Source organism: Macrococcus sp. CoH-51_TC_04 (assembly GCF_058188655.1).
Genome location: NZ_JBVGOY010000001.1, coordinates 461,011 through 560,817 on the forward strand (window position 1 = coordinate 461,011; position 99,807 = coordinate 560,817).

At 37.7% G+C, this 99,807-nt stretch carries 104 protein-coding genes, 1 tRNA gene, 1 other RNA gene, 1 pseudogene and 1 other annotated feature (1 of these 108 only partly in view); of the genes and pseudogenes, 9 read left to right on the forward strand and 98 right to left on the reverse strand.

Annotated features, from left to right (window positions below; all coding sequences use genetic code 11):
- From ACZ2V4_RS02405 to ACZ2V4_RS02415, 3 genes are all read right to left on the reverse strand, one after another.
- Positions 1-57 carry the 5' end (the start) of a PstS family phosphate ABC transporter substrate-binding protein gene (locus ACZ2V4_RS02405; protein WP_419894984.1) on the reverse strand. Its footprint begins 906 nt before the window's first position, so the window shows 57 of its 963 coding nt (coding positions 1-57); the start codon lies at positions 55-57; the stop codon falls past the left edge of the window.
- Between the two features lie 140 nt (positions 58-197).
- Complete coding sequence (locus ACZ2V4_RS02410; protein ID WP_490514488.1) at positions 198-2,207, reverse strand: peptidoglycan D,D-transpeptidase FtsI family protein; 2,010 nt, start codon at positions 2,205-2,207, stop codon at positions 198-200.
- 153 nt (positions 2,208-2,360) lie between these two features.
- Positions 2,361-2,960, reverse strand: coding sequence for a superoxide dismutase (locus ACZ2V4_RS02415; protein WP_219492147.1), 600 nt, complete (start codon positions 2,958-2,960; stop codon positions 2,361-2,363).
- Positions 2,961-3,092: 132 nt separating this feature from the next.
- Here ACZ2V4_RS02415 and ACZ2V4_RS02420 point away from each other — a divergent pair, with 132 nt between their 5' ends.
- The 3 genes from ACZ2V4_RS02420 to ACZ2V4_RS02430 all read left to right on the forward strand — a co-directional run bounded on the left by ACZ2V4_RS02420 (position 3,093) and on the right by ACZ2V4_RS02430 (position 5,581).
- A complete protein-coding gene (locus ACZ2V4_RS02420) occupies positions 3,093-3,824 on the forward strand; it encodes a DUF1189 family protein (protein ID WP_219492149.1) in 732 nt (243 codons plus the stop codon).
- Positions 3,825-3,909: 85 nt separating this feature from the next.
- Positions 3,910-5,016: a flavodoxin-dependent (E)-4-hydroxy-3-methylbut-2-enyl-diphosphate synthase gene (gene ispG / locus ACZ2V4_RS02425; RefSeq protein ID WP_174804805.1), complete on the forward strand. Its 1,107-nt coding sequence runs from the start codon at positions 3,910-3,912 to the stop codon at positions 5,014-5,016.
- Positions 5,003-5,581, forward strand: coding sequence for a 5' nucleotidase, NT5C type (locus ACZ2V4_RS02430; protein WP_219492152.1), 579 nt, complete (start codon positions 5,003-5,005; stop codon positions 5,579-5,581). Before ispG ends, ACZ2V4_RS02430 begins: the two co-directional genes overlap by 14 nt.
- Positions 5,582-5,605: 24 nt before the next feature.
- On the opposite strand, the gene ACZ2V4_RS02435 is transcribed toward ACZ2V4_RS02430, so the two are convergent.
- The 5 genes from ACZ2V4_RS02435 to ACZ2V4_RS02455 form a co-directional block, all read right to left on the reverse strand.
- Positions 5,606-6,013, reverse strand: a complete 408-nt coding sequence (locus tag ACZ2V4_RS02435; RefSeq protein WP_219492154.1) for a Fur family transcriptional regulator — start codon at positions 6,011-6,013, stop codon at positions 5,606-5,608.
- Entirely contained in the window at positions 6,003-6,848 is an 846-nt protein-coding gene (locus ACZ2V4_RS02440; RefSeq protein ID WP_165980776.1) for a metal ABC transporter permease, read from the reverse strand. Before ACZ2V4_RS02440 ends, ACZ2V4_RS02435 begins: the two co-directional genes overlap by 11 nt.
- A 2-nt stretch (positions 6,849-6,850) precedes the next feature.
- Positions 6,851-7,621 (reverse strand): metal ABC transporter ATP-binding protein, encoded by a 771-nt coding sequence (locus ACZ2V4_RS02445; protein ID WP_101140304.1) that lies wholly within the window; start codon positions 7,619-7,621, stop codon positions 6,851-6,853.
- Positions 7,622-7,689: 68 nt separating this feature from the next.
- Positions 7,690-8,586, reverse strand: a complete 897-nt coding sequence (locus tag ACZ2V4_RS02450) for a deoxyribonuclease IV (protein ID WP_101140303.1) — start codon at positions 8,584-8,586, stop codon at positions 7,690-7,692.
- 10 nt (positions 8,587-8,596) lie between these two features.
- Complete coding sequence (locus tag ACZ2V4_RS02455; protein ID WP_101140302.1) at positions 8,597-9,925, reverse strand: DEAD/DEAH box helicase; 1,329 nt, start codon at positions 9,923-9,925, stop codon at positions 8,597-8,599.
- Between the two features lie 130 nt (positions 9,926-10,055).
- Here ACZ2V4_RS02455 and ACZ2V4_RS02460 point away from each other — a divergent pair, with 130 nt between their 5' ends.
- Positions 10,056-11,024 (forward strand): 4-hydroxy-3-methylbut-2-enyl diphosphate reductase, encoded by a 969-nt coding sequence (locus ACZ2V4_RS02460; protein ID WP_283721889.1) that lies wholly within the window; start codon positions 10,056-10,058, stop codon positions 11,022-11,024.
- 37 nt (positions 11,025-11,061) lie between these two features.
- Here the strand turns inward: ACZ2V4_RS02460 and ACZ2V4_RS02465 are convergent, their stop codons facing one another.
- The 7 genes from ACZ2V4_RS02465 to ccpN all read right to left on the reverse strand — a co-directional run bounded on the left by ACZ2V4_RS02465 (position 11,062) and on the right by ccpN (position 17,684).
- The gene (locus ACZ2V4_RS02465) at positions 11,062-12,144 is read right to left on the reverse strand and encodes a Nif3-like dinuclear metal center hexameric protein (RefSeq protein ID WP_490514471.1); all 1,083 of its coding nucleotides are present in this window, start codon (positions 12,142-12,144) and stop codon (positions 11,062-11,064) included.
- Positions 12,131-12,817, reverse strand: coding sequence for a tRNA (adenine(22)-N(1))-methyltransferase (locus ACZ2V4_RS02470; protein WP_219492162.1), 687 nt, complete (start codon positions 12,815-12,817; stop codon positions 12,131-12,133). Before ACZ2V4_RS02470 ends, ACZ2V4_RS02465 begins: the two co-directional genes overlap by 14 nt.
- 76 nt (positions 12,818-12,893) lie before the next feature.
- On the reverse strand, positions 12,894-13,247 hold the full coding sequence (locus ACZ2V4_RS02475) for a c-type cytochrome (RefSeq protein ID WP_219492164.1): 354 nt from the start codon (positions 13,245-13,247) through the stop codon (positions 12,894-12,896).
- A gap of 89 nt (positions 13,248-13,336) precedes the next feature.
- On the reverse strand, positions 13,337-14,437 hold the full coding sequence (gene rpoD / locus ACZ2V4_RS02480) for an RNA polymerase sigma factor RpoD (RefSeq protein WP_219492167.1): 1,101 nt from the start codon (positions 14,435-14,437) through the stop codon (positions 13,337-13,339).
- 22 nt (positions 14,438-14,459) lie between these two features.
- On the reverse strand, positions 14,460-16,211 hold the full coding sequence (gene dnaG, locus ACZ2V4_RS02485) for a DNA primase (RefSeq protein WP_490514472.1): 1,752 nt from the start codon (positions 16,209-16,211) through the stop codon (positions 14,460-14,462).
- A gap of 13 nt (positions 16,212-16,224) precedes the next feature.
- Positions 16,225-17,040: a pyruvate, water dikinase regulatory protein gene (locus ACZ2V4_RS02490; protein ID WP_219492172.1), complete on the reverse strand. Its 816-nt coding sequence runs from the start codon at positions 17,038-17,040 to the stop codon at positions 16,225-16,227.
- 11 nt (positions 17,041-17,051) lie between these two features.
- On the reverse strand, positions 17,052-17,684 hold the full coding sequence (gene ccpN, locus ACZ2V4_RS02495; protein ID WP_219494835.1) for a transcriptional regulator CcpN: 633 nt from the start codon (positions 17,682-17,684) through the stop codon (positions 17,052-17,054).
- A 283-nt stretch (positions 17,685-17,967) separates the two neighbouring features.
- Between ccpN and ACZ2V4_RS02500 the strand changes: the two genes are divergently transcribed.
- Positions 17,968-19,356 (forward strand): glycine--tRNA ligase, encoded by a 1,389-nt coding sequence (locus ACZ2V4_RS02500; protein WP_219492174.1) that lies wholly within the window; start codon positions 17,968-17,970, stop codon positions 19,354-19,356.
- Positions 19,357-19,394: 38 nt separating this feature from the next.
- Here the strand turns inward: ACZ2V4_RS02500 and recO are convergent, their stop codons facing one another.
- The 20 genes from recO to lepA form a co-directional block, all read right to left on the reverse strand.
- The gene (recO, locus tag ACZ2V4_RS02505; RefSeq protein ID WP_413474498.1) at positions 19,395-20,150 is read right to left on the reverse strand and encodes a DNA repair protein RecO; all 756 of its coding nucleotides are present in this window, start codon (positions 20,148-20,150) and stop codon (positions 19,395-19,397) included.
- Entirely contained in the window at positions 20,150-21,052 is a 903-nt protein-coding gene (gene era / locus ACZ2V4_RS02510) for a GTPase Era (protein WP_120785658.1), read from the reverse strand. The genes recO and era overlap by 1 nt, the downstream gene beginning before the upstream one ends.
- Positions 21,052-21,456 (reverse strand): cytidine deaminase, encoded by a 405-nt coding sequence (gene cdd / locus ACZ2V4_RS02515; RefSeq protein ID WP_490514473.1) that lies wholly within the window; start codon positions 21,454-21,456, stop codon positions 21,052-21,054. Before cdd ends, era begins: the two co-directional genes overlap by 1 nt.
- Positions 21,457-21,467: 11 nt before the next feature.
- Entirely contained in the window at positions 21,468-21,812 is a 345-nt protein-coding gene (locus tag ACZ2V4_RS02520; RefSeq protein ID WP_241427514.1) for a diacylglycerol kinase family protein, read from the reverse strand.
- Positions 21,812-22,276 (reverse strand): rRNA maturation RNase YbeY, encoded by a 465-nt coding sequence (gene ybeY / locus ACZ2V4_RS02525; protein ID WP_219492183.1) that lies wholly within the window; start codon positions 22,274-22,276, stop codon positions 21,812-21,814. The genes ACZ2V4_RS02520 and ybeY overlap by 1 nt, the downstream gene beginning before the upstream one ends.
- Positions 22,277-23,221 (reverse strand): PhoH family protein, encoded by a 945-nt coding sequence (locus tag ACZ2V4_RS02530; RefSeq protein ID WP_219492186.1) that lies wholly within the window; start codon positions 23,219-23,221, stop codon positions 22,277-22,279.
- A gap of 59 nt (positions 23,222-23,280) precedes the next feature.
- On the reverse strand, positions 23,281-23,700 hold the full coding sequence (locus tag ACZ2V4_RS02535; protein ID WP_490514474.1) for a PH domain-containing protein: 420 nt from the start codon (positions 23,698-23,700) through the stop codon (positions 23,281-23,283).
- A 132-nt stretch (positions 23,701-23,832) separates the two neighbouring features.
- Complete coding sequence (locus ACZ2V4_RS02540; protein WP_420493781.1) at positions 23,833-24,375, reverse strand: hypothetical protein; 543 nt, start codon at positions 24,373-24,375, stop codon at positions 23,833-23,835.
- 11 nt (positions 24,376-24,386) lie between these two features.
- Positions 24,387-25,376 carry a flotillin-like protein FloA gene (gene floA / locus ACZ2V4_RS02545; RefSeq protein ID WP_219492193.1) on the reverse strand — a complete coding sequence of 330 codons (990 nt, stop codon included), beginning with the start codon at positions 25,374-25,376 and terminating at the stop codon, positions 24,387-24,389.
- Positions 25,377-25,393: 17 nt separating this feature from the next.
- Positions 25,394-26,023 (reverse strand): NfeD family protein, encoded by a 630-nt coding sequence (locus tag ACZ2V4_RS02550; RefSeq protein ID WP_219492196.1) that lies wholly within the window; start codon positions 26,021-26,023, stop codon positions 25,394-25,396.
- Positions 26,024-26,178: 155 nt separating this feature from the next.
- Positions 26,179-26,355, reverse strand: coding sequence for a 30S ribosomal protein S21 (gene rpsU / locus ACZ2V4_RS02555; RefSeq protein WP_219492197.1), 177 nt, complete (start codon positions 26,353-26,355; stop codon positions 26,179-26,181).
- A gap of 119 nt (positions 26,356-26,474) precedes the next feature.
- Complete coding sequence (gene mtaB / locus ACZ2V4_RS02560) at positions 26,475-27,818, reverse strand: tRNA (N(6)-L-threonylcarbamoyladenosine(37)-C(2))-methylthiotransferase MtaB (RefSeq protein WP_283721896.1); 1,344 nt, start codon at positions 27,816-27,818, stop codon at positions 26,475-26,477.
- Between the two features lie 119 nt (positions 27,819-27,937).
- Positions 27,938-28,675 carry a 16S rRNA (uracil(1498)-N(3))-methyltransferase gene (locus ACZ2V4_RS02565; protein WP_420493782.1) on the reverse strand — a complete coding sequence of 246 codons (738 nt, stop codon included), beginning with the start codon at positions 28,673-28,675 and terminating at the stop codon, positions 27,938-27,940.
- Between the two features lies 1 nt (position 28,676).
- Positions 28,677-29,612: a 50S ribosomal protein L11 methyltransferase gene (gene prmA, locus ACZ2V4_RS02570; RefSeq protein ID WP_283721898.1), complete on the reverse strand. Its 936-nt coding sequence runs from the start codon at positions 29,610-29,612 to the stop codon at positions 28,677-28,679.
- A gap of 2 nt (positions 29,613-29,614) precedes the next feature.
- The gene (dnaJ, locus tag ACZ2V4_RS02575; RefSeq protein ID WP_219492206.1) at positions 29,615-30,733 is read right to left on the reverse strand and encodes a molecular chaperone DnaJ; all 1,119 of its coding nucleotides are present in this window, start codon (positions 30,731-30,733) and stop codon (positions 29,615-29,617) included.
- A gap of 104 nt (positions 30,734-30,837) precedes the next feature.
- Positions 30,838-32,664, reverse strand: a complete 1,827-nt coding sequence (dnaK, locus tag ACZ2V4_RS02580; RefSeq protein WP_219492209.1) for a molecular chaperone DnaK — start codon at positions 32,662-32,664, stop codon at positions 30,838-30,840.
- Between the two features lie 52 nt (positions 32,665-32,716).
- On the reverse strand, positions 32,717-33,310 hold the full coding sequence (grpE, locus tag ACZ2V4_RS02585) for a nucleotide exchange factor GrpE (protein WP_219492212.1): 594 nt from the start codon (positions 33,308-33,310) through the stop codon (positions 32,717-32,719).
- Between the two features lie 2 nt (positions 33,311-33,312).
- Positions 33,313-34,266 (reverse strand): heat-inducible transcriptional repressor HrcA, encoded by a 954-nt coding sequence (gene hrcA / locus ACZ2V4_RS02590; protein WP_420496049.1) that lies wholly within the window; start codon positions 34,264-34,266, stop codon positions 33,313-33,315.
- Between the two features lie 111 nt (positions 34,267-34,377).
- A complete protein-coding gene (gene hemW, locus ACZ2V4_RS02595; RefSeq protein ID WP_490514475.1) occupies positions 34,378-35,493 on the reverse strand; it encodes a radical SAM family heme chaperone HemW in 1,116 nt (371 codons plus the stop codon).
- A 39-nt stretch (positions 35,494-35,532) separates the two neighbouring features.
- Positions 35,533-37,356, reverse strand: a complete 1,824-nt coding sequence (gene lepA, locus ACZ2V4_RS02600; RefSeq protein ID WP_219492222.1) for a translation elongation factor 4 — start codon at positions 37,354-37,356, stop codon at positions 35,533-35,535.
- A 181-nt stretch (positions 37,357-37,537) separates the two neighbouring features.
- Between lepA and rpsT the strand changes: the two genes are divergently transcribed.
- Positions 37,538-37,786 (forward strand): 30S ribosomal protein S20, encoded by a 249-nt coding sequence (gene rpsT / locus ACZ2V4_RS02605; protein WP_283721903.1) that lies wholly within the window; start codon positions 37,538-37,540, stop codon positions 37,784-37,786.
- A 66-nt stretch (positions 37,787-37,852) separates the two neighbouring features.
- On the opposite strand, the gene holA is transcribed toward rpsT, so the two are convergent.
- Positions 37,853-38,824: a DNA polymerase III subunit delta gene (gene holA / locus ACZ2V4_RS02610; RefSeq protein ID WP_490514476.1), complete on the reverse strand. Its 972-nt coding sequence runs from the start codon at positions 38,822-38,824 to the stop codon at positions 37,853-37,855.
- A 92-nt stretch (positions 38,825-38,916) separates the two neighbouring features.
- Between holA and ACZ2V4_RS02615 the strand changes: the two genes are divergently transcribed.
- Entirely contained in the window at positions 38,917-39,051 is a 135-nt protein-coding gene (locus tag ACZ2V4_RS02615; RefSeq protein WP_083754277.1) for a YqzM family protein, read from the forward strand.
- An 82-nt stretch (positions 39,052-39,133) separates the two neighbouring features.
- On the opposite strand, the gene ACZ2V4_RS02620 is transcribed toward ACZ2V4_RS02615, so the two are convergent.
- The 27 genes from ACZ2V4_RS02620 to ACZ2V4_RS02750 form a co-directional block, all read right to left on the reverse strand.
- Complete coding sequence (locus ACZ2V4_RS02620; RefSeq protein ID WP_490514477.1) at positions 39,134-41,365, reverse strand: DNA internalization-related competence protein ComEC/Rec2; 2,232 nt, start codon at positions 41,363-41,365, stop codon at positions 39,134-39,136.
- A gap of 12 nt (positions 41,366-41,377) precedes the next feature.
- Positions 41,378-41,839, reverse strand: a complete 462-nt coding sequence (locus tag ACZ2V4_RS02625; protein ID WP_219520878.1) for a ComE operon protein 2 — start codon at positions 41,837-41,839, stop codon at positions 41,378-41,380.
- Positions 41,840-41,896: 57 nt separating this feature from the next.
- Positions 41,897-42,562 carry a helix-hairpin-helix domain-containing protein gene (locus tag ACZ2V4_RS02630; protein WP_419894995.1) on the reverse strand — a complete coding sequence of 222 codons (666 nt, stop codon included), beginning with the start codon at positions 42,560-42,562 and terminating at the stop codon, positions 41,897-41,899.
- 78 nt (positions 42,563-42,640) lie between these two features.
- Complete coding sequence (locus ACZ2V4_RS02635; RefSeq protein ID WP_490514478.1) at positions 42,641-43,357, reverse strand: class I SAM-dependent DNA methyltransferase; 717 nt, start codon at positions 43,355-43,357, stop codon at positions 42,641-42,643.
- Positions 43,357-43,710: a ribosome silencing factor gene (rsfS, locus tag ACZ2V4_RS02640; protein ID WP_219492237.1), complete on the reverse strand. Its 354-nt coding sequence runs from the start codon at positions 43,708-43,710 to the stop codon at positions 43,357-43,359. The genes ACZ2V4_RS02635 and rsfS overlap by 1 nt, the downstream gene beginning before the upstream one ends.
- A gap of 12 nt (positions 43,711-43,722) precedes the next feature.
- Positions 43,723-44,289 (reverse strand): bis(5'-nucleosyl)-tetraphosphatase (symmetrical) YqeK, encoded by a 567-nt coding sequence (gene yqeK, locus ACZ2V4_RS02645; protein WP_283721908.1) that lies wholly within the window; start codon positions 44,287-44,289, stop codon positions 43,723-43,725.
- Entirely contained in the window at positions 44,267-44,845 is a 579-nt protein-coding gene (gene nadD, locus ACZ2V4_RS02650) for a nicotinate (nicotinamide) nucleotide adenylyltransferase (protein WP_219492242.1), read from the reverse strand. Before nadD ends, yqeK begins: the two co-directional genes overlap by 23 nt.
- Positions 44,845-45,138, reverse strand: a complete 294-nt coding sequence (gene yhbY / locus ACZ2V4_RS02655; RefSeq protein ID WP_219492245.1) for a ribosome assembly RNA-binding protein YhbY — start codon at positions 45,136-45,138, stop codon at positions 44,845-44,847. Before yhbY ends, nadD begins: the two co-directional genes overlap by 1 nt.
- 11 nt (positions 45,139-45,149) lie before the next feature.
- Complete coding sequence (gene aroE, locus ACZ2V4_RS02660) at positions 45,150-45,935, reverse strand: shikimate dehydrogenase (RefSeq protein WP_219492248.1); 786 nt, start codon at positions 45,933-45,935, stop codon at positions 45,150-45,152.
- A 10-nt stretch (positions 45,936-45,945) separates the two neighbouring features.
- Entirely contained in the window at positions 45,946-47,043 is a 1,098-nt protein-coding gene (yqeH, locus tag ACZ2V4_RS02665; RefSeq protein ID WP_219492250.1) for a ribosome biogenesis GTPase YqeH, read from the reverse strand.
- 112 nt (positions 47,044-47,155) lie between these two features.
- Positions 47,156-47,226 (reverse strand) — tRNA-Gly (locus ACZ2V4_RS02670).
- A gap of 78 nt (positions 47,227-47,304) precedes the next feature.
- Positions 47,305-47,829 (reverse strand): YqeG family HAD IIIA-type phosphatase, encoded by a 525-nt coding sequence (locus tag ACZ2V4_RS02675; protein WP_219492253.1) that lies wholly within the window; start codon positions 47,827-47,829, stop codon positions 47,305-47,307.
- A 217-nt stretch (positions 47,830-48,046) separates the two neighbouring features.
- Positions 48,047-48,733, reverse strand: coding sequence for a 5'-methylthioadenosine/S-adenosylhomocysteine nucleosidase (gene mtnN / locus ACZ2V4_RS02680; RefSeq protein WP_219492254.1), 687 nt, complete (start codon positions 48,731-48,733; stop codon positions 48,047-48,049).
- A 57-nt stretch (positions 48,734-48,790) separates the two neighbouring features.
- Positions 48,791-49,267, reverse strand: coding sequence for a transcription elongation factor GreA (greA, locus tag ACZ2V4_RS02685; protein WP_012657154.1), 477 nt, complete (start codon positions 49,265-49,267; stop codon positions 48,791-48,793).
- Between the two features lie 22 nt (positions 49,268-49,289).
- Positions 49,290-49,910 (reverse strand): uridine kinase, encoded by a 621-nt coding sequence (gene udk, locus ACZ2V4_RS02690; RefSeq protein WP_219492257.1) that lies wholly within the window; start codon positions 49,908-49,910, stop codon positions 49,290-49,292.
- Positions 49,910-51,172 carry a peptidase U32 family protein gene (locus ACZ2V4_RS02695; protein WP_219492260.1) on the reverse strand — a complete coding sequence of 421 codons (1,263 nt, stop codon included), beginning with the start codon at positions 51,170-51,172 and terminating at the stop codon, positions 49,910-49,912. Before ACZ2V4_RS02695 ends, udk begins: the two co-directional genes overlap by 1 nt.
- Before the next feature lie 23 nt (positions 51,173-51,195).
- Complete coding sequence (locus tag ACZ2V4_RS02700; protein WP_490514479.1) at positions 51,196-52,119, reverse strand: peptidase U32 family protein; 924 nt, start codon at positions 52,117-52,119, stop codon at positions 51,196-51,198.
- A gap of 11 nt (positions 52,120-52,130) precedes the next feature.
- Entirely contained in the window at positions 52,131-52,754 is a 624-nt protein-coding gene (locus ACZ2V4_RS02705) for an O-methyltransferase (protein ID WP_283721911.1), read from the reverse strand.
- A gap of 175 nt (positions 52,755-52,929) precedes the next feature.
- A complete protein-coding gene (gene mltG / locus ACZ2V4_RS02710) occupies positions 52,930-54,066 on the reverse strand; it encodes an endolytic transglycosylase MltG (protein WP_241427439.1) in 1,137 nt (378 codons plus the stop codon).
- Positions 54,067-54,081: 15 nt separating this feature from the next.
- The gene (locus ACZ2V4_RS02715; protein WP_099482913.1) at positions 54,082-54,393 is read right to left on the reverse strand and encodes a DUF1292 domain-containing protein; all 312 of its coding nucleotides are present in this window, start codon (positions 54,391-54,393) and stop codon (positions 54,082-54,084) included.
- A 15-nt stretch (positions 54,394-54,408) separates the two neighbouring features.
- The gene (gene ruvX, locus ACZ2V4_RS02720; RefSeq protein WP_219492272.1) at positions 54,409-54,828 is read right to left on the reverse strand and encodes a Holliday junction resolvase RuvX; all 420 of its coding nucleotides are present in this window, start codon (positions 54,826-54,828) and stop codon (positions 54,409-54,411) included.
- Complete coding sequence (locus ACZ2V4_RS02725; RefSeq protein WP_241427516.1) at positions 54,821-55,066, reverse strand: IreB family regulatory phosphoprotein; 246 nt, start codon at positions 55,064-55,066, stop codon at positions 54,821-54,823. The genes ruvX and ACZ2V4_RS02725 overlap by 8 nt, the downstream gene beginning before the upstream one ends.
- A gap of 79 nt (positions 55,067-55,145) precedes the next feature.
- Positions 55,146-57,770, reverse strand: a complete 2,625-nt coding sequence (gene alaS / locus ACZ2V4_RS02730) for an alanine--tRNA ligase (protein ID WP_283721912.1) — start codon at positions 57,768-57,770, stop codon at positions 55,146-55,148.
- A gap of 247 nt (positions 57,771-58,017) precedes the next feature.
- Positions 58,018-60,411: an SF1B family DNA helicase RecD2 gene (recD2, locus tag ACZ2V4_RS02735; protein WP_490514480.1), complete on the reverse strand. Its 2,394-nt coding sequence runs from the start codon at positions 60,409-60,411 to the stop codon at positions 58,018-58,020.
- A gap of 2 nt (positions 60,412-60,413) precedes the next feature.
- Positions 60,414-61,073, reverse strand: a complete 660-nt coding sequence (locus tag ACZ2V4_RS02740) for a tetratricopeptide repeat protein (RefSeq protein ID WP_219492277.1) — start codon at positions 61,071-61,073, stop codon at positions 60,414-60,416.
- Between the two features lie 60 nt (positions 61,074-61,133).
- A complete protein-coding gene (gene mnmA, locus ACZ2V4_RS02745; RefSeq protein ID WP_219492280.1) occupies positions 61,134-62,249 on the reverse strand; it encodes a tRNA 2-thiouridine(34) synthase MnmA in 1,116 nt (371 codons plus the stop codon).
- A gap of 11 nt (positions 62,250-62,260) precedes the next feature.
- Positions 62,261-63,388 carry a cysteine desulfurase family protein gene (locus ACZ2V4_RS02750; protein WP_219492282.1) on the reverse strand — a complete coding sequence of 376 codons (1,128 nt, stop codon included), beginning with the start codon at positions 63,386-63,388 and terminating at the stop codon, positions 62,261-62,263.
- 171 nt (positions 63,389-63,559) lie between these two features.
- On the opposite strand from ACZ2V4_RS02750, the gene ACZ2V4_RS02755 reads away from it, so the two are divergent.
- Positions 63,560-64,555: an LLM class flavin-dependent oxidoreductase gene (locus tag ACZ2V4_RS02755; protein WP_219492284.1), complete on the forward strand. Its 996-nt coding sequence runs from the start codon at positions 63,560-63,562 to the stop codon at positions 64,553-64,555.
- Positions 64,556-64,894: 339 nt separating this feature from the next.
- Here the strand turns inward: ACZ2V4_RS02755 and cymR are convergent, their stop codons facing one another.
- Positions 64,895-65,317 (reverse strand): cysteine metabolism transcriptional regulator CymR, encoded by a 423-nt coding sequence (gene cymR, locus ACZ2V4_RS02760; protein WP_012657169.1) that lies wholly within the window; start codon positions 65,315-65,317, stop codon positions 64,895-64,897.
- Between the two features lie 107 nt (positions 65,318-65,424).
- Between cymR and ACZ2V4_RS02765 the strand changes: the two genes are divergently transcribed.
- Positions 65,425-66,663 (forward strand): replication-associated recombination protein A, encoded by a 1,239-nt coding sequence (locus ACZ2V4_RS02765; protein ID WP_219494837.1) that lies wholly within the window; start codon positions 65,425-65,427, stop codon positions 66,661-66,663.
- 19 nt (positions 66,664-66,682) lie between these two features.
- Here the strand turns inward: ACZ2V4_RS02765 and ACZ2V4_RS02770 are convergent, their stop codons facing one another.
- The 34 genes and pseudogenes from ACZ2V4_RS02770 to ACZ2V4_RS02935 form a co-directional block, all read right to left on the reverse strand.
- On the reverse strand, positions 66,683-67,681 hold the full coding sequence (locus ACZ2V4_RS02770; protein ID WP_490514481.1) for an ABC transporter permease: 999 nt from the start codon (positions 67,679-67,681) through the stop codon (positions 66,683-66,685).
- Positions 67,674-68,603, reverse strand: coding sequence for an ABC transporter ATP-binding protein (locus ACZ2V4_RS02775; protein ID WP_219492288.1), 930 nt, complete (start codon positions 68,601-68,603; stop codon positions 67,674-67,676). Before ACZ2V4_RS02775 ends, ACZ2V4_RS02770 begins: the two co-directional genes overlap by 8 nt.
- Positions 68,604-68,696: 93 nt before the next feature.
- A complete protein-coding gene (locus tag ACZ2V4_RS02780) occupies positions 68,697-69,473 on the reverse strand; it encodes a tRNA threonylcarbamoyladenosine dehydratase (RefSeq protein WP_283721914.1) in 777 nt (258 codons plus the stop codon).
- A gap of 99 nt (positions 69,474-69,572) precedes the next feature.
- Positions 69,573-69,761, reverse strand: a non-coding RNA gene (gene ssrS, locus ACZ2V4_RS02785) — 6S RNA.
- A 53-nt stretch (positions 69,762-69,814) separates the two neighbouring features.
- Positions 69,815-71,593 carry an aspartate--tRNA ligase gene (aspS, locus tag ACZ2V4_RS02790; RefSeq protein WP_283721915.1) on the reverse strand — a complete coding sequence of 593 codons (1,779 nt, stop codon included), beginning with the start codon at positions 71,591-71,593 and terminating at the stop codon, positions 69,815-69,817.
- Positions 71,594-71,596: 3 nt separating this feature from the next.
- On the reverse strand, positions 71,597-72,856 hold the full coding sequence (gene hisS, locus ACZ2V4_RS02795) for a histidine--tRNA ligase (RefSeq protein WP_283721916.1): 1,260 nt from the start codon (positions 72,854-72,856) through the stop codon (positions 71,597-71,599).
- Positions 72,857-73,155: 299 nt separating this feature from the next.
- Positions 73,156-74,001, reverse strand: a complete 846-nt coding sequence (locus ACZ2V4_RS02800; RefSeq protein ID WP_219492297.1) for an N-acetylmuramoyl-L-alanine amidase family protein — start codon at positions 73,999-74,001, stop codon at positions 73,156-73,158.
- Entirely contained in the window at positions 73,998-74,450 is a 453-nt protein-coding gene (gene dtd / locus ACZ2V4_RS02805; RefSeq protein WP_419895000.1) for a D-aminoacyl-tRNA deacylase, read from the reverse strand. The genes ACZ2V4_RS02800 and dtd overlap by 4 nt, the downstream gene beginning before the upstream one ends.
- Before the next feature lie 8 nt (positions 74,451-74,458).
- On the reverse strand, positions 74,459-76,651 hold the full coding sequence (locus ACZ2V4_RS02810) for a RelA/SpoT family protein (RefSeq protein WP_219492301.1): 2,193 nt from the start codon (positions 76,649-76,651) through the stop codon (positions 74,459-74,461).
- A 104-nt stretch (positions 76,652-76,755) separates the two neighbouring features.
- Positions 76,756-77,277, reverse strand: a complete 522-nt coding sequence (locus ACZ2V4_RS02815) for an adenine phosphoribosyltransferase (RefSeq protein WP_219492305.1) — start codon at positions 77,275-77,277, stop codon at positions 76,756-76,758.
- 10 nt (positions 77,278-77,287) lie between these two features.
- Positions 77,288-79,555 carry a single-stranded-DNA-specific exonuclease RecJ gene (gene recJ, locus ACZ2V4_RS02820; protein WP_490514489.1) on the reverse strand — a complete coding sequence of 756 codons (2,268 nt, stop codon included), beginning with the start codon at positions 79,553-79,555 and terminating at the stop codon, positions 77,288-77,290.
- A gap of 21 nt (positions 79,556-79,576) precedes the next feature.
- Complete coding sequence (locus ACZ2V4_RS02825) at positions 79,577-80,692, reverse strand: amidohydrolase (protein WP_420496063.1); 1,116 nt, start codon at positions 80,690-80,692, stop codon at positions 79,577-79,579.
- Positions 80,685-81,800, reverse strand: a complete 1,116-nt coding sequence (locus tag ACZ2V4_RS02830; protein WP_420493796.1) for a mandelate racemase/muconate lactonizing enzyme family protein — start codon at positions 81,798-81,800, stop codon at positions 80,685-80,687. The genes ACZ2V4_RS02825 and ACZ2V4_RS02830 overlap by 8 nt, the downstream gene beginning before the upstream one ends.
- Positions 81,801-81,950: 150 nt before the next feature.
- Positions 81,951-84,242, reverse strand: coding sequence for a protein translocase subunit SecDF (gene secDF / locus ACZ2V4_RS02835; protein ID WP_219492317.1), 2,292 nt, complete (start codon positions 84,240-84,242; stop codon positions 81,951-81,953).
- A 63-nt stretch (positions 84,243-84,305) separates the two neighbouring features.
- Entirely contained in the window at positions 84,306-84,584 is a 279-nt protein-coding gene (gene yajC, locus ACZ2V4_RS02840; protein ID WP_219492320.1) for a preprotein translocase subunit YajC, read from the reverse strand.
- A gap of 11 nt (positions 84,585-84,595) precedes the next feature.
- Positions 84,596-85,735: a tRNA guanosine(34) transglycosylase Tgt gene (tgt, locus tag ACZ2V4_RS02845; protein WP_490514482.1), complete on the reverse strand. Its 1,140-nt coding sequence runs from the start codon at positions 85,733-85,735 to the stop codon at positions 84,596-84,598.
- A gap of 11 nt (positions 85,736-85,746) precedes the next feature.
- Entirely contained in the window at positions 85,747-86,769 is a 1,023-nt protein-coding gene (gene queA / locus ACZ2V4_RS02850; RefSeq protein WP_283721917.1) for a tRNA preQ1(34) S-adenosylmethionine ribosyltransferase-isomerase QueA, read from the reverse strand.
- A 2-nt stretch (positions 86,770-86,771) separates the two neighbouring features.
- The gene (ruvB, locus tag ACZ2V4_RS02855; protein ID WP_219492326.1) at positions 86,772-87,785 is read right to left on the reverse strand and encodes a Holliday junction branch migration DNA helicase RuvB; all 1,014 of its coding nucleotides are present in this window, start codon (positions 87,783-87,785) and stop codon (positions 86,772-86,774) included.
- 15 nt (positions 87,786-87,800) lie between these two features.
- On the reverse strand, positions 87,801-88,382 hold the full coding sequence (gene ruvA / locus ACZ2V4_RS02860) for a Holliday junction branch migration protein RuvA (RefSeq protein WP_490514483.1): 582 nt from the start codon (positions 88,380-88,382) through the stop codon (positions 87,801-87,803).
- Between the two features lie 8 nt (positions 88,383-88,390).
- Complete coding sequence (locus tag ACZ2V4_RS02865; protein ID WP_219492331.1) at positions 88,391-88,837, reverse strand: ACT domain-containing protein; 447 nt, start codon at positions 88,835-88,837, stop codon at positions 88,391-88,393.
- Positions 88,838-88,849: 12 nt separating this feature from the next.
- The gene (gene obgE / locus ACZ2V4_RS02870; RefSeq protein ID WP_219492333.1) at positions 88,850-90,139 is read right to left on the reverse strand and encodes a GTPase ObgE; all 1,290 of its coding nucleotides are present in this window, start codon (positions 90,137-90,139) and stop codon (positions 88,850-88,852) included.
- Positions 90,140-90,628, reverse strand: a complete 489-nt coding sequence (locus ACZ2V4_RS02875) for a Spo0B domain-containing protein (protein ID WP_219492335.1) — start codon at positions 90,626-90,628, stop codon at positions 90,140-90,142. It abuts the gene before it with no gap.
- A gap of 176 nt (positions 90,629-90,804) precedes the next feature.
- A complete protein-coding gene (rpmA, locus tag ACZ2V4_RS02880; protein ID WP_041636048.1) occupies positions 90,805-91,089 on the reverse strand; it encodes a 50S ribosomal protein L27 in 285 nt (94 codons plus the stop codon).
- Positions 91,090-91,099: 10 nt separating this feature from the next.
- A complete protein-coding gene (locus ACZ2V4_RS02885; RefSeq protein ID WP_012657189.1) occupies positions 91,100-91,420 on the reverse strand; it encodes a ribosomal-processing cysteine protease Prp in 321 nt (106 codons plus the stop codon).
- Positions 91,420-91,728: a 50S ribosomal protein L21 gene (rplU, locus tag ACZ2V4_RS02890; RefSeq protein ID WP_012657190.1), complete on the reverse strand. Its 309-nt coding sequence runs from the start codon at positions 91,726-91,728 to the stop codon at positions 91,420-91,422. The genes ACZ2V4_RS02885 and rplU overlap by 1 nt, the downstream gene beginning before the upstream one ends.
- Positions 91,729-91,741: 13 nt before the next feature.
- Positions 91,742-91,813, reverse strand: a sequence feature (ribosomal protein L21 leader region).
- Positions 91,814-91,864: 51 nt separating this feature from the next.
- Entirely contained in the window at positions 91,865-92,368 is a 504-nt protein-coding gene (mreD, locus tag ACZ2V4_RS02895) for a rod shape-determining protein MreD (RefSeq protein WP_419895006.1), read from the reverse strand.
- Positions 92,368-93,231 (reverse strand): rod shape-determining protein MreC, encoded by an 864-nt coding sequence (gene mreC, locus ACZ2V4_RS02900; RefSeq protein WP_419895007.1) that lies wholly within the window; start codon positions 93,229-93,231, stop codon positions 92,368-92,370. Before mreC ends, mreD begins: the two co-directional genes overlap by 1 nt.
- 29 nt (positions 93,232-93,260) lie before the next feature.
- Positions 93,261-94,400, reverse strand: coding sequence for a beta-N-acetylhexosaminidase (nagZ, locus tag ACZ2V4_RS02905; RefSeq protein WP_490514484.1), 1,140 nt, complete (start codon positions 94,398-94,400; stop codon positions 93,261-93,263).
- A gap of 151 nt (positions 94,401-94,551) precedes the next feature.
- Positions 94,552-94,962, reverse strand: a complete 411-nt coding sequence (locus ACZ2V4_RS02910) for a DUF4930 family protein (RefSeq protein ID WP_219492346.1) — start codon at positions 94,960-94,962, stop codon at positions 94,552-94,554.
- Positions 94,963-94,971: 9 nt separating this feature from the next.
- Positions 94,972-95,532, reverse strand: a complete 561-nt coding sequence (locus tag ACZ2V4_RS02915) for a GNAT family N-acetyltransferase (protein ID WP_490514485.1) — start codon at positions 95,530-95,532, stop codon at positions 94,972-94,974.
- On the reverse strand, positions 95,498-97,231 hold the full coding sequence (locus ACZ2V4_RS02920; RefSeq protein WP_490514486.1) for an ABC transporter ATP-binding protein: 1,734 nt from the start codon (positions 97,229-97,231) through the stop codon (positions 95,498-95,500). Before ACZ2V4_RS02920 ends, ACZ2V4_RS02915 begins: the two co-directional genes overlap by 35 nt.
- Positions 97,228-98,967: an ABC transporter ATP-binding protein gene (locus tag ACZ2V4_RS02925; RefSeq protein WP_419895009.1), complete on the reverse strand. Its 1,740-nt coding sequence runs from the start codon at positions 98,965-98,967 to the stop codon at positions 97,228-97,230. Before ACZ2V4_RS02925 ends, ACZ2V4_RS02920 begins: the two co-directional genes overlap by 4 nt.
- Before the next feature lie 266 nt (positions 98,968-99,233).
- Complete coding sequence (locus tag ACZ2V4_RS02930) at positions 99,234-99,596, reverse strand: hypothetical protein (RefSeq protein ID WP_120785706.1); 363 nt, start codon at positions 99,594-99,596, stop codon at positions 99,234-99,236.
- A pseudogene (locus ACZ2V4_RS02935) lies at positions 99,596-99,724 on the reverse strand (JAB domain-containing protein); the annotation flags it as partial. The pseudogene ACZ2V4_RS02935 and the gene ACZ2V4_RS02930, both read right to left, overlap by 1 nt.
- Positions 99,725-99,807: the final 83 nt, after the last annotated feature.

Consider the following 99,807-nt stretch of genomic DNA (forward strand, 5'->3'; position numbering starts at 1 on the left):
TAATAATAATGCAGTACCTAAAACAGTTGTTGATCCTACTAATTGCCACTTTTTCATTGTTAAGAATCCTCCTAATATAAAGACGAATAAATTTTTTGATTTGTTATTACATTTCTAACTATATAGATTTATTGTTAATTTAGAGTGAATGTATTGTAAATATTTTGTAAAGAACGCACAAATTAAAAAGCAGCCGACTATTTATCGGCTGCTTCTTTATCTTTAAAGTATTCATTGATAATTTCTTTACCTAGATCTCCACCTGGTAACCATGGAGGTGGTACTGGCTGATTCGTATAAATGATAGAAAAACTCATTTCAGGTTTTTTCACTGGCGCATACCCTATATATGTTGAATTTACTCGAGCTTCACCATCTTGAGTTACTTCAGCTGTACCTGTTTTACCTGCAGCTTTAACAGCAGTATCATTAAAACTAGCATATCCTGTCCCTTCTGCTTGGTTAAAGACCATTTCGAAACCAGACTTTACTTGTTCAATTTCTTTATCTGTATTATTAATCTTATTTAACACTTTTCCATTAAAGTGACTTTTAATCGGACCTATTTTACCTGTTTTAGACGCTCCTCTAATTTCTCTGACGATATGCGGCTGAATACGATACCCGTCATTAGCAATTGTAGATACATATTGAGAAAGCTGTAATGGTGTATATGTATCATACTGTCCAATTGCTAAATCCAGAAAATTCCCTGGATTATTTTTTAGAATACCAGTTTGTCCTGTCACTTCATTCGGCAGATCGATGCCTGTCTTTACACCTAAACCAAATTGGTTCATACCTTTTCTTAATTTCTGCCCTGCCTCAGTTATATCATCTGGTAAGCTCATTCCAGATGAATAATCGAGTCCAGCAAGTTTGAGCGCCGTCTTAAACATATAGACGTTTGATGAGTGCATCAATGCCTGCTTATCATTAATAGCAAGACTCCCAGTTTGGTTAAAATAAGAACGTTTCTGTATCCCACCTTTAAATACTAACGGCTCATCCGTCATCGTCTCTCCGACATTAATTGCGCCATTACTGTATCCTGTGAGTAACGTAGCACCTTTAACCGAAGACCCTACTGCATATTGTGAAGTGAATGTGCCATAATGATAATCGGTTATCTTACCTGATTTATCAATCTGACGGCCTGCTAACGCCAATATATCTCCATTATGAGGATCCTGTACAACGACCAGTACTTTATCCATATCTCTAGCACCCATGCTTCTCAGTTTTCGAATGTTATTATCGACTAATTTTTCTACTTTGAGCTGCAATTCTATATCGATGGATAAAACGAGGTCGTCTCCTCTGGACCCTTCTGCGAGGACTTCTGAATCGATAATCTTACCTGATTTATTCGTAATATACCTCATTTTTTTCTTTTTACCGCGCAGGACATTTTCATATTGATATTCTAGGTAGCTTTGCCCAACTCGGTCATTTCTAGAATACCCTTTCGCTAAATAATAATCTGTAAGTTCCTTAGGTAATCCTTCTTCTTTAGAGGATACACGACCAAACAGAGTACGCAGCGTATCACCATATAAATACTTTCTATCCCAGTCCATAGACGTATTGACGCCCGGTAACTCCCCTAGGTTCTGAGATACCAATGCATATTCTTTTTCTGTAACATCTTCATTCTTTATTATTTGTGGACTTAATTGGCTGCCACTAGACATTTCTCTATAAATTGCAGCGACTTGCAGTTCTTTTTTCGATAGTTTATTGATTTGCTGTTCCGTTAATTTTTTATAGAGCGCTGTGTTATAAGTCTCTTCAGTAATTTCTCCATTTTTAAGTAACGTATTCTCTTTCTTCATCAATTGATCTATCGCTTCTTTATGCGTCAATATATAGAAATCCTGCTTATCTCTTTGAGTGAGTGCCCCTGTTGGCATATCAATTATCTTTTGCAGTTTCTTTGCAACGACTAATATTTCTTTACTCGTCGTCATACGATCTCTTGTATATGTGATTGATTTTTTTGATATATTATCGACTAGTAGTTTACCATTCCTATCATAAATTCTTCCACGTGGTACTGATTCATTGACTTCAATATTTTCATTATTATCTACTGCCTGTCGATACGCTTCACCTTTTACAATCTGCAAATAACCTAATCTTAATACAAGAATTATAAGCAAGGAAACAATTGCCATAAAAATGACGCCGATTCTTCGATTAGTCATTCGTTTTTGCTTTAGTTCATTGGATTCCTGTTTAACACGTTTCAAAAAAAATCCCCCATTGATACATTATCCTTCTATAATATATGAAATGCTGTCAGTTTTCTATAATAAACATAAAAAAACACCGTTCATAAGAACGGTGTTTTAAAAACTTTACTTCGCTGCTAAGTATAATTCGTTTACTTTGTCCCAGTTAACAACATTCCAGAATGCTGCGATATAATCTGGACGTTTGTTCTGGTAGTTTAAATAGTAAGCATGTTCCCAAACATCTAATCCTAAGATTGGTGTTTTACCTTCCATTAATGGATTCTCCTGGTTTGGCGTTGAAGTTACTTCAAGCTCTCCGTTATTAACAACTAACCATGCCCAGCCTGAACCGAAGCGACCAGCTGCAGCATCAGCAAATTCTTGTTTAAATGCATCTAAAGACCCAAATTTTGATTCAATCGCATCAACAACTTCGCCTTTTGCTTCTTTACCTGGAGCAAGTAATGTCCAGAATAATGAGTGATTATAATGACCACCGCCATTATTAACTACAGCAGTTTTCTTATCTGCAGGAACTTCATCAATTCTCTTCATTAAATCTTCAATAGATACATTCTCAAACTCCGTACCTGCCACTGCATCATTTAATTTCGTTACATAAGTATTATGATGTTTTGTATGGTGAATCTCCATCGTTTCTTTGTCGATGTGTGGTTCTAATGCATCATATGCATACTCTAATTTTGGTAGTTCAAATGCCATAATAAATCATCCTCCTGTGTTTTACGAAAATTGTTTACAATTAAATAGTATCAATTTCATCGAATGTTCTCAAATAGTTTGCTTATTTTGAGACGATTTCTGATAAAATAATAGAAGTCAGGAGGTAATCCATTGTATAAACAACATCTAAAACGTTTATTCCAGCCAAAACGATATCCTTTATATAGAATTGTCAAGATGAGATATATTTTACTACATATATTGATACTTTCAATAGCCATGTCTTCGCCAGCAATGATTAATTATTTTCAAACATTTCAGTCTATTAATCATATTAGTCATGAGGAACTTTCTGCTATTCCAGATTTTAAAGTTGTAGATCACTCGCTTATCCTTTCACAGGAAAAGCAGATTGAACTGAGTGCAGTCACTTTATTTTTCACCGAAAAAAATGTACAGCCACGTTCAAACTTTATCATCTTAGATAAGGATGAAATTTTAATCAGTAAAAGCTCACGTGTAAAATATTCAAACATCAATATGTTCCAGGATAAGGAGACATTGATTCAGTTTCTTAAAACATTTACAGACTCGATTTATTTTTATTTCTTCATCCTGGCAATACTGATAATCAGTTCCCAATATGTAATTATTATATTAAAGATTATCATCATAAGCATAGTCAGCCATATCATTTCAAATAAATCAAACAAAAAATCACGCTATATGAACTGGCTGAAAATCAATACATTCTTGCTCACACTGCCTACTTTAATATTGCTGTTCGGTATTATCCTAAACTCTGTCGTCTTAACAATAGCTTCATGGATTGCTTTAATAATACTTAACCTAGTAACTATCAAGAATCTACCGAAAAACAAGCATAAAGCTAAACAAATTTGATTTCCAACTATATAATAGAAGTGTTATTCTAGTAAGGATAGTAATTAATAAGTTTAAATTATGAAGGAGAATTATAATGCCTGAAATTACACATAGAAAAAATACACGCCCGGTTAAAGTCGGTGATCTTACTATTGGGGGCTCAAATGAACTTGTAATCCAAAGTATGACGACAACGAAGACACATGATGTTGAAGCTACAGTTGCAGAGATCAAACGTCTTGAAGAAGCGGGATGCCAAATTGTCCGTGTAGCCTGTCCTAAAGAAGAAGATGCACTTGCAATTGCAGAAATCAAAAAACAAATTAATATTCCATTAGTCGTCGATATTCATTTCGACTATAAACTTGCATTGCTCGCAATTGAAGGTGGCGCAGATAAAATTCGTATCAATCCCGGAAATATCGGTCGCCGTGAAAAAGTTGAAGAAGTTGTAAAAGCTTGTAAAGCGAAAGGTATTCCAATTCGTATCGGAGTAAATGCAGGTTCGCTTGAGAAGCATATATTGAAAAAATATGGTTATCCTACAGCAGATGGTATGGTGGAAAGTGCACTGCATCATATTAAAATATTAGAAGACCTGGATTTCCATGATATTATCGTTTCGATGAAAGCAAGTGATGTTAACTTAGCAATCGAGGCATATACAAAAGCTGCGCAAGCATTTGATTATCCGCTACATTTAGGTATTACAGAAAGCGGAACATTATTTGCAGGGACTGTAAAATCGGCAGCAGGTCTCGGTGCAATTATGAGTTTAGGTATTGGTAACACGTTACGTATTTCATTATCTGCAGATCCTGTAGAAGAAGTTAAAGTGGCGAGAGAACTACTGAAATCTTTCGGTCTGGCAAGTAATGCAGCAACGCTTATTTCATGTCCTACTTGTGGTCGTATTGAAATCGACTTAATTTCAATTGCCAACGAAGTTGAAGAATACATTTCAACGATCAAAGCACCGCTCAAAGTCGCAGTATTAGGGTGTGCTGTAAATGGCCCGGGAGAAGCAAGAGAAGCTGATATTGGAATCGCAGGGGCACGTGGAGAAGGATTATTGTTTATGAAAGGTAAGACGGTAAGAAAAGTGCCTGAAGAGACAATGGTTGAAGAATTGAAGATGGAAATCGACAAACTTGCTGAAGAATACTTTAAAAAACAGGAAGCAGAAAAGTTAGCGAATGCAGAAAAATAAAATAAGATTTGGCATTGATATTGATGGTACTGTCACATGTCCGACAGCACTTGTCCCATATCTTCAGAAATCCTTTAACCCCCACTTTAAGTACGAAGATATTACTGCATACGAACTAACAACTGTATTAGGCATTAGCAATGATGAAGTTGCACAGTGGTTCAAAGAAAACGAGCGTGCTTTATATAAAGATTCGCCTGTGCATAAAGATGCGGATTTAATATTAAGACAGTGGTCAGAACAATTTGAGCTATTCTTTATCAGTGCAAGACATACTTTACTAACAGATATCACCTATGATTGGTTTGATAGACATAATATCCCCTATCACCATATCGAACTTACAGGTTCGCATAATAAAATTGAAGCGGCGCGCAATCTAAAGGTAGATGCTTTCTTTGAAGATAAACTTGATAATGCACTTGATATTCAACAGGCGCTTGATATTCCGGTCTATCTGTTTGATACACCATACAACCAGGCAGAGTTACCTGAAGATGTGTTTCGTGTGCACTCCTGGATTGAAACGAATCGACTTATTCAACAACATTTTAATACAAAATAAAAAAGATGCCGAGAGGCATCTTTTTTATTTGCATTTTTCACATAATCCATAGAGTTCAATTTTATGACTTTCTATTTCAACATCCGGAAGTTCATCCTTAAATATTTCAATTGGACAATGTTCCACAACACGCGTATCTCCACAATGCCTGCAGATAAAATGATGATGATGATGATGACTACAGGCAAGTCTGAACTTCTTCTCTCCTTCTAACTCAGTTGTTTCTATAATCCCTAATGATTCAAATAGATGTAGGTTGCGATAAATTGTGTCAAATGAAATACCAGGATATTTATCGTTCAGAGCTTGCTGCATCTGTTTAGCGTTTAAATATTTACTATTATCATGCAGAAGAGTAATCATATCTTTTCTTTTGTCAGTATATTTGTGCCCATTGTCCTTCAATATTTGAATTGCATCATTAATTTCCATTTAAACTACCTGCTTTTTCTTTATTTTTCTTGATTATAATCGATAATATCAAAATCGCTACAAGTAACATGACAATAACACCGCCTGGCGTTATATCAAGATAGAATGCTGTTACTAAACCAGCAATAACAGCAAATTCACCGATGACGACACTCCATACCATCAGTTCTTTATAACTTCTTGTCAGTCGCATGGCACTAGCGACAGGTAACGTAATTAAACTAGATACTAGCAGTATTCCCACGACACGCATAGATGCAGAGATAACAAGCGCGACCATAAGCATAAACAAAATATGTACATACCTTGGCACGCCAATAATCGAAGCATATTCTTCATCAAATGAAAGGATGAATAATTCTTTGTACAGCAGTCCAATAAACAACACTACGACTATAAAAATAGAAAAGATGACTACAACATCATTGAACGTTACTGCACTGATACTTCCAAATAAATAGCCGAATAAATCCTGATTGAAACCATCTGCAAAAGAAATAAATATAACACTCAATCCGATACCAAGACTCATAATTATCGGAATTGCAAGCTCCTGATAATGTTTATAGACACTTCGTAATCTTTCGATCATAAGTGAACCTGCAATTGAAAATAATATCCCCGTCCATACAGGATTAATCGTAAATGCCAATACTTTAGTCAATAACATACCAAATGCGATACCACCAAGTGTAACATGACTGAGTGCATCCGCTATTAATGACAGTCTTCTTACAACGATAAAAGTTCCTATTAATGGTGCAAGTAATCCAATCAGGATTCCAGATATAAATGAATAACGAATAAAGTCAAATTCTATTAGCGCATCAATCAGACTCATAAACAGCACTCCCTATCATGTCCACTATGATCGATGAACTGTACAGGATGACCATAAATTTTAGAAATTTCTACTTCATCAAGCGATTTAAATTGATGTGTTGTTCCGTGGAAATGCAGATGTTCGTTGAGACAAGCGACTTGTGTTGCTGTATCAACAACTACACCAATATCATGGGAGACAAGTAGAATTGTGATACCTTCTTGTTTCAGCTGTTCAAGTAACGCATAGAATTCCGCCACATTTTTTGCATCAATCCCTACTGTCGGTTCATCGAGCACAAGCACCGATGGATTTGATATCAAGGCTCGCGCGATATATACACGCTGCTGTTGTCCACCAGAAAGATCAGATATATTTTTATCTTTTAGCTGATCGATATGGAGACGTCTTAAAATGTCATCCACTTTTTTATGATCATTCTTGTCAAATCTTTTAAACATAGGTTTTATCTGTATTAAACCGCTTCTTACAACTTCAAAAACATTTGCCGGGAAACCTGAATTCCCTGCATTTGATTTTTGTGACACGTAACCAATGCCCGTACGATTCTTTAGCTTGCGAATGTCCGTACCATTCATCAGAATACTGCCATCCTGCAAATTCAAGATACCAAGTATCAGTTTCAGCAAAGTTGATTTCCCAGACCCATTCGGACCCACAATTGCCAGAAAATCACCTTGATAGACACTAATATTAATATGGGATAACGCTTTCTTATCTGGATAACTGTAAGATACATCTTTAATTTCAAATACGGGTTCCATATCCTCATCCTTCTATAAACAAAAACAAGCATTAATCATAGATTAATCCCTGTTTCTATTGTCAAATTCTACTGCAATTTAATCTTTTCTAATAATTCAGGATCAAAAGTTCTACTTTTAATCATATCGATTTCAAATTTATAAGGCGGTTTTTTATTTTTCTTATCGTCTCCAACTTGAACGTAAGGGGTTTCTAGAATCTTAGGAATATTTTCAAATGCTTCATGATAAACGAGTTTTGTTAATGCATCAAAACCAATATTTCCGAAACCAAAGTTTTCATGTCTATCTTTTCTTGCACCTGTAACATTTTTGCTGTCGTTCACATGCACAACTTTAATACGATCTAATCCAACGACGTCATCAAATTCCTGTAATACCCCATCTAAGTTATTGATAATATCATATCCCGCATCATGTGTGTGACATGTATCAAAACATACAGAGAGTCGTTCATTATGTGTTACACCTGAAATAATTTCGGCAAGTTCTTCAAATGATTTACCACATTCAGAGCCTTTACCCGCCATTGTTTCAAGTGCAATACGCACATCGTTATTATTCGATAAAACTTCATTCAAACCTTCGATGATCTTCTTAATACCTGCTTCTTCTCCAGCTCCTACATGTGCACCTGGATGCAGCACAATATCTTTTGCACCAAGTGCTTCAGTACGCTCGATTTCCTTTTGTAAAAATTCAACACCTAAAGCAAATACTTCAGGTTTTACTGTATTTGCAATATTGATAATATATGGTGCGTGGACAACAATATTTGATAAACCGTTTGCTTGCATATGTGCCTGTCCTGCTTCAATATTTAAGTCTTCAATTGCTTTACGTCGAGTATTTTGAGGTGCACCTGTATAAATCATAAAGGTAGAAGCACCATAGCTTGCCGCCTCTTCTGATGCCTGCAGGAGCATCTTCTTTCCGCTCATTGAAACATGTGATCCGATTAACATAAGTTTCACCTTAACCTTTTCTGTTCTGCTTGTTTACACGTTTGGAGTGCGCTCTCTTTTCATTACGTTTAACCTTATCTAATTCATATCTGAACTTCTTCTTATAACCTGGTTTTACTTTCTTTTTCTTTTTCACTTTATGAACTAAAGATTTTTCAATATTATCTTCTTTTTTCTGACGACTTCTACGCTCAGTACGATCCTTAATTTCTGTAAGTTCACCATTTTTAATATCCGAATGAATGAATGAGAACCCTTTTTTCTCAATCTGGTTGATTAAGTCTTCTTCGTCAGGCGTGTAAAGTGTGATCGCAACGCCCGTGTAATTACCACGTCCTGTACGCCCTACACGGTGTGTGAAGAAATCGATATCTTTTGGAATATCATAGTTAAATACATGACTTACACCATCAATATCAATCCCTCTGCTTGCAAGGTCACTTGCTATAATATATTGAAATTCTAAGTTCTTGACACGTTTCATCATCTGAGTACGTTCACGAGGTGCCAGTCCTCCGTGCATGATACCTACTTTCATTCCTTGATCCTGTAAGTACTCAGCAAGTTCATCTGCGCGGTCACGACTATTCGCAAAGATAATGGCTAAATATGGGTTACACGTGTTCATAACGCTCACTAGCTTCTCTTTTTTGTCGTTACTCTTTGTTGGAACGAGGTAGAAGGTAATATTCTTATTCGTCTTACTATCTGGTTCGATTTCGATAAATTCCGGCTTTGATAGATATTTGTTTAAAAATGGATGTAATGCTTTAGGAATCGTTGCTGAAAAGACAGCAATCTGAGCATCACGTGATACGTTCGCAGCAATTTTATCAACTGTTGGTAAGAATCCAAGATCTATCATTAAATCCGCTTCATCAATTACCACTGCATTCGCCAAATGAATATGCAGTACATTTTCCTCCGCTAGATCTTTAATACGGTTTGGTGTGCCAATTACGATTTGTGGCTGTACTTTTGATTTCTGTATATCTTTATTCTTATCTGTTCCTCCGATGTACAGGCCTGCTTTAATGCCTTCAGTAAAGGAAATAAGATGTTCACTTGCATCATATAATTGTTTTGCAAGTTCACGTGTCGGCGCTAGAATAATCACTTGCGGCTGAATTAAATCTTTATCAATTTTATTAATTAACGGCAACAGGAATGCATGTGATTTACCTGTACCAGTTTGAGATTGTCCGATTAAATGTGTTTCTTTTTTTAATTTTGGAATAACTCTTCTCTGGATTTCTGTGGGCTGGTTGAAATTTAGATCCTTCACCGCTTCTATTAAATATGGTGCAAGTTCAAAATGTTCAAATGGGTGTTTGTCCATCATAATCCTCCTCTTTTTCTTCATCTAATGTATTATATAGGAAACATTACTAAAAAGAAAGTAAACATTTTTAAAACCATATTATAAATGGTATGATAATGGTACTGATTCATGAATTGGAGGCACAATAATGGAAATCATTAAAATTACACCTCGTGGCTATTGTTATGGCGTAGTCGATGCAATGGTCATCGCACGTAACGCATCCTTAGACAAAACCCTACCACGTCCTATTTATATACTTGGTATGATCGTTCATAATAAACATGTCACAGATGCATTTGAAAGTGACGGCATTATTACATTGGATGGTCCTAACCGACTTGAAATCTTAGAACAGATTGAAACTGGAACGGTCATCTTCACAGCACATGGTGTAAGTCCAGAAGTAAAACGTCTTGCAAAAGAAAAAGGCCTTGTCTGTATCGATGCCACTTGTCCAGATGTTGAAAATACACATACATTGATTCGTCGTAAGAAAGCTGACGGATATCATGTCATCTATATCGGTAAGAAAGGTCACCCTGAACCTGAAGGAGCAGTGGGTGTTGCTCCGGATATCGTTCACCTTGTAGAAAACAAGCAGGATATCGAACAATTACCTGAATCATTAAATGATCAGAAACTCATTGTAACAAATCAAACAACAATGAGTCAGTGGGATGTTAAACATCTGATGGAAGACTTAGAAGAGAAGTTTCCGCATATTGAAGTGCATGAAGAAATATGTCTCGCAACACAAGTGAGACAGGAAGCCGTTGCAAATCAGGCTCCAAGTGCGGATGTTCTAATCGTTGTCGGTGACCCTAAAAGTAATAACTCTAACAGACTCGCACAAGTTTCAAAAGAAATCGCACATACCGAAGCCTATCGTATTTCAGATATCAGTGAATTAAAGTTAGAGTGGCTTGAGGGAAAATCAACGATTGCAGTTACAGCAGGAGCTTCTACACCTACACCAATCGTTAAAGAAGTGATTGACTATATTAAAGGCTATGATCCACTAAATATTACTCCTATACCTGAAACGTCTGGTGTACCAGTTGAAAAGATCTTACCTAAAATTAAAAACGCAGCCCCTGTCAAAATATTAGATTAACAAAAGTGCCATCGTCAGTAGACGATGGCACTTTTATTTATATTTCATTAAACGGATTAGTATTTGTCGTTGATGCGATAACTGTAATTTCAGGTATCAGGCCATGAATTATCGCTTTCAGTCCTTCTCTCATTACATATTCACTATAATGACCGATATCAATTGCGATTTGTCCTTTCATCAGTAAATCATGTGCTTCATGGTACTTGATATCCCCAGTTAAAAACACATCAGCTCGTCCTGCAATTTGATCCATATACGATACGCCGGCACCACCAATAATAGAAATTGACGTAAGCTGGGCATTTAAATTACCAATTACTTTAACAGACGGAATATCAAGCTTATCTTTTAAAATTTCAGCAAGCTCGTGAACCTTCATTTCTTCAATCTTACCGATAGTCCCCGTACCATAATCTGCCGGAACGTCATATTCAAATATATCATATGCAGGCGTTTCGTACGGGTGTACATCCATAATGACTTTCTCTACTTGCTGCCTTAATTGAGGTTCAAATACACACTCAATCTTCATTTCCTGTTCGTAATGGATCTCACCTTTCTTACCTACAAATGGATTTGCACTTGATAATGGCATAAATTCTCCTGTACCTTCTGTTGTATAGAAGCAATGTGCATATTCTCCAATTTGTCCGGCACCAATTTGCGCTAATGCACCTTTCATTTGCGCGGCATGATCATTCGGTACAAACAACTGTAATTTGCAAAGCTTTCTAGATTCACGTAACAGAATCCTCTGATCCTTCAAACCAATTTGTTTACCGATCATATAACTCACACCATATTTGTAGTTATCTAAATTTGTATGCATCGCAATCACTTGAATATCATGCTTAATTGCATGGCGCATGACATTGCCGTATCCTCCGGCATTAATTTGTTTTATGCCGCTAAAAATAAGCGGATGGTGACAAATAATTGTATTGATACCATACGTAATTGCTTCATCAATAACTTCCTCTGTACAGTCTAATGTTGTCAGAACCCCTGTCACTTCTGTCGATTCATCTCCGATTAATAGTCCAACATTGTCCCAGGATTCCGCTGTGTACTTCGGAATTTCGTTATGAATAATCTGCTGTAATTCACAAATTTTCAATGTCTAAGACCTCCTTTAGAGTTTCAATATCGTTCAGTAGCTGTGATGCTTTTTCAGAGTGTCTTTCTTCTAATTTTATCGCTTCATATACTGTTTGCAGATGATGATACTCACGTAACCACTTCTCCTTAAAAACATCGTCCTTTTTATTTAATAACACCGGACCAAACTTTAACTCTCTTTCATTATACGTTACGTCTATATCATTTCGTTCAGCAACGATAATTTCGTATACGTGTTTACGCTCTTTCATAATGACTTCATCTTTTATCATGTAGCCTAATGCTATCAATCTACGCCTAACTGCTTCTGTATGAATATTACTTTGCAGTATAAGTGTCGGATAATGTGTAAGTTTTCCTTTACCGTTATTTAAAATCTCACTGATTAATGGACCACCCATCCCGCAAATGGTAATGCAGTCTACTTCATTCTGCTCAATTACATCAAGGCCGTCTCCAAGTCTGACATCTATCTTACTGTCCAGTGCATACTTCTTTACATTTTCTACTGCTGACATAAATGGACCCTTTACAACTTCACCTGCAACAGCACTTTTTACTTTGCCTTGTTCTATTGCATATATCGGAAGATACGCATGGTCTGAACCGATATCTGCTAATTTTTCGTGATTGATATATGTTGCAACTGCCAATAATCTGTTATTTATCATCGCGTTTATCCTTTCATTTCATTCAATCTAAAAGAGGATGAGACAACGTTGTCCCATCCTCTCATATTGTAAATTATTATTTAGCACCATCTTTAAGATACTTAACTAAAGTATCTAGATCTTTATCAGAAATTGTTGCTTCGTCATGTGCTGGCATCGCACCTTTACCTTCACGGATAACTTTCTTTAAAGCACCTGCGTCTTTAGAGTTCCCCGCTAATTTAGGACCCATACCGCCTTCTAAGTTTTGACCATGACAAGAAGTACAGTTGTCTTTAGCAAATGTTTTTGCATCAAATTTCTGTTCAGTTTTAGCACCGTCTTCGCCCTTCTCTTCTCCTTTGTTTGCACCGTGTGCTGACATAAAGAAAATAAGACCTACACCCATAAGCATAATAAGTATAAACGGTATCACTGGATTACGATTCATTCAATTAACCTCCCTTTAAATTCACCATATACATATCTATTTTATATTAAAAAGTAGGATTGTCAAAGACTTTTCACAATTTAATTTAATTAATCCATAAAATCTTTTAAGCGTTTACTTCTTGATGGATGACGTAACTTTCTGAGTGCCTTTGCTTCTATCTGTCTGATACGTTCACGTGTTACTCCAAACACCTTACCAACTTCCTCAAGTGTGCGTGTACGACCATCATCTAGTCCAAATCTTAAGCGCAGGACATTTTCTTCTCTGTCCGTCAGGGTATCAAGTACGTCCTCTAACTGTTCTTTCAGAAGTTCATAAGCTGCATGATCTGCGGGACTTTGTGCATCCTGATCCTCAATGAAATCACCTAGATGGCTGTCATCTTCTTCTCCAATCGGTGTTTCAAGAGAAACTGGTTCCTGAGCAATCTTCAAGATTTCTCTTACTTTTTCCGCTGGCAGATCCATTTCTTCGCCAATCTCTTCTGGAGAAGGATCACGACCTAAATCTTGCAGTAACTGACGTTGTACACGAATTAATTTATTGATTGTTTCAACCATATGAACCGGGATTCGAATTGTACGTGCCTGGTCAGCGATTGCACGTGTTATCGCCTGACGAATCCACCACGTTGCGTAAGTCGAAAATTTAAAGCCTTTTGTAAAGTCAAATTTCTCAACCGCTTTTATAAGACCCATATTTCCTTCCTGAATCAAATCAAGGAACAGCATACCACGCCCAACATAACGCTTCGCAATACTAACCACAAGACGTAAGTTTGCTTCTGCAAGTCTCGCTTTCGCTTCTTCGTCACCTTGTTCAATTCGTTTCGCAAGTTCAATTTCTTCTTCTGCACTTAATAAATTTACACGACCAATTTCTTTTAGATACATACGTACAGGGTCATTAATCTTAACACCTGGTGGTGCTGAAAGATCGTTTAAATTAATCTTGTCGTCCGTATCTTGTGCATCTTTTTCATTAATTAATGTAATATCATTCTCAGCAATTGCTTCAAAGAATTCATCCATATGATCAGAATCCATTTCGAAGTTCTGCAGTTTATCTGCAATCTCTTCGTGACTGAGATGACCATTTTTCTTACCAGTCTCTATCAACTGTGCTTTAACCTGGTCAATTGTTAATAATACATCGTCTTTATTTTTTTTCGTTTCTTTTTTGGCCATAATGTTTAACCCCCTGTAGAATCTACTGTTTCTTTTGTCGTTGTAAATTAATAATTTCACGCATAAGCTGCGCACGCTTTTCATGATTCTCTGTACTTACAGCATCACTAAGTTGTGCCTTTAACGATTGCAGCTGTTCTATTTCTTTCGGTTCCTGCTGAAAGACATAAAGGTAATCATTGACTTCTTCGATAGAAGGCTCATGATTTACGAGCATAGCATCAATTTTCAGGCAAGTTTCATGGCATTCATGTGGAACATGTGATGAGAATTTGCTTAGCATAAATGTCTCTTCTATTTTATAGTACCCACTTAATGCTTTATAAATCATCTTATGAACTTTGACGCTAAAATGCTCTTCTGTAATCTGATCTTCAAATTGCATAAAAAGCATACGATCATTCATAAAATATTTCAGCACAGTACGCTCAGCTAACAATTGTCGTGACAGTGTCTCACTTTCAAATGTCGGCATACGCGCTTGTATTCTATTATCCTTCTGTACTTTGAATTTTAAGCTGTCAAAGTCTACATTAAACAACTCGGTGATTTCATGCAATACTTTTTTCTGTAAATGCTCGGAATTCATTAGTTTAGCATCTTCGATAACGTTATTCAAATGTTTTTCATAGGCAAGATCATTATTCTTAATTTCATCGAGATAATGACGCATATAAAAGCTCACATAAGTAAGCTTATTATGATTAAAATAACTTGAAAATTTATCCGTTCCAAGTTCTGTAATCATCTCATCAGGATCGTATCCTTTTTTCATCGGTACAACAAATACATTCATACCTTCTTGATTTAACTGCTTACCGATTTTAAGAGTGGCTTCGATACCCGCTCGGTCGCCATCATACATCAATGTAATATTCGATGCCAGTTTCTTCAGCTGTAGGATATGCTCACGGCTAAGTGCCGTACCCATCGTTGCAATCGCGTTTAATATTCCAGTTTCATTAAGTTTAAGGACGTCCATAAATCCTTCCAGCAAAATAACTTCATCTTGATTACGAATCGGTTTTCTTGCAACATCAATGTGATAAAGCACATTTCTTTTTTGGAAAATTAAAGTTTCAGGACTGTTTAAATACTTGGGTTCGCTCCCATCAATCGAGCGCGCCGAAAAACCGATAACTTTACCGCGGAAGTCCTTGATAGGAAACATGATACGGTTTCTAAACCGGTCAAAGTAGGATATCGTTTCTTCATTACGACTCAGCAGACCTGCATCATAGGCAAGTGCCTCATCATAGCCTTTATTCTTTAAATAATCACGGGTAAATGTTGACACGTTAGGACTATAACCTATTTTCTCACGTGCAATCTGTTCATCTGTAAATCCTCTTGAATACAAATACTTAAGTGCCGGCTCAGCTTGTTCAATCGCCTTAAGCACATAGTTATAATAATGTGCCATCGCTTCATGCATCGCAATCATCTTGCTCTGTTCATTATCTGCTTGAGGCGTACCGTCGTCAGTCTTAACTTCTATCCCTGCACGCTCACCTAGTATCTTCACCGCTTCTATAAAGCTGATGGCTTCAATCTGCTCTATAAACTGAAAAACATTACCACCTTTTTTACAGCCGAAGCAGTGGCAGATCTGTTTTTCTACCGAGACAGAAAACGAAGGAGTCTTTTCATCATGAAAGGGACATAAACCGATGTAGTTTCGTCCCCTTTTTTCTAATTTCACATATTGACTGACAACGTCCAATATATCGTTCTTCTGTTGAATTTCATGTATTAACTCTGGCTCTATATGCAAATTATGCACCTCTTTAACGTTGATTCTCAGTAACAATCTTAATAATTTCGTTCGCTGTTTCTTCTATCGCTTTATTCGAAACATCAATCACCTTACATCCAATTCTATCGACAATCGAATGGAAATAGTCAAGTTCTTCATGAATACGGTCATCCTTAGCATAGTTCGCATCATTCTTTAACCCAAGTTGAGCAAGACGTTCCACTCTTATCTTGTTTAGCTTAGCTGGATCAATTTTTAAGGCGATGCACTTGGATGGATCTATATCAAACAGCTGCTCAGGTGGATCAACTTCGGGTACAAGCGGCACGTTCATTACCTTATATCGCTTATGCGCTAAGTATTGACTTAGCGGCGTCTTAGATGTACGAGAGACGCCTACCAGCACGATATCTGCTTTAGCTAAACCACGCACATCTCTTCCGTCATCGTATTTTACGGCAAATTCAATGGCTTCTATTTTCTTGAAATAATCTTCATCTAACTTATGTACGATACCTGGTTCATTTAAGGGATGCTCGTCTAAAACATCAACCAGCACTGTCATCAAAGGACCCATTATATCGACACTCTTAATAGCAAAAGCCTCAAGCTGCTGCTGCATATACTTTCTGATCGCTGGTTTAACAAGTGTATAGACAACAATCGATTCCTGTTCCTTTGACAGATTAATAACTTCATCAACATTCTCGGTTGTCTCGATATAAGGTAGTCGTATCGTATCAATCACATTATTAAGTAGATTAAATTGAGATACACATGCTTTCGTAACGAGTTCTGCAGTCTCCCCTACAGAATCCGATGCGATGATTAACCTAATTTCTTTCATAAATTTATCCCCTATTCATCCTCAATTAGTGACACAAAGGCACGCGTAATCGTTGTCTTAGTGATACGCCCTGTCACTTCATAATGTTCTCCTGACTTCTGTACAACTGGTAACGAATCAATCTGTTTCTCTATCAATAGATTTGCCGCATATATGAGCAGATCATCCTGTACACATACAGAAATATTTGGCATACGGGACATAAAGACATTTACCGGCAGATTATGAATCTCCTGATTACCCATCGATGCACGGAGCAGATCTTTACGAGAGCATACACCAACAAGATGATTTTCATGATTTGTCACAAAAAGTGTACCTACATCCTCCAGAAACATCGTACAAATTGCATCATAAGCTGAAATGTCTTCGTGGATGACGACCGGTATAGACTGAAAATCTTTCACCTTAAACTTCTTAATAGAAGCTGATAAGAGCTGTGTGCTTGACTTACCCGTGTAAAAGTAACCCACTCGTGGTCTCGCATCTAAGTAGCCAGCCATAGTCAGGATTGCTAAATCTGGTCTTAATGTTGCTCGTGTTAAACTCAATTTCTCAGCAATCTTCTCTCCAGTAATGGGGCCATTGTTTTTTACAATCTGTATTATCTTTTCCTGCCTTTTATTCAGTTCTATCGTAAACACCCCAAACATGCACAATTTAATAACTTTATTATACCCATCAACTGCAATTTTTACAAATGACATGTCTAACATCTTGAGTCTTAGTAAGAAAGATGATATATTCATATTAAGCGAGTTAAGGGTGGTGTGAGCTTAACAGAATAATTGGCGCAATATCATAACTTAACATTTATAAAAGTGAGTAAACACTAATTTGGGTGGAACCGCGGGTTTATATACTCGTCCCAAGGCTTGATTGCCTTGGGACTTTTTTGTTTACTCTAAATTAATAGGAGGTCATATTATGGCAGAAAAAAACATGGAAACAATTGTTAATCTTGCAAAACACAGAGGCTTCGTCTTTCCTGGCAGCGAAATCTACGGTGGGCTTGCTAACACTTGGGATTACGGTCCGTTAGGTGTAGAACTTAAAAACAATGTAAAACGTGCATGGTGGCAAAAATTCGTTCAGCAATCACCTTATAACGTAGGTCTTGATGCCGCGATTCTGATGAACCCAAAAACTTGGGAAGCGAGTGGCCACTTATCTAACTTTAACGATCCTATGATCGATAACAAAGATTCTAAGATTCGTTACCGTGCAGATAAATTAATTGAAGATTATATGCACGCACAAGGTGATGAACACTTTATCGCTGACGGTATGAGCTTTGACGAAATGAAACAATTTATCGATGACAAAGGGATTGTATGTCCTGTATCAGGTACAGCAAACTGGACTGAAATCCGTCAGTTCAACTTGATGTTCAAAACATTCCAAGGGGTCACTGAATCATCTACAAATGAGATTTTCTTACGCCCTGAAACAGCACAAGGTATCTTTGTAAATTACAAGAACGTTCAACGCTCAATGCGTAAGAAACTTCCATTCGGTATTGCACAAGTAGGGAAATCATTCCGTAATGAAATCACACCAGGTAACTTTATCTTCAGAACACGAGAATTCGAACAGATGGAATTAGAATTCTTCTGTAAACCAGGCACTGAAATTGAGTGGCAGGAATACTGGAAGAACTTTGCAGCGAAATGGCTGAAAGATTTAGGTATTAAAGAAGAGAATACGAAACTTCGTGACCATGATGAAGACGAATTATCTCACTACTCTAATGCAACAACAGATATCGAATATAAGTTCCCATTCGGCTGGGGTGAGCTATGGGGTATCGCAAGCCGTACAGACTTCGACTTAAAAGCGCATATGGCAGCAAGTGGAGATGACTTCAGCTACCACGACCAGGAAACGAACGAAAAATATGTACCATACTGTATTGAACCCTCATTAGGGGCAGACCGCGTAACGTTAGCATTCTTATGCGATGCATTTGAAGAAGAGACATTAGAAGGTGGAGATACACGTACAGTGATGCACTTCCATCCGGCACTCGCACCATATAAAGCTGCGATCTTACCACTGAGTAAAAAGCTCTCACCAGATGCGATGAAAGTATATGAAGAACTCAGCACATACTTTGCCATCGACTTTGATGAAAGTCAGTCAATCGGTAAACGTTACAGAAGACAAGATGAAATCGGTACACCATTCTGTATCACATTTGACTTTGATTCGTTAGAAGATAATCAAGTTACAGTTCGTGACCGTGATACGATGGAACAAGTACGTATGCCAATTAGCGAAGTAAAAGCATTTTTAGATGAAAAAATTAAGTTTTAAAATGATAAAAGCGGGTTCATTTTCATGAACTCGCTTCTTTATTTATAATTATCTAGTCTTCTCATCTGCTCCAGAATCTTCCTCGACTTAATAAAGACACCTATAAATTCATCATACATCTTATACACGAGCGTTTCCATCTCGTCGATTAAACTGTGTTCAATATTTATAGAGCTTAAACTTTCAATCGGTACTTCACTGAGCAGATAAAGCATATAGAGACTCTTATTCGTCATAGGGATTGCATGTGGATCTTCATTGAGTGCCTCTTGCGTTATCACGCTATTAAATTGAAACGAATACGCAATAAAATCTTTATGTGTCATGTTGCCATCATAAGTACTGTACTTAAAATTTGGTACATAGCCATAGAGCGGCATACATTTAATACTTACTAGCAGCGCAATAAGTCTCGCATTATCACTTCGCTCCATATGTGTCAACGCGACTTTAAGTAACTGATATGCATATGGATTCGTCTCATCTTCTTCAAGTGCACGATCAATCAGTTCAACAACGTACTGTGCATACGTCATCACATAGATATCTTCACGTATTTCATAATGACTGTTAATTGTATCCACCGAAGACAATGTACCCATTCCTTTGAACTGAGAGAAAATAAACAAATTTTCATAGAACAAATCTAATCCCGCACCATACTTTGTTGATTTACGGGCATTCCTTGCCATTAACGCAACTTTAACCCCCGCTTCATTCAAAAAGGTGATAATCAGATGATTATCACCATAAGCGACACGTCTAATGACGATACCTACAGCTTTCTTAAGCATTAATACTCGTCTTCTCTATAGCCAATTTGTCGTATGAAATTCGGTTTATTTCTCCAGTCCTTTTGTACTTTCACCCATAGCTCCAAATACACTTTAGAACCTAGTAACATCTCGATATCTTTACGGGCAAGCTGTCCAATCTTCTTAAGCATTGACCCTTGTTTACCGATAATAATCCCTTTTTGAGAATCTCGTTCGATATAGATCGTCGCTTCAATATGAACACGTTCTTCTGATTCTTTGACCATCTTCTCCACCTGCACACCAATTGCATGCGGGATTTCCTGGCTTGTTAAATGAAGCGCTTTTTCACGGATAAGTTCTGCCACGATAAACTCTTCCGGATGATCTGAAATCTGATCTTTCGGATAGTACATCGGTCCTTCCGGCATATATCCTTCAATGACTTTTACAAGATGGTCAACATTATTACCTTGTAATGCTGAAATCGGTACAATCTCTGCAAACGGCAATAAGTCCTTATACTTCTCGATTTCTTTAATCAGCTCGTCAGGATGTATCTTATCGATTTTGTTTAATACTAAGAATATCGGTGTGCGGTTATTCTTAAGTAGTTCAATAATAAATTCATCTCCACGGCCGATACTCTCTTCTACATTGACCATGAACATGATTGCATCAACTTCACGTAACGTGTTCTTCGCTACTTTCATCATATAATCACCAAGCATATGTTTCGGTTTATGAATACCAGGTGTATCGATAAAGATGATTTGTGACTGTTCTGTCGTTAAAACACCTTGTACTTTATTGCGTGTCGTCTGTGCTTTATCTGACATTATCGCTACTTTCTGTCCAAGTACTTTATTCATAAATGTAGATTTCCCTACATTCGGGCGTCCAATAATCGCAACAAACCCTGACTTAAATTCATTTGACATTATTTCAAATCCTTTCCTGAGAAACCAAGCGGCAATAAATCGTCGACAGTACGTGCGATAACATCACCTTTAACATTCGTTAAGAATACAGGCATTTCATCATCGCATAACTCCTTGATCACTTGTCGACATGAACCACATGGCGATGATGGTGTATCAGTATCTGTTGTAACAACCAATACTTCAAACTCACCTGGCTTATAACCATCTGCAATCGCCGATACTAGCGCTGTACGCTCCGCACAGATGCAGTCACCATATGCAGCATTCTCTACGTTACAACCATCGAAAGTTTTGCCGTCCTTCGTAATTAAATAGGCACCTACTTTAAAGTTTGAATACGGTGCATGTGCTTTTTCCTGAGCGCGAATTACGCCCTCTAACCATTCCTGTTTGAATTCCATGATCATTCCTCCTAGAATAACTTCAATATGTACGGTATAAAAATAATCATACCAATAAGCAGGCTCATCATGGATGCAATTAATACCGCAAGACTTGCTGTGTCTTTTGCGTACTTCGCTAACGGGTGATACTCATCTGTTACGAGATCTACAACATATTCAACAGACGTATTGATCACTTCCATAAAGAGAACTGCACTTATTGCAATAATGATAAACAACCATTCCGTTCTCGTGATATTAAATAATACACTAATAATGATTACGAATAAAGCAGCAATTAAATGCAGGATAAAATTTTTATCCTTTTGTAATAATATAACAAGTCCTGCAATTGGATGTTTAAATCGTTTGATCATACATCTCTTCGTAATCCGAATGCATTTAATATTTCATCCTGACGCCCAAACATACGTGTTTCATCTGCTTCATTCATATGATCATATCCTAGAAGATGTAGTAAACCATGCAACGATAAGAAACCTAGCTCACGCTCAAAAGAATGACCATACTCTTCAGCCTGTTCCAAAGCTCTTTTTACACAGATAATGATGTCTCCCAGCACACGTGGTGCATCAGGCATTTCAAAGTCATCCTCGCCTTCTTCAAGGGCAAAACTGATGACGTCTGTTACTGCATCCTTATTGCGGTATGCTTTATTAATTGCCTGAATTTCATTTTCGTCTACAAATGACACTGCAACTTCAGCCTCTTCATTAATTCCTTCCTGCTCGGCAGCAAAAATGAGCAAACGCTCAATTTCTGGTAAGTGCTTTGCATCAATTTGTGCATTATCATCAATAAAATCTACTGTTAACATTTAAACGTCTCCTTCGTATGCATTGATTATCTTTCCAACGAGCGGGTGTCTCACAACATCAGCACCATCAAAATAATGGATTTCTATCCCTTTTACACCGTTTAAGCGGTGAACCGCTTCAATCAGACCACTCTTAACACCTTTAGGTAGGTCAATTTGTGTTTCATCACCCGTAATGACCATCTTAGAGCCAAACCCTAGTCGTGTTAAGAACATCTTCATTTGAGCATGTGTCGTATTCTGTGCCTCATCCAATATAACGAAGGCATCTTCTAATGTACGGCCACGCATATATGCAAGCGGTGCAATTTCAATCACCCCACGTTCAATGAGTCGAGCTGTATGCTCTGCACCGAGTACAAAATGCAAGCCATCATATAACGGACGTAAGTATGGATCTACCTTCTCTTTCAAGTCTCCGGGTAAGAATCCAAGGGACTCACCCGCTTCAACAGCTGGACGTGTTAATACGATACGCTTCACCTTTCCGCTACGTAAACTCTGGGCGGCCATTACAACTGCTAGAAATGTCTTCCCTGTCCCAGCAGGTCCAATACCAATCACGAGATCATTCTTCTTTATCTGATGGGCATATAATCGTTGACCCATCGTCTTTGCACGGATAGACTTTCCAGTAGCGTCTTTTGTTATTTCTTCATCGTACAGATCACTTAAATAATGAATCGTGCCTTTCTCAGACATCTGAACAGCAGACTGTACATCACGTAACGTAATATTTGTACCTTTTTGAATAATCTTAAGCAAACTTCTGATAACGACCTCAGCCTTCGAAATCGCATCAGCTTGACCATGTATCGTAAGTTCCTGACCACGCGTATGCAATTCCACACCATAAAATTCCTCAAGATAATTTAAATGTTCGTCGTTATTGCCAAGCATTGCCTGGGCTTCATTTATATTGTCAAAGCGAATGATATCAGACATTCAAAAACTCCTTTATTTATCGTTACCTTAACTTTATCAGTTTGGGAAATAACACACAATTATTTTATATCAGCGGCTCTATCAAGCATTGAATCGGCTAAACTGAAGTTCTGAATGCGAATATCCGGATTAACCTTCTTCAAGTGCGCAATAAATTCTAAGGTTAACTTAGGTTTCACAACAACCTTCTGCTCTTTACCATAAATTTCTACCAGCACATTATCTCGTACTTTCACACAATTTAACAATTCAATATCATGAATATTAATCGCTTTACGCTCAAAACCTTTCGTAATATTAAGCGCATTTCCCTCTATATCATAAAATTCATTTAACAGCGTATAGATAAGGAGACTCCCAAGTACAAAAGAAGCGACACCACTCGTCAATGGATTTAAATAGAATGCAATGGAAACGAGTGTAACAATAATGACGAGTAGCGACTTCTGAAATGAATTGACGATACTTTTATATCTCATGCCATCACCTCTTACCTCTATTTTATCAAATTTTATTCATGATACGTTAATAGTTTCTCTATAAACTAATAAATTATCATCATTAAAATTAAAAAACCTTAAGTGACTGAAACAATCACTTAAGGTTAACCATTATTGCATTGATTTCGGCTTGCCGAGCACTTCGCTCATAATAATACCATTTAATACTGCAGCTTTGTCAAACGTCAAATCGTCTACTGCAACTTCAATGTCCTGTGCCATCACTAAACTTTGAATGCGATTCTGTTTTTGGCGTGGTGTGAGATTCTGATCATTTTCAATTTTGTAGATTTGTTCAGCCAACGTGAAAGTTTGGGTTACAACTGTCTTACTCTGTCTTGAAAGACTTGCTTGTTCTGCCTTTGCTTTCACATTCTCTCTTATATTGCTTTGATGCTGCACAACTTTCTTCGGCTTCACTTGACCAACTGTCTGCCCACGCGCTTGAGTAGTGGCATTACGAGTCGACTTATCATTCATACCTTGATTTATCGTTGCCTCGATTTGCTGTAACTGTTTCTGAAATTCTGATCGCAAACCTTTTGATGTTCCAGCCTTTTTACCAGGAGCGGTATTTTTCTTATCATTATCTAACAAAGAAGACACACCGCTAATTACCGCAATCAATATAAATATTATCGTACCTACACTCATGTAATCACCCTTTATTTTTTAGGCGTATCATCATTCTTATCTGTCATCTTGTTAATCGCGTTGCGCATACCTGTATCTGATTCGATATTCTTTAAGTTATAGTATTCTTTAACACCGATATTACCAGACTTTAATGCTTCAGCCATTGCAAGCGGCACTTCTGCTTCCGCTTCCACAACTTTCGCACGCATCTCTTGAACACGCGCTTTCATCTCTTGCTCCTGCGCAACCGCCATCGCACGTCGTTCTTCAGCTTTCGCCTGTGCGATATTCTTATCTGCCATCGCTTGCTCTGTCTGAAGATCTGCACCAATATTCTTACCGATATCTACATCAGCAATATCAATCGACAGAATCTCAAACGCTGTTCCAGAGTCTAGACCTTTTCCTAATACTGTCTGAGAAATCATATCCGGGTTCTCTAATACAGATGTGTGGGAACGACTTGAACCGATTGTCGAAACGATACCTTCTCCGACACGGGCTACAATCGTCTCTTCACCTGCACCACCAACAAGGCGCTCGATGTTTGCACGCACTGTAATACGCGCTTTCGCCTTAACTTCAATACCATTCATCGCAACGCCGGCGATAAATGGCGTTTCTATAACTTTCGGGTTAACTGACATCTGTACCGCCTCTAGCACGTCACGTCCTGCCAAATCAATCGCAGCACCACGCTCGAAAGGTAAGTTAATGTCTGCACGTTGTGCTGCAATAATTGCATCTACGACGCGGTCAACGTTCCCACCTGCTAAATAATGCGACTCTAACTGGTTCGTCGTCAATGATAAACCTGCTTTATGCGCCTTAATCAATGGATCAATAACGCGACGTGGCGATACACGACGTAAACGCATACCAACAAGTGTACCAATGCCGACTTTAACACCTGCAGCTAACGCCGAAATCCATAACCCTACTGGTACAAACGAGAATAATATCATCAAGAAGACGATAACGATAAATGTAATTATTCCAATACCTATTAAACCTGACATTCATTCCACTCCTTTATTTATAATGTTTTTACTACAACACGCGTACCTTCAACCTCGGTTATCTTCACCGAAGTATCTTTTTTGATAAATGCACCTTCACTCACGGCGTCAATACGCTTATCATTATGCACGATAATACCAGAAGGTCTTAAGTCAGTTAGACAAACAGCTACCTGCCCTACTAAATATGACCTGTCATCATGAGATGTGTAGCCTGCCTCCTTATTCGTTGAGTCATGTAACACGACTTGCTGAAGCAGAGGAACTCTCTTCTTGAAAAACTTCACTATGATCACCCATTCTATAAGTGCGACGATTAAACAGATCGATACGAATAAAGTCATCATCGTCATGTTGTCTCCAATAAGCAGAAAACTGATGATAATGCATATAATACCGATAATTCCAATAATAGCACCGATAATAAACAACTCTAAAATGACAAGAAGTATACCACCGATAAACAAAATAATCGCCAGTGCTTCCATATCACCGTTATAGATGTTCATGACAAAAAATAATAAACTCGCAATTGCGCATATTATTCCAGCACTGCTGATTCTCGGAGTATAAAGCTGCCATATGCATGACACTGTCATAACAATCATTAACATAAGCAGGATGATATCCTGTAATTGTAAATCCAACTGAACACCTCCTTATTTTCATTATACAGAAAATTCACTCACAATATATGTATAAACATAAAATTTATGAAAAATTCACAAATAACAGTTACAAAAAAAGAAGCCTGGATAATCCAGACTTCTACATCTATTAATAACATTTGAGGGAGCAAATATTATTTGACTTTACGTTTACGCGCTGCTTCTGATTTCTTTTTGCGTTTTACACTTGGTTTTTCGTAGAATTCACGTTTACGTACTTCTTGAATTGTACCATTTTTAGAAACAGTACGCTTGAAACGACGTAAAGCATCTTCAATTGATTCGTTTTTACGAACTACAGTTTTAGACATATAATTTCCCTCCCTCCAAATATCAACGGAACATTTTAAACATAGATATAAGTAAAATATTCTATGTACTAAAACATTATAATACAACAGTTACACGAGGTCAATAACGAATTTGAAGGTTATTGAACTTGCATCTCTGACTTCTTGTAAGTATTTGGGATGACCGTTACGAACGTTCCTTCATTTATTGGATAGCCGCTCTTATCAATCTTCACCTTAACAAGCTCACCGATTAAATGCTCATCTGCTTCAAACTGTACCTTAAGGTAATTATCCGTGTAACCAACAAGCATATTACCATTACTAGCCTTCTCTTCTGGAATCACTTCCAGCACTTCACCTTCAAAACGACCTGCATATTCTTTTGCAAGCTGATCGCTTAATGTAATTAAACGATGTACGCGGTCATTCTTCACAGATTCATCAATTTGATCCGTCATTCTTGCAGCAGGCGTACCCGTACGCATTGAATACGGGAAGACATGTAGTTCACTGAAACCATGCTTTAAAATAAAGTCATATGTCTCCTGGAACTCTGCTTCAGTCTCACCAGGGAAACCGACAATAACATCACTCGTAACAGCAAGACCTGGCATAATGGCATGCAGCTTCTTCAGACGCTCTGAGAAATGTGACATCGTATATTTACGACGCATACGCTTTAATACCGTATCACTACCGGACTGAAGCGGAATGTGTAGGTGACGCACAACTTTATTGCTCTTGTCAATTACATCAATCACTTCATCCGTTAGCTGACTCGCCTCGATAGAAGAAATACGAATACGCTTCAAACCATCAATCGTCTCTAGATCACGGAGTAATTGTGCCAAATTATAATCCTTTAAATCTTCACCATAACCACCCGTATGAATCCCTGTTAATACAATCTCCTGATAACCAGACTGTACAAGCTGCGTTGCCTGACGGACAACCTCTTTAGGATCACGAGAACGCATTAAACCACGCGCCCAAGGAATAATACAGAACGTACAGAAGTTATTACACCCTTCCTGAATCTTAAGTGACGCACGCGTACGGTCCGTAAAGTAAGGTACATCTAACTCCTCATATGTACGATTCTTCATAATATTCGTCACACCATTAATCGGTTGACGTTCCGCGCGATACTGTTCGATATAAGGAAGCATCTTATGACGATCCTGTGTACCGACAACAATATCTACACCGGCAATATCCATAATTTCTGCAGATGACGTCTGTGCGTAACACCCCGTAACACAAATGACCGCATCAGGATTGCGACGAACCGCACGACGGATCACCTGACGACTCTTCTTATCACCCGTGTTCGTTACTGTACACGTATTAATAACATAGACATCAGCACTTTGTTCAAAATCAACGCGCTCATAATCAGCATCTTTAAATAACTGCCAAATCGCTTCTGTTTCATAATGGTTTACTTTACAACCCAACGTATGAAATGCAACTGTTGACATATGTTCACCTCATTTATAATTCTTTGCATTATATAAAAATACCATGAATATCAATAACTTTCAATGTCATTGCATGGAATGTTATTGATATACAATAAAAGACACTGAAAGTTCAGTGTCTAATTCAACTCAAAATGAAAGCTCATTGCTGACAATGCATATAATGGCGCGGTCTCAGCTCTTAATATACGTGGTCCGAGGCCAATAACCGTACTTCCAAACTGAGCCACTTCCGCTTCACTCAGTCCACCTTCCGGACCGAATATCACGCACACTTTATCACCATGCTGTACATTTTGTAACGCTTCAGTAAAGCTTTTCATCTCACCTGACTTCGCTGTTTCTTCATATGCAATCAGCACATGATCAAAGTCTTTCAGCTTTTGTCCTAATGCTTTCCCGCTCGCGACAAACTCAATAGACGGGACAATTTGTCTGTAACTCTGCTCAGCCGCTTCCTTAACAATCTTCGTAAAACGCTCTAACTTCTTCTGGAACTTCTTTTCGTCCACTTTAACGATCGTTCTTTCACTAACAAACGGCATAAACGACGCAGCTCCAAGTTCTGTCGCCTTCTGTATCATCCATTCATACTTATCATTTTTAAGCAACCCGCTGGCAATCGTCACAGACACAGGCATCTCTGTCTGAATATCAATGTGCTCAATCGGTTTCACTGTAATCTCAGCCTGAATATCGGTAATTTCACAGATCATCGTTGCATTCGTAAAGTTAACGATCACCTTATCTCCCGTTTGCTGTCTCATAACGTTTTTAATATGATGGACGTCGTCCTTACTACTGATCCGATATGTTTCGTTTATAACACTTTTTATACCAAGAAAATAACGCTGCATACTATGCCTCTTTTCTTGCTGCAATGGCAACCCATCCACTATCGTGCATCACTTCAACAATCGTATAACCGACGCGTTTTAAGTGGTCGATAATCATCTCTTCTTTCTCGTCGATGATGCCTGACGTTATAAGCAGACCATTATCATTTAATAATGCATAACTATCATCAATCATCATATCCACGATATGAGCTAATATATTAGCAAATATTACATCGCGTTTCTCTGTCTCACCTTTAAGGAGATTCCCTGGTTCTGCTTGTATCGCGTCAAGACAGTCATTCTTCTCGAAATTGTCTTCTGCTACTTTCACAGCAACAGAATCTAAATCGAGTGCTTTAATTGGCTTTGCTCCAAGTTTATGTGCAGCGATACTTAGTATGCCAGACCCAGTCCCTACGTCAACTATAGACTGATCACTTTCTACATACTTCTCAATTAACTTGAGACACATCGAAGTCGTCGCATGATCACCAGTACCAAATGCCATACCAGGATCTAGGTGTATCGCATGCTCACCGTCCTGTAAACCGTCATAGCTTTCCCAGCTCGGTACGATAACGAACTTGTCTGAAACTTTAAAGGCATGGAAATGATTTTTCCATTCATTAGCCCAGTCCTCTTCCTGCACGGTATGTGTACTGAATTCCAGACGAGTGACGTCGACATCATTTAATGCGTCTACTTTTTCTTTAATTTGCTCGATAACAGACGCATCATAATCTAGTTCACTAAAGTAAACTTTAACGCGTACATCCTCTTCTGGAAAATCATCCGGATTTAATTCATAAATTTCCCCGAATGTTTCAATACGACCTTTCTGAAGTTCAAGACTATCTTCAATCACTACACCATTCGCACCGACTTCATTCAGGATCTCTGCAATAAATGGCTCAAGTTCATGATTGATCATCATCGTTATCTCTACATAGTTCATCTTTATTCTCCTTTAAAGAAGCGTTTCGTTTTATCAAAGAAATTTGAAGGCTGTTCTGTAATATCATGTCCGTCAATCTCTGCGAATTCTCTTAATAACTCTGCCTGTCTGTTCGTCATCTTAACAGGCGTCATCACTTTAACCGTTACATATTCATCACCGCGACCATAGCCGTGGACGTTCTGCACACCTTTTTCTTTTAATCGGAAACGTTTGCCCGTTTGTGTTCCTGCTGGAATTGTTAGTTTCACTTTACCTTCTAACGTTGGCACTTCGACTTCATCACCAAGCGCTGCTTGAGCGATTGAGAGTTCAAGTGTATAGAATATATCCTCACCGGAGCGATCAAAGTAAGCATGGTCCTGTACGTTAAATACAACATATAAATCTCCAGCCGGTCCACCATTTATACCTGGTTCACCTTGACCTGATAGTCGAATTTGCTGACCTGTATCGACACCTGCTGGTACTTTCACACTAATCTTAACTGTCTTAATCTTTCTGCCAGTACCACCACAATCTGAACATTTCTCTTCAAACTCTTTACCAGTACCACCACAATCTGGACAAGTACGTTCACTTCTCACGCGACCAAATGGTGTGTTCTGTTCAACATGCACATTTCCACGTCCACCACAAGTAGCGCATGTCTTAATATTTGTTCCTGGTTTCGCACCACTGCCATCACACGTATCACATTCGACTTCCTTCTTCACTGAAATTTCTTTCTCAGCACCAAATACAGCCTCTTCAAACGTTACATTCATCTGATACTGCAAATCATTCCCTTGTCGCGGTGCATTCGGGTCACGACGTGCGCCGCCACCGAAGAATGAACTGAAGATATCTTCGAATCCACCGAAACCACCAAAGTCCTGGCCACTAAATCCTGCACCTTGGCCCATACCTGCATGACCGAACTGATCATACTGTGCTTTTTTCTGATCATCACTTAACACTTCGTATGCCTCAGCAATTTCTTTGAATTTATCTTCAGCATCCGCTTCTTTATTAATGTCCGGATGGTATTTCTTTGATAGTTTCTTATATGCTCTTTTTATCTCTTCTTTAGAAGCACCTTTAGATAATCCAAGGACTTCGTAGTAATCCCTTTTCGCCACGTTTCATTCTCCCTTTCTTATTTCTTTATTACTATATCAGTGTATCGCATGTTTTAAAAGAAAAAGTCAAAGCCAATAAATTGACTTTGACTTTAAAAGAGTACTTATTTATTATCGTCGTCTTTCACTTCAGTAAAATCAGCATCTACAACATCGTCATCTTTAGATTCAGCACTTTGTGCTCCTTCGCCTTGCTGTTGTGCCATTTGCTCATAAAGTTTCATAGATAAGCCTTGAACAATTTCGTTTAGTGTGTCTTTTTTCGTTTTAATTTCTTCAAGGTCATTACCTTCTAACGCTTTTTTAAGGTCTTCTTTTGCTGCTTCTGCTTTTTCTTTTTCAGCAGCATCTACTTTATCTTCTAAATCTTTGATTGCTTTATCCGTTGCAAATACAAGTTGATCTGCTTCGTTACGTAAATCTACTTCTTCACGACGCTTCTTATCTGCTTCAGCATTTGCTTCTGCATCTTTAACCATACGATCGATTTCTTCGTCACTTAATGAAGATGAAGACTGGATTGTAATCTTCTGTTCTTTTTGCGTACCTAGATCTTTCGCTGTAACGTTTACGATACCATTCTTATCGATATCAAACGTCACTTCGATTTGAGGCATACCACGTGGTGCTGGTGGAATGTCAGTTAACTGGAAGCGGCCTAACGTTTTGTTATCTGCTGCCATTTGACGCTCACCTTGTAATACGTGAATGTCTACTGCTGGCTGATTATCCGCTGCAGTTGAGAACACTTGTGATTTAGATGTTGGAATTGTAGTATTACGTTCGATTAACACTGTAGACACACCACCCATTGTTTCGATACCTAATGATAATGGTGTTACGTCTAATAATACAACATCTTTTACATCACCAGTGATAACGCCACCTTGAATTGCAGCACCCATCGCTACAACCTCGTCTGGGTTAACACCTTTGTTTGGTTCTTTACCTAATTCTTTCTTGATTGCTTCTTGTACTGCTGGAATACGAGTTGAACCACCAACAAGAATTACTTCATCGATATCTGCATTTGATAATCCAGCATCTTTCATCGCTTGACGTGTAGGACCCATCGTACGTTCTACTAATGTATGAGATAGTTCTTCAAACTTCGCACGTGATAAAGTCACTTCTAAGTGAAGTGGTCCTGCCTCACCTGCAGAGATGAATGGTAATGAAATTTGTGTTGAAGATACACCTGACAAGTCTTTTTTCGCTTTTTCAGCAGCATCTTTTAAACGTTGCATTGCCATTTTATCCTGAGATAAATCTAAGCCATTTTCTTTTTTGAATTCTTCTACTAAGTAGTCGATGATTACTTGGTCAAAGTCATCTCCACCTAATTTGTTGTCACCTGAAGTAGACAATACTTCAAATACACCATCACCAAGTTCAAGGATAGATACGTCAAACGTACCGCCACCTAAGTCGAATACTAATACTTTTTGTTCTTTATCGGTTTTATCTAAGCCATAAGCAAGCGCTGCAGCAGTTGGTTCGTTAATAATACGCTCAACTTCTAATCCTGCAATTTTACCAGCATCTTTAGTTGCCTGACGTTCTGCATCGTTGAAATATGCAGGTACTGTAATAACTGCTTTCGTTACTTTTTCACCTAAGTAGCTTTCGGCTGTTGCTTTTAAGTTTTGTAGGATCATTGCTGAAAGTTCTTGTGGTGAGTATTCTTTACCTTCGATGTTTACTTTGTAGTCTGTACCCATATGACGTTTAATCGAAATGATTGTATTAGGGTTAGTGATTGCTTGACGCTTCGCCACTTCTCCGACTTGTGTTTCACCATTTTTGAATGCTACAACTGAAGGTGTTGTACGGTTACCTTCTGGGTTTGCGATTACTTTTGGCTCTCCACCTTCTAATACAGATACACATGAATTTGTAGTTCCTAAGTCAATACCAATTACTTTACTCATTGTATAATTCCTCCATTAATTTAAAATTTATGAAATGTTATAAAACTAAAAATTATTCGTTTACTTTAACCATTGACGGTCTTAGTACACGTTCTTTTAATTTATAGCCCTTCTGTAGTTCTTCAAGTACGATACCTGAATCTTTACGCTCATCACTTTCTTGCATCACTGCTTGATGAAGATTTGGATCGAATGGCTGGTCAAGTGCTTCTATGACTTCTAATCCATTCTCTTTAAGTGAATGTAACAGACTTTCATAAACCATCTCTACACCCTTGTGAAGTGATTTAAACTCATCTGATTCACCTTGCTGCGCTAATGCACGTTCAATATTATCAATTGCTGGTAATATATCACGTAACACACTCTGCGCACGATATGTTCTTTCGGTATCTAATTCCTGACGCGTGCGTTTCTTATAGTTTTCAAACTCTGCATACAGTCTTAAATACTTCTCTTCTGACTGCTCAAGCTTTGCTTCAAGTTCAGCTACCGGATCGGTACTTTCATCTTCAACAGGCGCCTCACTTACTACTGTTTCATCTGGAGTTTCAGTTGATGCAACATCTGTTTCATTGCTTTCAGTTTCATTCGTTTCTGTGATGCTTTCGTCTTTCATTACATCCTGCTTATTTTCTTCTGACAAATCTAGTCCTCCTTAAACATTCGATGTAAATTCGATAATTTATTAAATATATCACGGTAACTCATTTGAGTTGGTCCGATGATTGAAATGTTACCATTCATATTATGCATATGAATCGGTGTCGTTACAATCGATATCCCTTGTAAATTCTCACTAATCTCCTGACCTAATATTACTTCAATCTGATTCGACTGCTTTGATTCTATTAGATCTGGTAATGTATTAGAGTCGATAAGCTTCAACATTTCTCTAATCGCTTCTAGATTATCAGAGTCCATAATTTCGTATAAATACTCACGACCTTCAAAGAACACCGCGTTCGTATTCGTTGTCGCTTTCTTAATAATCTCTGATTTAATATGTGTTAAAGGAAGTTGCTTTATCGACGGATATCCTTCCTGATGTAAATTCGACTTATTAATTGATGCCAAATTCGCATTCAGAAAATTATTCATCTTCTCAATTTCAAGTCTCGTTAAACGTACCTGCCATGAAATTTGCTGATGTTCAACATTTCCGTTCTCATATACGATAATCAACACCAGCTTCGTCGGTGTTAAGTATGTTAAATGAATCTGGGAAATAGACTTCATATCGATTTGAGATGTTGTTGCAATAGACAAATGTCTTGTATCTCTTGCGATTAATTGTGCAAGTCTTCTGAAGTCAAGTGCATCACTGTTATTAATATCAAAGTTCGGTTCATAAGGAAATTCTTCCTGCAGCGCTTCTACATAAAACTTGTAACCCGTTTCTGAAGGAACACGTCCTGAAGATGTGTGCATCTTCTCGATCAAACCAAAATCTTCTAGACGTTTCATCTCTGCACGTATGGTTGCAGGACTGACATTAAAGTGATGATCATCAATCAACTTCTTAGATCCTATAGGCGTTCCACTATCAACAAAATCCTCAACAATTACGTTCAACAAATGTAATTGTCTATCTGTTAGCATATTTCACCTCGTTAGCACTCTCTTACCTCAAGTGCTAATACTAATTTATCAAATTGGTCAAAGTATGTCAACATTAACACTCATAATTATAAAAAAAGAAGTTTCTATTTACTAAACAGTAAGTAGAAACTTCTCAAATACATCATTCCCACGCATTCTTCCAAGTGCTGTTAAAGAGATTCGGTCATCTGTTTCAATTAAATACCCTTCATTTACGAGCTTGGTCGTGACATCTTTAAACACATTATCATACGACGTTTTATATCGCGCAAGAAATTCATTCTTGCTGATGCCATCATTCAATCTTAATCCTAAAAACATAAACTCTTCCATTGCAGCGTCAACTGTGACAGATATACGTTCTTTAACCGCATTACCTTTATGCATCGCCTTAATGTAGTGCGGAACAGGTGCAACGTTATAATAGCGTACTCCGTCGATATACCCATGACTTCCAGCACCAGCACCATAATATTCTTTATTCTGCCAGTATACTTTATTGTGTGTTGATTCATGGTGTCCTTTAGCGTAATTAGAGATTTCATATTGATGAAAGCCACGATCTCTTAAAGTATTCATCGTGAGCGTGTACATCTCTGCAGCAAGCTGTTCATCCGGCAGCTGAAGCATGCCCTTTTTATACATATTATAAAACTGTGTCTTCGGCTCTAATATTAGGGAGTAACTTGAAATATGGTGTATATCCAGTGATGTCGCAAGTGCTAGATCACGACGACATTGCTCTAATGTCTGTGTCGGTAAATGATACATTAAGTCGAGACTGATAGATTCTATACCTAGCTCGTTTGCGGCGTTCACCGCGTTAAATATATCTTGTTCTTGATGTGTTCTGCCAAGCGACTTTAATAGATCATTATCAAACGTCTGTACACCGAGTGATAGACGGTTGACACCGTACTGCTTCATTAATGCAATCTTGTTACGCGTCAATTCATCAGGATTTGCTTCCATCGTAAATTCTTCATGTATCGTAAATGACTGTTCAATATAACTGAGCAATCGTTCAAGTTGTCCTTCATTCAGCGCTGTAGGTGTACCTCCACCAATAAATACCGTTAGCAAATCGCGTTCATCAATGGATGAAAGCTCTTTGATTAAACAGTCCAGATATTCATCTACTGGCTGATTTTTAATGAGGAACTTATTAAAATCACAGTACGTGCATATACGATTACAAAATGGAATATGAATATATAAACTTCTCATTATGCCTCCTAACAAATAAAGACATGGTTACCCACGTCTTTATTCTTCATCCATTTTCAGTACAGCTAAGAATGCATCCTGAGGAATTTCAACCGATCCTACTGATTTCATCTTTGCTTTACCTGCTTTTTGTTTTTCAAGTAATTTGCGCTTACGGCTGATATCCCCACCGTAACATTTCGCAAGTACGTTCTTACCAATCGATTTAATATTTGTACGTGCAATAATCTTCTGACCGATTGCTGCTTGTATAGGGACTTCGAACTGCTGTCTTGGAATTAAAGTCTTTAGTTTCTCAACGATGACTTTACCACGATCATATGCAAAGTCTCTATGCACGATAAAACTTAGTGCATCTACTGTTTCACCGTTTAATAATATATCCATCTTCACAAGCTTACTTTCCTGATAGCCAATCAATTCATAATCAAATGAAGCATACCCTTTGGTACTTGATTTCAGCTGGTCGAAGAAATCAAATACAACTTCTGAAAGCGGCACTTCATAAATGATGTTAACACGAATATCATCCAAGTAATCCATCGTCTGGAAGTTTCCGCGTTTCTTCTGGCATAGTTCCATCACTGCACCAACATAATCATTCGGTACCATAATACTTGCTTTAACGTATGGTTCATAAATTTTGTCGATCTTCTGTGGGTCCGGCATCTTAGAAGGATTGTCTACAACAATTTCACTACCGTCTGTCATCTCACATTTGTAGATAACGCTCGGCGCAGTCGCAATTAATTCAATACCAAACTCACGTTCAATACGTTCCTGAATAATTTCCATATGCAATAGCCCTAAGAAGCCGACACGGAAGCCGAATCCTAACGCTTGAGACGTTTCTGGTTCAAATTCTAGCGATGCATCGTTTAACTGAAGTTTCTCTAATGCTTCACGAAGATCATTATATTTACCCGTATCAATCGGATACACCCCACAGAATACCATCGGGTTCATCTTCTTATATCCTTGAAGTGGCTCAAGAGCAGGATTGCTGGCATGTGTGATTGTATCACCGACACGTGAATCGCCAACATTCTTGATCGATGCTGTTAAATAACCAACATCTCCAACCGTTAATTCAGCAACCGGCATTTGCTTCGGTGTATTGATTCCTACTTCGACAACTTCAAATTCTTTACCTGTCGCCATCATCTTAATCTTATCGCCTGCCTTAACCGTCCCATCAATAATTCTGATTGATGAAATAACACCACGATAAGCATCAAAGGCACTATCAAAGATCAACGCTTTAAGCGGTGCTTCTGGGTCACCCATCGGCGGCGGAACAAGTTCAACAATCTGTTCTAAAATATCTTCAATACCGATATTTGCCTTCGCACTCGCAAGCACCGCATCACTCGCATCAAGACCGATAACATCTTCAATCTCCTGGCGCACACGCTCAGGTTCTGCTGCTGGTAAATCTATCTTATTGATAACAGGAATAAGTTCTAACTCATTATCAAGTGCTAAATAAACGTTTGCCAGCGTTTGCGCTTCAATTCCTTGCGCCGCATCCACTACGAGAATCGCACCTTCACATGCAGCCAAACTACGAGAAACTTCATATGTGAAATCCACATGACCAGGTGTATCGATTAAATGAAAGATATAGGTCTCGCCATCTTTCGCTGTATAATTTAACTGTACTGCATTTAATTTAATTGTAATCCCGCGTTCACGTTCAAGATCCATAGAATCAAGAAGCTGTGCTTTCATCTCACGCGTTGCTACAGATTTCGTATTCTCTAAAATTCTATCCGCCAAAGTCGACTTCCCGTGGTCGATGTGGGCAATAATCGAAAAGTTTCTAATTCGTTCCTGACGCTTTAAACGTTGTTCATTATTCATAGTTATTGTCCAACTTTCTTAAATTGTTCGTATATTTGATTATAACAACTAAATGTAAGTGTATCAATCAGTTTTCAAAAAATTAGATTGCATATAGCGCTTGAATTTGATAAAATATTTCTTGTTGCAATCAAATTTATAATTTTATGCAAGTGTAAGACATTTTTAGGAGGTGAAATTTATGCCAAACATCAAATCTGCAATTAAACGCGTTACTACAAGTAACAAAGCACACGATGCTAACATTTCTCAAACAAATGATATGCGTACTGCTGTGAAAAACGCTAAAGCGGCAATTGAAAACAACGCTGACAATAAATCAGAATTAGTACAAGTAGCTGTTAAAAAGATTGATAAAGCTGCGAAAAGCAACTTAATCCACTCAAACAAAGCTGACCGTTTAAAATCACAAATCATGAAAAGTAAATAAAATGTCGTGACAGAAGTGTTCTGTCACAAGAGAAACAAGGCGATAGTTTCACTATCGCCTTGTTTTTTATACCTTCAAGATAAACAGTTCCAGTATCAATACTTTATCCATATAAGATGACTTCAGTTCATAATCTGCTTCGGTACATGCATCGATAACATTCAGCAGATGCTTTAACGGAATTTGTCGTACTTTACGCATCGATAGTTTTACACGATATGGATGCACCTTCACTTCGCGTGCGATCTGCTGCTCAGAAAATCCCTTTTCAGACAATATCTTCACCTGATAGTATAATCGATACTGACTTGTTATAAGCGCGAGCAGTTTAATCGGTTCTTCTTTCATATGTATCAAGTCTTTCAATAGATGAATAGCTTCTGCCTTCTTCCCTGACGTTATGTAGTCTGTGAGCAAAAACACATTCTGTTCAAGGCTTCTGCTGACGACCTGTGACACATCGCTTTTCGTTATTATAGGTGCGTCGCCACTATATAACACTAGCTTATCCAGTTCCTTCATAACCGCTCCATAATCGATCCCGGTGAGATGGATCATTTCATTAAGTGCATCTTCTTTAATATCCTTAAAATTTTCATTTAAAGTTGATTTAATAATTTTTTTTATCTCTTGTTCATCCAGTGGTTCAATCTTCTTCACTTCATGGTTGGCCTTTATTTTCTTCACAATCTTCTTACGTTCATCGAGCTTATCTGAATATACGGTGAAGATGACATAGTTCGGGCCTTCAAATCTTTCAATAAACGCCAATATTTCATCTATATCGATTTCAAATGTCGTCTTGACTTTCTCGCCTGTAAACACAAAAGCATTATGTATGACAATCGCTTTCGCATCGGACAGAAAAGGAATTGTCATCGCATCTTCTAATATCGGTTTAACTTCGGTTTCCTTCATATCGTACTGACTATAATTAAATTCATCTTTCGTACCGATTAACTTTGCAACCAGCTGCTCTGTTTCTGATTCAACTAAAGGCTTCGTACTTCCATGTATTAAATAAATATAGCGCATCATTTACTCCTTAAAATAAAAATCTCTATTTCATTATAGCTTTTTTTTATATGTTATCATATACTTAAATAGATACATTAGGAGGTTGAGAAATTATGAATCAATTCGAAAAAAATGTTCAATCAAAAAATAATGACGTACAAGATTCTGGTTATGCATTCTTATTTGGATTTGGTGGATTTGCCACAATTTACATCATCGCTCAAATCTTTGACCTGATTGCAAAATAATGTACTTATCTGTGTGTCCGTTTCGTACATCACACGAACCCGAATAATAATGCACACTATCGTGCCATTATTGCTCGGGTTTTTATTTATTATCCTTTAATTCCTTGCGCATCGTAGAGATTTCATTTTGGCCTAACTTTACTGTTATTCTGCCATCTGACTGCGTATTATAAATCAGCTTATTATACTCAATTAGTCGTTTGATTGTCTCTTCATGCGGATGACCATATCTGTTGTTTCGCCCGGCAGATATCATTGCTGTTTTAAATTCACGTTTTAATAATGCATCACCTGTACTTGTATCGGATCCGTGATGGCCAATCTTAACGATATCGATCCTTGATGAAATATGAGCCAGCACCTCTTCTTCCTGCGCTTTGCTCAAATCTCCCGTCAGCAATGCATTGACTTTTTCTCCTTGAATAAATGTGACGATGCTTTCGTCGTTAATATCATCCCCTTTACTTGCTGTAATTAAGTCAATCCCAGCTATCTTGACCTCTGATTCATCGAATATTGGAACGTTGTATTGATGAGCAATCGCTTGAAGTGATGTGTATTTCGGTATCGATGCAGCTGTTTTATTTATGATAATGCGCTTTACAAACTTTAATTTTATAAGTTGTTCTGCTTCTCCGATATGATCCAAGTCCGGATGTGTCAATATTAAATCATCGATTTGTGTGATCCCTTTATGATATAGGAATGGTACGATAATTTTCTCACTGATGGAACGTGCGTCTCTCCGTTTCTCCCACCCTTCATTGAAATCAAACTTACCGCCGGTATCCACCATCACAACTCTGCCATTATATTCAATAACGATACAATCCCCCTGCCCAACATCCAGAACATGTAGTGCGTCTTCATTTTGTATGCGACTAATAAGAATAAGCGCTATACATAGACATATTGCAGTCACTTGAATACGGGGTTTCTGATGAAATAAATAATAGATTACGCCTATCATGATGACATAATAGATTATATGCTGTGATTTAATAACAAGTGGCAATGCATGTAACGACAAAAATTTTTCTACACATATATCATGGAATAAGAATGCATAGTGGGTCAATGCGTCCAGTATCTCCGGTATAAAATTAAACAACATTAAACAAAGTATAATGAAAGTACAAAGCGGGAAAATAACGAAAGAGAAAAGTGGTATAAATAAAAGATTAGTCAACAATCCGATAAAATAGACGATATTGAAATGATAAAAAAGAATGGGTAACGTTGCAACTTGTGAAATGAAATTGGTTAATAAAAAAAGTTTGATTGGCGTTAATTCATAGCTTTGTAATATGAAGATAAACGAAAAGCAGATAATATAAGATAGCTGAAATCCAATGTTAAAGATTACAAAAGGTGTCATTATTAAATTTACGATAAATGTAATTGCGAGTGCATCGAGCATCGAGATAAATCTTGGCTTCACCAATACGAATGCCATAAATAGTGCTGCACGCACAACGGCTGGTGCTTCTCCTGTCAATATAACATAGCCCGGCAGAATAATTAATATCATCAATTTGCTTATATGTAACGGTACATAAAGTCGTTTAAACAAATAATAGAGCTGAACTGTAACCAGTGCAACGTGGCTGCCGCTAATCGCATAGAGATGATAGATGCCTAATGTTTTCAAATCATTTAATGTCTTATGATCTAAATATCTCGTATCGCCTGTAGTCAGCGCCGTGATATAGGCACCGTACTTTAATTGCGCCATCTGTTCGCCTAAGTGATAGCGATACAGACGTATGTGATCTAATATCGTTAATGGGTGTTGTCTGCATGAATCAAAATTAACCTCTTCGATTGTAAGTGTGCCTTTATAGGTGCCATAATATAAATATTCATCATAATGAAATCCCGGCTGATTTGTATTCGGCAATGGCGATTCAGCTGCACTACTGAATGCACATTGCTGATAGATGTGCATTCCACGTTTAAGACGTAATTGTTCAGCTTGATCTTTAATCCTATAAACGAACTTATACGTATCGTTATCAATGACAATATCACCCATCATCAAGTTGCCATCCACTTTAAACTGCGTTGTAAAATAGCCGGTCGTATTTATCTTAATATCCGATTGGTCATTAAACTGAGTAACAATCCGGCTGAATGAATGGCTCTCATAATAAAGGTACGTACATAAAAATAATGCTGCATAAATATAAATAAAGCGTGATAAACGCTTCTTATAGATAATCATTATCGCTACGAACATCCACATAACGCTGCTTAAATAATCGTACTGACATAAAACTGCAGATATCACTACAAGAACTGCAATTAAGCCCACATATCCTCCGTTCTACATTTGTTCAAAATAATGGACAACATGCTGTGGATTAAAGTCAATCTTCTCAGTATCAACGTGATTCTTATCCAGCAGTTCTATGGCATAAGGATGATTCTTATAATCCTCTGCATAGTAAATTTTCTTAATGCCTGCCTGAATGAGTGACTTCGTACAATGAATACACGGAAAGTGTGTGACATAAATATCAGCGCCTTCAGTCGTTACACCCATTTTAGCGCATTGTAATAATGCATTCATCTCGGCATGTATCGTTCTGATACAGTGTCCATCTTCAACATAGCATCCTGCATCTATACAGTGCACTTCACCTGATACTGAACCGTTGTATCCACCTGCGATAATACGATTATCCTTGACAATTGTTGCACCGACACTGAGTCTTGTACACGTTGAGCGTAATGCTAACAACTGACTTTGCGCCATAAAGTACTCTTTCCACTGTATACGTTCCATAACATCCACTCCAAGTCATTTTGATACAATTGTAATATGATATTTATGCTAAATCAATCATACTTCTATATATTCCTTTAAACTTTCATATGTCTTGTCTCCTATACCTCGTATTTCTTTAATTTCTTCGATAGCTTTAAACCCTCCGTTATCTGTTCTGTACTTAATAATATCCTGCGCTTTCTTCGGACCAATTCCAGGTATTTCCTCAAGCTCAGACTGTTCTGCCTGATTAATATTAATCTTACTCTGTACGTTGCTTCCAGAATTACTTTCAGGATGCCCCCCGGTATTCTGATAGAGCGTATATTTGTCCGTCTTCACTTCACCTTTAAATGGAATATAGATCACAAGGGCATCACGTACTTCTTGAGATAAGTTCACTGCCTCCAGATCTGCATTCGGCAGTACTTCAGCATGTTTTAATACATCATGTACACGCTCACCTTGCTGTGCATCATAGACACCGCCATACTTGACAGCGCCTTTCACATCAACTTTAATATTCTGTGCTGTACTTTCCTCAGTCTCTTCTTCCTTCTGTAAGGCTACCTCAGAAGTTTCAGCCGGTTGTTGTATTTCTTCCTCACTAATTTCTGTACTTGATATTGATTTCATCAATACAATCATCCCAACGATAAAGGTTACGATTGTTAATCCGATCATCTGCTTGTTCACATTGTATCTGTCTAGTAGCGCCCCGAAATTTAATAATTTCTGCAAAAAAACACCTCCTGAATAGTTATATCAGGAAGTGAACAAAATCTCTTATTTGTAACAATTTAAAATTTATTTTATCTATCATCGTTTTTTTGCGACAAAAAATACGCGTTCTACGTCGTCAGTTTCCGTCACTTGCGCTTCATTAAAATCAAAGAATACTCTCTCGATATCAAATCCTGCCTGTTCGAGCTGCATCTTATAGAAATCAATCGGGAACGTACGTTGTTCATGAGATTCATCGAATCTATCATAACGTGTTCCATCTGATACGAAAAAGGTCATATCATGATACACAGAAAATGGTGTCTCACCTTTAATGGCATGCCATATATACACAACGTCTGATAGATCGTCACTATAGGTTGCATTATTGAAGTAGCGCTCAAACTTCTGAACACTATGCACATCAAAAATAAATGTACCTTCACGTTTCAGATGCGCATACACATTTTGAAATGTGCGGGCTATAGCATCTTCATCTTGCAGGTAGTTTAGACTGTCACATAAACACGTAATCGTATCGAATGATTTCGCAAGATTAAGTTCAGTCATATCCTGTGCAATAAATTGTGCATTGCCTACATTATGCTGAGCAACAGCAAGCATATCCTCACTTAGATCGACACCGACCTTTTCATTGGCAGTGACGAGCTGCAATAACTTTCCTGTCCCCGTCGCAACATCTAGAATCGAGCCCTCTGCTGGGATATATCGCTGAACGATCTGTGCCCAGGTGTCATAAGGCTGATCATACATAAATCGATCATAGATGTGCGCAAATTGCCCGTATTCCATTATATCGTTTCCGACTCGTACGTAATGATTTCCTGATCTCGGAATAATTTCTCTAAATTATAATAATCACGTTCTTCATGATGGAAGACATGCACTACAACATCTCCAAGATCCACAAGTACCCAACGCGCTTCATTAAATCCTTCCAGACGGTTAACTTCAATGCCATTCTTTTGTGCTTCGTCTTTAACTTCGCGTGCAATTGCTTGTACTTGTCGATCAGAATTTCCCTCACAGATTACAAAATAATCCGTAATACCCGTTACATCTGCGACATTTATACCAATAATATCTTCTGCTCGTTTGTTATCACATGCATTAAATGCAAGCTCCAATAATACTTTACTATTCATTAAATCCATCCTTTATCTTTGTAAATTATAATAATTAAGACATTCAATCGTTTTCGGATAAATTGTCTTATCATTTTCAACTAAATAGAGTGTCGTACGTTTTGAAATTTCATATATTGCTTTGTCTAAATTTTGCTCGTTATACACGATGTCTCTAATCTCATCAACACCAGGCTGTGTTCTACCCGGCTCAATATAATCACTCACAAATATAATTTTTTCATTTAATCTCATCTGCTTACGGCCACAAGTGTGATGATAGATCGCATGATATATTTCTTCATCTTCAATATGATGTTCATGCTTCATAATTTCAGCTGCAACAGGTCCATGTAATATTTCTGAGTTGTAAGCCAGTAGTTCATTATCAAGTTCATAATGTGTCACTGCCTGATAAAGTACGCTTAAATCATCATACTTTGCATAATCGTGCAATATCCCTGCAATCTCTACGACATCTTTGTCACCACCGAACATTTCAGCGAGTTTAACACCTGTTTCAGCAACACGTAATGAATGTTCAAATCGCTTCTTAGGTAATTTCTCTTCTACTAATTTAATCGCTTTTTTTCTCTTCATACAAGTGCTCCTCTCTAATATACTTCTCTACATCGTCTAGTAGTAAGCATTTCACTGACTGTCCATTAAGCATACGCTTCCTAATATCAGTAGCACTCACATCCATCCTTGGCAATGTAAAAGGTATAAAAGGCTCTCTTAAATTCAGTTCATCACGCGATCTGTTCACGACGATGAACGATGCAAGTGAAGTAATTGCTTCTAGATTGTACCATTTATCAATCGCTTCGTACTGATCATATCCGATTAATATTTTTAGCGTGCAATTTTTATACTTTTCCTTCAAATATAAAACAGTATGATACGTATAACTCTTTCCTGACTGCTCTATTTCAAACGTATCAATTTCACCGAAAGTTAAATATTCAATCGTCTGTTCTATCATATTTAACCGATGTTGATCTGATACGTTTGGTCTTGATGTTTTATGCGGGCTTTGTCCTGCTGGCATGAAGATAAATTTATCTGGTCTAAACTGCTGATACACTTCATTTGCAACAAATGCATGACCAATATGAACAGGATCGAATGAGCCACCGTAAAGTATGATTTCCATTAGCGTGGGAGTTCTATTTTTTTATGATTTACTGAAGGTTTATACAGAATAATTGTCGAACCGATGACTTGTACAAGCTCCCCGTACACACGGCGTGCAATTGTTTCTGCAAGCTCCTCTTTATCATCCATATTATTCTGCAATACACTGACTTTTATGAGTTCACGTTTTTCCAGTACATCATTTAATTGCTCAATTAAGTTATTGCTAATACCACCTTTACCAATTTGAAAGATTGGGTCCAAATTATGAGCTTTTGCGCGTAAATATCTTCTTTGTTTTCCTGTTAACATAATGTGCTCCTTTATAAATGATTTATTACAGCTTGTTTCATCGCTGCTTTATTCGCTTGCTTACCAGTCCATATTTCATAACTCAGCGCACCTTGATTCACAAACATATCAAGGCCGTTGATAATCTTTAATCCTCGTTGTGCTGCACTTTGCAGTATCGGTGTCGTGTCAGGTGTATATATAATGTCGCATACGACAGCACTTGACTTCAACTGGGCTATATCGATTAAAGTCTCCGACATAAATCCCTCCATCCCGACCGGTGTCGTGTTGATAACAATATCCGCTTGCTGAATGATCACGTCACTCTCCTCATACTTGTAAGCGTCTATTTGAAACGGCCAGTCTGCAACACGATTACAATTTCTGTTCAGTACAGTAACTTTATTATCTTTAAATAACGTATAACATATCGCTCGACTCGCACCACCAGCCCCGAGTACGACAATATTCTTTCCACCAATATGTTCCTCTATAGATGCTTTAAATCCTGCACCGTCTGTATTATAGCCATACCATACACCATCTTTAATGTGCACCGTATTAATTGCACCAATCATCTGCGCTTTTGTGTCTACTACATCCACAACTTGCAACATATCCACTTTATACGGAATCGTAATATTAAAGCCGTCAATGGCCTTCTCGTGAATAATATCTCTCAAATGATGAAAGTGTTTCGGATCGATGTGAAGTGCAGTGTATTCATCATCAGTTTGCAACGCTTTGAAATTGGCATGGTGCATCAACGGTGATAGTGAATGTTTAATAGGATGACCTATAACTGCAAATTTCATAATGTCACCTCTACAATATGCTCGGTCTTAAATATACATCAACTTGCTTCGGTGCATGTACGATGATTTGCGCACCTTTATCCACCGTAATAAAACCGAGGCCTGAAATAATGATATCCTGTTTCTCTTCTTTCACAGATAACTGAACTTGCTTCACATTATCAAAATCAAATTCGCCACTACCAGGAGGTACTAATAGTTCACCAATCTGACGATGCCACAAACTTTGCGCATTATCTGTCTTTGTTCTATGAATGTTCAGTAAATTGCTTACGAAACAGTTTAAGCTTCTTCTACCTCCAGACACATAATCAACGCGTACTAAGCCTCCTAGAAACAACGTCTGTCCTTCGTTTAACTGGAAGTTACGAGGCTTGATTTCTTGTTTTGGCATAATTACTTTGAGTTCCTTATCAGTAACGTAATGGGTCATCTGGTGTGCCTGGATGATACCCGGTGTATCAAACAGAAATGAATGTTCATCGAGTGGAATATCGATTAAATCAAGCGTTGTGCCCGGGAAGTGACTTGTCGTAATAACATCTTTCTCACCCACGCTCGTCTCAATCAATTTATTAATTAAAGTCGATTTACCGACGTTTGTCGTCCCTACAACATAGACGTCCTGATTTGATCTTAAAGTTTCAATCGACTCAAGCAGTTCTTCAATACCGTGATTTTTCTGTGCCGAAATTAATACGACGTCATCTGGATTCATACCAAGTGCTTTCGCCTGTTTTTCAATCCATAGTTTTACACGGCGTTTGTTAATCAGTTTCGGTAATAGATCCATTTTGTTCGCAGCAATGATGACCTTCTTATTACCTACGATACGCTTTAATCCGTTAATCCATGAACCTTGAAAATCAAATACATCTATCACATTAACAATGATTCCTTGTTTTTCGCTCAATGCATTTAACATCGTTAAAAAGTCATCGCTTGTCATATTTACGTCCTGAATCTCATTATAATGCTTTAATCTAAAGCAACGTTTGCATATGACGTCTTCTTTCTTTAAACTTGAAGCAGGTACATATCCAGGTTTATTCTGATCATCTGACTGAAGTTCTGCACCGCAACCGATACATTTCATGTGTTCACTCAAATTATATTCCTCCATTATTAAACTCACTATTGTATATTTTATCATAAATGATGTTATTAGTATTGCAAGTCACAATAAAAAAGGACGAGACATACGTCCCATCCTATTTAGAAGCGGGTGATCGGAATCGAACCGACAACATCAGCTTGGAAGGCTGAGGTTTTACCACTAAACTACACCCGCATATATCAACTTTGTAAGATAATAATACAAAAATTATTTTACAAAGTAAAGGATTAATTTTACATTATCGATATAAAATTAATCCTCCCACGTGATATATCCCTTTTTCTTAAAGTACGCTAAAAACTTACGCTCCATCATACGGTTCACTCTCGTTTTCCATTCGTCGTTTGCTTTGACCGGGACGACCATAATAGAATAGAATCCATTTGAGTTGGCAGCTAGAACATCCGTCATCATCTGATCACCGATAACAACTGTTTCTGCCGGTTTCACATTCATCGCCTTTACAGCCTTCTTAAATGCTTGTCCCATTGGTTTACGTGCTCCAAAGATATAATCAACTTCAAGTGGTGTTGCAAACGTTGCTACACGTGCTTGATTGTTATTCGACACAATCGTCACTTGAATGCCTGCTTCACGCATACCATTGAACCATTTAATCACTTCAGGCGTAGCAAGTTCAACATCCCAGCCGACTAACGTATTATCGAGATCAGTTATTATTGCCTTTACACCTCTGCCTGTTAATTCTTCCGGCGTAATTTCAAATACTGACTTTGCATACTTGCTTGGTAGTAAATATTTTTTAAATATTCCCATGATACACCTCTTATATTTATTACATTTATGATACCCACTATTCCTTCTGTAAAACAAAAGAGCGAACCAAACGATTGATTCGCTCTATACAACTTATTCGATTTCTTGATTTGGAGCGTAATCTACTTCAGTTCCATTATAGATTACAAAACCGATAATAGAAGTTGCAATCACTGCTAATGCCATAATAAATATCATATATAAGCCCCCTAGCTTATTATAATGTCTCTAATAATGATTTTACAATGTTAGAACTTGATACGCAAGCTACTTTTAAAAATTGCTCGAAACTCATCTCAGCTTCACCATTTGCTAAATCACTTACAGCGCGCGTAATGATGAATGGTGTATTAAACTGATAACACGTCTGTGCAACTGCCGCTGCTTCCATCTCAACAGCCATTGCGTCAGGAAACTTCTCTAATATCGATGCTTTCATCTCAGCTGAGCCGATAAAGCTATCTCCTGAAACGATTAAACCCGTTTGTGCAGTATAGTTATGTTTGGATATCGCACGTTTAGTTTTATCTATTAGCATGTCGTCTGCTTTATAAGTTTCAGGCATCATCGGCACCTGACCTTGTGCATACCCAAATGCAGTTGCATCTACATCATGATGCAGAACATCTGTACTCACTAATACATCTCCAACCGTAAGTCCTGAACCTAAACCACCTGCACTACCTGTATTGATAATATAGTCTGGTTTAAAATTAGAAATCAGTAAAGTTGTACAAATGGCTGCATTCACTTTACCGATACCGCTTTGCATCAGAACAACTTCCTTGCCCAAAAGTAAGCCTCTATAAATTTCAACATGTGCAATTTTTTCAGTCGTTAAGTTTTGTATTTCACTTTTTAAAATTGCAACCTCTTCTTCCATCGCACCAATAATACCAATCATAATTTTCCTCCACATAAAAGGTTCAAAGGACACCTGCTCAACCTTTTCAACATTTATTTAGCTAATTTCAACAATTTTTACTCGCATTTCATTACCGTTTGGAAGCGGCACGTTCACTTCATCGCCAACTTTTTTACCAAGTAGCGCTTTAGCAATTGGCGATTCATTAGAAATCTTACCTTCAAATGGATCAGCTTCTGCGCTACCGACAATCTTATATGATTCTTCTTCATTTCCAGGTACTTCTGCAAATGTTACAGTTCGACCGATTTGTACCTCTGACTTTGAACCGTCATCTTCAATGATTACAGCATGACGTAACATCATTTCGATTTTTGTAATTTCCTGTTCAACGAAACCCTGCTCATCCTTTGCTGCATCATACTCAGAGTTCTCAGACAAATCACCGAAGCTACGCGCAACCTTAATTTTTTCTACAACTTCAGGACGACGTACTGTCTTCAAATGTTCTAATTCAACTTCTAATTTGTCAAAACCTTCTTGTGTCATTGGGTACTCTTTTTGCATTTCCATAAATAATCCTTCTTTCCTAATTCTAAACTTGAATTAATGATTGTATTTTTGTTGTCATTATATCGATTGCAACTGAATTACTTCCACCTTCTGGAATGATAATATCAGCATATTTCTTGGTTGGCTCGATAAACTGATTATGCATCGGTCTTACCACCGTCAAATACTGATCGATAACAGATTCCATCGTGCGTCCGCGATCTTTAATATCTCTGACGATACGACGCAGTATTCTTAGATCGGCATCGGTATCTACATAGATCTTCACATCCATGAGGTCACGAAGATCGCTATTTTCCAGTGCAAAAATGCCTTCTACTATAATAACATCTTTTGGTTCAAATGTAATCGTTTTCTCACTTCTTGTATGATTTGAATAATCATATGTCGGAACTTCTACCGTCTTACCATTACGCAAATCTTTCAAGTTTTGAATGAGCAGTTCATTATCAAACGCAAAAGGATGATCATAGTTTGTTTTTAGACGTTCTTCAAAGGTGAGATGATCCTGATTTTTGTAATAGTAATCCTGCTCAATGAGAGCAACACTATATCCTTCTAGATTCTTTAATATCTTAGATGTCACGGAAGTTTTACCTGAACCTGATCCTCCCGCAATGCCGATAATCGTCGTTTTGCTCATCAGTTCAGTTCCTTCCTCATCATATTCATCGGATAGACCGGATGATCTACTTTAATTTGTACAATTTGTAACGGGTGGCGGGCAGCATCTAATACATTGCCCTCTTCATCGACAATTTCAGTTACAACTTGTCTGAAATTTTCAATTTCCGGACCGAAAAATTCAATTTCCTGACCTGGTTTAAAGTTATTACGTTGCTGAATGGTCGCAATTTGAGTTGTTTCATCATAATCTAGTACTAAACCACAGAAATCATACGGTGTTTTCTTAGATTGCTCGTGTCCAAACATCTGCTCTTCAAATCCTGGTACACCTTCAAAGAAAGCAGAGGCTGTATCACGGTTCGCACATTTATCAAGCTCGACTAACCATTCTGGATCAATCTTAAAGTTTTCCGGGTCATTGACATAAGCATCAATGACCTTACGATAAACGGATACAACCGTTGCAATATAATGGATTGATTTCATACGTCCTTCAATTTTAAGTGAGTCAACACCGATATCAATCATCTTCGGAATGCTTTCAATAAGCTTCAAGTCTTTTGGACTCATTGCAAATGGTGTTACGTTATCTCCTTCATAAGCTACATCCAGTTCACCATCATTAACTGTAATAAGATCATAATCCCAGCGACAGCTCTGACAACAGCCACCACGGTTTGAGTCTCGTGCTGTCATATGGTTACTTAATGTACAGCGCCCAGAATATGCAATACACATTGCACCATGAATAAACGCTTCAATCTCGATGTCTATTTTCTCTTTCATTTCTTTTATTTCTTCTGCGCTAGTCTCACGTGCTAATACAACACGCTCTAACCCTTCAGATTTCCAGTACTCAACGGCTTTAACATTCGATAATGATTGCTGTGTTGATAAATGGATTTCTAATTTCGGTGCGACGCGCTTACACGTCTCAATAATTAACGGGTCTGCAACGATAATACCTGTTGCCCCAGCCCCTTCTAACTTCTGTAAATATTCTTCTAATCCAGGCATGTTCTCGTCATGAGCAATAATATTTGTTGTTATATATATTTTTGCACCATATCGGTTGGCAAATTCAACGCCTTCTTTGATTTCTTCTATTGTAAAGTTATCAGCATTAGAGCGCAGACCATACTCCTGTCCACCTAAAAAGACAGCGTCGGCACCGTAATGTACTGCTATTTTTAACTTTTCAAGGTTTCCAGCAGGCGCTAATAATTCCGGCTTTTTAATTTTTGGTTGCTGATTGATGATTTCCATTTCAGTTTTCATATTATCATTCCTTAATTTCCATATTAGTAAACAGTTTGTTTAAATAAGAATCCTTGATCAAGTGGACGATGTTCAGGCTGGATTTCTTCAATCATATCGATTAAATCAAACTTCGCATCATCATATAGATCAGGGTCTTCGTTAAATAGATCGATTGCCTGACGGTAAGCTCTCGTTACTGTCGTAATATAATCTTCACTATGCAATACACCGTCAATCTTAAAGCTATCGATATCTGCTTCAAGCAGCTCTTCTAATTCTTCGATGACGCAAATATCGTTTGGACTCATAATATGCGTTCCATTACTATCTTCAAAGATTGGATATTTATTATTACGCTCTTCATCATATAACAGCATGCTATCAGCTTGTGCTCTATTCTCTATCTTCATTACTTTATCTTGATACATAAAGTAGTTCCCGAGTAAATTACGTTTTGACTGGAACATACATGTCATTCCATGCACCTGCACTTCTATCTCAACATTCGCATGCGTTTTAATATTCATTACTTCTTCTAATGAGAGTTCGCGTGCTAGCACTGCGCGATTCGCGCCACGCTCACCCCAGTAATTGCATTGGAAATAATTAGTTACGAGCGTCTCTTGATTCCACTGTAATGGAATCGTATTTCCAAGTTCGCGTGCATACATGACAATCGCCGGATCACCGAAACTAATCGCATCAATGTCTAATGTATGCAGATACTTCATATAATCTTCAACATCATCTAAATGTTCATTATGAAATAATCCATTAACTGCTACATACACCTTCTTGCCATGTGCATGAATTTTCTCAGCAGCAAGTCTTACTTCTTCTCTATTAAATTCACCGGCAAGTCTTAATCCAAACTTTGACTCACCTATTAAAAATGCATCAGCACCCGCTTCAATTAATACATCTATATGTGATAACGATTTTGGTGTTACTAATAATTCTGTCATTGTGTTCTCCTTTATTTCTTAATTGATATGCTCATGCCATCGCCGATATCAAGAAAGTTTGTATCATAATCCGGGTGTTCACTTAACCACGTATTATATTTTTCAATTTTACGTACCATCTGTTTTACATTTCTACTGCGTACAATTTCAATATTACCAACAAAATCATGATATAAAATGTTGTCCGTAATAATTAATCCCCCTCGTCTTACGAGTGGACTGTACAGTTCAAAAAACTTCATCGACTGTGCTTTTGCGGCATCGATAAACAATATATCATACTGTCTATCATTTACATCATGAAATGCTTCAAGTGCATCTTTGTATATCGGTCTAATCTGCTTCGTGTTAAACGTCTCAAAATTTAACAACGCTGTTTGATACATTGTTTCATTACGTTCGATCGTCGTAACATGAATCGCATCATCTACAGAAGCAAAATGCAAAGCACTATATCCAATTGCTGTACCTATTTCAAGAATAGATTGCGCTTTATGAATTCGAATCAACTGTTTAACAAATTCTACAGAAATCTTATCCATAATTGGCACTTCATTATCAATTGCATATTGAATTAACGTATCAATATCATTTACTGGATTTAAATTACTGATATATGTTGCTTCTTTAATCATCTAAACAATCCTTTAACGAAAAAATTACCAACCACACGGCTGGTAGTAGAAAATTTATTTTCAAAGTATTGTATCACATTTTAGTAGAAAATGTAATAGGTAATTCATTAACAAACGTTATGTATATAATTAAAATCCGGTCAATGACGAAAAGTCACCACCCGGATTTTAATTATTAATTTTCAACACTATCAATATGTTTATCTTTTTTCTCTAAATGTTCATCTAATGTTTTAGAGAAATAGTTTTTCCCGTCTTTATCTGCTAAGAAGTATAAATAATCCGTTTTCGCCGGGTTTAATACACTTTCCATAGACGCAGTACCGCTCGTTGCAATCGGTCCAGGTGGTAATCCTGTGTGAATGTACGTATTATAAGGGGAGTCCACTTTTAAGTCTGCTTCATAAGTTACTGCTTTATGCTTTCCAAGTGCATATAGTACAGTTGGATCTGTCTGCAGAGGCATTTCTGGATTTTCACCCATACGGTTAATAAATACTGATGCAATTTTCGCACGGTCTGTTAATCCTGTCGCTTCACGCTCCACAAGAGAACTGAATGTTAAAAATTCATGGAAAGTAAGTTTCCTTTCTTTGCCTGCTTCAGTAATAATAATACCGCCATACTTATCCCATAAAGGAAAGGCATTATGCTCCATGGCAGTAAGCATCTTGTCAACAACTTGTTCAACCGTTGGGTTCTCTTCAGTAAAATCATACGTAGCCGGGAATAAATAACCTTCTAGAGGGGACTTGATATCTTTAGCTAATACTTCATCTGTAACTAACTTCGGATGCTTCTGCATCATCTTTTTAACAAAAGTTTTATCATTTACAGTCTTCATAAATTCTTCCTTAGAGATATCCGTCTTCTTAGATACGATATCAGCAATTTGATCCATCGTCATCCCTTCAGGCACATTCATCTTGAATAGTACAGGTAGATATACTTCACCTTTTTGTAAGCTCTTTGCGATTTGATCATAAGTCATTGAGGGTGAGAATTCATAATTCCCTGCCTGGAAGTTAGAAATATTATTAAACTTTAAATAATATTTGAACATCTTACTATTCTTAATGATTTTCTTTTTCTCTAACTTTTCTCCAATCATCGTTGCCGTTTCACCCGGAAGCACTTCAACTTTCGTTACCGTCTTATTTCCTGGATCCAGTGGCTTTTGACTTGCATTAAAATATATAAAGCCTGCAATACCTAATACAACAGCGCCTAATAAAATAATACCAATGATAATAGAAGAAAGAAGTTTAGAGAACGTCTTTGAATCTCTAATTTCTTTGTTCCTGTTTGTCATCACAGTCTCCTTCTATTATTCTCCGTCAAAGTTCGTATTTACAACTTCTTCAATCATATCCCACTCTTCATCTGTTTCAACTGGTAGTAATTTACCACCTTCACCGTCTTCACTAGGCTCATTAATCATAGGAATTAATTCAATTTCTTCTTCCTCATCTGCGCCTTCTTCAGCTAAGATAATGTATGTCTTCTCAAATTCAGGGTGATAGAATTCTAATAGTTTACGGTATAATACTTCGTTACCTTCTTCATCAAATAATGTTAATAGCTCTTCTTCGTTATTAATATCTAATGTTCCTTGGTTTAATTCATTGTTTTCTGTCATGTTTATCATCCTTTTCTATTTAGAGTTAAGATAACCTTGCAGTATAAATACTGCTGCCATCTTGTCGATTACTTGCTTACGTTTCTTACGTGATACATCGGCTTCAAGCAAACTACGCTCAGCACCAACTGTAGAAAGTCGCTCATCCCACATGATGATATCAAGTTCAGGACAACTTGACTTTAACATTTCACTAAAGTGCAGTGATGCCTCTCCACTTGGACCAATCGTGTTATTCATATTTTTAGGGAGTCCGATTACCGCCGTAGTTACATTATTTGTTTCTATTATTTCTTTAAGTGCTTCAATTCCATAATCTTCATTCGCTTCATCGATACGGAGTGTTGTTAAACCTTGAGCAGTCCATCCCATAGCATCACTAAGAGCGACACCTATAGTCTTTGAGCCGACGTCTAGTCCTATTGATTTATGCATTGGTTTTCTCTGAATTGATATAACTTGATACAAGTTGTTCCATAATTTCGTCACGGTCTAATCTGCGAATTTGATTACGTGCATCATTATGTCTAGGAATATAGGCTGGATCACCCGATAATAAATAGCCAACAATCTGATTAATCGGGTTATATCCGCGCTCTTCCAGCGTATTGTAGACATTTAATAATACGGTGCGAACTTCTTCTTTGGGTAAGTCTTCGATGTTAAATTTCATCGTCTTGTCAAATTCCACTTGAAACACTCCTTTTAGTATGACCTGATACACATTCATCATACTATAGATAACATTTTAATTACAATTGATTAATGTAACTATTAACGAATTGTAATGCTTTCGTAACGTCTTTAGGGTTCGGCGCTCCGCCTTGAGCTGAATCTGGGCGTCCGCCACCTTTACCTTCAGTTTCCTGTGCCACTGCTTTAATTAAGTCTCCTGCTTTAACTTTATCCGTTAAAGCCTTAGGAACGCTCGCCATGTAGCTTAATTTATCTGTTGCAGCGACTAGGAAGATGACTGCATCTTGTACTTTCGATTTATAGTCATCCATAAGTTCTCGTAACATTTTAGCGTCTTGTACTTCTACTTCAGTACTTAACACTTTTATGCCATTGATTTCTTTAATATTATCTGAGATATCACCCATCTTTAAAGCAGAAATTTCTTTATTCAACTGAATAATTTGTTTTTCTTGCTCTTTCATCACTGAAGTTATCTCATTTACTTTTTCAGTTAACTGTTCTTTAGCTTTTACTTTTACAACTGGCAGTAACGTATCTACTGTATCCACAAACTCAGATAAGTAATTAAATGCTGCTTTACTTGTAACAGCTTCAATACGGCGAACACCTGCGCCTGTTCCAGATTCGGATACAATCTTGAACAATCCAATTTCACCTGTATTACGGACATGGACACCACCACATAGTTCGATAGAATAATCACTCATTTCAACAACACGTACAATGTCCCCATACTTTTCACCGAACAATGCCATCGCACCTTTTGTCTTTGCTTCATTAATCGGCATCTCGTTGATTTCCACATGTATGTTCTGCCAAATTTTTTCATTAACAATTTGTTCAACTTTTGCAATTTCTTCTTTTGTAACAGGTCCGAAGTGCGAGAAGTCAAAACGTAAACGCTCAGGCGTAACTAAAGATCCTGCCTGATTAACGTGTGTGCCTAACACATCTTTTAAGGCTTGATGCATTAAATGTGTTGCACTGTGGTTTTTAATGACGAATGTTCTGAATTCTGCATTCACCGCTGCTTTCACTGCAGATTTCGTTACTTTACCAAAACGCACTGTACCTGTGTGTAAGTTTTGACCGTTCGGTGCTTTCGTAACCTCTGTCACTTCAATTTCAAAACCTTCACCTGTAACAATACCATTATCTGCAACTTGTCCACCACTTACAGCATAAAATGGCGTTTCTGCCATGACGAACTGCACATCAGAACGGTCGTCTGCTTCTTCTACTTCAACACCATCCTGTAATAATGCAGTAATGACAGTATCCGTCGTTAATGTATCGTAACCGACAAACTTACTGTCAACTTTAATATTCGATAACACCTCATTTTGTACTTGCATACTTTGTGTCTTCTGACGTGCTTCGCGGGCACGTGTACGCTGGGCTTCCATCGCCACTTCAAAACCTTCATGATCAACTTTCACGCCCGCCTCTTCAGCAAGCTCTTCCGTTAATTCAACAGGGAAACCGAATGTATCATACAGTTTGAAGACATCTTCACCCTTTAAGACATTGTCAGAAGCTTTAGCACTATCTTTAAGTGCATTGAACTGCACTAAACCTTCTTCTAAAGTTTCATGGAAACGATCTTCTTCAGATTTCACGACTTTCTTGATAAAATTCTTATTCTTATCAACATCAGGATAATATGGTTTCATAATGCTAGCTACAATGTCAACAAGCTCGTACATGAACGGTTTATTAATATCAATCTTCTGTGCAAAACGCACCGCACGACGTAATAAACGACGTAACACATAGCCTCGACCTTCATTTGAAGGCAATGCACCATCTCCTATAGCAAAGCTTACCGTACGAATATGATCAGCGATGACTTTGAATGCAACATCATCTTCTTTATTATCGCGATATTTACGCCCTGAAATTTGTTCTGTTGCTTCGATAATCGGCATAAATAAATCTGTATCATAGTTTGTCGGAACATCTTGAGAAATAGACGCCATACGCTCTAATCCCATCCCAGTATCTATATTCTGCTTTGGAAGCGGAGAATACGTATGATCTGGATTATGATTGAATTCAGAAAATACTAAGTTCCATACTTCTAGATAACGCTCATTCTCTCCACCCGGATACATTTCTTCAGCTGGATCATCTTGGCCATAGCTTTCTCCACGATCATAGAAGATTTCAGTATTTGGTCCACTTGGTCCTTCACCGATATCCCAGAAATTACCTTCAATACGTGTGATATGGTCATCTGTTAATCCGATATCATTGACCCATAAATCATATGCTTCTGTATCTTCCGGATGAATCGTTACATATAACTTTTTAGGTTCAATGGCCATCCATCGCTCGCTCGTTAAGAATTCCCATGCAAATTCAATCGCTTCTTTCTTAAAATAATCCCCAATCGAGAAGTTCCCGAGCATCTCAAAAAATGTATGGTGACGTGCAGTGAATCCAACATTCTCAATATCATTCGTACGAATCGATTTTTGTGCGTTCGTAATTCTTGGATTACGCGGAATCACACGTCCATCGAAGTATTTCTTAAGGGTCGCAACACCCGAATTAATCCATAATAATGTATCGTCATCAATTGGCACTAATGGTGCTGATGGTTCAATCATATGACCTTTCTCTACAAAGAAATCTAAATACATCTGTCTTATTTCTGCAGCTGTTAAACGTTTCATCTTATCTTCTCCTCTAGTTAAAAAAATACACGCTCTCCCTAAAAAAGGGACGAACGTGTTCGCGGTACCACCCTAGTTATGACAAAGTCATCACTCATTCGTTATTCACTTACAACTATTAAAGTAGCTTCAGCAGACGTACATCATATCTCTCACCAGCCGATATGTCTCTATAAAAGTACGGTTTGCTTACTCACCTTTAAAGTATATTGAATTACATAAATTATAAAAAAATAAGCAGTAATCGTCAACTTATAAAATCATATGGTGTAATGCCTTCCATGTTGATCATCGGATCAACGAGATGCATATTGTCTTCTGTCATCTCACCAACATTGAATGGCAATATATTTCCATCTGAATTAACATGCTGTGTAGCATCCGCTTCATCTGTCTTAAAATATTCGATAAGGAACTGATAGAAGCTTGTAAACCTTGCGTTACCGATACGCTTTATCCCTTCATTAAAAGCCTGTATATCTCCACAAAAAATAAGTGATTGTTTCGCACGCGTTAATCCGGTATATAGTATATTCTTCTGCAGCATTCTGTAGTACTGATTGACAACCGGCATGATTACTATCGGAAATTCCGAACCTTGAGACTTATGAATAGAACAGCAGTATGCATGCGTAACTTCCATTAAATCTGCTTTCGTATACGTTACTTCACTACCATCATAGTCAACAATCACAACATCTTTGTTTAATGCATTCTCAGCTGCCATAAAGATGCCGATAACTTCTCCGATATCACCATTAAATACGTTATCTTCAGGTCGATTGACAAGCTGCAGAACCTTATCACCCGTTCTGAAACAAACATCTCCAAACTGCAGTTCACGCTTGTTTTCATCACTTGGATTCAATATTTCCTGCAGCACTTTGTTCAGCGCACGTATACCTGCTGGTCCTCTATATATCGGTACGAGTACTTGTATGTCACGCATATCATACCCTTTACTCACAGCACTACGCACAATTTTCTCAATCACATCTGGTATTTGATTGCTTGAGCACGGGATAAAGCTTCTATCGTTATAGCGTTTCGTAATATCAAATGGTTCATTACGCTTAATTTGGTGTGCAAGTTCAACGATTGATGAACCTTCCTGCTGCCTGTACACTTCGTTCAACTCAATCTGGGGCATAATTTGTGCATCTATCATATCCTTAAATACTTGCCCCGGACCGACCGATGGGAGCTGGTCCTGGTCACCGACAAATATAATCTGGGCATCGTTTGGTACAGCCTTCATCAATTGAAACATGAGCCACGTATCAACCATTGACATTTCATCAATAATGACCAGTTTCGCTGTAATTTCGGTTTCTAGCACATCGTCCGGTTTATTTTCTTTCGTCCATCCAATTAACCTGTGTATCGTCGTCGCTTCAAGTCCTGTCGATTCCTGAAGACGCTTCGATGCACGACCAGTTGGTGCTGCGACGACAATAGGATAGTCCTGTCCGTCATAGTCATCATAATCGAGACTTAAGCCATGCAGCTCGGCATATAAATTCACAATACCACGCACTACCGTTGTCTTTCCTGTACCAGGACCCCCCGTTAGAATCATCAGCTTAGCGTTCATCGCCGTAACAAGTGCATCTTTCTGACGTTCTGCATAGCTGACTTCAAACAAGGTTTCCAGATCCCCAATTGCCATCAACACTTCTGACTGTTCGAATTGTTTCACCTGATCCTTATGATTCATTAATCGATGCAATATTTGTACAGCTTTTGTTTCAGAATAGAATAGACTCGGGATATAGATGTTCTTCTCATGTTCAACGAGCTTATGTTCCTCTGTCAGTTCAGTGAGTGCGATAACGAGACGATCAGGATTGACTTGACTGCCATTTTTCGTCAGTAGATTGAAGCTTGTTTCAAGTAATACCTGGTCCGGAATATATGTATGTCCATTCTGGTTAGAGGCTTGTTCTATCGTAAACACGAGCGCTGCTTTCAGACGTTCTGGGTGATTGTTATCGATACCGAGTTTCCCTGCCAGTTCATCTGCCTTATTAAATCCGATACCTTCAATATCCATCACGAGTTGATACGGGGATTCATTAATCACCTTCAGCGTATCGTCCTTATAGAACTGATAAATCTTCATCGCAAGCTGTGGCCCGAAGCCAAATTCATTCAGTCGAATCATAATCTTCTCGATTGCCTGATTATCATGAATCGTACTATAGATTAATTCTTTCTTCTCATCTGATAACTTCGGCACCTGGTCAAGACTACTTTTATCATCAAGAATAATGTTCAGTGCATCTTCACCAAGCACTTCTACAATCGTTCTCGCTGTTTTCTTACCGACTCCTTTAAACAGATCACTTGATAGATAATGAATAATACCGTCACGCGACTGTGGCATATCCTTCTCAAATTTATCCGCCTGTAGCTGCTTTCCGTACTTCGGATGCGTTACAATCTTCCCGGTAAAAGTATATGTATCACCTTCAGCAATTTGCGGAAGGTATCCTGTAATCGTAGCATCATCATCGAAATCTTCATTTGATTCAATCACTTCAGCTTTCAGCACAGTATAGAAATTATCATTGTTATAAAATAATATTCTCGTTATTGTCCCTTTTACAAAGGATTGCTCAAACAAAGTCATATTTTCCAATGCTACTCCTCCTTAAGTAATTCGAATTGCTTAACAGCGTGACCAGCAAGCATATGATCCGGACTCACCATTAACACACGCTTAAACCCTTCAATCGCTTTATCTGCATCTTCATCAATCATATATTGTGCAAGCGTTAAATTATATAACGCATCCGCATGAGACGCGTCCTGATCCATTACACGCTGTAGCATCTCGACAGCGTCACCATACATACTAAGCTGACACATCACGAGACCATATTGGAATGCAATCTCAATATCTGCATCATTTAGCTCATGTGCACGCATCAAATACGGCAATGCGCTACTCATCTCACCTAGATTAACGAACGACATACCGAGCATATAATACGTATCCGCATCCTGCAGCTCATACGCTATCGCCTTCTGATACAACTTCACCGCTTCATCAAATCGTTCAGCATTATAATAAATATTGGCTAAGCCGTAATAAGCGCCACCATGCTCAGGATTAACAGTGATCGCCTTCTGGAAGAAACGCTCTGCCTCTTCAAGCTTACCTGTATCAAACAAGATCGTACCAACATTAATATAGTGCGTCACCTCTTCAGGCTCAGACTCAATTGCTTCAAATAATAACTTTAACGCCGCTTCATACTTTTTATTCTTAATTAATTCCATTAACTGATTATCATCCATTGTATAACCTCCAAATACTACTATTATATCAAACTATAAAAAAAGAAGACAAATTGTCTTCTAATTCTGTACTACATATTCTAACTGTCCTGACGTCTTATATACATCGTCAATTGTTGCACCGCCGAGACACACTTCTCCGTCATAAAACACAACAGCTTGACCCGGTGTAATTGCACGCACAGGTTCTGCATACGTTACCTTAATTGTGTTATCATCAATTTTTTCAACTGTAACTTTCGTATCTTTCTGACGATATCTGAACTTCGCAGTACATTCAAGTGGCGTCGTTAAATCAACAGGATTTACAAACGATACATCAGATGCGATTAAATAATCACTGTATAACGCATCATGATCAAATCCCTGCTCAACATATAAAACGTTATCCTTCAAGTTTTTACCTACGACAAACCAAGGATCTCCGTCTCCACCGATACCTAATCCGTGTCGCTGTCCAATCGTATAGTACATTAAACCGCTATGTGTGCCCATCGGTTTACCATCCAACGTCTGCATTTCACCGTTTTGTGCTGGTAAATATCCACTTAAAAATTCTTTAAAGTTTCGCTCACCGATGAAACATATGCCCGTAGAATCTTTTTTCTTTGCTGTCGCTAAATCATGTTTCAAAGCAATTTCACGCACTTCAGGCTTTTGCAGATGTCCAAGTGGAAACATCACACGTGAGAGTTGTTCTTGCGTTAACTGGTTTAAGAAATATGTCTGATCTTTATTGTTATCGACGCCGCGCAACATTTCTACACCGTCTTCTGTATGTCTTACTTGCGCATAATGACCGGTTGCAACATAATCCGCACCAAGTTTCACTGCGTGCTCAAGAAATGCTTTAAACTTAATCTCTTTGTTACACATCACGTCAGGATTTGGTGTACGTCCCTTTTTATATTCATCTAAGAAATACGTAAACACTTTGTCCCAATATTCCTGTTCAAAGTTCACTGCGTAATACGGTATGCCGATCTGGTTACATACACGAATCACATCTTCATAATCTTCAGTCGCTGTACATACACCAAATTCGTCCGTATCATCCCAGTTCTTCATAAAAATACCGATAACGTCATACCCTTGTTCTTTCAGCAGTAAAGCTGTAACAGAACTGTCAACGCCACCACTCATTCCTACTACCACTTTTGTTTTACTGTTATCCATGTTATCAATCCTTAATTATTATATATTTCCTGTATACTTTGTGCGATAAATTCAATTTCTTCTTCTGTCATTGTGTACGAGAAGCTAAAGCGAACGGACTGCTTCGTACGCTTATCCTCACCATACATTGCTGTGAGGACATGTGATGGTTCGATACTGCCTGCTGTGCACGCTGAACCGCTTGATACATATACACCAGCCATATCAAGACGCGTTAACATAATCTCTACATCACTAAACGGAAAGTAAAGATTAAGAATGTGAGGTAACTGATTGTTCAAGTCGCCATTTACTTCGAATGGAATATCACGTTCAGTTAATGCATTAATAAAGTGCATCTTTAAATTAACAAGTTTCACATTGCGTTCTGTCATGTTTTCATGTGCTTCTTTAATCGCCTGTGTCATTCCAAGAATATAAGGGATATTCTCCGTTCCTGCACGACGCTTCGTCTCCTGAGACCCTCCAAGCTGCTGATATTCTAAATCCACACCTTGTTTAACATAGAGTAAACCAACACCTTTAGGTCCATATAATTTATGAGCAGTTAAAGTGAACAAATCTATGTTCAATGCACGAAAATCGAGTGGCATATGACCGACTGCCTGTACGCCATCCGTGTGAAATAATGCCTGATGCCCATATAATAGTTCACCTATTTCATCAATCGGCTGTATCGCGCCGACTTCATTATTGCCGGTCATGATTGAGACGAGTATTGTATCGCTTCTTAACGCATGCTTCAGATCTTCAATATTAATCACACCATGACGATCGACCGGTAAGTACGTCACTTCAAATCCTTCTTGCTCTAACTTATTGAAGACATGCAGTACAGCGTGATGTTCAACTTGAGAAGTAATAACATGCTTCCCCTTATGCTGATGACGATATGCCGCTCCTTTTATTGCTGTATTATTTGATTCAGTAGCGCCACTCGTAAAGATAATCTCTTTCGCATCGACGTTAAATTCACGTGCGATATTTCGACGTGCATCATCTAACAATTTTCGTGCTTCACGACCTACTGTGTGAATACTTGATGCATTACCAAATTGTTGAGTAATCCCATCATATATCGCTTGTGCTACAGTTGGTGATACATGCGTCGTCGCAGCATAATCTGCATAAACTTTCATATTGAACATCCTTTCTATTTTTTCAATAACTTATATTAACACCCTTTCTATAAAAAAACTATAAGAACAGCTTCATTGTATAAAATATATCACTTAAAGCAAATTATTATTCATTGTTTCTGACGAAGTGTTAAAATAGCGATACATGAGAGAGTATTAGGAGGAATAACATTGGCAAATATTAAAGTACCTGTTTCAATATTAAATTTAGCACCTGTTAGAAAAGGTTCAACAAATAAAGAAGCAGTAGAACAAATGACAGCACTCGCGCAACTCGCTGAAGAACTCGATTACAGAAGATATTGGATAGCAGAGCATCACAATACACCGAACTTAGTAAGTTCTGCAACGAGCATATTAATCGGTCACGTATTACAACATACGCAGACAATCGAAGTTGGTTCTGGTGGTATTATGCTTCCAAACCACGCACCACTTGTTGTTGCCGAACAGTTCGGAACCCTCGCAACAATCTATCCGAACCGTGTAAGTCTAGGATTAGGACGTGCACCTGGAACAGATATGATGACTGCAAGTGCATTAAGACGTGATAGACACGACAGTGTCTACACATTTCCTGATGAAGTGAAAGACTTATTGCAATACTTTGGACCAGAAGAAAAACAAGGCTACGTCAAAGCATATCCAGGTGCAGATACGAACGTTCCTATCTATATATTAGGATCTTCAACAGATTCTGCACATCTAGCAGCGCGATTAGGTCTCCCTTATGCTTTCGCATCACACTTTGCACCAGAACAGATGAAAGAAGCCATTCAGATATACAGAAATTTATTTACACCTTCTGAATATTTGAAAGAACCATATGTTATGGTCGGAACAAATGTTATCATCGGAGAAACAGACGAAGAAGCAGAATACCTGGCAACAACGATGCACCAGATGTTCTTAAGCATTATCCGAAATGCACGCATTCCGATGCAGCCACCTGTAGAAAATATGGATGCACTGTGGAGTCCGCAAGAGAAATTGATGGCCATGTCACGCACAGCGACTGGATTTATCGGTTCTGAAGAGACAGTGAAAGCACAGCTGGAAGCATTTCAAGAAGAATTTAATGTAGATGAGTTTATCGCTGTAAGTTATATATATGATATTGATAAACAGCATGAAAGCTATCGTAAGTTTAAAGCACTAACATCATAATTTAAAACTCCCGGATCATAGATCTGGGAGTTTTTTAGTGTTATATGTGGGGGTGATGTTTTGGGTGGTCGCCCTGACACTTGTAGGTGGCGAACTTTCACGATGTTCGGCATCTAGTCCTTCCAGGTGGTCGCCCTGACGCTTGTAGGTGGCGAACTTTCACGATGTCCGGCACCTAGACCTTCTAGGTAGCCGTCCTGACACTTGTAGGTGGCGAACTTTCACGATGTTCGGCATCTAGTCCTTCCAGGTGGTCGCCCTAAAGCTTGTAGGTGACGAACTTTCACGACATTCGCCATCTACTCCCTATCACAACATAGAATCAAACATTACAAAACATTATATATAGAACATATACCCTTCTATTGGACTGCTTTCTTTATAATGCATTAAGTCATACAATGTCGTTTCATCAAGGACTTTCTTCACCGCATCACGAATATCAATCCATAACTGTTTCTGTGCTGGCGGTTCATCTTCAATGCCCTCAACTGGTGTAATCGGTCCTTCTAACAAACGAATAATTTCACTCGTTGTCACTTCTTTCGGATGTTTCATCAACTTATAACCACCACGTGCACCACGTACACTTTTAATGAGTCCTGCATTTCTAAGTGGTCCAACAAGTTGTTCTAAATATAAGTCACTTAAATGATTTTCTTCTGCAATCGTTTTTAAGGATACAGTTTCACCTTTATCATATCGTTTCGCGAGCGATATCATTAACGTTAAACCATATCTTCCTTTAGTTGATATTTTCATTATATAGATGCTCCTTTTCAATAAATCAATTTTATCACATTTTTATGTAAAATAAGGTACACTTTATATGAAAAGGGGAGGATTTTTTGGAACCATTAGCATATAGAATGAGACCGAATACGATTGATGATATCATCGGACAGGCACATCTCGTCGGTCCCCGTGGCATTATTAGACGTATGGTTGAGTCGAAACGTTTATCCTCAATGATATTATATGGACCTCCCGGCATTGGCAAGACAAGTATCGCACAAGCCATCGCTGGAAGTACAAATGTTAAATTCAGACAATTAAATGCTGTAACAAATACTAAGAAAGATATGCAGCTCATCGCTGAAGAGGCAAAGATGAGCGGTCAAGTCATATTATTACTGGATGAAATTCATCGACTCGATAAAGGAAAACAAGATTTCTTGCTGCCGCATCTAGAAAAGGGCAGTATTATACTGATTGGTGCAACGACGAGCAATCCATATCATGCTATTAATCCTGCCATTCGTAGCAGGACACAAATTTTCGAACTGTACCCACACGGTGATAAAGAAGTAAAGCAGGCGCTGACGCGTGCTTTAAATGATGATGTGAATGGGTATGGTAAAAAAGATGTTCAAATTGATGATGATGCAGTTTCCCACTTTGTCCAAAGTGCTGCCGGGGATATCAGAACTGCACTCAATGCACTGGAACTTTCAATTTTATCTGCACAGGATGACCCTGTTCATATTACTTTACAGGATGCGAAAGATTGTCTGCAGAAACCGAGTTTTAATTTCGATGCAGATGGGGATATGCATTACGATATAATGAGTGCATTTCAGAAATCCATTCGTGGTAGTGATGTTGATGCAAGTCTCCATTATCTAGCACGCCTGATTGAAGGTGGAGACTTACCGACAATTGCGAGACGTCTGCTCGTTATCAGCTATGAAGACGTTGGACTTGCCTCACCAGGTGCTGGTGCAAGAACCCTCGCTGCGATAGAATCTGCAGAACGTCTAGGCTTTCCGGAAGCACGTATCCCACTCGCACAAGCTGTGATTGAATTATGTTTAAGTCCAAAATCAAACTCTGGTATCAGTGCGATCGATCACGCACTAAAAGATGTTAAGAGCGGTAAAGTCGGTGCGATACCAAAACATTTGAAGGATGCACATTATCAAGGTGCCAAAGACTTAGGAAATGGTGTTGATTATAAATATCCACACAGCTTTGAAAGTGGCTATGTCGTGCAGCAGTATTTACCTGATACATTAAAGCATAAGCACTATTACGAACCAAAAGCAACGAGTAAGTCAGAGCAGCAGTTCAAACAGATTTATGACAATATAAAACGACAAAAGCGTTAATCGCTTTTGTCGTTTTGATTTAGTTTGCTACATCTCGTTTCTTAAATATAACAGCAGTTACGATAATTACAATGAGTAGTGCAACAATGTTGTAAATTAAACTGTAAGTAAACGTCATATCGTCTACAGGTAGTGGTGCAATATTATCAACATTATATTGATTCAGTCCCCAGTTCGCCGGCCATAAAAACTTTACAAGTTCAGTTTTACTTTGTAAGAACATGACAGCCATATCTCCGAAGAACATTAACGTAAATGCGATACCGATACTTAATGAAGTATTTCTGAACAGTACGGATAAACTAAATGCAATAACTGCAAATATAACAACGTACATATAGTCATTTGCAAAATGTCTCATCAGTAATGGCATGAATTCTACCATTTTATACTTCATCTCTTCACCACTCTGTACAGCAATCTTACTTGTTGGATTCATTTGAGATGTTATAAGACTAATGATAAGCTTCACGACATAACCAAATAACAGGAATAAAAACGATGCAATAAATGCAAATATTAATTTAGATGCAAATATTTTAAGTCGTGATGCTGGGCGTATTAATAACAGTTTAATCGTCCCTTGCTGATATTCACGCGACATTAATCCGCTACACATAACTGTAATCATTATCGCGATTAATGGGATAAAACCATTGATACCGAGCATATCACCATATACATCATTACCAGCAGGTGGCTGAACATCTTTTTTCAAGTAGAATGACAACTCAGAAATACGACTTTCATACGTCGCAAGTTTATTATAATCTACTACTTCTCTATCTTTTTCTTTCTTTTTATTAATTTTTGCAAGTTCCGTCTGCATATCCTTAATATCTTTTTTTACTTCAGTTTTCCAGTTATCACCATACGTTTTATGGTCATACTTCGTTGAACCAAACTGCATCGTTAGTAAACTAGGCAGCAACATAAATAAAATGATTAACCCGAGCATGATCCATGTTCCAAGTCGATTGAAATATTTAATCCATTCGTTATAAACCAGCTTACCCAATGTGCACACCTCCGTCATTCGTAATATTCATAAAGCGATCTTCAAGTGATACTTTTTCTTTCGTAACACTATATATATCAATATCATCCTTTACGATATTACGTATCAATTCCGGTATATCTTTACTTGCGGTATCGATTGTAAACGTATCACCTTCTTGATGATACTGTTTACCAATACGCTGGAAAAATGCCTGCGCACGTTCAGAAGGATATAAGTCTAACGTATGTTTAACAATAGTGTCTGATGTTACAACTTTATTGACTTCTTCAATTTGTACCATCTTACCATTTTTAATAATACCGAAACGGTCACACATCAGCTCCATCTCACTCATTAAATGGCTTGATACGATTACTGACATATTTTCTTCTTTAGCGAGTTTCTTTATGTAGTCACGAATTTCACGAATTCCGGCCGGATCTAATCCGTTTGTCGGTTCGTCTAAAATTAAAATTTTCGGTTTATGTAAGAGCGCCTGTGCCAGACCTAAACGTTGACGCATACCTAGTGAATACTTCTTCACTTTATCTTTTATACGTGGCTGGAGCCCTACAAGCTTCACAACGCGATCGATATCAGCTTTCGTTATTCCTTTTTGCATACGTGCAAACTGCTTTAAGTTTTCATATCCAGATAAAAATGGATAAAGCTCAGGATTTTCTACAATTGCACCGATATCTTTCATTATTTCTGAACGATTGTGCACGACAGACTTTCCAAGTACTTTAATGTCACCTTCTGTTGGTGTTGTAAGACCTACAATCATACGGATTGTCGTCGTTTTACCTGCACCGTTCGGACCGAGGAAGCCAAATACTTCTCCTTTATTTACGGTGAAGTTCAGATCTTTAATAATTTCTTTCTTACCAATCTTTTTGTGAAGATTAGTGACTTCAAGACTATATTGCTGACTTTCCATGATACACCTCCATCATTTTTACCACTTAATTGTACTATAGTTATCCATTTAATGCTAAAATTACTAGTAAAATGACATTAAAAAACAGCAACCTCAATTGCTGTTTTGTTTATCTTTCACACGTGTCACAGGGAAATCCTTCAAAATATCATTTACCACATAGCTCGCACAAATTAATCCGACAACACTTGGTACAAAAGCATTAGAAGATGGGGGCATCTGCGCTTTACGAATCGGAGCATCAGGGTTGCCGACATACGATTTCACATCGTCACGTATTACAATCGGGCTTTCATCAGAGAAAACAACAGGGATGCCTTTATAAATCTTCTCTTTACGCAGCTTTGTACGAATTACTTTCGCCATAGGATCTGTATGTGTCTTCGAGATATCTGCAATCTGGAAACGTGTCGGATCCGTTTTGTTTGCAGCCCCCATGCTCGAAATAATCTTTATACCACGCTTTAGACATTCTTTCATTAAATGAATTTTATACATGATTGTATCTGATGCGTCTACAACATAATCAATGTCATATTCGAATATCTCTTCATACGTTTCGTCTGTATAGAACATATGCAGAGAAGTCACCTTACATTCAGGATTGATTAATTTTATACGCTCTTCCATTAATGTTACTTTAGATTGTCCCACAGTTGTCGTCAGTGCATGAATTTGACGGTTTACATTCGTTATATCTACATCGTCTTTATCGATCAGTATAATGTGCCCGATATTGGTACGAGCAAGCGCTTCAGCAGCGAAAGAACCTACCCCTCCAACACCTAAGATCATTACCGTCTTTTTATTTAATGCATCTAATCCTTCTTTTCCATATGCAAGCTCATTTCTTGAAAATTGATGTTTCATAATGTTCTCCATTCTTCTTTCATTATATGTATATCCTACCATATAACTCGAATTTGTGAACACAAAAAAGACGAAGGACATAAGTCCTTCGCCAATACGATAGTATCCAACTGAGCCGTCATTGTATAGTTGATCATTTTGGCCTGATAAATTCAGGTGGGTGCCCTGTTTCTTATTCAGCAAGTCCTCCATTAGAGGCGTGTGCATCGTAAGAAAACCTATTAGGCTCCCTGATCATAAAGTGTTAGGTCAAAATATAAAAACTAATGTCGTACTCTTCAGACACCTATCTTATGTCTTTATAATATCATATATTTCATATAATGCAAATAAAAAACTTTCTATTTTTCTGAATTTTCAATATTTAACTGGATATGAAGTTCTTCTAATTGCTTGTCGTCCACTTTACTTGGTGCATCTGTCAATAAACAAGTTGCACTTGCAGTTTTCGGGAATGCGATTACGTCACGTAAGTTTGTACGGCCTGATAATAACATTACCATACGGTCTAATCCTAGAGCGATACCGCCATGTGGTGGCGCACCGTACTTAAATGCATCCATTAAGAATCCAAACTGTTCCTGTGCTTCTTCTTCACTGAATCCTAATGCCTCGAACATCTCCTGCTGCATCTCCTGATCATGTATACGGATTGATCCACCACCGAGCTCATAACCATTTAATACGACGTCATATGCATTCGCCTGTACTTTTTCTTTGTCCGTTTTCAATAATTCTCTATGCTCTTTTTTCGGTGCTGTGAATGGATGGTGTGCTGCGAAGTAGCGATCTAGCTCCTCGTCATATTCAAATAACGGCCAGTCTGTCACCCACAAGAAGTTAAATTTATTATCGTCAATTAAGCCAAGTTCCTTACCAAGCTTATTACGTAAGTTTGCGAGGCTTGCGTTGACAACACTCCACTTATCAGCAACAAATAATATTAAGTCACCCGTCTCTGCATTTGTCACATCTAATAATTCTGATGCATGACTTTCTTCAAAGAATTTCGCGATCGGTCCGTTTAATCCATCTTCAGTCACTTTAACCCATGCTAACCCTTTCGCACCATATATCTTTGCATATTCCTGTAACGCATCAATATCTTTACGTGAATATTTATCACTCGCGCCTTTTACAACGATTGCTTTAACGGCACCACCACTTTCTACCGCACCTTTGAATACTTTAAATTCCATCTTTGAAGCAAGTTCATTTAAAGTCACAAGTTTCATATCAAAACGTGTGTCAGGTTTATCAATTCCGTAATCACGCATCGCTTCTTCATACGTCATACGCGGGAAAGGTGTCACAATATCGATCCCTTTAACATCTTTCATAATACGTTTAAGCATTCCTTCATTCATTGTCATAACATCTTCCTGATCAACAAAGCTCATTTCGATATCAATCTGAGTAAACTCCGGCTGACGGTCTGCACGTAGATCTTCATCACGGAAACACTTAACGATCTGATAATATTTATCAAATCCACCAATCATCAATAACTGCTTAAAGATTTGCGGAGACTGTGGTAATGCATAGAATTCTCCTTCTTGTACACGTGACGGAACAAGATAATCACGTGCACCTTCAGGAGTAGACTTTGTAAGTACAGGTGTTTCAACTTCGTAAAATCCACCTTCATCTAAGTAGTTACGTACAGCACGTGTAATTTGATGACGCATTTTAAATGTGTTCGCTAAAGGTTCACGGCGTAAATCTAGGTAACGATATTTTAAACGCACGTCTTCTGAGCTATCAGTCTCTGCTTCAATCTGGAATGGTGGTGTTTCAGATTTATTAATAATCGTTACATCACTAACCTGAACTTCTACTTTACCTGTTTTAATCTTTGGGTTGATAACAGCTTCATCACGCATCGCTACCTTACCATGAACTTCAATAACATATTCAGAACGGATAGTTTCAGCAACTGCCAATGCTTCTTTTGAGAAGTCCGGGTTAAATACAATCTGTACGACACCTTCACGGTCGCGTAGATCAATAAAGATTAGTCCGCCTAAGTCACGACGTTTTTGTACCCATCCCTTTAAAATAATTTCTTGTCCTATATATGATTCTGTGACTAAGCCACAATAAGTTGTTCTGTTATCCATTCATTATTCTCCTTTAATATATGATGCAATATCCTGTAATTTAATTGTTTCACTTTCACCGGTCTGCATCGCTTTAATTTGTATTTCATTCGTCTCAATTTCGTCGCTTCCGAGTACAACAGTGTATGTTGCGTGAATACGGTCGGCCTGCTTCATCTGACCTTTCATCTTACGTCCGAGATAGTCCATATCAGCACTTATACCTGCATTACGCAGTTCTGCAACAATCTTAACTGCTTCTTTCACAGTTTCAGGCATCGTTACAACAAATATATCTACTGATTCTTCAACATCAAGTTCAATGCCTTCTGCTTCAATCGCAAGCAATAATCGTTCAATACTTAATGCGAATCCGATCCCTGTTTCTTTAGGTCCATCCAGCATCTCTAATAATCCGTTATAACGACCACCACCACAAAGTGTTGTAATCGCTCCGAAACCTTCCGCTTCACTCATCACTTCAAATGCAGTATGCGTATAGTAATCTAGGCCACGCACTAAATTTGCATCCTCGATATATGGAATGTTTAGCAAGTCTAAGTATTGTTTCACTTCTTCATAATAATTTCTTGAATAATCGTTTAAGTACTCAGTAATCTTCGGTGCTGTTTTAACTGCAGGCTGCTCATGGTCAACCTTACAATCCAGGATACGCATCGGATTCGTATGTAATCTGTTTTTACAGTCATTACAGAAATTATCGATATGTGGTTCAAAATGCTCAATGAGCGCCTGTTTATACTCTTCTCTACTATCCATATCACCAATTGAGTTCAGTACAATCTTAATATGCTTCAACCCAAATGATTTGTATATGTTATACACCATATGAATAACTTCTGCATCAATTGCTGGATTTTCACTACCGATTGCTTCAACACCGAACTGTACAAATTGACGATAACGTCCTTTTTGTTTACGTTCGTAGCGGAACATTGGCCCATTATAATAAAGTTTAACCGGTTGATTAGCATCTCCATTCATCTTATTCTCAATATAACTTCTTACAACAGCTGCTGTCCCTTCTGGACGTAATGTTAAACTACGATCTCCTTTATCTTTGAACGTATACATTTCTTTTTGAACGATATCTGTAGAACCTCCAACACCACGCGCGAAGAGATCCGTCGACTCAAACATTGGTGTACGGATTTCCTTATAGTTATAACTTGCTGCAATATTATGCAACTTTGATTCGACATAGCGCCACTTGGCAGTTTCAGCAGGTAGTATATCTTGTGTTCCTCTTGGTATATTAATCATCATTATCCTCCTTAATATAAAAAAGCCCCTTATGCATATGCATAAGGGACGAAATATTCGTGGTGCCACCCAAATTGATATTCAGTAAAGAATATCCTCTTTAGTACATTTAACGCATGCATTACGGCTTTACTTTCATAAAGCAACCTTGCTTATTGTTCACATTGTCATCATTAATCATCTACTTTCAGCAGCTGTAGATGTCTCTTTAAATAATCAATAACAATATATAAGCTCATAACGGTTGATATGGAATTAATATTAGGTTTATATTACTAATTTAACTGTTTAAAGTCAAGTTAATAAGAAAAGTAATTTCTAAGACCGTCTACTATACTCGTCGTCGTAATCTGACGGTATATTTGGTCGTTCATCATATGTTCATCAGTAGGATTACTTATATATCCAAGTTCTAGCAATACTGCCGGCTGCTTCGTCTGACGTATGACCTGAAAGTTCTCCTGCCTTACACCACGATCAGATAATAACGCTTTTTTCTTAATCGCCATATGCAATGTATCAGCGAGCATTTTTTGTGAGTCTCTATAATAATAGACCGTCAGACCATGTGGTGCTGAACCTTCCAAAGCATCTGCATGAATACTTAAAAATGCATCAGCCTTTCCTTTACGGTCATTCAGCTTAACGTATTCATCAGTTGCGCGCGTCATAATTACATTCGCACCTTCATCCTGTAACTTATCCCTCAGCATGAGACCGGTCTTTAAGGTGATTTCCTTTTCCTTTGTACCATTTCTACTTGATGCACCTTGGTCTGCACCACCATGTCCTGCATCTATGATGATGGTCTTATTTTTTAAAGGGTGTTCCTGATGAACGTGGTCACGTTTAATATTTAAATTCGTGTGCCAACCTGCAATCCATCCTTTTTTCTCATCATTTTGAACGAAGAACCATTTTTTATCCTGCTTCAATATTTTGAAGGACTCACCTTTTTCAACTTTGAAGATTTCAGGATACATCGCACTCGGACCAGTTCTCAGTGAATTGTCTTCAACTAATGACAAACGTTTTGGGTTTTCCTGCTTTGCAATGAAAGCAAACATAATAAGCACAATTAATACCAACAAAGAAAGTGCCAGTAATAGTTTCAATGCTTTTGTCGTCAGTTTTATCTTCGTCATACTAACTTACCATCTTTACTCTCATACATGATGGTAACGGGTCCTTCATTTATCAGTGCAATATCCATCATTTCACCAAAACATCCCTGCACAACCGTCATCCCTTTATTTTTAAGCTGCATATTAAAATAATGGTATAACTGCTCTGCTTTTCGTGGCTGCATAGCTTTAGTAAAGCTTGGACGATTTCCTTTTTTTACATCTGCATACAGTGTAAACTGAGAAATCGACAAAATTTCTCCGTCGATATCCTGAACAGATAAGTTCATCTTACCGCCAGCATCTTCGAAGATTCTAGATTTCACAATTTTATCTGCCAATACATCTGCATCACGTTCTATGCTCTCTTCATGAATACCGACAAGTAGCAGCAACCCTTTTTGAACCGATCCGTAATAATCACCACTCTTCACGGAAGCTTCTTTCACTCTTTGTACTAAAACTCTCATACAACACCTCAGTTTAATGTTCTTGTTACTGTATAGATATCACCAAGCTGCTTAATCTTATCTACGACTTTCATTAATTCTGATACATTTCTAACCATGATACTGATATTGATTTTCGCATTCTTATCAACATCAGATTTACCAGAAACTTGAACGAGTGATACTTTCGTCGCATTTATAGCCTGCAGCACTTCATTAATAAGTCCGAGACGGTCGTAAGCTGTTATCTCGAGGTCAACTTGATACGTCTTATTCTCAGAAGAGGAAACAACCCACTCTACGTCGATTAAACGCTCCGTTTCATTTACAACATTAGGGCATTCCGTGCGATGAACTTTTACGCCATGACCTTTAGTAATGTAGCCGATAATCTCATCCCCAGGAATTGGGTTACAGCATTTTGAAAGCTTTATCAGCATGTTATCCATACCTTCGACATATACACCTGACTCTGTCTGGATATTACCCTTCACGCTTAACTGTTTATTTACTTCCTGAACTTGATTGAGCTTCAGTTCCTTCTCTTTAATTCTTTGTTTCTCTGAAAGCTTATTAAAAACAGCTGATGCAGTTAACCCACCAAAACCAATTGCCGCATATACATCCTCAACACTTTGAAAATTATACTTTTCCACGACGGCCTGAATATTTTCTGCCGTCATAATCTCTTCAACTTGATAACCATTTTCTTTAATTTCAGCTTCTATCATAAATCGACCTTTTTCAACATTGCTAGAACGGTCTTGTTTCTTAAAGAAACTCTTTATCTTACTTTTTGCACTTGCACTTTTAACAATTTTCAGCCAGTCACGACTTGGGCCATAAGAATGTTTTGATGTTCTAATCTCTATAATATCTCCCGTCGATAATTCATAATCAATCGGTACAATCTTACCATTTACCTTTGCGCCAATCATCTTGTTGCCGACTTCACTGTGTACAGCATATGCAAAGTCGATCGGCACTGCACCAATCGGAAGCTCAACAACATCTGATTCTGGGGTAAACACATATACTTTATCACTTTGAAGCTCGTACTTTAATGATTCCATAAAAGCTTCCGCATCTGGTGAAGTAGAATCTGTTTCTTCAATTTCCTGCATCCAGCTCATCTTGCTTAAACTTTTCGCTTCATCTGGGTTAACTAATGACTTTCCTTCTTTATATGCCCAGTGCGCAGCAACCCCATGCTCAGCAATTTCATGCATTTCATGTGTTCGAATCTGGATTTCAAGCGGATCGCCATTCGGTCCTACGACTGTTGTATGAAGTGATTGATACATATTGGGTTTCGGCATCGCGATATAGTCCTTAAAACGACCAGGCATCGGTTTCCATAATGTATGTACAAGTCCAAGAACCGCATAACAATCTTTAATACTATCAACAATAATGCGGATTGCTAATAAATCAAATATCTGATCAAACTGCTTCTTCTGTTTAACCATCTTTCTATAAATGCTGTATATATGTTTCGGTCTCCCTGTGATTTCACCATCAATACCTGTAATCTGCATCTCTTTTTGAATATTGTCGATGGCATTCTCTATATAAGATTCACGTTCACTACGTTTCTTTTTCATAAGATGAACAATTCTAAAATACTGGATACTATCAATATATCTCAGTGAAATATCTTCAAGCTCCCATTTTATCGTATTGATACCAAGACGGTGGGCCAGAGGGGCATAGATTTCTAGCGTTTCTTTTGCGATACGCACCTGCTTTTCGTGGGGCATCGCTTTTAATGTACGCATATTATGTAGTCTATCTGCGAGTTTTACGAGAATAACACGGACATCTTTTGCAATTGCAATAAATAGTTTACGATGATTTTCTGCCTGCTCCTCAGCTTTAGAACGGTACTTTACTTTTTCGAGCTTCGTCACCCCATCAACGATATAGGCAACCTCTTCATTGAACATCTGCTTCAGATCTTCATATGTATAAGGCGTATCCTCAACGACATCGTGCAGGAACCCTGCAACGATTGTAGGTCCGTCTAATTTCATTTCGGCAAGTATACCTGCGACCTGGATAGGATGCATGATATAAGGAAGTCCATTTTTACGAAATTGACCTTCATGTGCCTTTTCTGCCAGCTCATAACTTTTTACTACAAACTGATAATCTTTCTCTGACAAATAGCTTCTTGTCATCTCAAGCACATCATCTTTAGTGTATGGATATTCGTTATTCATCCTATCACCTCCTAAGCTATAATGTATTAATAATACTACAATCTATATATAAAATAAATAATATAAAAAAAGAATAAGTACATACTTATCCTTTTTAAACATAATTATTCTTCTTCATACGCAACGAGCGAAATCACATCATATCCTTTTAACTTGTCCATACCGTTCAAGTATTTAAGATCGATGATAAATGCAATCCCTGCAACGATACCACCAAGAGATTCAACTAGCTTGATTGTCGCTTCAATTGTTCCACCTGTAGCAAGTAGATCATCTGTTATTAGTACACGCTGACCCGGTTTTATTGCATCTTTATGCATTGTAAGTACATTCGTGCCATATTCAAGTTCATATTCATAGCTAATGACTTCACGGGGAAGTTTTCCTTTTTTGCGGACAGGTGCAAAGCCAATATTCATCGCATAGGCAACCGGACAGCCAATAATAAATCCACGCGCTTCAGGACCTACAACGATATCAACTTGTTTTTCTTTTGCATATTCCACAATCTGATCCGTTGCATATTTATATGCCGTACCGTTATCCATGATTGTTGTAATATCTTTGAAATTTACGCCTGGTTTTGGCCAGTCTTTAACCTGAGTAATATATTGCTTTAGATCCATAATATGCCTCCTAGGACAATGAGTTATTCGATAAGATAAATTGTTTTAATTCATCGAATGATGAAAACAATAGCTTACTTTCTAATTTTAACTGATTTAATCGTGCTTGATAAGTACTTGAGCTCGATAAATCGACCTTTTTATCAACTTCCTGCTTTTTTATAAGTTGACCTTCTTTAATAATAAGGCCAAGTTCATGATACACATCCAGCATAAACAACAAAGTATCCGGTGACACATTTATTGTCTGTAGTAAATAACTGCCTTCTTTTTCCAGATCAATCTCTGGCTTTATCATGATACATTTATATAGCAGCTTAAATTTTTCTGCTGTCGGCATACCTTCAAAATATAATTGTCTTGGTGTGTGAAATATAAAATAGATTAATGTCGCATCCACACTGTTATACGTATCTAAAAACTTTTCTTCACTATCCGGAAGATCACGGAAGATAACTTTGTCATAACCCGATATCGTTTCGCCATAGTGAAAATAATGTTCATTTAATTTATTTTTACGTGGATGAATAATCAATGCAGCACGCTCGTCCTTTAAAAACTTGTATGAATTTGGGTGTACATTTCTAAAATCAATCATCTGCATAGCGTCCTGCTTTATATGACGCACAATCATCTGAGGCTGAACGTTACCATTCCATTCGTTCAGCTGCAGCGTACCTGCCAATTTCACTTGACTGCCTACTGGAAGTTCTGACATTCTTGCCCCTTCATTCCACATAAGTGCATTCAGGGTGTTTTGAACAGTCATCTTTAGATGTGCCTGGTTCTGCCCAATCTGCTTCACATCTGTTAGTTCAGCATTCATTAATGAGAGTAACGGCGCACTGAAGTCTGTTCCGAACGGTCGGAGTTTATCCATATCATTAATATTCTTCACTGTAATATCTGACATTTCAATAGCAGCATCAATTTCTATTTCCTGAATGATTTCACCATGAATACGTGTATCTAAATAGTCATTCAAAGTTTTTTCGAGCTGTTCAATATTTTCAATGGGCAATGTCATCCCTGCTGCCATATGATGTCCACCAAATTTAGTAATAAGATTTCTCGATGCATCAAGACTGTCATACATCGATACTTGCGCAATACTTCTTGCAGAGCCTTTCGCGTAGCCATTATCATAATCAATGTTCAATACGATTGCGGGTAAATGATACTGCTCCGTAATTCTACTTGCGACAATACCAAGTACACCTTCGTTCCAGCCTTCCTTCGCAACAACGATAAAACGATTGCCCTTCGCAATTTTTTCTTCAACATCTATCAATGCTTGTTCAGTAATTGAGCTTACAATCTCCTTACGTTCAATATTGAACTGATCGACTTGTTCGCTCATCCATTCTGCTTCATCTTCATTATCTATCTGCAGTAATTCGCATGCTAATCGTGCATCATCTAATCTACCGACTGCATTCAGTCTCGGACCTATAATAAATCCGACTGTTTCTTCTGTGATTTCACCATTAAAAGCCGCTTGCTTAAGTAATGCCTTCAAGCCCATCGGTGTATGCACATTTAAGGCTTTAAGTCCACGCTTTACGAGCGCTCGATTCTCACCCGTCAATGATACAAGATCACTGATTGTACCAATCGCAACAAATCCAAGTAAGTGCTCATTCATCTGTTCGTTTAATGCACATGCAAGCTTATAGCTCACCCCAACACCTGCAAGATGATGAAAGGGATAGCTGCCATCTGGATGCATCGGATGCAGAATTGCATAAGCATCTGGAAGCGTCTGACCAATCTCATGATGATCTGTAATAATTACATCTATCCCTAGTTCGTTCACAATATTTACTTCATGATGACCTTGTATCCCGTTATCAACCGTAATGATTAAAGATACACCCGCATCACTCGCTTCACGAAAAGCCTGCTCATTTGGTCCGTAGCCTTCTGTAAAACGATTCGGAATGTACCAGCCTACGTTTGCACCGATAGACTTCAAGCTATCAACGAGAACAGTGACGCTCGTCACACCATCTGCATCATAGTCTCCATAAACGAGTATCATTTCGTTATTATCTATTGCGGTTTGAATACGCTTAACCGCCTTACTCATGTCATGCATAGCAAATGGATCATGAATGTCATCTGCTGCAAAAATATCATGTAATGCTGCGTCCGTCACAATATGACGAGATTCTAATATTTTCTTATTAATTTCAGTGATGTGATATTTTTTAATTAACGCTGCAGGAATTGTATCTACAGGTTGTTTGACTGTCCATACAGTTTTATCCACAACAATCCCCCTATATAAGTTTGCCTATTATTTATCGATATCTAATAAAAGTTGATAAAATATTTCTATCGCATCAAAGATGACTGATTTATCCAGATTCATATCAGGATGATGCAATCCATGTTCCATATTACACCCAATCCCTAGCATTGTCGACTTGATATCCGGCAGTGCATACGTATAGTTATGGAAATCTTCTGCACCTGGAGTATAGATGGTATCAACATATTCAAATCTTTTGCTTTTTATCGCTTTTTTCAGAAGTTCCTTCGCATCTGGATCTATTTGTGCAGCTACTGTATAACCGTCAATTCTAGTATTGATCAATACATCTTGTTCAGCATATTGAACTTTACTATCATCAAGTATCTTATTAAAAACTGCGATCAGTTCATCCATCGTATCATTATAATTGGCTCTAATATCAAAAGTTACGCTTACGTGCCCAGGAATGGAATTATCTTGTCCGTTCATCGTATTAATCTTTGTCATCTTAATAGAATAATTACGGTTACTTCCCATGTTGATACGCTTTATATGTTCATATATCTCCATTACGATATCAATACTGTTAATTGATTCCCACGGTCGTCCCGCATGCCCTGCTTTAGTAATTACATCCATATAGATTGTACCACTTGCACCATGCTGTATACTTGCAGAAAACTGACCTTTTTTAAGTTCATTTAAAGGACGTACATGCATACCAAATAAATAGTGTACATGTTCGAGAGCTCCTTGTTCATGTTCCACAACATACTTCGCGCCTTCTCCTAGTTCTTCAGCAGGCTGAAAAATAAACTTTAACGTATGTTTCGGTTTATAGTTCATCTCTTTTAGCTTTAAGATGAAGCCTGTTAATATCGTCATATGAACATCATGTCCACATGCATGCAGCACTTTCAATTCATTATTTAAACGGTATGGAAGCGCATCGATATCCGTACGAAATGCAATTGCATCTTTAATCTTACCATCAATTTGCAGCAAAAAACCGGTTTTGTTGAAGCGTTCAATGGCGTAGTCCTTTAAATACGTGGTTAAATACTCTGTCGTCTTCTGTTCCTTCCAGCTTACTTCTGCAATACTGTTCAATTCTGTATTAATTTCTTGTATTTCATTTTTAAAGGTGGTGCTATTCATTTATTTCACTCATTTCGAATTGTCGTGTCGTTATTGCATTTAAACTTTGCTGATCTATTTCTATTCCAAGTCCTGGTGCCTCACTTAAGTAGACATATGGAATTTCATATTTTAAATTTCCGATTTCCTTACTGAATAACAGGGGTCCTGTCAGTTCAGTAGACTGTACATTATGATGGCTCATTGCAACATGATACCCCGCAGCACTGCCGATAGAAGATTCGACCATAGAACCTATTTGGCACGGAATATCATGTGCCTCAGCGTAATTAATAATATGAACTGCTGCTTTTATACCCCCACACTTCATTAATTTAACGTTGATTAAATCTGTATTAATATTAAGTTGTACAAGCTGCTTAACATTTAATATACTCTCATCAACCATCAACGGTACTTTCATATGGTCATATAAGTAATTTAGCCCTTCAATTTCCTTATAACTTAACGGTTGTTCTATCCACATTAAATTCGGATAATCTAATTGATTGACCATTTGTGCAACACGTTTCGGCGAAGACCACGCCTGATTACAATCGACACGAACTTCAATCGATTCGTCTACATAATCCAGAATCTGTTCTAACTTTCTGCAGTCCGATACCACATCTCCACCAAGCTTGACTTTAATAACATTGTATCCCTGTCCTATTAAAACATCGATATCATCCTTTAGTTGTTCAAATGGTTTAACGCTTAACACTTTTGCATATGATAGTCTGTCTTTCGTTTTACCACCTAGTAATTCATATAATGGGAGTCCAGCCTTCTTCCCAAGAATATCATGTAATGCAATATCTACAGCTGCTTTTATTGAAGGGTTATGAATGATTAAGTCATCTAATCTATTCAGTATCGCATTAATGTTCAGCGGATTTCTGTTAATCAATGCTGGTGCAATGACATGCTGCATAATTTCAAAAGCTGCATTCACATGTTCCCCATTTACATGTTCATCAGGTACAGCTTCACCATATCCTGTAATGCCTTCGTCTGTTTCTATTGCTAAAATAAATGCCGGCATATAAGGATACGTAGCATAATTAATAACGAATGGTTCTTTTAACGGCAATTCAATTTGATAACCTGTTATCTTAGTTATTTTCAAGTTCATCCCCCTTTGACTTTACTATTTATCATATCATTTTTTACACAAAAATAGAAAACAGGATATACGCATTTATTTATTTAACAAAGCCCGGGGAACTGTAGTTGTATACAGTTCCCCGGGCTTAGTTTGCCGATCAATAGTCAGCTATTAGACGTAGATTTTTTCTTCGTTCGGTTTCTTCTCTTCATAAACAATAAGTTTGCCGTTTGATTTTTTCAGTTGTTGTTTCTTTAGCATTCCCCAAAGTGGTACTGCAATAAAGACTGAACTGAAGACGCCTGAAATTAATCCGACAAGCAATGCAACCGAGAAGTTAAAGATACTTGTTGCACCGAGTAACATTAATGCGATAACTACGATTAATACTGTCAACACCGTATTGATTGAACGCGTCATCGTCTGACGAATCGAACTGTTTACGATATGATCGATTTGTTCTGGTGTTGTGATAACTTTAATCTTATGTAGATTCTCACGGACACGGTCAAATGTAACGATCGTATCGTTAATTGAATAACCTATAATGGTCAGAACTGCTGCAATGAATGTAACGTCTACTTCCAGGCGGAATATAGTGAAGAATGCAATGATTAAAAATGCATCATGTAATAAAGATAATACGGATGTCAGTCCCATACGCCATTCAAAACGGAATGTAACGTAGATGATGATTCCTATTGAAGCGATAATCACGGATTTAATCGCATTTTTCGCTAATTCTTTACCAATTTCACTTGATACCGTGTTTACGTTTGGCTCATGTCCATATTTTTTAGAGAATGTTGATTTTAAATCATTGATTTGTTCCTTCGTTAACGGATCTTTATATTGTACAGATGCCATTTTTGGATTTTCAGCATTTACGACAACATTTTCACTTGGCATCTTTAACGTTTCTAGCTCTTTTTTAAGTCCATCTTCTTTTAATACTTGTTCACTTTTAATGTCTACACGTGAACCACTCTTAAAGTCGATACCTAAATTTAATCCCATCATCGTAACAATGATACTTCCAATGATAATTGATGCTAATGATAAGCCTAGCAATGGTTTTGCTAACTTCACAAAATCAATACGTTCCCAGGCTGATTTTAAATCCTGAACATCCATACCTTCTGCAATATCATGACGATGCGCTCTGTTGACACCAAAGAATGAAAACTTATTGTCAAACATTCCGGAGTTTACAGCAAGTTTGAGTAAGAAACGTGATAAGAATACTTGCGTAACAAAGATCATTATTATACCAAGCAGTAACATCGTTGCAAACCCTTTTACACTACTCGTTCCAAGGAAGAATAGCACTAATGCAGCCAGTACAGTTGTCAAGTTGGCATCCAATATTGTTAAGAAAGATGAATTCGAGCCTTTTTTGAAGGCTTGTTTGATACTTCTTCCGATTCTAATTTCATCCTTAATACGTTCATACATTATGATATTTGCATCGACTGCCATACCTACACCTAGAACGAGCGCGGCAATGCCTGGTAATGTCAAAACACCTGAAATCAAATTAAAGGCGATCATCGTTAACCAGATGTAGACCGACAATGAAATTACGGCAATAGTTCCTGGTAATCTGTAATAGAGTATCATGAACAAGAAGATTAATCCGACACCAATTGCAGATGCCAGTACAGTATCATGTAGTGCATCCTGGCCAAACTGTGCACCAACAGATGTTGAATATACTTCTGTTAATTTCACTGGAAGTGAACCAGAATTTAATAGATCAGCAATTTGTTTTGCACGAATTAAACCATCTTCTCCATTAAATCCACCTGAAATTTCAACATTTTGGGAGTTGATTTCCTGTGATACACCTGCTGCACTCACATATTTTGGTTGTTTCCCCTGCTGTTCTTTTTTTGCTTCTTTCTCGTAGCTATCCTTACCTTCTTCAAAATCCATCCAGATAACCATTATATTTGGATCTTGTTGAGAGATTTTTCTAGTGATTTTAGCAAATTTTTCAGCTGATTTTAATTTTAAAGTAACAACAGGTGCATTGTTTGTCTGATCAAAGCTTTGCTTTGCACCGCCTTGAACAAGATCCTTACCGCTTAATAACAATTTGTCATTTGCATCACGAATTGTCAGATTGGCACTTGTCGATAATATCTTTCTCGCTTCATTCTGATTTTTAACGCCTGCTAACTGTACTCGAATTCTGTCTTTATTCTCAATCTGAATTTTAGGTTCGCTTACTCCAAGTACGTTAACACGAGATTCAAGGGTCTTGCTCGTGGCTTTAACAACTTCTGGTGTGATCTTATCTTCTTTTTCAAGTTTATCAACTTTATAAAGTACTTCAAAGCCACCTTGCAGATCTAAGCCGAGATTTACTTTATTCATAATGTCTTTTGCTGTTACACCCATTGTACTGAACAATAATATAGTCAGCAGCAAAAGGGCAACGATTCTGCTACGTTTCTTCACACTTTCACCTCTATAATCCTTTTGATGTAAAAAGTATACATCTAAATTCTGAAGGAATCAAAATTATTTATTAGATACTCCTTTTATCGCTTGTTTTTCGAATGTCATTTCAGTACCTTTATTATTGACGATTAAAGTAACAAATTGATTATCTACAGATTTAACAGTTCCTTGTAATCCTCCGATTGTAGCGACTTTATCTCCACGCTTTAAATTTCTGATCAGCTGCTGCTGTTCTTTCGTACGCTTTTGCTGGGGTTTAATCATAAAAAAGTAAGCAACTGCAAAAATTGCAACTAATGGTAATAAATTGATTAACAATGCTTGTGTTTCTGGGCTCATCTCTGTACCTCCTAAAAGTTTTTCGGATTTTCAACGTTTAATCCGTATTCTTCAAAAAATTCTTCCTTAAAATCTAATAAACGGTCATTTCGAATCGCTTCACGCACTTGTTCCATTAAATTAAGCAAGAAATGCAGATTATGAATTGTCGTTAAACGAATACCAAATGTTTCATCCGCCTTAATCAGATGGCGTAAATAGGCTTTCGTATAATTTTTGCATGTATAGCAGTCACATTTTTCATCTAACGGTGTGAAATCTCTTTCATATTTAGCATTTTTCACAACGACGCGTCCTTTAGATGTCATACATGTTCCGTTTCTTGCAATTCGTGTCGGCAATACACAGTCAAACATATCAATACCACGAATCGCACCTTCAATTAACGCATCCGGAGAACCAACGCCCATTAGATATCTTGGTTTATTAAATGGCATAAGTGGCGTCGTATGTTCAAGCATTCGGTACATTATTGGTTTTGGTTCACCTACAGACAGACCACCAATAGCATAACCCGGGAAGTCCATCGAAACAAGATCCTTTGCAGACTGTGTGCGTAAATCCTCATATTCTCCACCTTGAATAATACCAAATAGCGCTTGGTCCTGGGGACGCTGGTGCGCTTCTAAGCAACGTTCTGCCCAGCGTGAAGTTCTTTCGATACTCGCTTTAACGTATTCATAGGTTGCCGGCATCGGTGGACACTCATCAAAAGCCATCATAATATCTGAGCCAAGATCATTTTGAATATGCATTGCTTTTTCAGGGCTTAAAAATAATTTAGAACCATTCAGATGATGCCTGAAATGCACACCCTCTTCTTCAATCTTACGCATATCGCTTAAGCTGAATACCTGAAAACCGCCACTATCTGTAAGAATCGGGCCGTCCCAGTTCATAAACTTATGTAATCCTCCCGCCTCACGGATAACATCATTCCCAGGACGTAACCATAAATGATACGTATTACTTAAAATAATTTTTGCATTCATCGCTTTTAATTCTTCCGGGCTCATCGTCTTAACTGTAGCTTGCGTACCTACTGGCATAAACATCGGTGTTTCAAATGAACCGTGTGGTGTATGCACAATACCAAGGCGTGCGCCAGATTGCTTACAAGTTTTTATATGTTCATATGTTACTGCGTTCATAGTTCTCTCCTTTAATAGATAAACATTGCATCTCCGAAGCTGAAAAATCGATATTTTTCGTTCACAGCTTCATGATATGCATTCATTATAAATTCTTTCGTTGCAAGACTTGAAACAAGCATCACTAATGTTGACTTTGGGAGATGGAAATTTGTAATCATCGCATCCACTGCTTTAAACGAATAACCTGGATAAATAAAGATATCCGTCCAGCCACTCTGTGCTGTAAAATGACCGGAATCATCCACAATTGTCTCTAACGTACGTGTTGAGGTTGTACCTACTGTAATAATTCGGTTTCCACCATTACGTGTGTCATTTAATAGCTTTGCTGTTTCTTCGCTCATCTCGTAATATTCACTATGCATCTTATGACTTTCAACATCATCGACACTCACCGGACGAAATGTACCGAGACCTACATGCAGCGTGATATATGCGATATTAATACCTTTAGCTTTAATATCTTCAAGCAAAGATTCTGTAAAATGTAATCCTGCAGTAGGCGCAGCTGCACTTCCCGTAGCACGTGCATAGACTGTCTGATATCGGCTTTGGTCTTCTAATGTTTCTTTAATATAAGGGGGTAAAGGCATCAACCCAAGCTCATCCAGACGCTCCTGAAGTATCCCATCATAGCTCAGCTGCATAATTCGGCCGCCCTGATCAAGTTCCTCCACGCAAGTTGCAATAATCTTACCCTCACCGAATGATATGCGCGTTCCAATCGTAACACGCTTTGCCGGCTTGATCAGAACTTCCCAGCCGTTATCATGTTCTGTCAGCATCAGCATTTCAATCTTCGCACCTGTATCTTCCTTTAAACCGAACAATCGTGCTGGCATAACCTTCGTATCATTCAGTACTAAAGTATCTCCTGCATTCAAGTAATCGATTATCGATCTAAAGTTTGTATGCTTGATTTCACCGGTATGCTTATTCAGTGTAAGGAGTCGACTTGCTGTACGGTCTTGTAATGGTGTCTGAGCAATAAGAGACTCCGGTAAGTTAAAATCGAATTCATTTACATCCACAATTATTTCCTCTTTTCATTAACGTATGGCACATTCAGATGTTCATAGGCATGTACAGTTGCAACACGCCCTCGTGCAGTTCTTTCTAGTAAGCCTTTTTGAATCAAGTAAGGTTCATAAACATCTTCTAAAGTTATGCGTTCTTCTCCTATGGAGACTGCAATCGTATCTAATCCTACTGGTCCACCATTGTAACGTTCGATGATGGCACGTAAAATCTTGTGATCGATATGGTCAAGTCCATATTGATCCACTTGTAATAGGTTCAATGCATGCGTCGTCATTTCAATATCAATTAGTCCATTATTTCTAACTTGTGCAAAATCTCTTACACGCTTTAACAGTCGATTCGCTATTCTTGGAGTACCTCGACTTCTTAGCGCAATTTCCTGTACAGATTGTGCATCTATTGAAACCTCAAACACATCTGCTGTTCTTGACACAATATGGGACAAGTCTTTTATCTCATAGTAATCCAATCTCAGATGGACGCCAAATCGATCCCTAAGCGGTGCTGACAAACTTCCTGCCCGCGTAGTGGCTCCAACAAGCGTAAATGGAGGAAGATCGATTCTGATACTTCGCGCTTCCTCTCCTTTTCCAACTACAATATCTAAGCAGAAATCTTCCATCGCAGGATAGAGTACTTCTTCTACAACACGTGATATTCTATGAATTTCATCAATGAACAAAACGTCACCCGCATTTAAGCTCGACAAGATTGCTGCTAAATCTCCTGGTCTTTCAATTGAAGGACCAGATGTAATTTTGATATTGACATCGAGTTCATGCGCAATAATATTCGCGAGCGTCGTCTTACCTAATCCTGGCGGCCCATAGAGTAGTACATGATCAAGCGCTTCATTTCTGAGCTTTGCAGCTTGAATAAAAACATCAAGATTCTCCTTTATCTTATGCTGTCCAATATATTGGGAAAGTCGCTCTGGTCTAAGAGAGAGTTCTTCTTCAACTTCATCATGATCAATTAAATTGTTATCAACGATTCTATCGTCCAAAATAACACATCCTTTTTATGACACAAACATCTGCAATCCTTGCTTTACATACTCATCCACACTACTAAACTGTTTTTTCTTGAGCTCTTTTTCAATCTTAGAAATCTCTCGCTTTGAATATCCTAATGCTTCAAATGCAAGCAATGCTTCGTTTAATAGTGTATCATTTACTTCTTTAAATAATTCACTTTCATCCGCAATCGTCAATTTACCTTTTAAATCTAGAATGATTTGTCTTGCCGTCTTCTTCCCTATTCCTGGGAATTTAATTAAATAACTTTCACTCTCCGACTCAATTGCTCTAATAATCTCTTGAGAAGTACTTGTAGCTAATATTGCAAGCGCTGATTTTGGTCCAATTCCTGTTACTTTATTCAAAGCGTTAAACATCGCTTTCTCTTCCTCATCTTTAAAACCATAGAGTAACTGTGCATCTTCTCTTACAACAAGCTGTGTATGAAGTGTAATCATCTGATTTAACTGATGATTAAACCGGTAAGGGTTCGGAGTTAGACATTCATATCCTATCCCACTCACTTCAATTACAAGATGCGTTGGCAGTACTGTTATTACTTTACCTTTTAAATATGCGTACATAGTTCCTCCTATAAGCTCATTCCAAGGAGCTTTACATCATTAACATGCTCTATCGAACCAATTGCTTCAATAAGTTCGTTAATTGTCATGTCGATATTTGTAGCATTCAATGAAATCGTAATGGTCGTCTTCTCTTTAATCGGAATGGTCTGATGTATCGTTAATACTGACCCATTCTGTAACGCAATAAAGGATAGTATCTTACTTAAAAGTCCGACCTTATCATCCACTTGTACCATTATCGTCAAATTCTTCTCACGCGCCTTTTCATCAACCGGGAAGATCGTATCCTTATATTTATAATAAGCGCTTCGTGATAAATCATGTTTTTTAACGGCATCAAAGATAGATAGTTTAGGATTCTTATCGAGTAGATCCTTGATCAATAGTGTCTTCTTTACAGATTCAGGCAGTACATCTTCACGTATTAAATAAAATTTCTTTTGTGTCGTCATTAAATACACCTTCTATTCAATAAATTCAAATTCACCACGCAGAATACGTACTGTATCTCCATTTTTTGCCCCACGTTCACGCAGTGCATCATCGATACCCATCGTACGCATTTGTCTAGCAAAACGGCGCACCGACGCATCTCTTGTGAAGTCTGTCATCTTGAACAGACGTTCTATCGAGTTACCGCTTACGACATATGCACCGTCGTCATCACGCGTAATTTCAAAATGATCCACTGATTTCTCATGTTTATACATGACACGATGAACTGCACTCGCTTCTTCATCTAGATCATAATCGATATCTTTCGTTTCATCTAATATATCGGCGGTTTTATATAGTAATGTATCAATATTTTGATACGTTGCCGCACTCAGTTCGATGATTTCAACGTCTTCTTCCAATTTAGATTTAAATTCCTGTAAATATTCCTCAGCATTTGGCATATCCATCTTGTTCGCTACAATAATTTGAGGACGACGCGCAAGCTTTTCATTATATTGCTTCAATTCTTTGTTTATCGTTGTATAGTCTTCAAATGGATCACGACCATCCGTACGTCCCATATCGATCATGTGGATAATAACACGCGTACGCTCAACATGTTTAAGAAACTGATGTCCAAGCCCAACACCTTCTGATGCTCCTTCTATTAACCCTGGAAGATCCGCCATCACAAAACTACGTTGATCTTTCGTCTGAACTACACCAAGATTTGGTTTAATCGTAGTAAAGTGATAGGCACCGATCTTAGGCTTTGCTTTAGAAACAATCGATAGTAAAGTAGATTTACCTACACTTGGATACCCAACGAGGCCAACATCTGCCAGTAACTTTAATTCGAGTGAAACTTCTATTTCCTCACCCGGTTCACCATTCTCACAGAAGTCAGGTGCAGGGTTACTTGCAGATGCGAAGCGGGAATTTCCTCGTCCACCACGACCGCCACGTGCAACTACTGCACGCTGTTCATGTGTCACCAAATCTGCAATAATTTCACCCGTCTCTGCATTTTTGATAACTGTGCCAGGCGGAACTTTTAACACTAGATCTTTCGCTCCGCGACCATGCATATTGCTCGACTGTCCATTTTCACCTTGTTCCGCTTTAAACATACGTTGAAATCTGAAATCAAGCAGTGTTCTGAGACCCTCATCTACTTCAAATACAATTGAGGCACCCTTTCCACCATCTCCACCTGATGGTCCACCGAGTGGAACATATTTTTCACGACGATAAGCAACGATTCCGTTACCACCATCTCCTGCTTTTAAATTAATCTTTACCTGATCTATAAACATTTAGACACCTCTTTTATTTATTTCATATTCATATTCTACTAAATTCTGATTCATTTCAGTTATTGCCGGATGTATCGCTTTATCCATAATCCTCCCTGTTAAAACAAATAACAGTTCAAATGCAGCTTCAGTTTCAAAGATACTGATCGTTATCAGTCCCTTTTCTTCAATACGATGTCCGGCATCTGCAAACACATCATTAAATATTGACGAAACACGCCTATCATATAAGCCAATTGCACTTGATAGCGTACCTATTTCAAATGCGAAGTCAAATTTATGCTGTTCTATTTTGTATCGTATGTAACAATCAATCGTCTGATTTAATGGCAACTTTAAAAAGTCTTGTTCATCTTTAAATGACATGACAACGCTTTGTATAAGTCTATCTCTTTTCTCATGTTCCCCGAGCTGTGTATATGTATCTATCAACTGCAATTGGTTTGCAAAATCATGTTTCATCTTAAAGTATATATCTCGGCGATTCATTTCCTCACCTCTTATATAGTATAACATGGAATAACACTTTGTATACGTCAGACGAACACTATTATGTGTGATAAAAAAAGGACAGCATACAAAATCATTGAGGATTTTGTACATGTCCGGTATTAAATAAAATGAAAAAGGACTTGAGACAACTGTCCCAAGTCCCACGATTCACATTATTTCGCTTCAGCGTATACTGATACTTTCTTTTTGTCGCGTCCGAAACGTTCGAATTTAACAACGCCATCAATTTTAGCGTAAAGCGTATCATCTCCACCACGACCTACGTTCTCACCAGCAAAAATTTTAGTACCGCGTTGACGGTATAAAATTGAACCACCAGTTACGAATTGACCGTCAGCACGTTTAGCACCTAAACGTTTTGATTCAGAGTCACGACCGTTACGTGTAGAACCTACCCCTTTTTTCGATGCGAAGAATTGTAAGTTTAATTTTAACATGAGTTACACCTCACTTATAATTTAATTTTATATACTGTCCGTATTCAGCTTCAATTGTCTGTAGCGACACGAGCATTGACTGTATGATCAGTTGCGCTTCCTTATTATTAAGGTCTACAACTCTAGCAGTAAAATAACCGCCATCATCTGCATAATCAATATCGGGTCTTTCATCTGTCAAACCCATAACTGCATTCATACTACCAAATACAACTGCTGATGCGCCCGCACACACAAGATCCTGCCCATGAGGTGCGCTATCCGCATGGCCTTCCATAGTAAACTCAGTTACTTGTCCATCTTCATTGACCAAGACGGTAACATTAATCATTACGCGTTAATCGCTTCAATAACTAATTTTGTGTAAGGTTGACGATGACCTTGTTTACGTTTGTAGTTTTTCTTTGGTTTGTATTTGAATACAGTGATTTTTTTACCGCGACCGTGTTTTTCAACCTTCGCTGTAACAGTAGCACCTTCAACTACAGGTGAACCAACTTTAACTGTTTCTCCACCAACCATTAATACTTGATCAAACGTGAATGTTGAACCTTCTTCTGCGTTTAATTTCTCAACCCAGATTTCTTGACCTTGCTCAACTTTTAATTGTTTTCCACCAGTTTCAATAATTGCAAACATACTTGCACCTCCTATTATTTATAAGTCACGCCATCTTTAGGTGGATCACTCACTTAAACCTAAAGTTGTGCGGTTGTATGTAGCTTGAAACTACTCAACTTCAATATGATATCATCAGAATTGTAAATAGTCAATTTTAAATTGTATATTTATCTAATATTTTAAGAAGTATCGGAAACACAATGATAATAAACAGGAAATTAATAAGTAATGTCGGAATTAAATGCGCGAAAACAAATCCAAAACCACCTGTTGTGGCCAGCCCGAGTACTTTAACTGTTATAAACTTAAAGCTTTCGAATAACAATACAAATAACAGCAATAAAGCAATCATCATCTTTAAGTCTTTATAAAAAACTTTAAAGAGCTGGTCCATCAGCAACACTGCAATAATAAATCCAAATGTATAGAGCCCGTATATATTGCCAATGTAAATGTCACATAGAATACCAAATAAAATGGCTAAGATCAGTGCAATTTTCGGATTCTTATATACCGTTAGTATCAGCAAGTATATTAATACGAGGTGGGGTATAAAGTAGAGCTCATATCCAAAGAAGTTTATAGGCATAAATGTCGTTATTAAATTATTTATAAGTAACAGCAACAATCCGATAGCAGGAAAAATAATGATTTGCATTACTCTCCACTTCCTTCAAGCGTAACAGCTTTGGGACTTTTCTTCGCGATATATACTTGGGAAAGACCTTTTAAATCTGCGGAAGTTTCAACATACGCAATCTGGCTAAGACCATACTCATCATTTTCTACTTTTTTAACTTTCCCTATAAGAATTCCTTTAGGAAACTGACCTCCAAGTCCACTTGTCACAACTCTCGTTCCAACTTTAACTTTAACGTTATTATCAATGTCAGAAATTACCAGCAAGTTCTTCTTATCATCAAAATGGTCTACCATACCGAAGATTTCTTCAGCACCCTGCTGAAGCGTGACACTAATTTTACTTGCTTTAACATTTGAAGTAATCATTTCCACTTGTGATGAGTAGCTATTTACTTTCTTTAGTCGACCGACCAATCCTTCAGTCGTAATTACAGCCATATTCTCTTTGAAACCGGAAGATTTCCCTTTATTAATGATCATCGTATTCATCCACTGATCATGATTTCTACTGATGACAGTTGAAATTTCAGGCTCATAGATGGAAATACTTTCTGTCTTTAAGGCATGACGTAATTCTTGGTTCTCTTTATCAAGCCTATAGTTATCAGCTTCCACCTGCTCAAACCCCTTTATCTTTTGTTTGAGCTTCTTATTTTCTTCATTAGCATTCCACATATGTATTACATTGCTGAAGTTCGATGTTACAAACATAGCAGGATAGGATACAATACGCTGACCAGCTGCAACGGTATCTCCAGCAAATGCTTCTGCTGTAGAAGTTGCGCGCTCTTTTAAAGATACACCGACTAATACGATAAAGACAATCAGCCCGAATAAAATAAAGACCAGTTTATTTCTTTTGTAGAAATTAGGCAACATTAACACCTCATTATAGAATATTCAATATATTATAAGATACCATATTTAAGCTTTAATCTGATTATTTTTTCATTATTTTCATCAATTATTTTTTTATCTATATTGCCGTTTTCAACATTCGATTTAACATATTGAATCAGTGTATCAACATCTACAGCATCACTTCCGATGAGCATGATTGTCTCACCTGACTGAAGCCCACGAACAACTGCCTCATTCAAAGAATAGCGATTACTGATTGCACCCATATTTAGATCATCTGAAATGATAACGCCTTTATACCCGAGCCTTTTCTTTAATATATTTGTCACAATTTCTTTACTGATAGATGCCGGGTAGTTACTATCGATGCTCGGAAATGAAATATGGCTGACCATTATCATATCGATGCCATCATCAATATGTCGTTTAAATGGAAGCAGTTCGAACTTCATAAGCTCATCAAGTGATTTATTGCTCACAGGTAGTGTCACGTGACTATCTGCAACCGTATCTCCATGCCCTGGAAAGTGTTTGCCACTCGTAATGATTCCGCTATCGTTTATGCCTCGACGAAACGAACGACTCATGTCCGACACTGTATTTGCATCGTGACCAAAACTTCTGTCTCCAATTACTTTATTCACTGGATTGCTCCAAATATCCAGTACAGGTGCAAAGTCCAGATTAAATCCCATACGTTTCACATTTTCTCCAATATATCTCCCCTGCTGATATGCATACTGTTTATCATGCGATAAACCTATTGTGTAGGCGGATTCAATATTTTGTATAGAAGCTGGCAATCGATTCACTCTGCCGCCTTCTTGATCTATTCCGATAAACATCGGTATGTCAGTGGCATTGTGAAAGATATCCCGATTCAGTTGCGTTACTTGAGATTCATTCACTATATTTCTCTTAAACAAAATAACACCACCAATTTTGCGAGCAGAGTATCTTTTTAAGGCTGCATTATAATCCGTACCGTTAAAGCCCAGCACGAGCTGTTGCGCTATCTTTTCTTCAAGTGTCATTGAACTTGCGTAATAAGTGGTCAGATCAACATGTGATAACTTCTGTATTTCAACGATAGGATGTTGTACTTTAGCTATTTTATGATTATTGCATGCAGTTAATATTAAAAAGACAGGAATAAGTAGAATTAAAATAAAGTGATTGTGTTTCATATATTCTCCTAGTTCATAGTGTGGGACTTATGAATGATAACATTCTAAGTTATATTTCAAGTTGTTTATAAAAAAACAAGAACTATACAGAAAATAACATACATTTTCTATGCATAGTTCAAGTTATATTATTGGTGTATTTATCATACCATTAATAGGCTGAAATATCCTTTAATTCAATTCTTTGACTGCGTTTTGTTAATGCTTGATCCAGCGCATACTCATCAGCATAAACTTGTACTTGCTGTTCCCCAAATCGATAGAGAATATAATCATTACCACGCTTACCAGCCAGATATTCATCGTTATACCCCATTAAACTTAAACCTGAAACTGCCATAAACTCCTGCTTGTCCATGAAATTAAATGCATTTTTAACTTGAGATAAAGGAATATTTCTAAATAATGCATTATCTTCGAGGTTGTATGTGACTGCTTCTCTTTCATTCTCTGGTTGATTCGGATTATTTGCAAACGGATTGAGCTGTATAATTAAATATATCATGATACATACAGTCACAATCAGTGTTAATTTTATTATTGCTTTCAAAAACTTAAACATTCGGACCCCCTACCTTCTTACATAACTATAATGTAAAACAGGGATAGCTTCATCCGTCTTAAGATGGAAATCACGGGACATTACGTAAAATTTCGTGAGTACTCCATCTTCAATCATCGATATTTCCTTATTAAATTCAAATCCAATGCGATGGTATAAATAGATCGCTCTCGTGTTAAATGATGCAACAGTGAGTCTGAAATGACAGACATCTTGATACGCATGATAAAAGTGCATGATCATCTTAATAAAGGCCCTGCCATACCCTTGACCGATAAATTTTGGATTCAGCGCGAAACCAAAGTCTATCTCATACAAATTTGTCGACATAAAATCGACTTGGGCGCTATCACCGTCACAAAAAAAACCAAATATATCATCGTCCTTATATACAACATAATAATGTCCATGCAAAAATTCCTGAATAGCGCTTTGTTCGCCATTCAGGTTATAGTGTGCATATGCCTCTCCAAAATTCCATAGACTGATTGCCTGTGCACTGTCTTCATCCATATCCCTAATAATAAGCATCTCATTACCTACCTGACTGTAATGCATACATTTTAGCATATTGACCTCGAAGTGCAATTAATTCTTCATGTGTGCCATGCTCAATAATCTCACCCTTATCCAGCACGATAATCTGATCTGCATTCTTAATTGTAGACAGTCGATGTGCGATAACAAATGTTGTACGTCCACTCTTTAATACATCCATCGCCTGCTGAATCATCGCTTCAGTTTCTGAATCTATGCTAGCTGTTGCTTCATCGAGAATCAGTATTTTTGGATCAAATGCAAGTGCACGTGCAAATGAAATTAACTGACGCTGTCCGCTCGATAAAGTGGCACCACGTTCTACAACTTCAGTATCAATCCCTGCCTCAAGCGACTGCAGTACGCGGTGACCGCCTACGCGCATTAAGGCATGCTCTGCAGTTTGGCGTGATATACTTTCATCACCTAAAGTAATGTTGCTTAGAATTGTACCTGTATATAAGTATGGATCCTGTAAGACGATACCCATACGACTTCTCATAGAAGCTTTTGTCACCGACTTCGTATCTACTCCATCGATTAGAATCTGCCCTTTTGTTGGGTCATAAAACCTAAAGAGCAGATTCATAATGGAGCTTTTACCAGAACCTGTATGACCGACTAAACCAACTGTCTCTCCAGGTGCTGCCTGGATATTAATATTTTTAAGGACAAGTTCATCTTTTTTATAGCCAAACGATACATCTTGAAACTTCACTTCTCCACGTGTTATCACCAGTTCGTCCTGCTCAATGATTTCTGGCGTTTCATCCATCATTTCAAACACACGATTGCTTGATACACGTGCTTGTTCCAATACGCTTAGCTGATTAACGATATTGAACATTGGATTAAATAATCGCGTCAAATAATCTACAAGAATATACATCATTCCTGCTGTTAATGTCGCTTCATTCGATAAGAATGACTGACCAAATATATAGATCATGATTAAAAACACCGCAGAACGTAAAATTCCCATCAAATTATGACTTGTTAATGAATCTAGCTTAATAATTCGTTCATAGTTCTTTAAATACTCTTTATTCAGCTCTTCGTATTCCTGCTGTATCTTCGCTTCTTGATTGAAAGCCTGAATAATCGCCATCCCATTGATCGATTCATTCAGCATCGCATTCATATCACTGTTTCGTTCACGAACGATATGATTATATTTATCGGAAACCTTACGATAGATCAACAGCCAGAAAAACAATAATGGTACAACAATCAATGCCAGCAGTCCTACTTTTGCATTAAAATAGAATATGACAATAATAATCCCTAAGATATTTGCAAAACCTGCGATATATGTCGGAAGCATCACTGTGAAAAGTTCAAGAATCGTCTGAGTATCATTCGTAATTCTTGCAACAACTTTTCCAGCAGGCAAGTTATCAAAGTATTTTATCGGTAATTTCTGAATATGTTCAAACAAGTTTGTTCGTAGATGTTTTATAACATTCGAACCCGCTGTCTGAAAGGCAATTGTCTGATAATAACTCATAATTGCATAGATTAAAGCAATAAGGAAATATAATCCAAGCAGCTGAAATATAGGCTGCATATTGATTATTTCACCGGCATCCTTGATATGATGATCGATAATATACATTCCTATTATCGGACCTGATAATTCAGTAACGACTGCAAAGAAAAGAATGATAAAACCTGCGATAAATAATTTCTTTTCTTTTACTGCTTCATGATAGAGACGTTTCGTCGTACTCATGACGACTCACCTCCTAGTTGTTGTCGATTAAACTGTTCTTTATACCATCCATCCTGTGCAATTAGTTCATCATGTGTACCTTCTTGTACAATGATTCCTTCAGAGAGCACGACAATATGATCGGCATGCTGTACAGCAGAAAGTCTATGCGTGGAAATAATGGTTGTCTTGCCTTTACGTGAAGATTCTATATTCTCGATAATCGCTGTTTCCGTCTTTGCATCTACAGCACTTAAAGAATCATCAAGTATAAGAATATCTGGATTTTTAATCATCGCACGTGCAATCGAGATACGCTGTTTTTGACCTCCAGATATCGCTATCCCTTTTTCTCCTACCAATGTATCCAGACCAGATGGCAGTCTTTTGATATCTTCATCAAAGTTTGCAAGGCGTATAGCTTCAGCGATCTCTTCCTCGGTCGCATCGTCTTTACCAAACTTAATATTTTCTCGAATTGTCCTTGAGAATAAGATATTTTCCTGGGATACGTAACCAATTTTATCTCTTACTTCTTTTTTTGTTAGTCGATCCAGAGCAACATTTCCTAAAGTTATCTCACCTCGTCCAAGTGGATATTCTTTTAGTATCTGCTTAATTAATGTCGTCTTTCCGCTTCCAGTCGGACCAACAATCCCTAAAGTATCTCCCGAGTCCAGGTGGATCGAAACATTCGACAGATTGACTGTTTCGCTCGATGGATATTGGAACGTCACAGCTTCAAATGCAACATTATGGTCGTCAGGTACAACGTGGTCAACCGGTTCCAGTAAGGCATCCTGAGCATCTAACGTTTCCATTACACGATCCAATGATGCATTGCCACGCTGCATAATATTAAAGAGCATGCCGATTGCAAACATTGGCCATACAAGCATATTCAAATAGACGTTAAATGATATTAATGCACCGACCGTAATTTCACCTTGATTGACCAGAAAGCTTCCATACCCTAGCGCAATCATAAAACTTAAAGCCGTAATAATAATAGTTAGAGGCTTGAATAACGCATCAAGTTTCTCTACGTGGATAAATTTATTTACTACATCTGTGGTCATATGACGGAAACGTTCGTTTAAATTTTCTTCCTGAGCAAACGCTTTCGATACCCTAACTCCTTCTATAGACTCAAGTACACTGTCATTCATTTCACCGAATGCATCTTGACTCACTGTATAGCGTTCATGAATCATCTTACCGAGTTTCTGCTCGATTATCGCTAAAAATGGAAGCGGTAATAATGCAGCTAACGTTAATTTCCAGGATACAAGGACTGCCATTGTTGCAATAATTGTAATCATGTAAGTCGTACTATCGACTAATGTCAATATTCCGAAACCAACAGTCATACGAATTGCACTTAAGTCATTTGTCGCTTTGGCCATCAAGTCTCCTGTTCTGTTTTTCTCATAGAATCCCGGACTCATCGTCAGAAACTTTGCCATCAACTTTCTGCGCATCATACTCTCAAGCAGTTGAGATCCATTAAAGAGTAGATAACGCCATAAGAAATTGATGATATAACTAAGGATAATCGTAATTAGGAAGACAAGCATTATCCAGTTAAACTTTGATGCGTTCAACGTCTTCAAGTTAACTGCATCTATCGTCTGACCAATTAACCATGGTGGAATGACTTCAATTACATTTGCTATTAACAAAACGATGATCGCAATAATATAACGTTTCTTCTCCTGTTTAAAAAACCAGCTTAACTTACTTAAAACATCAAACATATTCCATCTCCTTTCTCTTTAAACACAAAAAAGCACACACTCCCATAAAATGAAAGCATGTGCGCTTTTATATCTAGAGAGATCTCCCTGCAATCACATAAATTTATGCACTGCACGAGGAAAATATTGAATTTCTTGTCGTATCAATACAAAATGTATTAATTTGTTCATCTTATTTTCCTCCTTTCTCTATAAGTTATCTCCATCATAATTTAATCTTCTGAAAATTTCAATAGTTTATATGAATAAATTTCGAAAATCGAAGATTAATAATCTGCTAAATACAGTATTTGATATTTTTCTTTATCTATTGATATTAAGCGTTTTAAGTCTTTATGAAGCTGAGAGATGTGGCCGAAATATATCGCTTCGTATTCATATGAACCAAAGAACGGCCCTGTATAATACGGGAGTCTCATAGGTGCATCATCAGGACGAGACTGTATAGCTTTTACTGCGCTCAATAAATAAAGAAGGTCCTGAGAGGTCACTTCACATTGCCCAGGATTATCCAGCTGATATTTCTTATCAAAATATCCGTGCAATGCATTGAACTTTCTATAGTATGCAAGTTCTATACGTTCACGTGTTGCTTTATCTTCAACATAGAAATACATATCAAGTCCCATTAAAGTATCCCCTTTTCTTTTATACTGACATAATAACCATCTCCTATAATAATATGATCCAGTACGTCTATCCCGAAGATCTCTCCACATTTAATCAGACGTTTTGTAGCTTCTATATCCTCATAGCTCGGTTCTGGATCTTATCAAGAGTAAACTACTAAAAATCCATTATCATCAATACTTCTACTTTAAGGACATATGTTTAACGCAT

Coding starts and splice junctions, on each gene's coding strand:
- ACZ2V4_RS02410 (WP_490514488.1), bottom strand. CDS start 2,207: ATGACTAATCGAAGAATCGGCGTCATTTTTATGGCAATTGTTTCCTTG.
- ACZ2V4_RS02415 (WP_219492147.1), bottom strand. CDS start 2,960: ATGGCATTTGAACTACCAAAATTAGAGTATGCATATGATGCATTAGAA.
- ACZ2V4_RS02430 (WP_219492152.1), top strand. CDS start 5,003: ATGCAGAAAAATAAAATAAGATTTGGCATTGATATTGATGGTACTGTC.
- ACZ2V4_RS02435 (WP_219492154.1), bottom strand. CDS start 6,013: ATGGAAATTAATGATGCAATTCAAATATTGAAGGACAATGGGCACAAA.
- ACZ2V4_RS02445 (WP_101140304.1), bottom strand. CDS start 7,621: ATGGAACCCGTATTTGAAATTAAAGATGTATCTTACAGTTATCCAGAT.
- ACZ2V4_RS02450 (WP_101140303.1), bottom strand. CDS start 8,586: ATGTTAATCGGATCACATGTTTCAATGAGCGGAAAGAAGATGCTCCTG.
- ACZ2V4_RS02455 (WP_101140302.1), bottom strand. CDS start 9,925: ATGGACAAACACCCATTTGAACATTTTGAACTTGCACCATATTTAATA.
- ACZ2V4_RS02460 (WP_283721889.1), top strand. CDS start 10,056: ATGGAAATCATTAAAATTACACCTCGTGGCTATTGTTATGGCGTAGTC.
- ACZ2V4_RS02470 (WP_219492162.1), bottom strand. CDS start 12,817: ATGATAAATAACAGATTATTGGCAGTTGCAACATATATCAATCACGAA.
- ACZ2V4_RS02475 (WP_219492164.1), bottom strand. CDS start 13,247: ATGAATCGTAATCCAGTGATACCGTTTATACTTATTATGCTTATGGGT.
- rpoD (WP_219492167.1), bottom strand. CDS start 14,437: ATGGCCAAAAAAGAAACGAAAAAAAATAAAGACGATGTATTATTAACA.
- ACZ2V4_RS02490 (WP_219492172.1), bottom strand. CDS start 17,040: ATGAAAGAAATTAGGTTAATCATCGCATCGGATTCTGTAGGGGAGACT.
- ACZ2V4_RS02500 (WP_219492174.1), top strand. CDS start 17,968: ATGGCAGAAAAAAACATGGAAACAATTGTTAATCTTGCAAAACACAGA.
- recO (WP_413474498.1), bottom strand. CDS start 20,150: ATGCTTAAGAAAGCTGTAGGTATCGTCATTAGACGTGTCGCTTATGGT.
- era (WP_120785658.1), bottom strand. CDS start 21,052: ATGTCAAATGAATTTAAGTCAGGGTTTGTTGCGATTATTGGACGCCCG.
- cdd (WP_490514473.1), bottom strand. CDS start 21,456: ATGGAATTCAAACAGGAATGGTTAGAGGGCGTAATTCGCGCTCAGGAA.
- ybeY (WP_219492183.1), bottom strand. CDS start 22,276: ATGTTAACAGTAGATTTTATTGATGATAATGCACAAATTGATGCAAAG.
- ACZ2V4_RS02530 (WP_219492186.1), bottom strand. CDS start 23,221: ATGTCTGATATCATTCGCTTTGACAATATAAATGAAGCCCAGGCAATG.
- ACZ2V4_RS02535 (WP_490514474.1), bottom strand. CDS start 23,700: ATGAGATATAAAAGTATCGTCAATTCATTTCAGAAGTCGCTACTCGTC.
- ACZ2V4_RS02540 (WP_420493781.1), bottom strand. CDS start 24,375: ATGAGTGTAGGTACGATAATATTTATATTGATTGCGGTAATTAGCGGT.
- floA (WP_219492193.1), bottom strand. CDS start 25,376: ATGTCAGGTTTAATAGGTATTGGAATAATTACATTTATCGTTATCGTC.
- rpsU (WP_219492197.1), bottom strand. CDS start 26,355: ATGTCTAAAACTGTAGTTCGTAAAAACGAATCAATTGAAGATGCTTTA.
- mtaB (WP_283721896.1), bottom strand. CDS start 27,818: ATGTCAACAGTTGCATTTCATACGTTGGGTTGTAAAGTAAACCATTAT.
- ACZ2V4_RS02565 (WP_420493782.1), bottom strand. CDS start 28,675: ATGCAGCGTTATTTTCTTGGTATAAAAAGTGTTATAAACGAAACATAT.
- prmA (WP_283721898.1), bottom strand. CDS start 29,612: ATGAACTATGTAGAGATAACGATGATGATCAATCATGAACTTGAGCCA.
- dnaK (WP_219492209.1), bottom strand. CDS start 32,664: ATGAGTAAAGTAATTGGTATTGACTTAGGAACTACAAATTCATGTGTA.
- hrcA (WP_420496049.1), bottom strand. CDS start 34,266: ATGCTAACAGATAGACAATTACATTTGTTGAACGTAATTGTTGAGGAT.
- hemW (WP_490514475.1), bottom strand. CDS start 35,493: ATGAGAAGTTTATATATTCATATTCCATTTTGTAATCGTATATGCACG.
- lepA (WP_219492222.1), bottom strand. CDS start 37,356: ATGAATAATGAACAACGTTTAAAGCGTCAGGAACGAATTAGAAACTTT.
- rpsT (WP_283721903.1), top strand. CDS start 37,538: ATGCCAAACATCAAATCTGCAATTAAACGCGTTACTACAAGTAACAAA.
- holA (WP_490514476.1), bottom strand. CDS start 38,824: ATGATGCGCTATATTTATTTAATACATGGAAGTACGAAGCCTTTAGTT.
- ACZ2V4_RS02615 (WP_083754277.1), top strand. CDS start 38,917: ATGAATCAATTCGAAAAAAATGTTCAATCAAAAAATAATGACGTACAA.
- ACZ2V4_RS02625 (WP_219520878.1), bottom strand. CDS start 41,839: ATGGAACGTATACAGTGGAAAGAGTACTTTATGGCGCAAAGTCAGTTG.
- ACZ2V4_RS02635 (WP_490514478.1), bottom strand. CDS start 43,357: ATGGAATACGGGCAATTTGCGCACATCTATGATCGATTTATGTATGAT.
- rsfS (WP_219492237.1), bottom strand. CDS start 43,710: ATGAATAGTAAAGTATTATTGGAGCTTGCATTTAATGCATGTGATAAC.
- yqeK (WP_283721908.1), bottom strand. CDS start 44,289: ATGAAGAGAAAAAAAGCGATTAAATTAGTAGAAGAGAAATTACCTAAG.
- nadD (WP_219492242.1), bottom strand. CDS start 44,845: ATGGAAATCATACTTTACGGTGGCTCATTCGATCCTGTTCATATTGGT.
- yhbY (WP_219492245.1), bottom strand. CDS start 45,138: ATGTTAACAGGAAAACAAAGAAGATATTTACGCGCAAAAGCTCATAAT.
- aroE (WP_219492248.1), bottom strand. CDS start 45,935: ATGAAATTTGCAGTTATAGGTCATCCTATTAAACATTCACTATCACCG.
- ACZ2V4_RS02675 (WP_219492253.1), bottom strand. CDS start 47,829: ATGGGAATATTTAAAAAATATTTACTACCAAGCAAGTATGCAAAGTCA.
- mtnN (WP_219492254.1), bottom strand. CDS start 48,733: ATGATTGGTATTATTGGTGCGATGGAAGAAGAGGTTGCAATTTTAAAA.
- greA (WP_012657154.1), bottom strand. CDS start 49,267: ATGGAAATGCAAAAAGAGTACCCAATGACACAAGAAGGTTTTGACAAA.
- udk (WP_219492257.1), bottom strand. CDS start 49,910: ATGAGCAAAACGACGATTATCGGCATTGCGGGAGGATCAGGTTCAGGT.
- ACZ2V4_RS02695 (WP_219492260.1), bottom strand. CDS start 51,172: ATGAAAACTGAAATGGAAATCATCAATCAGCAACCAAAAATTAAAAAG.
- ACZ2V4_RS02700 (WP_490514479.1), bottom strand. CDS start 52,119: ATGACAGAATTATTAGTAACACCAAAATCGTTATCACATATAGATGTA.
- ACZ2V4_RS02705 (WP_283721911.1), bottom strand. CDS start 52,754: ATGATTAAAGAAGCAACATATATCAGTAATTTAAATCCAGTAAATGAT.
- mltG (WP_241427439.1), bottom strand. CDS start 54,066: ATGACAAACAGGAACAAAGAAATTAGAGATTCAAAGACGTTCTCTAAA.
- ACZ2V4_RS02715 (WP_099482913.1), bottom strand. CDS start 54,393: ATGACAGAAAACAATGAATTAAACCAAGGAACATTAGATATTAATAAC.
- ruvX (WP_219492272.1), bottom strand. CDS start 54,828: ATGCATAAATCAATAGGACTAGACGTCGGCTCAAAGACTATAGGTGTC.
- ACZ2V4_RS02725 (WP_241427516.1), bottom strand. CDS start 55,066: ATGAAATTTAACATCGAAGACTTACCCAAAGAAGAAGTTCGCACCGTA.
- alaS (WP_283721912.1), bottom strand. CDS start 57,770: ATGAAACGTTTAACAGCTGCAGAAATAAGACAGATGTATTTAGATTTC.
- ACZ2V4_RS02740 (WP_219492277.1), bottom strand. CDS start 61,073: ATGGATGATAATCAGTTAATGGAATTAATTAAGAATAAAAAGTATGAA.
- mnmA (WP_219492280.1), bottom strand. CDS start 62,249: ATGGATAACAGTAAAACAAAAGTGGTAGTAGGAATGAGTGGTGGCGTT.
- ACZ2V4_RS02750 (WP_219492282.1), bottom strand. CDS start 63,388: ATGAAAGTTTATGCAGATTATGCTGCGACGACGCATGTATCACCAACT.
- cymR (WP_012657169.1), bottom strand. CDS start 65,317: ATGAAAATATCAACTAAAGGAAGATATGGTTTAACGTTAATGATATCG.
- ACZ2V4_RS02765 (WP_219494837.1), top strand. CDS start 65,425: ATGAGACCGAATACGATTGATGATATCATCGGACAGGCACATCTCGTC.
- ACZ2V4_RS02775 (WP_219492288.1), bottom strand. CDS start 68,603: ATGGAAAGTCAGCAATATAGTCTTGAAGTCACTAATCTTCACAAAAAG.
- ACZ2V4_RS02780 (WP_283721914.1), bottom strand. CDS start 69,473: ATGAAACATCAATTTTCAAGAAATGAGCTTGCATATGGAAAAGAAGGA.
- aspS (WP_283721915.1), bottom strand. CDS start 71,593: ATGGATAACAGAACAACTTATTGTGGCTTAGTCACAGAATCATATATA.
- hisS (WP_283721916.1), bottom strand. CDS start 72,856: ATGATTAATATACCAAGAGGAACACAAGATATACTACCTGCTGAAACT.
- ACZ2V4_RS02800 (WP_219492297.1), bottom strand. CDS start 74,001: ATGACGAAGATAAAACTGACGACAAAAGCATTGAAACTATTACTGGCA.
- dtd (WP_419895000.1), bottom strand. CDS start 74,450: ATGAGAGTTTTAGTACAAAGAGTGAAAGAAGCTTCCGTGAAGAGTGGT.
- ACZ2V4_RS02810 (WP_219492301.1), bottom strand. CDS start 76,651: ATGAATAACGAATATCCATACACTAAAGATGATGTGCTTGAGATGACA.
- ACZ2V4_RS02815 (WP_219492305.1), bottom strand. CDS start 77,277: ATGGATCTAAAGCAATATATTACTCAGGTTAAAGACTGGCCAAAACCA.
- ACZ2V4_RS02825 (WP_420496063.1), bottom strand. CDS start 80,692: ATGAATAGCACCACCTTTAAAAATGAAATACAAGAAATTAATACAGAA.
- yajC (WP_219492320.1), bottom strand. CDS start 84,584: ATGAGCCCAGAAACACAAGCATTGTTAATCAATTTATTACCATTAGTT.
- tgt (WP_490514482.1), bottom strand. CDS start 85,735: ATGAACGCAGTAACATATGAACATATAAAAACTTGTAAGCAATCTGGC.
- ruvA (WP_490514483.1), bottom strand. CDS start 88,382: ATGTACGCATATTTAAAAGGTAAAGTAATAACAGTACTGCCAACGCAT.
- ACZ2V4_RS02865 (WP_219492331.1), bottom strand. CDS start 88,837: ATGACGACACAAAAGAAATTTTATTTAATACGTGAAGATGTACTGCCT.
- obgE (WP_219492333.1), bottom strand. CDS start 90,139: ATGTTTATAGATCAGGTAAAGATTAATTTAAAAGCAGGAGATGGTGGT.
- ACZ2V4_RS02875 (WP_219492335.1), bottom strand. CDS start 90,628: ATGAATCGCCGAGATATATACTTTAAGATGAAACATGATTTTGCAAAC.
- rpmA (WP_041636048.1), bottom strand. CDS start 91,089: ATGTTAAAATTAAACTTACAATTCTTCGCATCGAAAAAAGGGGTAGGT.
- ACZ2V4_RS02885 (WP_012657189.1), bottom strand. CDS start 91,420: ATGATTAATGTTACCGTCTTGGTCAATGAAGATGGACAAGTAACTGAG.
- rplU (WP_012657190.1), bottom strand. CDS start 91,728: ATGTTTGCAATTATTGAAACTGGTGGAAAACAATTAAAAGTTGAGCAA.
- mreD (WP_419895006.1), bottom strand. CDS start 92,368: ATGCAAATCATTATTTTTCCTGCTATCGGATTGTTGCTGTTACTTATA.
- mreC (WP_419895007.1), bottom strand. CDS start 93,231: ATGTTGCCTAATTTCTACAAAAGAAATAAACTGGTCTTTATTTTATTC.
- nagZ (WP_490514484.1), bottom strand. CDS start 94,400: ATGAAACACAATCACTTTATTTTAATTCTACTTATTCCTGTCTTTTTA.
- ACZ2V4_RS02910 (WP_219492346.1), bottom strand. CDS start 94,962: ATGTTTAAGTTTTTGAAAGCAATAATAAAATTAACACTGATTGTGACT.
- ACZ2V4_RS02915 (WP_490514485.1), bottom strand. CDS start 95,532: ATGCTAAAATGTATGCATTACAGTCAGGTAGGTAATGAGATGCTTATT.
- ACZ2V4_RS02920 (WP_490514486.1), bottom strand. CDS start 97,231: ATGAGTACGACGAAACGTCTCTATCATGAAGCAGTAAAAGAAAAGAAA.
- ACZ2V4_RS02925 (WP_419895009.1), bottom strand. CDS start 98,967: ATGTTTGATGTTTTAAGTAAGTTAAGCTGGTTTTTTAAACAGGAGAAG.
- ACZ2V4_RS02930 (WP_120785706.1), bottom strand. CDS start 99,596: ATGGGACTTGATATGTATTTCTATGTTGAAGATAAAGCAACACGTGAA.